General features: G+C 49.8%; 111 protein-coding genes and 1 tRNA gene (1 of these 112 running past the window's edge). 67 read left to right on the plus strand and 45 right to left on the minus strand.

Going from position 1 to position 113870, the window contains the following annotated elements:
• Positions 1–184, plus strand: a 184-nt coding sequence (locus AACT35_RS08580) for a hypothetical protein (RefSeq protein ID WP_158227976.1), incomplete at its 5' end; no start/stop codon positions are given.
• 25 nt (positions 185–209) lie between these two features.
• Here AACT35_RS08580 and AACT35_RS08585 read toward each other — a convergent pair.
• Complete coding sequence (locus AACT35_RS08585) at positions 210–632, minus strand: hypothetical protein (RefSeq protein ID WP_143596811.1); 423 nt, start codon at positions 630–632, stop codon at positions 210–212.
• A gap of 258 nt (positions 633–890) precedes the next feature.
• On the opposite strand from AACT35_RS08585, the gene AACT35_RS08590 reads away from it, so the two are divergent.
• The 6 genes from AACT35_RS08590 (at position 891) to AACT35_RS08610 (ending at position 5518) form a co-directional block, all read left to right on the plus strand.
• The gene (locus tag AACT35_RS08590; RefSeq protein ID WP_065710797.1) at positions 891–1169 is read left to right on the plus strand and encodes a hypothetical protein; all 279 of its coding nucleotides are present in this window, start codon (positions 891–893) and stop codon (positions 1167–1169) included.
• 112 nt (positions 1170–1281) lie between these two features.
• Positions 1282–1947 carry a (2Fe-2S) ferredoxin domain-containing protein gene (locus AACT35_RS08595; protein ID WP_099240488.1) on the plus strand — a complete coding sequence of 222 codons (666 nt, stop codon included), beginning with the start codon at positions 1282–1284 and terminating at the stop codon, positions 1945–1947.
• A gap of 427 nt (positions 1948–2374) precedes the next feature.
• On the plus strand, positions 2375–4003 hold the full coding sequence (locus AACT35_RS08600; protein WP_012307258.1) for an ABC1 kinase family protein: 1629 nt from the start codon (positions 2375–2377) through the stop codon (positions 4001–4003).
• 113 nt (positions 4004–4116) lie between these two features.
• Entirely contained in the window at positions 4117–4857 is a 741-nt protein-coding gene (gene cysE, locus AACT35_RS08605) for a serine O-acetyltransferase (protein WP_099240491.1), read from the plus strand.
• A gap of 173 nt (positions 4858–5030) precedes the next feature.
• Positions 5031–5291 carry a DUF4258 domain-containing protein gene (locus tag AACT35_RS15830; RefSeq protein WP_099240494.1) on the plus strand — a complete coding sequence of 87 codons (261 nt, stop codon included), beginning with the start codon at positions 5031–5033 and terminating at the stop codon, positions 5289–5291.
• Complete coding sequence (locus AACT35_RS08610; protein ID WP_030006972.1) at positions 5288–5518, plus strand: DUF2283 domain-containing protein; 231 nt, start codon at positions 5288–5290, stop codon at positions 5516–5518. Before AACT35_RS15830 ends, AACT35_RS08610 begins: the two co-directional genes overlap by 4 nt.
• Before the next feature lie 42 nt (positions 5519–5560).
• On the opposite strand, the gene AACT35_RS08615 is transcribed toward AACT35_RS08610, so the two are convergent.
• The 5 genes from AACT35_RS08615 to AACT35_RS08635 all read right to left on the minus strand — a co-directional run bounded on the left by AACT35_RS08615 (position 5561) and on the right by AACT35_RS08635 (position 9715).
• Entirely contained in the window at positions 5561–6031 is a 471-nt protein-coding gene (locus AACT35_RS08615; protein ID WP_099240846.1) for a CRR6 family NdhI maturation factor, read from the minus strand.
• A gap of 11 nt (positions 6032–6042) precedes the next feature.
• A complete protein-coding gene (locus tag AACT35_RS08620; RefSeq protein ID WP_099240497.1) occupies positions 6043–7062 on the minus strand; it encodes an ABC transporter ATP-binding protein in 1020 nt (339 codons plus the stop codon).
• 15 nt (positions 7063–7077) lie between these two features.
• On the minus strand, positions 7078–7590 hold the full coding sequence (locus AACT35_RS08625) for a Fur family transcriptional regulator (RefSeq protein WP_030006969.1): 513 nt from the start codon (positions 7588–7590) through the stop codon (positions 7078–7080).
• 178 nt (positions 7591–7768) lie between these two features.
• Positions 7769–9256, minus strand: a complete 1488-nt coding sequence (locus AACT35_RS08630) for a nucleotide-binding protein (RefSeq protein WP_099240500.1) — start codon at positions 9254–9256, stop codon at positions 7769–7771.
• Positions 9257–9310: 54 nt separating this feature from the next.
• A complete protein-coding gene (locus tag AACT35_RS08635) occupies positions 9311–9715 on the minus strand; it encodes an Npun_F0494 family protein (RefSeq protein WP_045441899.1) in 405 nt (134 codons plus the stop codon).
• Between the two features lie 303 nt (positions 9716–10018).
• On the opposite strand from AACT35_RS08635, the gene bchB reads away from it, so the two are divergent.
• Both bchB and fmt read left to right on the plus strand, forming a co-directional pair.
• Complete coding sequence (gene bchB / locus AACT35_RS08640; RefSeq protein WP_099240502.1) at positions 10019–11545, plus strand: ferredoxin:protochlorophyllide reductase (ATP-dependent) subunit B; 1527 nt, start codon at positions 10019–10021, stop codon at positions 11543–11545.
• Between the two features lie 141 nt (positions 11546–11686).
• Complete coding sequence (fmt, locus tag AACT35_RS08645; RefSeq protein ID WP_099240504.1) at positions 11687–12673, plus strand: methionyl-tRNA formyltransferase; 987 nt, start codon at positions 11687–11689, stop codon at positions 12671–12673.
• 64 nt (positions 12674–12737) lie between these two features.
• Here the strand turns inward: fmt and AACT35_RS08650 are convergent, their stop codons facing one another.
• The 3 genes from AACT35_RS08650 to proS all read right to left on the minus strand — a co-directional run bounded on the left by AACT35_RS08650 (position 12738) and on the right by proS (position 16705).
• Positions 12738–13937, minus strand: coding sequence for an HhoA/HhoB/HtrA family serine endopeptidase (locus tag AACT35_RS08650; RefSeq protein ID WP_099240507.1), 1200 nt, complete (start codon positions 13935–13937; stop codon positions 12738–12740).
• 212 nt (positions 13938–14149) lie between these two features.
• Entirely contained in the window at positions 14150–14590 is a 441-nt protein-coding gene (locus AACT35_RS08655) for a DUF29 domain-containing protein (RefSeq protein WP_099240510.1), read from the minus strand.
• Between the two features lie 57 nt (positions 14591–14647).
• Positions 14648–16705: a proline--tRNA ligase gene (proS, locus tag AACT35_RS08660; RefSeq protein ID WP_445267906.1), complete on the minus strand. Its 2058-nt coding sequence runs from the start codon at positions 16703–16705 to the stop codon at positions 14648–14650.
• A 399-nt stretch (positions 16706–17104) separates the two neighbouring features.
• Here proS and AACT35_RS08665 point away from each other — a divergent pair, with 399 nt between their 5' ends.
• From AACT35_RS08665 to AACT35_RS08680, 4 genes are all read left to right on the plus strand, one after another.
• Positions 17105–19819, plus strand: coding sequence for a cation-transporting P-type ATPase (locus AACT35_RS08665; RefSeq protein ID WP_099240514.1), 2715 nt, complete (start codon positions 17105–17107; stop codon positions 19817–19819).
• A gap of 202 nt (positions 19820–20021) precedes the next feature.
• The gene (gene pyk / locus AACT35_RS08670; RefSeq protein ID WP_012307271.1) at positions 20022–21818 is read left to right on the plus strand and encodes a pyruvate kinase; all 1797 of its coding nucleotides are present in this window, start codon (positions 20022–20024) and stop codon (positions 21816–21818) included.
• 151 nt (positions 21819–21969) lie between these two features.
• Complete coding sequence (locus AACT35_RS08675; RefSeq protein WP_030006960.1) at positions 21970–22425, plus strand: LapA family protein; 456 nt, start codon at positions 21970–21972, stop codon at positions 22423–22425.
• A gap of 22 nt (positions 22426–22447) precedes the next feature.
• A complete protein-coding gene (locus tag AACT35_RS08680; RefSeq protein ID WP_099240517.1) occupies positions 22448–23275 on the plus strand; it encodes a segregation/condensation protein A in 828 nt (275 codons plus the stop codon).
• On the opposite strand, the gene AACT35_RS08685 is transcribed toward AACT35_RS08680, so the two are convergent.
• Positions 23265–23597, minus strand: coding sequence for a hypothetical protein (locus AACT35_RS08685; RefSeq protein ID WP_099240519.1), 333 nt, complete (start codon positions 23595–23597; stop codon positions 23265–23267). The genes AACT35_RS08680 and AACT35_RS08685 overlap by 11 nt on opposite strands.
• Before the next feature lie 31 nt (positions 23598–23628).
• A tRNA-Leu gene (locus AACT35_RS08690) sits at positions 23629–23709 on the minus strand.
• 132 nt (positions 23710–23841) lie between these two features.
• On the opposite strand from AACT35_RS08690, the gene AACT35_RS08695 reads away from it, so the two are divergent.
• From AACT35_RS08695 to AACT35_RS08705, 3 genes are all read left to right on the plus strand, one after another.
• Positions 23842–24618: a COP23 domain-containing protein gene (locus AACT35_RS08695; protein WP_030006957.1), complete on the plus strand. Its 777-nt coding sequence runs from the start codon at positions 23842–23844 to the stop codon at positions 24616–24618.
• Positions 24619–24905: 287 nt separating this feature from the next.
• Positions 24906–25349 carry a hypothetical protein gene (locus AACT35_RS08700; protein ID WP_012307276.1) on the plus strand — a complete coding sequence of 148 codons (444 nt, stop codon included), beginning with the start codon at positions 24906–24908 and terminating at the stop codon, positions 25347–25349.
• Positions 25350–25418: 69 nt separating this feature from the next.
• On the plus strand, positions 25419–27041 hold the full coding sequence (locus AACT35_RS08705; RefSeq protein ID WP_099240522.1) for a serine/threonine protein kinase: 1623 nt from the start codon (positions 25419–25421) through the stop codon (positions 27039–27041).
• Between the two features lie 41 nt (positions 27042–27082).
• Here AACT35_RS08705 and AACT35_RS08710 read toward each other — a convergent pair whose 3' ends face one another.
• Together AACT35_RS08710 and purL are read right to left on the minus strand one after the other, a co-directional pair.
• Positions 27083–27649 (minus strand): Uma2 family endonuclease, encoded by a 567-nt coding sequence (locus tag AACT35_RS08710; protein WP_099240525.1) that lies wholly within the window; start codon positions 27647–27649, stop codon positions 27083–27085.
• A 49-nt stretch (positions 27650–27698) separates the two neighbouring features.
• Positions 27699–29990 carry a phosphoribosylformylglycinamidine synthase subunit PurL gene (gene purL / locus AACT35_RS08715; RefSeq protein WP_099240528.1) on the minus strand — a complete coding sequence of 764 codons (2292 nt, stop codon included), beginning with the start codon at positions 29988–29990 and terminating at the stop codon, positions 27699–27701.
• Positions 29991–30127: 137 nt separating this feature from the next.
• Here purL and AACT35_RS08720 point away from each other — a divergent pair, with 137 nt between their 5' ends.
• Positions 30128–30397: a hypothetical protein gene (locus tag AACT35_RS08720; protein WP_062434417.1), complete on the plus strand. Its 270-nt coding sequence runs from the start codon at positions 30128–30130 to the stop codon at positions 30395–30397.
• A gap of 64 nt (positions 30398–30461) precedes the next feature.
• Here AACT35_RS08720 and AACT35_RS08725 read toward each other — a convergent pair whose 3' ends face one another.
• Positions 30462–30653 (minus strand): DUF1902 domain-containing protein, encoded by a 192-nt coding sequence (locus AACT35_RS08725; RefSeq protein ID WP_099240530.1) that lies wholly within the window; start codon positions 30651–30653, stop codon positions 30462–30464.
• Between AACT35_RS08725 and AACT35_RS08730 the strand changes: the two genes are divergently transcribed.
• The 4 genes from AACT35_RS08730 to alaS all read left to right on the plus strand — a co-directional run bounded on the left by AACT35_RS08730 (position 30636) and on the right by alaS (position 36015).
• The gene (locus AACT35_RS08730; RefSeq protein ID WP_254048070.1) at positions 30636–31175 is read left to right on the plus strand and encodes a DUF29 domain-containing protein; all 540 of its coding nucleotides are present in this window, start codon (positions 30636–30638) and stop codon (positions 31173–31175) included. The two genes, AACT35_RS08725 and AACT35_RS08730, sit on opposite strands and share 18 nt — an antisense overlap.
• A 250-nt stretch (positions 31176–31425) precedes the next feature.
• On the plus strand, positions 31426–32556 hold the full coding sequence (locus AACT35_RS08735) for a site-2 protease family protein (RefSeq protein WP_062434426.1): 1131 nt from the start codon (positions 31426–31428) through the stop codon (positions 32554–32556).
• Positions 32557–32697: 141 nt separating this feature from the next.
• A complete protein-coding gene (locus tag AACT35_RS08740) occupies positions 32698–33246 on the plus strand; it encodes a Uma2 family endonuclease (RefSeq protein ID WP_099240535.1) in 549 nt (182 codons plus the stop codon).
• Positions 33247–33381: 135 nt separating this feature from the next.
• On the plus strand, positions 33382–36015 hold the full coding sequence (gene alaS, locus AACT35_RS08745) for an alanine--tRNA ligase (RefSeq protein ID WP_099240538.1): 2634 nt from the start codon (positions 33382–33384) through the stop codon (positions 36013–36015).
• Positions 36016–36069: 54 nt separating this feature from the next.
• Here alaS and AACT35_RS08750 read toward each other — a convergent pair whose 3' ends face one another.
• Genes AACT35_RS08750 through ntcA form a run of 3 tightly spaced genes read right to left on the minus strand, consistent with a single transcriptional unit; the run spans position 36070 to position 38640 of the window.
• The gene (locus tag AACT35_RS08750; RefSeq protein ID WP_099240540.1) at positions 36070–36471 is read right to left on the minus strand and encodes a pre-16S rRNA-processing nuclease YqgF; all 402 of its coding nucleotides are present in this window, start codon (positions 36469–36471) and stop codon (positions 36070–36072) included.
• Between the two features lie 14 nt (positions 36472–36485).
• A complete protein-coding gene (locus tag AACT35_RS08755; protein WP_099240543.1) occupies positions 36486–37856 on the minus strand; it encodes a DUF3084 domain-containing protein in 1371 nt (456 codons plus the stop codon).
• Positions 37857–37908: 52 nt separating this feature from the next.
• Entirely contained in the window at positions 37909–38640 is a 732-nt protein-coding gene (gene ntcA / locus AACT35_RS08760) for a global nitrogen regulator NtcA (RefSeq protein WP_232308876.1), read from the minus strand.
• A gap of 280 nt (positions 38641–38920) precedes the next feature.
• Between ntcA and fabI the strand changes: the two genes are divergently transcribed.
• The 3 genes from fabI to AACT35_RS08775 all read left to right on the plus strand — a co-directional run bounded on the left by fabI (position 38921) and on the right by AACT35_RS08775 (position 41302).
• Positions 38921–39697 carry an enoyl-ACP reductase FabI gene (fabI, locus tag AACT35_RS08765; RefSeq protein WP_012307288.1) on the plus strand — a complete coding sequence of 259 codons (777 nt, stop codon included), beginning with the start codon at positions 38921–38923 and terminating at the stop codon, positions 39695–39697.
• 76 nt (positions 39698–39773) lie between these two features.
• Positions 39774–40646, plus strand: coding sequence for a 16S rRNA (cytosine(1402)-N(4))-methyltransferase RsmH (rsmH, locus tag AACT35_RS08770; RefSeq protein ID WP_099240545.1), 873 nt, complete (start codon positions 39774–39776; stop codon positions 40644–40646).
• A 59-nt stretch (positions 40647–40705) separates the two neighbouring features.
• On the plus strand, positions 40706–41302 hold the full coding sequence (locus AACT35_RS08775) for a Uma2 family endonuclease (RefSeq protein WP_216820573.1): 597 nt from the start codon (positions 40706–40708) through the stop codon (positions 41300–41302).
• Here AACT35_RS08775 and AACT35_RS08780 read toward each other — a convergent pair whose 3' ends face one another.
• Positions 41303–41896, minus strand: a complete 594-nt coding sequence (locus tag AACT35_RS08780) for a Uma2 family endonuclease (protein WP_099240550.1) — start codon at positions 41894–41896, stop codon at positions 41303–41305.
• Between the two features lie 131 nt (positions 41897–42027).
• On the opposite strand from AACT35_RS08780, the gene AACT35_RS08785 reads away from it, so the two are divergent.
• The 4 genes from AACT35_RS08785 to AACT35_RS08800 all read left to right on the plus strand — a co-directional run bounded on the left by AACT35_RS08785 (position 42028) and on the right by AACT35_RS08800 (position 47680).
• Complete coding sequence (locus AACT35_RS08785) at positions 42028–43152, plus strand: THUMP domain-containing class I SAM-dependent RNA methyltransferase (protein ID WP_099240552.1); 1125 nt, start codon at positions 42028–42030, stop codon at positions 43150–43152.
• Between the two features lie 65 nt (positions 43153–43217).
• On the plus strand, positions 43218–44669 hold the full coding sequence (locus AACT35_RS08790) for a serine/threonine-protein kinase (RefSeq protein ID WP_099240554.1): 1452 nt from the start codon (positions 43218–43220) through the stop codon (positions 44667–44669).
• 121 nt (positions 44670–44790) lie between these two features.
• Complete coding sequence (acnB, locus tag AACT35_RS08795) at positions 44791–47397, plus strand: bifunctional aconitate hydratase 2/2-methylisocitrate dehydratase (protein ID WP_099240557.1); 2607 nt, start codon at positions 44791–44793, stop codon at positions 47395–47397.
• A 34-nt stretch (positions 47398–47431) separates the two neighbouring features.
• Positions 47432–47680, plus strand: a complete 249-nt coding sequence (locus AACT35_RS08800) for a hypothetical protein (RefSeq protein ID WP_158227977.1) — start codon at positions 47432–47434, stop codon at positions 47678–47680.
• Between the two features lie 284 nt (positions 47681–47964).
• Here the strand turns inward: AACT35_RS08800 and AACT35_RS08805 are convergent, their stop codons facing one another.
• From AACT35_RS08805 to upp, 3 genes are all read right to left on the minus strand, one after another.
• A complete protein-coding gene (locus AACT35_RS08805; RefSeq protein ID WP_012307299.1) occupies positions 47965–48231 on the minus strand; it encodes a YggT family protein in 267 nt (88 codons plus the stop codon).
• Positions 48232–48323: 92 nt separating this feature from the next.
• Positions 48324–48626 carry a hypothetical protein gene (locus AACT35_RS08810; RefSeq protein ID WP_012307300.1) on the minus strand — a complete coding sequence of 101 codons (303 nt, stop codon included), beginning with the start codon at positions 48624–48626 and terminating at the stop codon, positions 48324–48326.
• Positions 48627–48782: 156 nt separating this feature from the next.
• Positions 48783–49439, minus strand: coding sequence for a uracil phosphoribosyltransferase (gene upp, locus AACT35_RS08815; protein ID WP_099240563.1), 657 nt, complete (start codon positions 49437–49439; stop codon positions 48783–48785).
• Between the two features lie 62 nt (positions 49440–49501).
• Between upp and AACT35_RS08820 the strand changes: the two genes are divergently transcribed.
• Positions 49502–49960: a molybdenum cofactor biosynthesis protein MoaE gene (locus AACT35_RS08820; RefSeq protein WP_099240568.1), complete on the plus strand. Its 459-nt coding sequence runs from the start codon at positions 49502–49504 to the stop codon at positions 49958–49960.
• A 91-nt stretch (positions 49961–50051) separates the two neighbouring features.
• The gene (gene purH / locus AACT35_RS08825) at positions 50052–51602 is read left to right on the plus strand and encodes a bifunctional phosphoribosylaminoimidazolecarboxamide formyltransferase/IMP cyclohydrolase (protein WP_099240570.1); all 1551 of its coding nucleotides are present in this window, start codon (positions 50052–50054) and stop codon (positions 51600–51602) included.
• A gap of 74 nt (positions 51603–51676) precedes the next feature.
• Here purH and pyrR read toward each other — a convergent pair whose 3' ends face one another.
• Positions 51677–52210, minus strand: a complete 534-nt coding sequence (gene pyrR, locus AACT35_RS08830) for a bifunctional pyr operon transcriptional regulator/uracil phosphoribosyltransferase PyrR (RefSeq protein WP_099240573.1) — start codon at positions 52208–52210, stop codon at positions 51677–51679.
• 359 nt (positions 52211–52569) lie between these two features.
• Here pyrR and AACT35_RS08835 point away from each other — a divergent pair, with 359 nt between their 5' ends.
• Positions 52570–52821, plus strand: a complete 252-nt coding sequence (locus AACT35_RS08835; RefSeq protein ID WP_062434491.1) for a hypothetical protein — start codon at positions 52570–52572, stop codon at positions 52819–52821.
• Between the two features lie 184 nt (positions 52822–53005).
• Here AACT35_RS08835 and leuS read toward each other — a convergent pair whose 3' ends face one another.
• The gene (gene leuS / locus AACT35_RS08840) at positions 53006–55564 is read right to left on the minus strand and encodes a leucine--tRNA ligase (protein ID WP_099240575.1); all 2559 of its coding nucleotides are present in this window, start codon (positions 55562–55564) and stop codon (positions 53006–53008) included.
• 331 nt (positions 55565–55895) lie between these two features.
• Here leuS and AACT35_RS08845 point away from each other — a divergent pair, with 331 nt between their 5' ends.
• The 4 genes from AACT35_RS08845 (at position 55896) to AACT35_RS08860 (ending at position 59602) form a co-directional block, all read left to right on the plus strand.
• Entirely contained in the window at positions 55896–56483 is a 588-nt protein-coding gene (locus tag AACT35_RS08845; protein WP_099240577.1) for a DUF4087 domain-containing protein, read from the plus strand.
• A 66-nt stretch (positions 56484–56549) separates the two neighbouring features.
• Positions 56550–57314: a PD-(D/E)XK nuclease family protein gene (locus AACT35_RS08850; RefSeq protein ID WP_099240580.1), complete on the plus strand. Its 765-nt coding sequence runs from the start codon at positions 56550–56552 to the stop codon at positions 57312–57314.
• 41 nt (positions 57315–57355) lie between these two features.
• Complete coding sequence (prfC, locus tag AACT35_RS08855) at positions 57356–58972, plus strand: peptide chain release factor 3 (RefSeq protein WP_099240583.1); 1617 nt, start codon at positions 57356–57358, stop codon at positions 58970–58972.
• Positions 58973–58993: 21 nt separating this feature from the next.
• Positions 58994–59602: a TerD family protein gene (locus AACT35_RS08860; protein WP_099240585.1), complete on the plus strand. Its 609-nt coding sequence runs from the start codon at positions 58994–58996 to the stop codon at positions 59600–59602.
• Between the two features lie 56 nt (positions 59603–59658).
• Here the strand turns inward: AACT35_RS08860 and AACT35_RS08865 are convergent, their stop codons facing one another.
• The 4 genes from AACT35_RS08865 to AACT35_RS08880 all read right to left on the minus strand — a co-directional run bounded on the left by AACT35_RS08865 (position 59659) and on the right by AACT35_RS08880 (position 63749).
• Positions 59659–59997, minus strand: coding sequence for a HepT-like ribonuclease domain-containing protein (locus AACT35_RS08865; protein ID WP_099240588.1), 339 nt, complete (start codon positions 59995–59997; stop codon positions 59659–59661).
• Positions 59990–60310, minus strand: a complete 321-nt coding sequence (locus AACT35_RS08870; protein WP_099240590.1) for a nucleotidyltransferase family protein — start codon at positions 60308–60310, stop codon at positions 59990–59992. Before AACT35_RS08870 ends, AACT35_RS08865 begins: the two co-directional genes overlap by 8 nt.
• A 74-nt stretch (positions 60311–60384) precedes the next feature.
• Positions 60385–61476, minus strand: coding sequence for a glycine cleavage system aminomethyltransferase GcvT (gene gcvT / locus AACT35_RS08875; protein WP_099240593.1), 1092 nt, complete (start codon positions 61474–61476; stop codon positions 60385–60387).
• A 44-nt stretch (positions 61477–61520) separates the two neighbouring features.
• Positions 61521–63749, minus strand: a complete 2229-nt coding sequence (locus AACT35_RS08880; protein ID WP_099240596.1) for a DNA polymerase III subunit gamma/tau — start codon at positions 63747–63749, stop codon at positions 61521–61523.
• 170 nt (positions 63750–63919) lie between these two features.
• Between AACT35_RS08880 and AACT35_RS08885 the strand changes: the two genes are divergently transcribed.
• The 4 genes from AACT35_RS08885 (at position 63920) to phoU (ending at position 68320) form a co-directional block, all read left to right on the plus strand.
• The gene (locus tag AACT35_RS08885) at positions 63920–65059 is read left to right on the plus strand and encodes a tetratricopeptide repeat protein (RefSeq protein ID WP_099240598.1); all 1140 of its coding nucleotides are present in this window, start codon (positions 63920–63922) and stop codon (positions 65057–65059) included.
• A 53-nt stretch (positions 65060–65112) separates the two neighbouring features.
• The gene (gene rnhA, locus AACT35_RS08890; protein WP_012307318.1) at positions 65113–65994 is read left to right on the plus strand and encodes a ribonuclease HI; all 882 of its coding nucleotides are present in this window, start codon (positions 65113–65115) and stop codon (positions 65992–65994) included.
• Entirely contained in the window at positions 65978–67492 is a 1515-nt protein-coding gene (locus AACT35_RS08895; RefSeq protein WP_099240601.1) for a DEAD/DEAH box helicase, read from the plus strand. Before rnhA ends, AACT35_RS08895 begins: the two co-directional genes overlap by 17 nt.
• 159 nt (positions 67493–67651) lie before the next feature.
• Positions 67652–68320, plus strand: coding sequence for a phosphate signaling complex protein PhoU (gene phoU, locus AACT35_RS08900; protein WP_065710849.1), 669 nt, complete (start codon positions 67652–67654; stop codon positions 68318–68320).
• Between the two features lie 104 nt (positions 68321–68424).
• Here phoU and AACT35_RS08905 read toward each other — a convergent pair whose 3' ends face one another.
• Positions 68425–69096: an L-threonylcarbamoyladenylate synthase gene (locus AACT35_RS08905; RefSeq protein WP_099240603.1), complete on the minus strand. Its 672-nt coding sequence runs from the start codon at positions 69094–69096 to the stop codon at positions 68425–68427.
• 13 nt (positions 69097–69109) lie between these two features.
• Between AACT35_RS08905 and larC the strand changes: the two genes are divergently transcribed.
• Positions 69110–70348, plus strand: coding sequence for a nickel pincer cofactor biosynthesis protein LarC (gene larC, locus AACT35_RS08910; protein ID WP_099240605.1), 1239 nt, complete (start codon positions 69110–69112; stop codon positions 70346–70348).
• Between the two features lie 29 nt (positions 70349–70377).
• Here the strand turns inward: larC and AACT35_RS08915 are convergent, their stop codons facing one another.
• Together AACT35_RS08915 and AACT35_RS08920 are read right to left on the minus strand one after the other, a co-directional pair.
• Positions 70378–71526: a hypothetical protein gene (locus AACT35_RS08915; protein WP_143596813.1), complete on the minus strand. Its 1149-nt coding sequence runs from the start codon at positions 71524–71526 to the stop codon at positions 70378–70380.
• 213 nt (positions 71527–71739) lie between these two features.
• The gene (locus tag AACT35_RS08920; RefSeq protein WP_254048071.1) at positions 71740–72276 is read right to left on the minus strand and encodes a hypothetical protein; all 537 of its coding nucleotides are present in this window, start codon (positions 72274–72276) and stop codon (positions 71740–71742) included.
• A gap of 683 nt (positions 72277–72959) precedes the next feature.
• On the opposite strand from AACT35_RS08920, the gene AACT35_RS08925 reads away from it, so the two are divergent.
• The gene (locus tag AACT35_RS08925; protein WP_099240610.1) at positions 72960–74159 is read left to right on the plus strand and encodes a YihY/virulence factor BrkB family protein; all 1200 of its coding nucleotides are present in this window, start codon (positions 72960–72962) and stop codon (positions 74157–74159) included.
• Between the two features lie 38 nt (positions 74160–74197).
• Here the strand turns inward: AACT35_RS08925 and metK are convergent, their stop codons facing one another.
• The 3 genes from metK to AACT35_RS08940 all read right to left on the minus strand — a co-directional run bounded on the left by metK (position 74198) and on the right by AACT35_RS08940 (position 77014).
• Positions 74198–75451: a methionine adenosyltransferase gene (gene metK, locus AACT35_RS08930; protein ID WP_099240613.1), complete on the minus strand. Its 1254-nt coding sequence runs from the start codon at positions 75449–75451 to the stop codon at positions 74198–74200.
• Positions 75452–75584: 133 nt separating this feature from the next.
• Entirely contained in the window at positions 75585–76577 is a 993-nt protein-coding gene (gene galE, locus AACT35_RS08935) for a UDP-glucose 4-epimerase GalE (protein ID WP_099240615.1), read from the minus strand.
• 89 nt (positions 76578–76666) lie between these two features.
• Entirely contained in the window at positions 76667–77014 is a 348-nt protein-coding gene (locus tag AACT35_RS08940) for a hypothetical protein (RefSeq protein WP_012307328.1), read from the minus strand.
• Between the two features lie 132 nt (positions 77015–77146).
• On the opposite strand from AACT35_RS08940, the gene AACT35_RS08945 reads away from it, so the two are divergent.
• From AACT35_RS08945 to AACT35_RS08955, 3 genes are read left to right on the plus strand one after another with little or no spacing between them, the layout of a single operon-like run.
• The gene (locus tag AACT35_RS08945; protein WP_030007472.1) at positions 77147–77737 is read left to right on the plus strand and encodes a DUF3727 domain-containing protein; all 591 of its coding nucleotides are present in this window, start codon (positions 77147–77149) and stop codon (positions 77735–77737) included.
• Complete coding sequence (mltG, locus tag AACT35_RS08950) at positions 77727–78815, plus strand: endolytic transglycosylase MltG (protein WP_254048072.1); 1089 nt, start codon at positions 77727–77729, stop codon at positions 78813–78815. The genes AACT35_RS08945 and mltG overlap by 11 nt, the downstream gene beginning before the upstream one ends.
• 20 nt (positions 78816–78835) lie before the next feature.
• Positions 78836–79741, plus strand: coding sequence for a tRNA (5-methylaminomethyl-2-thiouridine)(34)-methyltransferase MnmD (locus tag AACT35_RS08955; RefSeq protein ID WP_099240617.1), 906 nt, complete (start codon positions 78836–78838; stop codon positions 79739–79741).
• On the opposite strand, the gene AACT35_RS08960 is transcribed toward AACT35_RS08955, so the two are convergent.
• From AACT35_RS08960 to AACT35_RS08975, 4 genes are read right to left on the minus strand one after another with little or no spacing between them, the layout of a single operon-like run.
• Positions 79692–80822 carry an ABC transporter permease gene (locus AACT35_RS08960; RefSeq protein ID WP_099240621.1) on the minus strand — a complete coding sequence of 377 codons (1131 nt, stop codon included), beginning with the start codon at positions 80820–80822 and terminating at the stop codon, positions 79692–79694. The two genes, AACT35_RS08955 and AACT35_RS08960, sit on opposite strands and share 50 nt — an antisense overlap.
• Before the next feature lie 10 nt (positions 80823–80832).
• Positions 80833–81939: an ABC transporter permease gene (locus AACT35_RS08965; RefSeq protein WP_099240623.1), complete on the minus strand. Its 1107-nt coding sequence runs from the start codon at positions 81937–81939 to the stop codon at positions 80833–80835.
• 3 nt (positions 81940–81942) lie between these two features.
• On the minus strand, positions 81943–83904 hold the full coding sequence (locus AACT35_RS08970; RefSeq protein ID WP_254048073.1) for an ATP-binding cassette domain-containing protein: 1962 nt from the start codon (positions 83902–83904) through the stop codon (positions 81943–81945).
• A gap of 2 nt (positions 83905–83906) precedes the next feature.
• Positions 83907–85148, minus strand: coding sequence for an HlyD family secretion protein (locus AACT35_RS08975; RefSeq protein WP_099240626.1), 1242 nt, complete (start codon positions 85146–85148; stop codon positions 83907–83909).
• Positions 85149–85214: 66 nt separating this feature from the next.
• On the opposite strand from AACT35_RS08975, the gene AACT35_RS08980 reads away from it, so the two are divergent.
• The 4 genes from AACT35_RS08980 to AACT35_RS08995 all read left to right on the plus strand — a co-directional run bounded on the left by AACT35_RS08980 (position 85215) and on the right by AACT35_RS08995 (position 87700).
• Positions 85215–86054, plus strand: coding sequence for a hypothetical protein (locus tag AACT35_RS08980; protein WP_143596814.1), 840 nt, complete (start codon positions 85215–85217; stop codon positions 86052–86054).
• The gene (locus tag AACT35_RS08985) at positions 86051–86434 is read left to right on the plus strand and encodes a hypothetical protein (RefSeq protein ID WP_099240630.1); all 384 of its coding nucleotides are present in this window, start codon (positions 86051–86053) and stop codon (positions 86432–86434) included. Before AACT35_RS08980 ends, AACT35_RS08985 begins: the two co-directional genes overlap by 4 nt.
• A gap of 2 nt (positions 86435–86436) precedes the next feature.
• A complete protein-coding gene (locus tag AACT35_RS08990) occupies positions 86437–87069 on the plus strand; it encodes a hypothetical protein (protein WP_099240633.1) in 633 nt (210 codons plus the stop codon).
• 124 nt (positions 87070–87193) lie between these two features.
• On the plus strand, positions 87194–87700 hold the full coding sequence (locus AACT35_RS08995; protein WP_099240635.1) for a hypothetical protein: 507 nt from the start codon (positions 87194–87196) through the stop codon (positions 87698–87700).
• Positions 87701–87931: 231 nt separating this feature from the next.
• Here AACT35_RS08995 and AACT35_RS09000 read toward each other — a convergent pair whose 3' ends face one another.
• The gene (locus tag AACT35_RS09000) at positions 87932–88240 is read right to left on the minus strand and encodes a type II toxin-antitoxin system prevent-host-death family antitoxin (RefSeq protein ID WP_099240638.1); all 309 of its coding nucleotides are present in this window, start codon (positions 88238–88240) and stop codon (positions 87932–87934) included.
• Between the two features lie 167 nt (positions 88241–88407).
• Here AACT35_RS09000 and AACT35_RS09005 point away from each other — a divergent pair, with 167 nt between their 5' ends.
• The 5 genes from AACT35_RS09005 (at position 88408) to AACT35_RS09025 (ending at position 93909) form a co-directional block, all read left to right on the plus strand.
• On the plus strand, positions 88408–90291 hold the full coding sequence (locus AACT35_RS09005) for a WD40 repeat domain-containing serine/threonine-protein kinase (protein ID WP_254048074.1): 1884 nt from the start codon (positions 88408–88410) through the stop codon (positions 90289–90291).
• A 38-nt stretch (positions 90292–90329) separates the two neighbouring features.
• Positions 90330–91424 (plus strand): redox-regulated ATPase YchF, encoded by a 1095-nt coding sequence (ychF, locus tag AACT35_RS09010; RefSeq protein WP_012307340.1) that lies wholly within the window; start codon positions 90330–90332, stop codon positions 91422–91424.
• Between the two features lie 4 nt (positions 91425–91428).
• Positions 91429–92205, plus strand: a complete 777-nt coding sequence (locus AACT35_RS09015; protein WP_099240643.1) for a DUF6816 family protein — start codon at positions 91429–91431, stop codon at positions 92203–92205.
• Between the two features lie 71 nt (positions 92206–92276).
• The gene (locus AACT35_RS09020; RefSeq protein WP_099240646.1) at positions 92277–93140 is read left to right on the plus strand and encodes a shikimate dehydrogenase; all 864 of its coding nucleotides are present in this window, start codon (positions 92277–92279) and stop codon (positions 93138–93140) included.
• Between the two features lie 181 nt (positions 93141–93321).
• Positions 93322–93909 carry a hypothetical protein gene (locus AACT35_RS09025; RefSeq protein ID WP_339374605.1) on the plus strand — a complete coding sequence of 196 codons (588 nt, stop codon included), beginning with the start codon at positions 93322–93324 and terminating at the stop codon, positions 93907–93909.
• Between the two features lie 11 nt (positions 93910–93920).
• On the opposite strand, the gene AACT35_RS09030 is transcribed toward AACT35_RS09025, so the two are convergent.
• From AACT35_RS09030 to AACT35_RS09045, 4 genes are all read right to left on the minus strand, one after another.
• Positions 93921–94556 carry an L-threonylcarbamoyladenylate synthase gene (locus tag AACT35_RS09030; RefSeq protein ID WP_012307344.1) on the minus strand — a complete coding sequence of 212 codons (636 nt, stop codon included), beginning with the start codon at positions 94554–94556 and terminating at the stop codon, positions 93921–93923.
• Positions 94557–94712: 156 nt separating this feature from the next.
• Positions 94713–95576 (minus strand): metal ABC transporter permease, encoded by an 864-nt coding sequence (locus AACT35_RS09035; RefSeq protein ID WP_099240648.1) that lies wholly within the window; start codon positions 95574–95576, stop codon positions 94713–94715.
• Complete coding sequence (locus AACT35_RS09040) at positions 95573–96373, minus strand: metal ABC transporter ATP-binding protein (protein ID WP_030007490.1); 801 nt, start codon at positions 96371–96373, stop codon at positions 95573–95575. Before AACT35_RS09040 ends, AACT35_RS09035 begins: the two co-directional genes overlap by 4 nt.
• A gap of 54 nt (positions 96374–96427) precedes the next feature.
• On the minus strand, positions 96428–97405 hold the full coding sequence (locus AACT35_RS09045) for a metal ABC transporter substrate-binding protein (protein ID WP_099240651.1): 978 nt from the start codon (positions 97403–97405) through the stop codon (positions 96428–96430).
• 199 nt (positions 97406–97604) lie between these two features.
• Here AACT35_RS09045 and AACT35_RS09050 point away from each other — a divergent pair, with 199 nt between their 5' ends.
• A complete protein-coding gene (locus AACT35_RS09050; protein WP_158227978.1) occupies positions 97605–98063 on the plus strand; it encodes a tetratricopeptide repeat protein in 459 nt (152 codons plus the stop codon).
• A gap of 10 nt (positions 98064–98073) precedes the next feature.
• Here AACT35_RS09050 and recJ read toward each other — a convergent pair whose 3' ends face one another.
• A complete protein-coding gene (gene recJ / locus AACT35_RS09055; protein ID WP_099240657.1) occupies positions 98074–100359 on the minus strand; it encodes a single-stranded-DNA-specific exonuclease RecJ in 2286 nt (761 codons plus the stop codon).
• 111 nt (positions 100360–100470) lie between these two features.
• A complete protein-coding gene (locus tag AACT35_RS09060) occupies positions 100471–101142 on the minus strand; it encodes a J domain-containing protein (RefSeq protein WP_099240660.1) in 672 nt (223 codons plus the stop codon).
• A 144-nt stretch (positions 101143–101286) separates the two neighbouring features.
• On the opposite strand from AACT35_RS09060, the gene AACT35_RS09065 reads away from it, so the two are divergent.
• The 13 genes from AACT35_RS09065 to AACT35_RS09125 all read left to right on the plus strand — a co-directional run bounded on the left by AACT35_RS09065 (position 101287) and on the right by AACT35_RS09125 (position 113106).
• Positions 101287–102543 (plus strand): MgtC/SapB family protein, encoded by a 1257-nt coding sequence (locus AACT35_RS09065; RefSeq protein ID WP_062434607.1) that lies wholly within the window; start codon positions 101287–101289, stop codon positions 102541–102543.
• 345 nt (positions 102544–102888) lie between these two features.
• Positions 102889–103065, plus strand: a complete 177-nt coding sequence (gene rpsU, locus AACT35_RS09070) for a 30S ribosomal protein S21 (protein WP_012307353.1) — start codon at positions 102889–102891, stop codon at positions 103063–103065.
• 142 nt (positions 103066–103207) lie between these two features.
• Positions 103208–104314, plus strand: a complete 1107-nt coding sequence (gene cobT, locus AACT35_RS09075; RefSeq protein ID WP_099240665.1) for a nicotinate mononucleotide-dependent phosphoribosyltransferase CobT — start codon at positions 103208–103210, stop codon at positions 104312–104314.
• Positions 104315–104436: 122 nt separating this feature from the next.
• Positions 104437–106167 (plus strand): diflavin flavoprotein, encoded by a 1731-nt coding sequence (locus tag AACT35_RS09080; RefSeq protein WP_099240853.1) that lies wholly within the window; start codon positions 104437–104439, stop codon positions 106165–106167.
• Positions 106168–106216: 49 nt separating this feature from the next.
• Positions 106217–106825, plus strand: a complete 609-nt coding sequence (recR, locus tag AACT35_RS09085; RefSeq protein WP_071884916.1) for a recombination mediator RecR — start codon at positions 106217–106219, stop codon at positions 106823–106825.
• Between the two features lie 2 nt (positions 106826–106827).
• Positions 106828–107325: a TIGR00725 family protein gene (locus tag AACT35_RS09090; RefSeq protein WP_099240667.1), complete on the plus strand. Its 498-nt coding sequence runs from the start codon at positions 106828–106830 to the stop codon at positions 107323–107325.
• Between the two features lie 100 nt (positions 107326–107425).
• Complete coding sequence (gene hypA, locus AACT35_RS09095) at positions 107426–107791, plus strand: hydrogenase maturation nickel metallochaperone HypA (protein WP_065716606.1); 366 nt, start codon at positions 107426–107428, stop codon at positions 107789–107791.
• Between the two features lie 12 nt (positions 107792–107803).
• Complete coding sequence (gene hypB, locus AACT35_RS09100) at positions 107804–108499, plus strand: hydrogenase nickel incorporation protein HypB (RefSeq protein WP_065710880.1); 696 nt, start codon at positions 107804–107806, stop codon at positions 108497–108499.
• Positions 108500–108581: 82 nt separating this feature from the next.
• Positions 108582–109622, plus strand: coding sequence for an ABC transporter substrate-binding protein (locus AACT35_RS09105; RefSeq protein ID WP_099240669.1), 1041 nt, complete (start codon positions 108582–108584; stop codon positions 109620–109622).
• Between the two features lie 65 nt (positions 109623–109687).
• Positions 109688–110518 (plus strand): ABC transporter permease, encoded by an 831-nt coding sequence (locus AACT35_RS09110; protein WP_062434625.1) that lies wholly within the window; start codon positions 109688–109690, stop codon positions 110516–110518.
• Between the two features lie 7 nt (positions 110519–110525).
• Positions 110526–111302, plus strand: coding sequence for an ABC transporter ATP-binding protein (locus tag AACT35_RS09115; protein ID WP_062434626.1), 777 nt, complete (start codon positions 110526–110528; stop codon positions 111300–111302).
• 97 nt (positions 111303–111399) lie between these two features.
• Positions 111400–112572: an agmatinase family protein gene (locus AACT35_RS09120; protein WP_099240671.1), complete on the plus strand. Its 1173-nt coding sequence runs from the start codon at positions 111400–111402 to the stop codon at positions 112570–112572.
• Positions 112573–112650: 78 nt separating this feature from the next.
• On the plus strand, positions 112651–113106 hold the full coding sequence (locus AACT35_RS09125) for an LCCL domain-containing protein (RefSeq protein ID WP_143596815.1): 456 nt from the start codon (positions 112651–112653) through the stop codon (positions 113104–113106).
• A 137-nt stretch (positions 113107–113243) separates the two neighbouring features.
• On the opposite strand, the gene hemB is transcribed toward AACT35_RS09125, so the two are convergent.
• Positions 113244–113870, minus strand: partial view of a porphobilinogen synthase gene (gene hemB / locus AACT35_RS09130; RefSeq protein WP_099240675.1) — the 3' portion only. It continues 357 nt past the right edge of the window; the window shows 627 of its 984 coding nt (coding positions 358–984); its start codon lies off the right edge, out of view — the gene reads right to left on this strand; its stop codon occupies positions 113244–113246.

Genomic DNA, 113870 nt, shown 5'->3' on the forward strand with positions numbered 1-113870 from the left:
CCAACAAAATCACCTCCGCGCCTTCCAACGGGCCGCAGGATTACCGATCAATACCCCACCCCTCGACCCCGAACAGGCAACATTCTATGAACAACGAGGCACAGGGGGAAGGAAAGGGCGGGGCTTTCGACATGGTCAACGCAGAAGAACTCTGTCTGGCCACTGTGGGACGAGCTGTCGTTAATGTTTCGGGGGGCGATCGCCTTTGGCTAGCAGTGAAATTTTGGAGCTTGAGCCTCTACATTCACTGCCGCCAGGTCAACACCACCCATCTCCAAGGGCTGACCCGCACGGCAACGGTTACCCTGCCCGGTCATGCCTTGACGACCCATTCCACTACGCCCTCGATGGGGGGCCCGATCAAGAACGGTCCGAATTTCTGCAATCAGTTGACGAACCGGTTCCCATGCTTCACCGGGATTGGTGTCGCACTGGGCTTGATAATTTACCAAGATATCCTCGAGTTGGTTGAGGGTTTGCCCCGTGAGAACAGCCTGCCCGCGATCTAAATGCTTTCCCAAGGTTAATAGCTCCTCTTCAATCGCTGCGGGGACGCGAATCGTTTTCGTTGCGCCACTCTGCCATGCACTCTTACGACCTGCACCGGGACGCATTCCGCCTCTACCTCTCATTATCTTTCCTCCTGAAAAATGTGGGAAATCTATTACTTTATCTACCTTCAAGATAGCTCTCTGTTGATTTCGTGTCAATATCTAAAAGTCTTTAGGGCAAGAGTTTATAGATTTCGTCACAGAATAAAAGTCGCCACTGTTGCCATCTCCAGCCTAATACATTAAATTTCCCTATAAGAGATGCTTCAATTGCAAAAGCTATGCAATAATAAACTCGGGTTTACCCTGCAAAACTTTCAATGAGGTTCAAATTTAGCCATGTCTTTGATTCACTGGAATAAGTCCGTCCTCAGTTTGCATCTCAGGGAAATTTTTGAGGATTATCATCGGGGTGATTCAACGGCGCTAACTAGTCTCGGGACGGTGATGTTGGGGGCGATCGCCTTATCGACCACCTTCAAATTGGGGAAACCGCTACTAAAACAAGCCATCAAGACCACCCTGACTCTTTCTACAAATCCCCCTTCTTCCCCCGTTTCACTCCGGGCCAATCTCGAATCATCCCAGCGTCATCTCCCAAATACTCGTTCCGAATAGAACATAGATTTTCCTGAAGACGTTACAGAAAAAAGCATCCTTAGCTTCAAATCATCGCCAAAAACAAGGGTTGTATCTGGTTCATTTGTTTAAGAAAGATTTTTATTTATCTATGATTACACTAGCCGTTCACCATCAATCTTTCACTTTTGTCGGTACAGCCAGCAACTTTAAACTGGGCAAACACCAGCGGATTCGACATTTTGACCTCCAGACGGACCATGGCTCCTACCGATTTAAGATTCCGAGCAAACTCCACAAACGGCTCCATTTTCAGCTCGAACTCCATAGCAAGCTAGAGGTGCGGGGCATCATTTGGCGTCATCCCAAAAAATCCAAAGAGAAGTTAGAAATTCAGCACATCGCTCTCTTGTCAGAGTCTCAAGGCGCAACACCTAATGAGTCCTTTGGCGATCGCCCCCTAGAAACTGCCGATTCAACGGGTAACGAAGATACCAACATCGCAGAAAATCCCTGCGCAAAAACCAATAGCGCTCAGAAAATTGTTCTTTGCAAAAAATCCACCTGTTGGAAACGGGGCGGTCAACTCATCTATGACCGTCTCCAACAAGCGATCCGTGACCAAGACATCGCTGACCAAGTTAGTATCGAAACCACTGGTTGCATGGGCCGCTGTAAAAAAGCGCCTAATCTGATGGTGATGCCCGACAAACAAAAGTACAGTAACTTTCCTCCCAATGCCGCGGCCGATCTCATCCACCACCATTTTCAAAAACACTTAGATCCACAATTTCTTGCCTCCGATCAAATTATTTGAGTGGATACCAAGATAAAAATAATAAATATTAATCCCAGACTTCGATGAGTTTATGAATGCCACTAACTCTTTATTCTCAAAACGTCTAGGGTAACCAATGATTTTGATCGAGCATTATTATTTACAGCTATTTCAATGTCTTTTTGTTTGCTTTGACTGATAGCAATTATTTAAAAGAACAAGTATGAAATAACTTAGGTCAGCACAGTAAAAGATAAGTGGCTTTAGAGAATTTTTGACACAGGTGATATCATATAGACCTGCCTTATTTTTGGCTTACCAAGTCCTTAACCTCTTGACTCATTCGGCCATCCAACTATCATGAAAAAAAGCCAGAATTAAAGAAAATTTTTCCTTGACTACTGTGGAATTTTCCGAAACGACTAACGTATAGTAGAGACCAAGCTAATTCTACATCGGGTGTTCCATGGTTTTTTCTCTGACCCAGAGCAGTTCACGCCAGCGGGAAATTATTGAAATTGTTTTCAGTAATGGTTGGGACTTCATGAAGAGTCTCCTGACTGGTGGTAAAGCCGATAAACCACAGATCCCCCCCCCTGAAGTTTTTCGCAATATTCTGGTGGAGCTAGGGCCTTTTTATGTCAAGCTCGGACAGCTTCTGAGCACTAGGCCCGATCTTCTACCCCCGAAATACATTGAGGCCCTCACTGCCCTCCAAGCCAAAGTCCCCACGGTGCCTTGGTTTGAAATTGAGCAAACCATTCGTCAGCAACTTTCCCAACCCCTCGAAGACGTTTTTCAAGAAATTAACCCCAACCCCATTGCAGCGGGTTCCATTGCCCAAATCCATCGGGCGGTTCTGCGGAATGGTCAAGCTGTCGCCCTGAAGGTACAACGGCCAGGCATCGATCAAATCGTCGCCCAGGACATTGCCCTTATTAAAGGAATTGCAGAACTCGCTGCTCTCACAGAATTTGGCCAAGATTATGATGTGATTGCCCTCGCGAAAGAGTTTACCAAGGCTGTCCAGGCGGAGCTCGATTTTCGTACTGAAGCAGGTTATACCGATCAGCTCCGGCGCAATTTAGCGAAAAGCAGTTGGTTCGATCAACAAAAACTGACGATTCCAGAAATTTATTGGGAGCTGACCACCGAAAAGCTGCTGGTCATGGAATGGCTCGACGGAAAACCCCTCCTTGAAGCGGAGGTCACTTCAGAAAAACAACGTCAAGCAATCACGACAATTTTGTTTCGGGCCTTTTTCCAGCAAATTTTTGTGGATGGTTTTTTCCATGCTGATCCCCACCCCGGTAATATTTTCTATCTCGATAGTCAGACGGTGGCGTTAATCGATTGTGGGATGATTGGTCGCCTTGATCCACGCACCCAAAAACTACTAACAGAGATGCTACTGGCCATTGTGGATATGGATGCCCAGAGCTGTGCTCAGTTGACCCTAGAACTATCCGAAGGGGCGCACACGACGAACTTAGCCCGCCTAGAAGCTAACTATGATCGCCTGCTGCGTAAATATTACGACCGGAGCTTAACACAATTGAATTTTAGTGAGGTGTTCTATGAAATTTTGCAGGTAGCCCGCAACAATAAGGTTAAACTGCCGGGAAATTTGGGTTTGTATGCCAAAAGTCTCGCCAATTTGGAGGGGGTCGCCCGCAGTTTTAATCCAGAGGTTAATTTACTCGATGAAATTAAACCCCTGATTACTGATATTTTCCGGCGGCAATTGGTGGGAGACACCCCGTTTCAGACCATGTTCCGCACGGTTCTCGATCTGAAAACCATTTCTTTGCGATCGCCGCGCCAGATTGACGTGATTCTCGACCGCCTCAGCTCAGAAACCCTCCAGTGGAATTTAAACCTGCGGGAACTCGATGGCCTGCGCCGTAGCATTGACGACTCCGCTAATCGCCTTTCCTTTAGCATTGTGGTGGGGTCATTAATCATGGGAGCCGCGATCATTACCATTTCGCCGAACCGTCAGTTAATGATTGTGAATGAAATTTTGTTTGCGGCAGCCAGTCTTTTAGGATTGTGGCTAATCATTAGTATTTTGCGGTCAGGACGCCTAAAGTAAATATCCTCTGGATGATGAAATCTAAAAAATTGCCCCAGGCAGAACAACCAAGGGATACTATAGAAAATGGCCTTGACCTTTGGCATGAATTATCGCTCTGATTAGAATTCATTATGCTCTCCACCCTCTTCGCCGACTTCCGCATTATTTTTGAACGGGATCCCGCTGCGCGTAACTGGCTTGAAGTTCTATTTTGCTATCCGGGCCTCCAAGCGCTGTTGTTTCATCGCGTCTCCCATGCCCTCTATCGCTCTGGTCTGCCGTTTATCCCCCGGTTTCTTTCCCACATCGCCCGCTTTTTAACGGGAATTGAAATTCACCCAGGTGCCCGCATTGGCCACGGAGTTTTCATTGACCATGGTATGGGCGTTGTTATTGGTGAAACGGCTATTGTTGGTGACTATTGTTTGATCTACCAAGGCGTCACCCTCGGCGGCACGGGGAAAGAGAGTGGAAAACGTCATCCTACCCTCGGTGAAAATGTCGTTGTTGGTGGGGGAGCCAAGGTGCTCGGCAATATTGAAATTGGGAATAACGTGCGTATTGGCGCGGGATCAGTGGTTTTACGCCATGTGCCTTCGGATTGCACAGTAGTCGGCATTCCGGGGCGGATCGTCTATCGTTCTGGGGTCAAGGTCAATCCTTTGGAACACGGCAGCCTACCCGATTCGGAAGCAACGGTGATTCGTACCCTCTTAGACCGCATTGAAGCCCTAGAAGAGCAAGTCCAAACTCTCCAAGGTCAACAGCAGCCGGATCTCGTGACAGTCGCCCACCGTCGTCAAAATCACAAAGATAGCTGTCGCTTGTCTGACCGGGAAATTCAACAATATTTAGATGGTGCAGGCATCTAAAATTTAGGTAGCTTGATTTGTTTGATCAATAAGCTTTGAGATAAATTGCTTAGGACAAAAGGGAAGCTCGATTAATTTTTGTTTTGACGATTTCTTTAGCCTGAAACAACGAGGGTGCGTTGCTGATCTAGCGAAATTTTGAATTTTTCGAGGTTCTCAAAAGACTTTCGATCATGGAATTTATATTGTCTCACCACGCCCTAGAAGAAAGTAAAAAGCGTGGGATTTCCCTCGAATTGGTCGAGTCAGTTCTTGATAATCCTCAGCAGATTTTTAAACAGAATGAAACAATAACAGTTTATCAATCCCAAGTTATTTTTGATAATGGCAAAAAATACTTAATTCGTATTTTCATGAATACGACAGTTGATCCCAAGAAGATTGTCACTCTTTATCGTACTAGTCAAATTAAAAGATATTGGAGAGCCGAATGAAAATTAAGTATGATCCTGAAGTTGATGTGTTGCGCATCACCTTAAAAGATGTAGCTATTGAGGAAAGTGGTGAAGAAAATCCTGGCATCATTCTTGACTATGATCAAAAAGGCCAGGTCATTGGCATCGAGATTTTACAAGCTTCAAAACGCATTGATAATCCCCAGGCCATTGAATACCAAATCCTACCAATATCTATGGCTGCGGTGACAGAACCAATGGCTTAGTCTGTCCGAATATTACTCGTTCAAAAGCCAGATCAAATTTCCCTAAAGACTATTTAAAAAGTCGTCGTCTAGTTCGTAGCCTAATAACTGGGCGATCGCCTTTACCCGTGACTGGGGCTGAATGCCGAACTTCGGTAAGGTTTCGCTGAGGCAAAATACTTTATTCATCACAAAAATTTCGAGGGCTTCGGGGTTATATTGAATCCCTTCGGTGCGATGAAATTGATGGGGCACGAGCATCGCCGTATAGCGGCCTAATTCCCCTGCTTTCCAGTCGAGGAGAAAGAGAAACCAAGGAAAAATCGCATCGAGGCGCACAAACCAAAGACGAATTTCTGGAATTTCTGAAAGTTCACGGGGATCATTCGCTTCCTGGGGAAAATCAATCTTTAACTGAAACTTTTGCTCATGGTCTGCGAGGGCCTCATCGAGCAGGATCGATTGCACCAGGGTTTTCAGGGGGGCCAAATTAAGACTGAGGATGTCGCGTTGGGGAATTTTGATCTCTGCCATGGTTGCTTTGGTCAACAGCCTTCCCATTGTAAAGCTTGGAGATGGGCGCTGAGTGCCCCTAGGCTCATGAATTGCATTTGGCGATCGCCCTGGGACAAAAGCCAGCGAGTCGGCTGTTCCTGGAGATTGAGGCGCAATGGACAAGGCGTTTGTACCGCTTCAAAACCCAGACGCATTAAAGCACGTTCTGTCCAAGTGGCTGCCAAACCTTGACCCATAAATTGGATCGGCGATCGCCGCTGGTACTGCAATTGAAACTGACCACTCATTTGATCAAAGTAAAAGCGATCGCTACTAAAGGTTGTCCCCAAATATCCCTCTAGGGCCAACTCCTCCGGTGTCCCCACCACTAACCTTTGACTGGGGGTAATCAGCCAGAGCTGATCCGCACTCCGCAGAGCCAAATCGAGGTCATGGGTCGACATCAAAACGGTGCGTCCTTGTTGGTGCGCCAAAAACCGCAGCAGTTGCATCACTTCCACCCGGCGAGGCACATCGAGATAGGCCGTCGGTTCATCCAGCAACATCAAATCCGTCGCCTGGGCCAAGGCCCGCGCAATCATCGCTTTTTGTCGTTCCCCGTCGCTAATATTGTTCAGGGGTTGGGCCTGGAGATTTGTCAAACCAACGGCGGCGATCGCCTCCCGGACAATCTGTCGATCCGTTGGCCCCAAACGCCCTTGCCAATCGGTATAGGGATAACGCCCCAAGGCGACTAATTCCGTAACCGACATCCAGGCGAGATCAACCCGCTCCGTTAAAACTAAGCTGAGGCGCTGGGCCCGCTGGGCCGCATTGAGTGCATTCAATGGTGTACCGTTCAGCCAAACTTGACCCGCTTGGGGAGCTTCAAGACCTGCCAATGTCCGAATTAGGGTGGATTTTCCTGATCCATTCGCGCCCACTAAACAAACAAACTGACCCTGGGCGATCGCCAGATTCAAATCCTGAAGCAAGGCACGCCGTTGGTAACCCACCGTTAAATTTTCTGTGACCAATAAAGGCGATTGGGGTTGCAATGTTACCGTCAAAGGCGATCGCCTCGATTAATGGAGGTGGGTTTGGGCTTTTTCCCGCGAACAGACCCAATCGTGGGGGAGCGCCGAGGGCCAACCCATCAAGCGAGCCTCCGGACAAATGGTGGTGATCGTTAACTGGCAATCGAGTAACTCGAACCCCTGCTGTTGGCATTGAGCAATGCTGTGTTTGTTGATCGCGACATCCTCAAACTCAATGGTTTTATTGCACTGGACACAGACTAAATGGTGGTGGTGCGCCTGGGACTGGTTCAGTTCATAATGCTTATGGCCTTCTGCTAGCTCCAGCTCCCGTAAAATACCCATGCGAGTCATGAGTTTTACGCTACGGTACACCGTCGAGAGACTAATTTTTTCCTGTTGCTCCAATAGCTCATTGTGCAAATCTTCAGCGCTGAGGTGTTCACCCTTCGGCAAATTTAGAAAGGTGCGGAGAATTTTTTCCCGCTGGGGCGTTAACCGCCACCCTTTAGCATTGAGTTCGGTCTTGAGGGCGCTTACGTCGTAGGAAGGTACCAGCATATTTTTCAACAAGTTCAGCTTATTGACAATAATAAACGCCCTTTTCTACTTTTGCAACAATCTAGCCTTATTGCAAATAAATACTAACATTCAAGTCACCATCGGCCCCAAAAGGCGATCGCCTGCTGTAATCTACGCCAACAAAAATATTGCCCCTTTTTCTATCAACCGAGGACGATTAAGCGGCATCCTCTAATAAAATCGTCGGATCAACATATTGCTCAAGGTGATTGGCGAGGGCTTCGAGGATTGCTTCTTGCCGTTCGTTGAAATTAGCAATACCTGTCGGTAGAGAAGAGAGGCCCCGTTTTTGGCGGAGGGCATTGAGCCAAAAGCGACACCAGGGGCCATTATTAAACAAACCTTGCAAGTAGACGGCCCAGATGTTTTGACTTTGGTTCACGAGACCCAGGTTTGGGGTTTCAAAGAGTTGGGTATAACCGCTACTGGGAGCATAGTTCAGGATGTCACAGGGGAGGGTCATGCCGCTCAGGGGAAGATTTGGAAAGGGGAAGCGCGAAAATGTTTCGGTGGGGAAGAGGGCGGCCTTGGTATGGGGTTGGCTATCAAAGGGCGTTAAACCGAGGGCTGGTTGAAAATCGCCACTGGGGAGGGCAATTTTTTTACTGAGGAGATTGGCACCATTGCCGATCCCTAACACCGTGCCGCCTGCATTGACATATTGCTGTAGCTGTTGGGGATAGCCATATTTGTGGAGATAGTCGAGGTCGGCGATCGCCTGGCTGGTGTGGGGCACAATCACCGCATCGGGATAACCCAAGGTCTCGGTCGGATCAATAAATTCCAACTGTACCGAAGCCTCACCCATCAGGGCATCAAAGTCTGCATAGGGACAGAGGTGGGGGAGCTGGATTACCTGCAAGCGCAGTTTATTTTGGGGTAAATTGACAGGGTTATGGGCAACGGTAGTACACAGGCTTTCGGGGTCAAAGGCCAGATTTTGGAGGGGCCGAATATAGCCGAGGACGGGTCGTTTGAGATGCGTTTTGACCCACTGACTGGTTTGGGTTTCTTGGGGGCGATCGCCTTGCCACTGATTGAAGATTACCCCCCGAATTAGTTGACGATTTTCTGGGGAAAGCCGTTGCCAGAGGCCCCAGAGCTGATTAATGGCCCCTTCATGGGTGCAGTCGATCAAAATAATACCCGTGACGGGCGTCTCTAAACCCTTGAGAATCTCAAAATTTTGGTCGGTATCGCTGGTAAGGGGATGGTAAAGACTGTCGCGATAACTATCGAATAGCAGCACATCGTATTTCGGCGGCAATGCCATCAAACATTCTCGAATCAGCGGTCGCGCAATATCGTAATAACTATCGTAGTAAGCCGTTCGTTTGACAGTACCAATCCCCCGCCCTTGAATCAGCAGTTGAAATTTGGGCTTTGACTCACCAGGGGGGCTACAGGCTTTTAGTAAAACTGGGTTGAGATGGGTTGTTGGTTGGATTTTTGCGGCCCACGCTTGCCACGCCGCTGATTGACTGACTTCTGCGTCGGCACTGACCCGATAGCCTTTTGTGATTTCCGTTTGACTTTGGAAAGGAACAACTCGCAACCCCTGCCGAGTTAGGGAACGGGCCAGCGCCGTAATTAACCATGATTTTCCAGACCGACGACTAGGGCTAAAAATGGCGATCGCCCGCATGAAGCTTCCTCACATTAAACCGAAAGATAGATGCATAGATTTAGATTGTACAGTCTAGACCGAAAACCGACTCAGCCAACGTTGTAAAGCATTTTTGCACCGAGCCAACCACGACACCTTTACCACCTGGGGGGCCGCTTGCCATTGGGCCAACACCTGACGACCCAGGGGCGTTAAGCGAAAACTATCTGTCAAACCTTGACCATCAACCTCCCGCCGGAGCAATCCCACTTGAATCAGCCACATCATCAACTCTTCCACGGCCCCTTCCGGCAGCGATCGCCCACTATAACCCGCCCGGAGTCCAGCTTCTCCAGCAATATCAGGGAGCGCCACACTCTGATCTTTCATCGCTGCCAGTAGTTCCCACCGGAGCGGTGTGCAAGCAAAAGCCACCAGTGCCCGCTGTATTGTTTCAGGAGCGTATTGAATGGGTTTTGGTGTAAAAACTTGGGTCATGGCTAGGAGCAGAGACAATTGCAATCAAACGAAATTCACTAATAAAGTGCATTGTATATCCTTCCCCAAAGTTCTTGACGGCGAATCATCATCGAGGCAAAGCTTGAAATTCGTTGAAAGAAACAGATGATGACCCTTTATTCGTAGAGATATCCCTTGAAATGAAACCATTTTCTTTGCGAGATACATCGTTTTATTGACTTTTGTTTTCTTCTCTGAGAACCCGAAAATCATTTGCGAAAATGACACTGACTGAGATCACTTTTGATCACAAACCAGTTTTTTTTGGGAGTAAAAATACCTATGAAACTTGCCTATTGGATGTATGCAGGCCCAGCCCACATCGGCACATTACGCATTGCCAGTTCTTTTAAAAATGTCCATGCGATTATGCACGCTCCCCTAGGCGATGATTACTTTAATGTGATGCGTTCGATGTTAGAACGGGAACGCAACTTCACCCCTGTCACCGCCAGCATTGTGGATCGGAATGTTCTGGCGCGGGGCTCCCAAGAAAAAGTTGTTGATAATATTGTCCGCAAGGATCAAGAGGAACGACCCGATCTAATTGTCTTGACCCCCACTTGCACTTCAAGCATTCTCCAGGAAGACCTCGAAAATTTCGTCGCTCGCGCCCAATTGGATGCCCAGGGTGATGTCATCTTGGCGGATGTGAACCACTACCGGGTCAATGAACTCCAGGCTGGCGATCGCACCCTCCAGCAAATCGTCCAGTTTTATATCAATAAGGCAAGAAAAAAAGGTGACTTAGCCACTGAGAAAACCCCGCAACCGTCGGTGAATATTATTGGGATTTCGACCCTTGGTTTCCACAACAACCACGACATCCGCGAACTGAAGACTTTGATGGCCGAGTTGGGGATTAGTGTGAATTTAGTAATTCCTGACAAAGCCTCTGTCCATGATTTGAAAAAATTGCCCCAGGCCTGGTTTAACCTTGTGCCCTACCGGGAATTGGGCCTGCCCACGGCAAAATATTTGGAACAAGAATTTGACCAACCCTATGTGGACATTACACCGATGGGCGTTGTGGAAACGGCCCGTTGTATCCGCGCGATCCAGGCGGTGATTAATGACCAGGGAGCCACGGCAGATTATGAAGCCTTTATCGAAGAACAAACCCTCCATGTGTCTCAGGCCGCTTGGTTTAGTCGTTCCATTGATTGCCAAAATTTAACGGGCAAAAAGGCGATCGTCTTTGGGGATAATACCCACGCTGTCGCAATGACGAAAATTTTGGCGCGGGAAATGGGCATCCATGTGGTGCTGGCGGGAACCTATTGTAAATATGATGCTGACTGGTTCCGCCAAGAGGTGAGCGAATACTGTGATGAGATTTTAATTAGCGAAGATCATGGCGAAATTGCTGATGCGATCGCCCGCCTAGAACCCGCTGCCATTTTCGGCACCCAGATGGAACGCCATGTGGGTAAACGGCTGAATATTCCCTGTGGCGTAATCGCCGCCCCGATCCACATCCAAAACTTTCCCATTGGTTATCGGCCTTTCGTGGGTTATGAGGGCACTAACCAAATCGCGGATCTAGTTTATAACTCCTTTACCCTGGGCATGGAAGACCATTTGCTCGAAATTTTTGGCGGCCACGATACCAAGGAAGTCATTACCACGACCATGTCGGCCAGTTCTGATCTGAATTGGACAACGGAAGCCCAGGGACAACTCAACAAAGTCCCCGGATTTGTGCGGGGCAAGGTGAAGCGCAACACCGAAAAATATGCCCGCGCCCAGGGACTGAGTGAAATTTCTCTGGAAGTGCTCTACGCCGCTAAGGAGTCTGTCGGTGCTTAATTAACGAGGCCCCCCTGCCCCCAGTTTGGGGGAGATTTAGGAGCAGTTCAAAAGACCGATGAGGTTTGCATAATCGCTAAGGTCGGGGGAGATCTGCGCTAAAGTGAAAGGCTGATCGCACGCTTGGTTGCTCTTTTTCCCATGCTTAAAGTTGTCTTTTTCGGTACGCCTCAGTTTGCAGTGCCCTACCTAGAAGCCCTTTTGAATCACCCGGACATTGAAGTGCTGGGGGTCGTTACCCAACCGGATAAGCGGCGGGGTCGGGGTAGTCAACTGATTCCGTCGGCGGTAAAAAAGGTGGCGATCGCCCATGATCTTCCCGTCTGGCAACCGAAGCGCATCAAAAAAGACCCTGAAACGCTGGAAATTCTCGAAAATCTCCAGGCCGATGTGTTTGCCGTAGTTGCCTATGGCCAGTTGCTCTCGCCGCAAATTCTCCAGATGCCCCGGCTCGGCTGTGTCAATGGCCATGGTTCTCTGTTGCCGAAATATCGGGGAGCCGCGCCGATCCAGTGGAGCTTAGTCCAGGGAGAAACGGTGACGGGGATGACCACCATGCTCATGGATGAGGGGATGGATACCGGGGCAATGCTCCTCAAAGCCGAAACGCCCATTGATCTTTGGGATAATGCCCATGATTTGGCGGTGAAATTAGCGACCTCTGGGGCGGCTTTACTGACGGAAACCTTAATTCAACTAGCCCAGGGAAATATTACCCCCATCCCCCAGGAGTCAGACCAAGCAACCTATGCGCCGTTGATTCAGAAAGAAGATTTTCAGCTAGATTGGCAAAAAGGGGCGATCGCCTTACATAACCAAGTACGCGGTTTCTATCCCAACTGCCTCACCACCTGCCGCGATAAACCGTTAAAAGTGTTAGAAACGATCCCCCTCGTACCGGAATGTTTTGCGCAATATCCCGCAGCATACGAACCCCTCAAGGAATTTGTTGGGAATACAGGGAAGGTTGGGGAAATCGTGGCGATCGCCAAAAAATTTGGGCCAATTATTCAAACTGGGGACGGACTCCTACTGCTCAAACAGGTGCAACCCAGCGGCAAAAAACCCCAGTCCGGTTGGGATATGGTCAACGGGATGCGCTTAACTGTCGGTGAATCTTTGGGCTAGAGCGCAAAAAAAGTCCCCAGGTTGTGAACCCGGAGACCTTGGGGGAAATTTCAACTAAAAGAACCTAGGAAACCCCTTGCATTTGTGCCGTTCTCAAGGTGAGTTCTGAGGTGCGATCGCCCCGGCGCAGTTCCACTTTCAAGCTGGCATCAACGCCGCTCTGTTCCACGGTTTCCTGGAGTTGTTGGGCATTGGCGATCGCCTTACCGTTGATTTTTGTAATCACATCGCCCCGACGCAGACCCGCTGTTTCTGCTGGACTACCCGGCACCACACCCAGCACCAGCGCTCCGTTTACTTCCGGTAAGAGCACGATGGAATTGGGGTCAGCATTATTTTCCTTAGCCATCTCTGGGGTGAGGCTCACCATCCGAATCCCAATGAAGGGGTGGGGCACTTCTTTGCCAGCGGCGAGGGTGGGTTCGAGGGCCTTCGCCTTGTTGATCGGGATTGCAAATCCAATGCCCATCGCATCCCGGCGGATCGCGGTGTTAATGCCAATCACTTCACCGTCGGCGTTGAGGAGGGGGCCACCGGAGTTACCAGGGTTAATGGCGGCATCGGTCTGGAGAAAATCGACCCGCTTATCGGGAATTCCTGCCTGGGCCGAAGACCGTTCTAGGGTACTGATAATGCCGAGGGTAACAGTATTATTCAAACCCACTGGATTCCCTACGGCGATCGCCCAATCACCCACCTGCACAGACCCAGAATCACCGAGGGGAGCCACGGGAATAGACTCATTTCTGGGGTCAATTTTCACGACGGCCAAATCAGTGACTTCGTCGGTACCCTTTACTTCCCCTTCAAAGCTGCGGCCATCTTTTAGGGTAACGGTAACGCGGTCAGCGCCGCTCACAACGTGGGCGTTGGTGAGGATCACCCCAGACCGATCGGTAATAAACCCAGATCCTTGTCCGGTAACCACCTGGCGCTGTTCATCGGGAAATTGCATCCCAAAGCGATCGCCAAAAAACTCCCGGAAAAATGGATCATTCATAAACGGGTCTTGGAAGCGGCGCACCACGGTTTTTTCTGTGTCTAGACGCACTACCGCTTGCCCTGTCCTGGCCACCGCATCGGCGACAAAACTTCGACCTGCGGCTACGGGTACCGCTGCCACTTCCTGGGGCGGATTGGTATCAGCTAAAGGTTGGTTGAGGGTTTGGCTAGAGCCTTGCATTGCCCCGAAGGTAATGGCACAGCCCACACAGAGGGCAACAATGTGGGTTGTAAATCGTTGGACAAATTTTGATCGTCTCATAGAAGTTTTTCTATCCAGTCTGTATAAAGTTTTAGGATGATGGCCACATCGAGCCGGGCGTTGGAGGGACACCGCAGGAGGTTTTATCGTTAATCTTAGCAATTGAATTCTCCCGGTTTAGGTGAGGTTTTCCCGCCATTACTAAACCCTGAGTCACAATTTTTGACGTAAATTTGCTGGTTTTGGTTCACAAAAATGGAGATTGTAATGGCTTAACCCAAACCAAGAATCTGTTCTAGATCGTAGGGACATTTCTGGGAAAAGCTGTCTTGGGATAAACCTATTTCTGCCTTTGCCCGTTGCCGTGCTGTGGTGTAGGCAGAGGCTAAAATCTGCTGTAAATAGGGCCGCAAACTCGGAGAATCTTCTAATTCGTCAATAATGCGGCGACGGTGCTCAATGATCGTTGACTCCCAGCTACCAGAACGTTTCTCTGCCTGAAAGTCCCACTGCAGTAAGTGCATCAACAAAATGATCAAATTACTCTTGAGGCGGTGGCGATCGCGTTTACCCATCGATTCTATTTCATCAATTAGATGTTCCCAATCGACGGCCACATAATCCCGGAGGCGCAATTTTTCGAGGGTCTGTTGCAGCCAAAGTTGATAATCTTGGTCGTAGGTGATGTCGGGAATCCTAGGCGTTGGAACCATCGCTAAAAAAGGGGAAATCGCTTAACCCTAGGGCCATTATAACGATTCCCCAGGGGCTTACTGGCCTGCGGCTTCGACCCAATTTTTTAAGGTCGCAACCACAGCATCGAGATCAAGATCTTGGCGATCGCCTTCTTTGCGGCGCACCACTTCCACCTTGCCATCCTTGAGGGATTTCCCTGTGACAACCCGGAAGGGAATACCAATCAGTTCTGCATCCTTAAACTTCACCCCAGCTCGTTCGTTGCGGTCATCAAGGATGGTTTCAACTCCAGCGGCGTTGAGATCGGCATAGAGTTTTTCTGCGGCTGCCATCTGTTCTTCACTCTTAACATTGGGCACGACTACCACAGCATGGTAGGGGGCGATCGCCACGGGCCAGATAATGCCATTTTCATCGTAGGATTGCTCCACGGCGGCCTGGGCCAGACGGGAAACGCCAACCCCATAGCAGCCCATCACCAGGGGTTGTTCTTTACCATTTTCGTCGGTAAAGGTGGCCCCCATAGCCTCGGAATATTTTGTCCCCAGTTGGAAAATGTGACCCGCTTCGATGCCCCGTGCCGTTTGCAGGATTTGGGTCGGATCATGGACAGCGCGATCGCCTGCCTTTGCCAACCGCACATCCACTTGCAATTCAGGCAGTTTAAACTCTGTGCCCCAGTTTGCACCGAGGACATGGTAATTCGTTTCATCGGCACCCGTGACAAAGTTTGCCAAAGGCACTGCAGTTTGATCAATTACTCGTGTAATTATGGGATAAGCCCATTTCTTTGTGATTTTCATCACAAACTGATGAATAAGCACTGTTGAAGAAGATTGTTTTTTTTCTACCCTATATAGATATTGAAGAAAGTTAATAAGTAAGTGTTTCAAGTCGCCTTTGTAATTTTTAATGAGCTGTAATGCTTCATTTTTTAACGAGTTTCCACTTTTATCCCTGACTTCTTCTGCTATAGACTCAAGGGCTTCCAATGTTGGTTCTTGGATATGATCATCTTTTAAATCAGGAGATATATACCCTAAAGGCAAAGGCTTTTTAAACCATTTCTCTTGAATATTTGCATCAGCGACTGTCAGAGAAATTATAGTTTTAGAGTTACTATATTTACGACCATGCTTGGTTAATTCATTTTGAAGCTTAACCTCGTTAATCTCTTGATCACCACGAATAGACACCAAAGCAAAAACAGTTATCCCTTTGTTATAAATCACCTCATAAAGGACATTCTTAACAACACAAGTGGGAGAGCAATCTAGGAAGTCACACAGGGATTCAATGGTGGCTGTATCCGGGGTTTCGCGTTTTTCAAAACTGTTGAAAGGAGAGGCGATCGCCTCAACGGGTAGAGACACAGCTTTCTCAGTATTCGCGGCGTACTTTTCATCCTCGGTATAGAGAATTTCATCTTCCCCGGCATCGGCGAGGATCATAAATTCCTGGGAACCAGAACCACCAATGGCCCCAGAGTCGGCTTCTACCGCCCGGAATTGTAAACCACAGCGACGCAACATATTGCGGTACGCCTGATCCATGTCTGCGTAGGTTTTTTTGAGGCATTCCTCAGAAGCATGGAACGAGTAGCCGTCTTTCATGATGAATTCCCGCCCGCGCATTAAGCCAAACCGGGGTCGAATCTCATCGCGGAATTTCGTCTGAATCTGGTACAAATGCTGGGGCAACTGCCGATAGGAACGGATCATGTCCTTGGCAATGGTAGTAATCACTTCCTCGTGGGTTGGCCCTAAACCCAACTCTCCATCCAGGCGATCGCGCAGGGAAAACATAATCCCTTCTGCCTGGGTGTAGGTATCCCAACGGCCCGATTCTTGCCAAATTTCTGCGGGTTGCAACTGGGGTAACAGGGTTTCCTGGGCCCCGGTGGCATTCATCTCTTCCCGGACAATCTGGGATACCTTCTGGAGTACGCGCCACATCAACGGTAGATAAGCATAAATCCCCCGCCCAATCCGCCGGATATAGCCGGCCCGCAGCAGGAGCTTATGGCTAGGAATCTCCGCATCGGCGGGATCTTCTCGGAGGGTAACGAACAGACTTTGGGAAAGGCGCATGGTTATTTTGAGTTTTTCGTGACAGCTAATGGAATGAACCATCGCCCATTATGGATTACTTGCTGCCATTTTAGAATCGGGGGCCTGATCAGAACGTTGTCGGTAGCCAACTTTTTCCCGGAATAAACGAGAGGAATCAGCACATTTAATAATAAATGAAAACAAAAAAATCTCTCTTTTATGTTTCAAAAATTGGTTTCAAGCCAATCGAGCCAAATTTGTCTTCACTAGCGCAGACAGTCTTTGGAGAATTCGTCGAAACTTAGATTTCTTGCGGGGTGAATATGGAAATGATGCAGAACAAGATTACTTTTACTTTAAACTCAGAACATCTTAAACAAGACAGATAAAAAGCTTAATAATTTAACTACACAATTCTATAGAACTAAATTGCTAGAATTTGGAGGATCAAATTTGCAGGTTAATTTTTAAGCTTAAGTTATGCCAGTGTCATCATCACTTCCTCCCTGCCATACCCAATCAGAGGCCGAATTAATTCAATCCCTAAGGAGCGATGCAGAACGGGGATTATCGCCAGAGGCGGTGGCCCAGCGTTATGAGCAGTATGGTTGGAATGAATTGAAGTTTCGGGCTGGGAAACCAGCTTGGTTGCGTTTTCTGTTGCAGTTCCACCAACCGCTTCTATACATCCTAATCATCGCCGGGAGTATTAAAGCGGCTTTGGGTTCCTGGACGAATGCTTGGGTTATCTGGGGAGTCACTTTCATTAATGCGGTGATTGGCTATATCCAAGAGGCTAAGGCGGAAGGGGCGATCGCCTCCCTGGCAAAAGCGGTCACCACCGAAGCGATGGTTCTGCGGGAAGGCAATACCCTGCGGATTCCGTCACGGGATTTGGTGCCTGGCGATATTGTGCTGTTGGCTTCCGGGGATAAAGTCCCGGCGGATTTGCGGTTACTCAAGGTGCGGAACCTCCAAGTTGATGAGTCAGCCCTGACGGGGGAAGCGGTGCCCGTCGAGAAAAAGTTAGGTCTTTTACCCCTAGATACGCCCCTAGGCGATCGCCGCAATATGGCCTATGCGGGAAGCTTTGTCACCTTTGGTCAGGGCACAGGTATCGTCGTGGCGATCGCCAATCAGACGGAAATGGGGCAGATTTCCCAATCCATGGAGAAGCAGGTCAGTTTAACCACACCACTGACCCGAAAATTTACCAAATTTAGCCATTCCCTGCTGTATGTGATTTTGACCCTGGCGACCCTCACCTTTGCCATTGGTTGGGGCCGGGGGGGTAATCTCGCCGAGATGTTTGAAGCTGCCGTGGCCCTGGCCGTGAGTGCGATTCCCGAAGGATTACCCGCCGTAGTGACGATTACTTTGGCGATTGGGGTGAACCGGATGGCCCGCCGCCATGCCATTATTCGTAAATTACCCGCCGTAGAAGCCCTCGGAAGTGCCACGGTGGTCTGTTCTGATAAAACGGGCACCCTCACGGAAAATCAGATGACTGTCCAGGCGATCTATGCGGGGGATGTTCATTTCAAAGTGAGTGGCAGTGGCTACAGTCCGAAGGGAGAAGTTTACCTGGCCGCAACCGGTGATGATGGGGATGCCAGCTTTGAAACCCTGCCCCCAGTCCTGGCAGAATGTCTCACCGCAGGGTTGCTCTGCAACGATTCCCAACTGAAACAAACGGGTGATGATTGGTCTGTGGTGGGCGATCCAACGGAAGGAGCCTTGATTACTGCGGCGGCGAAGGCGGGCCTCAGTCAGGTGGGTTTAGACGCCCAGCGGCCCCGGCTCGATTCGATTCCCTTTGAGTCGGAATATCAGTACATGGCGACGCTCCATGATGGCACGGGGCGGACAATCTATGTCAAAGGGTCGGTGGAATCGCTGTTGCGCCGTTGTGAAACGATGTTATTGGACGATGGTCAGGCGATCGCCCTTGATCCTGCAGTCATCGAAGCAGTGGTAGAGACCATGGCCACCAAAGGATTACGGGTTCTCGCCTTTGCGAAAAAAGAAGTCAGCAGTCACCAACACAGCGTTGACCATGAGGATCTCACCACGGGCCTTGAGTTTTTAGGACTCCAGGGAATGATTGATCCCCCCCGACCGGAGGCGATCGCCGCTGTCCATGCCTGCCAAACAGCAGGAATTAACGTCAAGATGATCACCGGTGATCACATTGCCACCGCCAAGGCGATCGCCCAACGCATGGGAATTCGCACCGGAGAAACAGTCATTGCCTTTGAGGGTCAAGACCTCGAAAAAATGGATCCTCAAAGTCTGGCCGAGGCCGCCGAAACTGGGTCGGTCTTTGCCCGGGTTGCCCCAGCCCAAAAACTTGCCCTCGTCGAAGCCCTTCAGAAAAAAGGTGATATCGTCGCGATGACTGGCGATGGCGTGAACGATGCCCCAGCCCTCAAACAAGCCGATATTGGCATCGCCATGGGTAAAGGCGGCACCGAGGTGGCCAGGGAATCCGCCGATATGCTGCTCACCGATGATAATTTTGCCTCCATTGAAGCCGCCGTCGAAGAAGGACGCACCGTTTACCGCAATCTCCGCAAGGCGATCGCCTTCCTCTTGCCCGTCAATGGCGGTGAATCCATGACTATTTTGATCAGTGTCTTGCTGGCGCGGGATTTGCCCATTCTGTCTCTGCAGGTGCTGTGGCTGAATATGATCAACTCGATCACCATGACTGTGCCCCTCGCCTTTGAAGCCAAGCCCGCCGGGATTATGCAATCGCCCCCCCGCAATCCCAACGAACCCCTGATCACCCCCAAGCTGCTGCGACGGATCGGGATTATTTCGATCTTTAACTGGATTCTTATCTTTGGCATTTTTGAATGGATCAAAACCAGCACCGGCGATCTCGCCCTCGCCCGCACCATGGCGATCCAAGCCCTCGTTGCCGCTCGGATCATTTATTTATTGAGCATCAGTCAACTAGGCCGTAGCCTCCTTCATTACATCAGCGGCCAAACAAAAACCATCATCCAAGCCCCGCTCCTGTTGGTTGGCATTGCCGTCGCCGTCGCTTTGCAGGTCGCCTTTAGTCAATGGGGCCTGATGAATCAACTCTTTCAAACAGCTCCCCTCACCTGGCAACAGGGATTAATCTGTGTACTGCCGATGTTACCGATGATCCCCACGGCGATCGCCGCTAACTATTTAGACACTTGACCCTGAAGGAAAACCACAAAAATAAGGGGAAGATTCTCTGGCTTCCCCCTTGTCCACCAAAAGCTTCCACCGACAGACCCTAGAGCAGATCCCATCGAGATTCCTAAAATCTCCCAGAACTCCCCTGCCACGTATAGAAAGAAACGTCAACTTTTGGGATAATATGAGGCTTGTTTTCCCAACTGACCCGAGAAAGTTCACTATGCCCTCTAGAGAAATGCCCCGCCGCACCAAGATCGTCGCCACCATTGGCCCTGCGACTAGCAAACCAGACGTTCTCCGGGAAATCATCGAAGCAGGGGCAACTACTCTACGGCTAAATTTCTCCCATGGTACCCATGATGACCACCAACGCAACATCCGTCTGATTCGACAAACCGCCTTTGAACTGAACCAACCCGTTGGTATTCTCCAGGATCTCCAGGGGCCAAAAATTCGCCTTGGTCGCTATGAGAGCGACTTTATCACCCTCAAAAACGGCGATCCCTACATCATCACAAGTCGCGAAGTACCCTGTACCCAAGAAGTCGGCTACGTCAGCTATGACAAGCTAGCGGAAGAAGTCCCCGAAGGCTCCACCATCCTCCTCGACGATGGCAAGGTAGAAATGAAGGTCGAACGGGTCGATATTGCTGCAAAAAATCTCCACTGCCGCGTGGTCGTCGGTGGCAAACTCTCCAATAACAAAGGGGTCAATTTTCCTGGGGTCTATCTCTCCGTCAAAGCCCTCACCGATAAAGACCGCGAAGACCTCATGTTTGGCCTCGACCAAGGGGTCGATTGGGTCGCCCTCAGTTTTGTGCGCAATCCCCAGGATGTCCTGGAAATCAAAGAGCTCATCGCCAATGCCGGGAAAAATGTCCCTGTGATCGTCAAGATCGAAAAACACGAGGCGATCGAACAGATGGAGGCTATTCTGTCCCTTTCCGATGGTGTTATGGTCGCCCGGGGGGATCTTGGGGTCGAACTGCCCGCCGAAGACGTGCCCATTCTCCAGAAAAAACTCATTGCCACTGCCAACCGCTTCGGGATTCCTGTGATTACCGCCACCCAGATGCTCGATAGCATGGTGAGTAATCCTCGCCCCACCCGCGCCGAAGTTTCCGATGTGGCCAACGCGATTTTGGATGGTACCGATGCGGTGATGCTTTCTAACGAAACTGCTGTGGGCGAATTCCCCGTAGAAGCTGTGGCGACCATGGCAACCATCGCCAAGCGCATCGAAAAGGAACCCGACGGCATTCAAAAACAACCTTCTGATAAAAAATCGATTCCCAATGCTATTTCTGCCGCCGTCAGCCACATTGCTGGACAGTTAGATGCAACGGCGATCATGACCCTCACCAAGTCTGGAGCAACGGCCCGAAACGTCTCCAAATTTCGCCCAGCAACGCCGATTCTTGCTGTCACCCCCCATGTGGATGTGGCCCGTCGTCTCCAGTTGGTCTGGGGGGCAAAGCCACTCCTTGTTATGGATTCTCCGTCAACGACCCAAACTTTTAAGGCGGCGATTAATGTGGCCCAGGAGAGCGGTTTTCTCCATGAAGGGGACTTGGTGATCATGACAGCGGGGACGCTCCAAGGGGTGTCTGGTTCTACAGATCTCATCAAAGTCGAAATGGTGCAGGCGGTGCTCGGAGAAGGCATTGGCATTGGTCAAGGGGCGGCCAGTGGTCGTGCCCGGGTCGTGAATCAAAGTGAAGATATCAATGATTTTGGCCCAGGAGAAATTCTCGTTGCTCGGTCTACGGATGCGGCCTATGTGGAAATGATCCGTAAGGCCAGCGGCATCGTGATCGAAGAACCAAATCAAAATTGTCACGCGGCAACTTTGGGGATGCGGTTGGGTATTCCGGTGATTGTCGGTTTTAAGGAAGCAACTCAGTTAATTCGGGATGGCTCGATTATCTCCATTGATGCCCGTCGAGGCACTGTTTATTCTGGGGTAAATGTGAGCCTTGGGGATGCTGTGGGTGGCACCAAAATGTCCCTGGCTTAAGCCCAGGCGATCGCAATTATCACTTTTATCATCCGGCGGCCCCAACAATGTTTGGGGCAATTTTTTTGGGTTGGAACAATTACGATATCCTAGGGGGTGTATTGGCGGTCGCCATCGAGATCCGCCATGCGATGCATCCTGTGGAGAGATCATGCGGCAACTGAATTTTTTATTGTTTTTTGCCCTGTGCTTAGCCCTAGCGCTATTTAGTATCGAAAATACGCAACCCGTCGGGATTAACATCATTCCGGGATTCCAAGCCGAAGCCCCCCTCTCCATCGAACTCCTGCTGGCGGTGGGCACAGGGGCGATTTTAGCCTGGATGTTTAGCCTGTGGGATCAATTGCAGCGGCAAATTGAATCATGGAAAGCCCAACGGGAACTGAAGCTCCAGAGTCAAAAAATTGAGGAATTGGAAAAAGCTTTGGCTGAACTGCAGACCGCCCAACAAAACGCCGCGGAATCATCGGCAGATTCCCCCAGTGTGACGACCGCGTCTACCGAAAACAAAACGGTGCCTGAACCTGAAACTTCTACTGATACGGTGGACACCCAGAAACCTGCTGAAGCATCCCCAGAAGAGTCTCAACCTGAGCAAACGGCCTGATTTTTGACCCTTTGATGCAACCATGGCCACCCAACCCCAAGCGGCGATCGCCACCCTCATTGAACTAGCCCAACAGGGAGAAATCGATCCCTGGGATGTGCAGGTCATCGATGTCATTGATCAGTTCCTCAGTGAACTAGGTCTCGCCGGGGATACAGACCCAATGCTGAGGGAGGCCGACCTACCCCAGTCGGGTCAAACTTTTCTATGGGCCTCCAAACTTGTCCTCCTCAAGGCCGACACCCTCGAAAGTTTAACGGCCATTGAAGCAGAGGTTCAGGAAGAAGAATTCTACGAAGATTGGGACGCAAGCGATACGGAACGACTCCCCCTCAAGCTGGAAAAAAGACTCCGGCGGCGGGCTACGGCACCTCCCCCAAAACGGCGGCGGGTCACCCTCCAGGAATTTATTGAGCAAATCCAACAAATTGCCAACGAAATCGAGGATCATACCCCCAAAAAACGCCTCAAAACGCCACGTAAACTATCCAATAAAGCGGCCATTAAACAGATTACCCAGTTGGCCCATGATGAAAATCTCACGGAATTAGCCGCCCAGCTAGAACAATTTTTCCAGACCCAGATGCCCTCTGATCCAGAAACCCCCGTGGTGTTTGCATTAGACGATTTAATCCGTCAATGGATCGCCTACAAAGAAGCCAACGAATTTTTCCCCCAGGAGATCACCGCCAAACAACATCGCCACGAAAAGGTCGGGATCTTTTGGGCTTTACTTCTGTTGTCGGCTCAATCAAAGGTGGTGCTTTCCCAGGACGATTTTTATGCGCCGGTGCTGGTGCGTCCGCTTTATCCAGGGCTGCCACCGGGAGATTTAAACTCTAAACCGTAAACGATTTCAGCACCCAACCTAATAAAATGCCCACCCCTGTGAAGCGAACAATTTGCCAAAAGGGTTCCTGCCACTTGAGCAACTGACTTTCGAGTTGCAGTTCTAACTTCGCGATTTCGGCGGCAATGAGGTTGAGTTCTGTTTTGAGGGAGGCTTGTTTTTGGATCGTTTCTGGCTCTGCCTGGAGATTCTCTTGTTCTGCTTTCAGCTCTGCGATGCGGGCTTCGGCAGCCTTGACCTGGGCGTGGCGGTCTTTTAGGGCGGCAAGGTCAGTTTCCACTTGGGCGATCGCCTGCTCAAATTCAGTGTGGGAAAGTGCCATCACTCCAAACCCCAGGAACTTTTTTTGTAAATGCGGACGGAGAGACTCGAACTCTCACGTCTAGGACACTAGAACCTAAATCTAGCGCGTCTACCAATTCCGCCACGTCCGCAAAATTAATTAGCTCAGTAAATATATCACATCCATTTTCCGGCCGACAAGGGGAACCTAAAGTCAGCTTATCCCGTCATCAAAACCCATAGGATCCCCCTAAAATTCACTGTGACGCACGAGAAATTTGAAGATGAGTAAAGGTTTGCACACTCGAACTTGGTTAAAAATCGGTATTGTCGGCTTAGAAATTTTAGGGTTTGCCGCCAGCAGTGCGATCGCCCAGGTACCGCCGGACATCGTTGTGGACACAGATTCCAATGCGGGGAATACGCCTGGTGATGTGATCTACAATTCTGGCGATCGCCGTTTTGTGTGTCAGTACGACCAGGGACAATACACCGTAATGTACCAGCCCGAAAGTCGTCCGGGGGAAGTTTATCCTTGGGCGATTCCCCGCACCATGGGAGGCGGTTGGAATGCAGAGCGTCGCTGTGAAGAAATTGCCCGCCGCTTGGAACTGTACCGGGGTGATGGTCTCGTCGAACTCACCACTGGCCGCGAAAATGGTTACGACATCGTTTGTGTGACCACCGAACTAAACCCCACCTGCCAAATCGTCTTTACGGTGCCCCGGGGCCAAAATGCGATCGCCACACGGGATCAAGTATTCGATAATCTCCTCAGTGCCGATAGCGGTTTCCAAACCCGTGGGGTCAATACCTTCATGGGCACTGGCTCGACCAATAGCCTCCTGGGACAACTCCAAAGTATTTTTGGCGGCCGCTCTACCTCTACCCCTAGTCCCGTAGCCCAAGGTTACTCAAACAGTGGTATTAGTCTCAAGCCCTTTCTCGATCCCGCCGATGGTGGTACCGGAGAATATTTAACCCAGGGTCGTGCGGCAGGCCAGTCGAACCCGAACCCAAGCAACAATGGCCTCAGACTCAACACCGATCTCTTCCGTTAGATCATTTAGCATCTAGGCCCCAGAGCATTTAGTTTTGCCCGTAAGCGTCCTCTACTGTGTAATTTTTCCCTAGGCGATCGCCTAGGGTTTTTTCTAGTCTTTAATATTTCGATCGTTAACAATCTAGTAAAGCGGGTCGCTGGCTTTTTCGGAATGGGGCAGAACTCCTTACAATAGAAGGAGGTTTCGTCACGAATCCCCACTGTGTGTGATCAAGGTTTTTGGTCAACTAGAACAGGGTCAAATGACATTGATTCGTCTCGTAGTCCCAAGGAGCAAGATACATTGTGGCCCATAGTTTTTTGTTGGAAGCAGGTCGCTGGACGTTAAATGGTAGTTGGATCGAACGAAATCAGCCCCCCATTCTCATTCGGGGTAAAACAATTGTTGCTTGGGGCCAAAATAATTGGTTTACGATGGTGACAAAGTTAACGTTTCAAGACGGCGATCGCCCCGAAATTTCCTATCAATACAAAGGGCGTTTAGATAGCGGTGAGCGACAATATACCTATGTATTGCAACAAAGTATTTTGGGACGGGTGGAAGGAGAAGGTTGGGTTGGCTCAGAATCAATCGTTCAGCGATACTGGGTGCTTGGCGATCGCCAACGGCGCAGTGGCTTTGAAATGTTTTACCAGATTAACGACGATGAATATCGCTACTCCGGGGGCATCCTCGCCGGCCATTACCTCACCAGTACCATTGAAGGGACTCTCCTCCGTCAGCTTTAATAGCTTTAATCTTTTAAGTTTTGTCCGGTCTCCTGTTGTTTTGATTGTTTTGTTCGTCCACCCCAAACTATGACTACCGATCCCAATATCAATCGCCTTCTCGCCGGCCGTTATCGCCTGGTAGACCTCGTAGGCCAGGGGGCTATGGGGCGTGTCTACCGGGGTGAAGATACAGTCCTAGGGGGAGTCACGGTCGCCGTAAAGTTCCTAGCCCAGACCTTGCTCAACGACAAAATGCGCCAACGCTTTGAGCGGGAAGCAACCATTTGCGCCCTCCTGAGTGAAAAAAGCATCCATATCGTGCGGGTAAAAGACTATGGCGTTGACGACCAGGATGTGCCCTTCTATGTCATGGAATATTTAGAGGGGGAAAGTCTAAGCGATATTATTGCCCATGCTACCCTCGGTTTACCGCGTTTTTTTCAAGTCGTGCGGCAAATATGTTTGGGGATGGAAGCAGCCCACCAAGGGATTACCTTCAAGGGGGAACAATGTTTAATTATTCACCGGGATATTAAACCCAGCAATATTCTGATCATGCAGGATGCGTCCCTAGGGGAATTGGTAAAAATTCTGGATTTTGGGATTGCACGCCTCAGCCAAGCCGGAGCCGCCCAGACCCAATCGTTTATGGGCACCCTCGCCTACTGTTCTCCAGAGCAAATGGAAGGCAAGGAATTAGACCAACGCTCTGATATCTATAGCCTGGGGATTACGATGTACGAGATGCTCACGGGGGATATGCCCGTGATGCCTGAAAATAATTCCTTTGGGGGTTGGTACCGGGCGCACCATGACACACCACCAATTCCCTTTGATAAAAGTTTGCGGATTCCGGCTCCTCTGGTTGAAATTATCATGTGTTGTATGGCGAAAAGTCCGCGCGATCGCCCCCAGACTGTCAATGATATTTGGCAAGCCATGGCCCCCATCGCCAAATATTACGAGCAACAAGCCGCAGAAACCAGGAAATCTTTTTTTACCACATCCCAAAATCTGCAAAATTTCCAAGCAACATCTCCGGTGGCAGGCCCCAATGATCCGACCCGGATTAACAATGCCACCACGGCCCCCAGCTTTCGTAATTCAACGGTAAATCGCCAGGGAAGGCCTACAGATAAACTGAATACAACCTTTAGCGATACCATTTGTGCGGCCCAGTCCTGGCCAGCGGATAAACCCCAAAATAAGATTGTTTTCCCACGGATTTTACCGGCTGAACCGACGGCGATCGCCAGTCTTTGGGCGATGTTAGAAGCTGAGGAGTTGGGCAAACGCCGTTTTGATACCCGTTACAATCAATTTCTCTTCATTGAGGCTCCTCATCCGATGTTGTTGTGGATCACGGTGCTGTACAACAGCAGTGAAGGAGCCCGTTGGTTGCCTTGCTATCTGGACTTGAAAACGAAGATCGGCCAACAGATGGCGCGTCTCTTAGCCAGCCAAGGGAACTATCGAATTCTGCTTTTTGCCCTGGGACAACCCCAACGGTATTTTCACATTACCCAGGCGACAATTTCCCTGAAGCAACGGGAACAGCTTACCCGCTGGGCAGATTTAGGCCAGCGATTGCCTGCCAGTAATCCCGTGGTGAGTAAGCAAACTTTGAAAAAAGAATACGAGAAAAGCAAGGGCAAAATCTTAATGAAGTTGGCGGCTTCTCGGACGAACAGTAATCTTGGGGGATTTTAAAGCCATTTCTAATCTTCGTTAAAAAGGCGATCGCCAATCAATCATGTTAAATCTAGTACAAGATCTTTGAAGATATTGATACCCAAAATTTTACAAGGTAGAGATAAAGTTTGAGGCTCGCAATCAGCAATATAGAGTTCTGCTTGTTTTTCCTTGCGATTAACTAATATCCCAAAACTACAACCATTGTCTCGATATTCTTCCATTTTATCCCTTGTTTTTTGGACAGCATCGCTAGGCGAAACTAACTCAATGACAAAATCAGGACAGAGGGGAACAAATTTTTCTCGCTGATCGGCTGTTAATGCTTGCCAACGAGATTTTTCAAGCCAAGAAACATCAGGAGAACGGGTCGCACCATTGGGCAAAATAAAACCCGTTGAGGAATCGAAAACTTCTCCTAATTGATATTTGTGATTCCAGAGTTGTACTTGAAAAATCAGGTTAGCGTTTTGCCGCCCAGTTTCGCCACCAGTGGGAGGCATAATTACCAATTCTCCTTTAGCTGTACGTTCCAGTTGAAGCTCTGGATTAACCAGACAAAGTTGCTGAAATTGTTCATTGCTTAAGGTGAAAACGGGTTCTAGCGCAAGGGTCATTGTTGTCATTAGCCTTACCCACTGGATTTGTACTTTCTATTGTAATCAGTTAACTAGATTACGGATGTAAACGACGGGCGATCGCCTCACTCCAATTGGTGGTCATGTCCTCGACAGAAACCGCGATTACAGCCTGATTGTTGACGGTAATTTGTAACTGATTGGTGTTGCTCACAGAGCCGATCGCCTGCCAATTGTCCGCCAAAGATTGATTGAGATGGGCTTCAAATTGGGCTTGCTTTTCGGGAGACACAGAGACAATAATCTCGCCGCAGGTTTCGCCAAACAGGATGGCATCGAGACGGTCAGATCCCGTAATTTCAACGGTTGCGCCGAGCTTGCCGCCGATACAACATTCCGCAAGGGCAACGGCTAAACCACCCTCCGCAAGGTCATGGGCAGAGTTTAACAAGCCAGCGGCGATCGCCTCCCGCACAGTTTTTTGGACGGCTTTTTCGAGGGCAAAATCCACTTGGGGCGGAATACCCGCGACGGTATTGTGAATTGTATTTAGATATTCCGACCCGCCGAGGGTTGTTGTTGCCTGAGTACCAAGGAGATAGATTTTATCCCCTGCATTTTGGAAGGCTAAACCACAGACCTGATTAATATGTTCAACTCGTCCCACCATCCCGATAACAGGAGTCGGATAAATAGGGGTCGGTTTGCCATCACTATCAAGGGTTTCATTGTAGAGGGAAACATTACCGCCTGTGACAGGGGTATCTAATTCCCGACAGGCTTCAGCAATCCCTTTACAAGCATTTGCCAACTGCCAATAACCCACAGGTTTTTCGGGACTACCAAAGTTTAAATTGTTCGTAATTGCCAAGGGTTCAGCACCAACACAACTTAAATTTCTAGCTGCTTCAGCGACTGCCGCCTTTGCCCCTTCCAACGGATTTAAATACACATAATGGGGATTACAATCGGTACAAGCGGCAACACCAATAGTTGAGGCATCGGGCTTACCATTGACCGGACGAACCCTCACCACAGCAGCATCTGCGCCACCGGGGAAGATCACCGTATTGTTTTGCACTTGATGATCGTATTGGCGATAAATCCATTTTTTCGATGCGATAGTCGGCACATCTAACAGGGTTAATAAAATCTCATTCCAAGATTTTTCAGCGACACCATTCCCATCACAATTCGGCAAAGAATCCACCGACCAAGCCCAAGCCGTTTGTGCATATTCGGGAGCTTCTGCCATCAATTCCCGATGATAAATAGGAGTATTATCTGATAGCGCAGTTGCCGGAACTTCTGCCGCAACTTCACCCTTAAACATGATTTTGACGATGGGTTCCGCAATCACTTCACCCGCAACGACCGCCTGTAAACCCCAACGATGGAAGATATCAATTAACTCCTGTTCCCGTCCCTTATGGGCAACAAAAAGCATCCGTTCTTGGGATTCGGAGAGCAGATATTCGTAGGGAACCATGCCCGTTTCTCGCACCGGAATTTTGTCGAGATCGAGCAAGACACCGACCCCACCTTTGGCTGCCATTTCCGCTGTCGAACAGGTTAAGCCCGCCGCACCCATATCCTGTGCTGCTGCAACTGCCCCCGTTTTAAAGGCTTCGAGACAGGCTTCAATCAGCGATTTTTCGGTAAAGGGATCCCCCACCTGAACCGCAGGGCGATCGTCCATGGATTCATCAGTTAATTCCGCACTGGCGAAACTTGCGCCCCCCATGCCATCCCGTCCGGTGGTGGAGCCGACATAGAGCACGGGATTACCGATACCATAGGCTCCCGATTTAATAATTTCCTCAGTTTCCATCAAGCCTAACGCCATCGCATTGACGAGGGGATTTCCGGCATAGGCTTTATCAAAATAGACTTCACCGCCCACCGTCGGCACACCCACACAGTTGCCGTAGTGGCTAATCCCTTCCACAACCCCCTGAAAGATGCGGCGAGTTTGGGCATTGTCGAGGCTGCCGAAGCGTAGAGAATTTAACAAGGCAATGGGACGCGCCCCCATCGTGAAGATATCGCGGAGAATGCCGCCGACTCCAGTTGCTGCCCCTTGGAAGGGTTCGATCGCCGATGGGTGGTTATGGGATTCGATCTTAAAGGCGAGGTGCAGACCATCCCCCATATCGACCACGCCCGCATTTTCACCGGGGCCGACGAGGACGCGATCGCCTTTCGTGGGGAAACCAGACAGCAATGGGCGGGAATTCTTATAACAACAATGTTCCGACCACATCACGCCAAACATCCCCAGTTCCGCCTTGTTGGGGTGACGACCGAGACGGCTCACAATTTCTTCGTATTCTTCGGGTTTGATGCCTTCGGATGCAATTTCTTCGGGGGTGAAGGGGCAAGTGGTCATAGTTCTACATCGATTCTTTCTGTAACAGCGTTATTGTATCGGCTTCAGAGAAGATCTAGATCATCAACGATGATTGCCACACACTTGATGGAGCTTATGCTTATAATAAGAAAGTACTACTTACGGAGAAGAATTTTATGGATATTAATCGAGTTTTGGACATCATTAGCGAAACAGCAAATGCAGAAGTTGCACACGTAACAACGTTTCAGGTGCTGCGTTCTACGCCAGATGGGCAATCTTATCCAGCGTATGTGCAGATTTTAGATGAGGGTGGATCTCAACGCTATAGCTGTAATGTAGTAACTTTAGAAGGAAAATGGTTCGTTTTTGGAACTTGCTCGGATTCCATTGAAGAAGTTATTGAAGCAATCGATTGGGATAGGATTGATAAGGGAGAAGAATAATTGAATAACTTTTGTTTTTCTCCTAATGATTATATAACTCAAAAAAACTTTTCTTTCAAAAAAATCAAGCCATATTCATCACAACTTGTTGATGCAGTTCAATCAGCATTTTTGCTAAATCACTGGCAATTTCAATCACTTCCTCAATGGTTTGCCCCTCGGCGACTAAACCTTGTACATCCTCACTGGTCGCCAAAGAGTAGTCCTGTCCTGCTTCGTGACGTTTCTCGATTTTGAGATGAATCAATGTTTTCATGAGGCGATCGCCCAATCTCAAGGAATGATTTCACTATTCTATGCGATGCAAATTGGGGTTTGTCGTTATGATGATCAGATAGGTATTTTGAGGAGATTCATGGAGATAGACAAAGTACTTTATGATCATGACTTTGTGATGTGGATCGAGAAGACTGTTGAACAACTCAAAGCCCAAAATTTCTCGGCATTAGATTTAGAGCATTTAATTGATGAGGTAGAATCCTTAGGGAAACAGGAAAAGCGAGAGCTGAAAAATCGCTCAATTACTTTGTTTGAGCATCTTTTAAAACGCCACTATGTCCCCATGCCAGAATATTATCGCGGTTGGGAGGGGACGATTCGCAGAACTCAATCAAAACTTAAAGATTTATTAGCAGATTCCCCCAGTTTAAGTAATTTACTCGAAGAAATTTATTTAGATTGTTATCAGGAAGCTGCGGCCAATATGCAACTTGAATATGATGTAGATTTTCCCCAAGATTATCCTTTTCTTCGTCCCTCACAAAACCTATTAAATTAAGTCTAAGCATTGTTGAATTGGGTGACAATTTTGTTTTTGTAGAGGCGATCGCCTTTCTTTCAACCAGTGCCATCAAAAGCAAGCAATTCCGAGTGAACCGAACCCAAAACGGCGGGTTTCACTACCCAGTGAGTAAAGTAAGCACTTTACATTTTGTTACAATGTAAGCAATGAAAGCGGACAAAAAGGTTTTCAATAGCGCTAAACGTAAGTCTTTTTGGGCCTCAGCAACGATTCGGGAGGTTCATTTATGAACGGCAATTTTCGTGTGGGGAATTTATTTGGCATCCCCTTCTACATCAATATTTCTTGGTTCATTGTTCTGGTACTCGTCACCCTGAACTTTGGCGGCGGCCTGTCGTCCCAGTTTCCAGGCCTCGGCATTAACGCATTAATTTTAGGATTGGTAGCAGGTCTGCTCCTGTTCGCCTCTGTGTTACTCCACGAGCTGGGTCACAGTTATGCAGCAATTCGCCAAGGCATTGGTGTAAACTCCATTACCCTGTTCTTATTCGGGGGACTCGCCAACCTTGATGAGGAAGCGAAAACGCCCGGTGGTGCATTCTGGATTGCTGTAGCAGGGCCGCTTGTGAGTTTGGCTCTCTTTATCGCACTCTTTCTCTTAACAGGTAGTGGTGTGCTGAGTGGGCCGCCAGCGGCGATCGCCGGATTGTTGGCTTACATCAACCTAATCTTGGCCACCTTTAACATGATTCCAGGTCTTCCCCTTGATGGTGGTAATGTCCTTAAATCTATTGTCTGGAAATTAACAGGGAACCGTTTTACCGGAACCATCTGGGCTAGCCGTGTTGGTCAGTTTATCGGTTGGACAGCAATCATTCTCGGTGCATTATCTATCCTTGGTATTTCTAATGTGGGTAGCTTCTGGACGCTGATCATTGGTTGGTTCTTACTTCAAAATGCGGGTCGTTCTGCCCAATCTGCCACCATTCAATCAGCCCTCTCTGGCTTAACGGCCGCTGATGCAGTGGTTAAAGACAGTCCGATTATCTCCGCAGAAACGACGCTACGGGATTTAGCAAACAGTGCCATCCGTTCTGGTAACCAGTGGAAACGCTTCTTAGTCCAGGACGAAACAGGTCAACTGCTCGGTGAAGTGCACCTTGATGTTCTTCGCGCCGTACCCACCAATGACTGGCCCCACAATCAGGTGCGTGATTTCATCAAATCTGTGCCTGCGGAAAATCAAGTCCAGTCTGATTTGTCCCTCCTAGATGTGGCCGCCAAACTTGAACAACAGGGTCTACAAGCCCTGGCGGTTATCCAAACCAACGGCACCCTCGTCGGACTGCTAGAAAAATCAGCAATCATTAAACTCCTGCAAAGCGGTCAACAGGACGCAAAAATCCAGTCCGCTTAATCTCTGACTCAAAACTTAAGATCAACTTGGGCGATCGCCTTTTGGAAGCACAAAAGTTCCTGGGGCGATCGCCCTCAATATTTATAAGTGGAGATTAAAGTAACAGCTACAATCGAAACAGAACGCAGAGATGAAGCACCGATGACTCTGGCAACCTACAAGTGGACAGTGGCAAACTACCATCAAGCAATTGAGGCGGGTCTCTTTGTTGATGCAGCGGTGGAGTTACTCCGAGGGAATTTAGTTGTCATGGCGCCAGAGCGAGAACCCCATGCTTACTACACCCGTAGTATTGGTCACTATTTACAAGGATTATTGGGCGATCGCGCCTTGGTCAGTGAAGCCCATCCCATTACGTTGCCGGATAATTCTGAACCGGAACCCGATGTGGCGATCGTGCAGCCCTTAGGACGGGAATACCTGAACCATCACCCCCACCCTGAAAATATTTTTTGGCTTATTGAATGTGCCCAAGCCACGCTCACAAAAGATTTAACCGAAAAGAAAAGCATTTACGCGGAAGCTGGGATTCAAGAATATTGGGTAATTGACTTGCAGCATCACCAGTTAATCGTCTTTAAAGATCTCCAAAATGCTTCCTACACGACAGAGCAGACGCTAAAGACAGGCTTAATTTCCCCTCTTCGTTTTCCCGACGTGGCGGTATCGGTTGACAACCTGCTTGCATAGGGGCGATCGCCTTTTGGGAAAATAAAAGTTCCTGGGGCGATCGCCTGATTCTGAGGTTTTTCCCAAGAATCCACCGCAAAGAATGTCACAATACAGACAGTAAAGTTTGTAGCGCAAAAATTTTTCGTAACTCCTATGTCTAGTGTGCCTCCTGTCCTGAGCGGAAGTGAAATTCGGTCAAAATTTCTAGAGTTTTTCAACCAGCGGCAACACCCCATCCTCCCCAGTGCATCCTTGGTGCCGGAAGACCCGACGGTACTCCTCACCATTGCGGGAATGTTGCCGTTTAAGCCGATTTTCCTCGGTCAGCAGGACGCCCCCAGCCCCCGCGCTACTACCTCCCAGAAATGTATCCGCACCAATGACATCGAAAATGTGGGTCGCACCGCCCGCCACCATACTTTCTTTGAAATGCTGGGTAATTTTAGCTTTGGAGACTATTTCAAAGAGCAGGCGATCGCCTGGGCCTGGGAACTCTCTACGGAAGTGTTTCAGCTTGACCCGAAAAATATTGTCGTCAGTGTGTTCCGCGAAGACGATGAAGCCTTTGAAATCTGGCGTGACAAGGTCGGTGTAAATCCCAAACGCATCATCCGCATGGGAGAAGAAGATAACTTTTGGAAATCCGGGCCAACGGGGCCTTGTGGGCCTTGCTCTGAGCTTTATTATGACTTTAAGCCAGAACTTGGCGATGACAACATTGACCTAGAGGACGATACCCGGTTTATCGAGTATTACAACCTCGTCTTTATGCAATATAACCGCGACGCCGAAGGTCATTTAACACCCCTACAAAACAAAAATATCGATACGGGGATGGGCTTAGAGCGCATGGCGCAAATCCTCCAACGGGTGCCCAACAACTACGAAACGGATCTGATCTTTCCAATTATTGAAACGGCCGCCAAAGCCGCCGGGATTCACTACGAAAAAGCTGACGAAAAAACAAAGGTTTCCTTAAAAGTGATTGGCGACCATGTGCGTTCTGTCGTCCACATGATTGCTGATGGGATTACCGCTTCTAACACCGATCGGGGTTATGTGCTGCGGCGCTTAATTCGGCGGGTTGTGCGTCACGGTCGACTGATCGGCATTGATGGGAATTTTATTAACCAGGTGGCAGAAACAGCGATTCAACTCTCAGAAGTTGCCTATCCCAATACTCGCGAACGGGAAAGTTTCATTAAACAAGAATTAGAACGGGAAGAAAACAATTTCCTCAAGACCCTCGAACGGGGCGAAAAACTCCTCGCAGATATTATCGCCAAGGAAGAAAAACAAATTTCTGGGGTCGATGCGTTTACGCTATTCGATACCTTTGGGTTCCCCTTTGAACTCACCCAAGAAATTGCCGAAGAGAACGGTTTAACGGTCGATGCTGAAGGCTATCAAGCGGAGATGAAAAAGCAGCAGGAACGCTCTAAGGCCGCCCATGAAACCATTGACCTCACCGTCCAAGGCAGCCTTGATGAATTAGCTGAACACATCCACCCCACAGCATTTTTAGGCTATACGGATCTGCAATCTCAGGTCAAAATTGAAGCCGTTCTCGTGGATGGCCACCGGGTAGAAACCGCCGAAGCCGGGGCAGTGGTGCAACTGATTTGTAACCAAACACCTTTCTACGCAGAGTCTGGGGGACAAATTGGCGATCGCGGTTATTTTTCTGGCGATCAACTCGTCGTCCGCATTAACGATGTCCAGAAAGAGTCGGGTTTCTTTGTCCACCATGGCAAGGTGGAACGGGGCAGTTTAACGGTCGGCGACACAGTTAATGCCACCATTGATCGGGCCTGTCGTCGTCGCGCCCAGGCGAATCACACCGCAACCCATTTATTGCAAGCAGCCCTAAAAAACATTGTGGATGACTCCATTTCCCAGGCGGGTTCTTTGGTGGACTTTGATCGCCTGCGGTTTGATTTTAATTGCCCCAGGGCGTTAACTGCTGCCGAATTGACCCAAATTGAGGCCCAAATCAATACCTGGATTGCCGAAGCCCACGAAGGCCAAGTGGCAGTGATGCCCATTGCGGAGGCCAAAGCGAAGGGAGCCGTGGCCATGTTCGGTGAAAAGTATGGCGAAGAAGTGCGAGTTGTGGATTTTCCTGGGGTGTCCATGGAGCTTTGTGGTGGCACCCACGTGAAAAATACCGCTGAAATTGGCCTGTTTAAAATCATTTCCGAAACGGGCATTTCTTCTGGGATCCGCCGCATTGAAGCTGTGGCTGGCCCAGCGGTACTGGAATACCTCAAGGTGCGCGATCAGGTGGTCAAAGACCTCGGCGATAAATTTAAAGCCAAACCGGAAGAAATCACCGAACGGGTAGAAAATATCCAGGTGGAACTGCGCAACACCCAAAAGGAATTAGAAAAGGTCAAAGGTGAGCTGGCGATCGCCAAATCCGAAGCCCTCGTGAACCAAGCGGAAACCGTCGGCAAATTTAAGATCCTCGTGGAAAATATGGGCGATCTCGATGCCAAGGCCCTCCAGACTGCGGCTGAACGGCTCCAGCAAAAACTGGGTGAGGCAGCAGTGGTCTTGGGGTCAACCCCAGAAGACGGCAAGGTTTCCCTGGTGGCCGCCTTTAGCGAAGGGATTTACAAAGGCAAAAAAGTACAAGCTGGTAAATTTATCGGCGGCATTGCTAAACTCTGCGGTGGCGGTGGCGGTGGTCGTCCGAACCTGGCCCAAGCCGGGGGACGGGATGCCAGTAAATTACCCGAAGCCCTCCAAACTGCAAAACAGCAACTTCGTGAAACTCTAGGTTAAGCTAATACCCCAATCGTCGAGATGGGTCGATCTCTGGCCCATCTTTTTTGCTGTTTAGGCTGGGTTGAGATAGCGTTCGACCAATAAAATCGCCACAATATCGTCAATGGGTCGGGGAGGTAAGCGCATTCCCTGGGGGAGCAATCTCTGGAACAAATTGGGTGGATACATCTGCCAATAGCGATCGCGGGCTTCGAGGGTGCTATTGCGTTCATTTACAAAGGCGATCGCCATGGCCGGGGGCAAAACAGCGGTGAGCTTTTGATGCCATTCTTTAGCCGTCGTTTGATTGCCCATGACCACCAGAGAAACACCATACCTTTGGCACCATTCTTTCGCGATGTTGGGCGCTTGATCCGCTGCAATGACGCCGTGGTTCAACAATTGCCCCTGGTCATCCAGCGCCGCAAGGCCACATTTGTCACGGCCTGGGTCAAACCCAAGATAAACGCTCATGTACTCTTCTTGTCCTATTGTCTGATAACGATTCTACCGTTACTGAGGCCCACTAATTCTAAGCGGAGGGGGCCTGCCGTAAAACCATTTTCGATGGCGATCGCCCGAATTTCTGTCACGGGTTCTGGTGCATTATTGAGGGCTTCGACAAAATTGATAATGTGACCAACATTGCCATCTTTAACTTGAATATCTCCGAGGACACCGGCTCGCCGCGCTCTAAATTGCGCTGCCCCCAACAGAAAATCCACTGGACGCCGGGCGGCACTAGGATTTTGTACACTCAGCTCCTCTAGGGACAAAGTGGCAATCACTTCCCCGGCGCGAAAAACCTGCTCATTTAAAGTCACATCCGCAAACACTTGGACGGAACCTTCCCCTTGGAGGTAGTTCCCCGCTGCCAGGAGGCGCACCACGTAGTCCCGACCATCGGCAATTTGCCCTAGAAGTTGTTGCACTTGGGCATTGGTAATTTGCACCACCCGCGCCTCAAAGTCAGGATTAACGCCTCCGGTGGCAATGATCGCGTTGCGATTCGCTTCCCGGAGCAGCTGATCAACGGCTTGGCTGGCTGCTTTGGGATCAATAATCCGCACCACCCCAAAGGCTAAAACTTGCCCTGTCGTAAGGGCGACATTCCCACTCCGGAAATTGATGTAGTTGGCTTCGAGGATATCAATTTGCTGTTCTAGGGAGCCAATCTGATTTTCTAGACCCGTGAGCACTTGATCCTTTTGGGCGATCGCCTGGTCGAGTTGGGCAATGCGACCATCGCGCTGGTTGATCTCGGCTTGGAGCTCACTCTGTTGGGCTTCTAGGGCTTCGATCTGCTGGGAGCGTTCTTCAATAATGGTGTTTTGTTGGCTGAGCTGGGCGCGGAGGGTTTCACTTTGGGCCTGGAGGCGATCGCGCTGTTGCCGCAGGGTCGTTTGCTCTGTGGTGAGCGCATTAATATCAGCCTGAAGTTCGCTGGCTTGTTCCCGAAAACCCGCCAGTTGAGTTTGGGCCGTTTCAAATTTTGCTTCAATTTCTTGTAAATCTTGTTCTGCTTCTAGGCGATCGTCCCTCGCGGCCTGCAACTCTTCTTCAATCTTTTCCTTTTCTGCCGTCACATCCATCAACTCTTGCCGCCGCTGGGCGAGGATTTCATCCAACTGAAAAACCCCCTGGCGCAAGGACTTGCTCAAGCCAAACAATAACCCCAAGGTGCTGGCGGCGATCACTGTTCCCGTCATGACCGTGACGACCACCGCCGTCTGTTTTGGCCGCAGATTAAATAATGTAAGCCGCGCTTTGCCAACCTTACTACCAAGGCGATCGCCCAGTGCCGCCAGGATGCCCCCCAAGATTAAAACTGAAAAGATTAGTACAAAAGCACTGGTCATTTAACAAAAAGGTGACATCCAAACACACAAGTATGACTTCTCTACTTTAGCGTTAAGCGAACTGTTGACTCAGGTTTACGGGGTCATGGACGGTAATTTTTTTCTTATAAATCGAAATCATGTCCTGTTCCCGGAGTTCTCCCAGGAGGCGCGTTACTGTCACCCGTGTCGAACCAATTGCTTCGGCGATCGCCTGGTGGGACAGTTTGAGATCAATGCGAATCCCCTCATCGGTCGGCACCCCAAAATCTCGACAGAGAATTAACAAGAAACTCACCAGACGTGAGCCCATATCCCGGTGGGCCAAGGTTTCAATCATCATCTCCGTTTGTAAAATCCGTGACGACAGCCCTTTTAGCATTAACATCGCTAATTCTGGGTGCTCATTAAGCGCCTTTTGCACCTGCTCAATGGGAGCCGATAACAGTTCCACAGGGGTAAAAGCCACCGCATGGTAAAAGCGATCCGACTTTTGTCCCGTGAGTAGCGATAAAACCCCAAAGACACTATTCTCCCGGAGCAGGGCCACCGTAATTTCTTCCCCCGCTTCATAGACCCGAGACAGCCGGACAGCTCCTTTCAGAAGAAAATAAACCCGTTCCGCTGGGTCCCCCGGAAAAAAGATCGTCTTGCCCCGGTCATAGTTCTCCACAACAGGTGGGAAGGGGCCACTGTGAAACTGACGAAACGCTGTCGCAAGGTCTGTAATTTGAGTCGCAGGTAGTTCAGGCACTGGATTGGCAGAAGAGAAAGGAGGTTGGTTGAAATCAGGGTTGTACATCATAGATTCTGTTGGGCAACAGTTCCCCACCGTGATGGGTGAAATATCAGCGCTCAGTGTGCAGAGACCATGAGCATTCCCCTTAAACTAAATCTTACTCTGGTATAGTATTTTGTACTTTTTGCTTCAAAATAATTATGGATTTCTGGGTTAGTTCCCAGGCATTTTGCAGAATTTTCCCTGATTTGCCCTAAAGTAGCCGTTTGCATCGAAGTCACCAGAGCGCGAAGATAATATACGCTGGCTTCTTGGCTTTAATTTTTTATACTTTTTGAGAACCCATATGCTTGATTTAACCGGAAAAAATGCCCTAGTCACTGGGATTGCAAATAATAAGTCCATTGCCTGGGGGATCGCCCAACAATTACATGCCGCCGGGGCAAATATTGGGGTTACCTATCTCCCCGATGATAAGGGACGGTTCGAGAAAAAAGTAGGTGAGCTTGTGGCGCCCCTCAACCCTTCCCTTTTTCTCCCCTGTAATGTGCAGGATGATGCCCAGGTGGATCAAGTGTTTGAGTCTGTCAAAAAAGAGTGGGGCAAGTTAGATATTTTGATCCATTGCCTTGCCTTTGCGAACCGCGAAGATTTGACGGGTGATTTTAGTGATACTTCACGGGATGGGTTCAATACGGCCCTTGACATTAGTGCCTATTCTTTAACGCGTCTGGCCCGGGGGGCGAAAACCGTGATGACCGAAGGGGGCGCCATTGTAACCCTGACTTATTTGGGTGGGGTGAAAGTCATCCCTAATTACAATGTGATGGGTGTGGCAAAATCGGCCCTTGAAATGAGTGTGCGTTACTTGGCGGCGGATCTTGGCCCCAGTAATATTCGTGTGAATGCCATTTCGGCTGGCCCGATCCGGACTTTGGCGTCCTCGGCGGTGGGTGGCATTCTCGATATGATTCACCATGTGGAAGCAACGGCTCCTTTGCGTCGGACTGTAACCCAAAAGGAAGTGGGTAATGCGGCGGCGTTCCTCTGTAGTGATCTTTCGAGTGGGGTCACGGGTCAAGTGCTCTATGTGGATTCTGGCTACGAAATTATGGGGATGTAATGTCCTGGTTTAGTGGCGATCGCCCTTGGGTTCCCCCTCAGTGATAGGGGGATTTTGTTTTTTATTGGATGGATTCATGGCGGCAGAGTTTAAGCATATTTCGGTGTTGCGAGAAGAGTTGGTGGCGGGCTTGGGAGTAAAACCAGGGGGGCATTACCTCGATGTAACTCTGGGGGGAGGTGGCCATACAGAATTGATTTTGCAGCAATATCTCGATGTGCGGGTGACGGGGGTAGACCGAGATAGCCAGGCGATCGCCGCGGCGTCGGAACGATTAAAAGAATTTGGCGATCGCTTCCGGGCGGTGCGGTCAAATTTTGGCGAGTATAATCCCCAAGGAGAAAAATTTGATGGAATTATTGCCGATCTTGGGGTGAGTTCGGTGCAATTTGATCAAGGCGATCGCGGCTTTAGTTTTCGTTTTGATGCCCCCTTGGATATGCGCATGGATCAGCAACAGACATTAACGGCAGCGGATATTGTCAACACCTATGAGGAAAAGGCGTTGGCGAATTTATTCTATGAGTACGGTGATGAACGATTGTCACGACAAATTGCGAAAAAAATAGTCATGAAACGCCCAATTCAGACAACTAAAGAACTAGAAGAAATTGTGTTTTATACCTATCATCCCAAGGCGAGAAAAGCGAAAATTCATCCGGCAACAAGGGTCTTTCAAGCATTACGTATTGCTGTCAATGGTGAACTCGATGCGCTGCAATATCTATTAGTCAATGCCCCCCAATGGCTTAAGCCCCAAGGCCGATTAGGGATTATTAGTTTCCATAGTTTAGAAGATCGTCTCGTCAAAAATGCCTTTCGGCAGCGGGACATTTGGCGGGTTCTAACAAAAAAGCCAATGGTTGCCAGTGAAACGGAAATTAACCAAAATCCCCGGGCACGATCCGCAAAATTACGCTTTGCCGAGTTGAAAGAAATAGCAGAATAGGCGATCGCCTTTTTCTGAAACAGACAAGCTAAGCTGGATGCAGACACAATTTTCTGGCGATGGGGTCTAGCGTAATGAATTTCACCCTCAGTCTTCCCGATACATGCAGGCTCAGTGGCGAACAATTTTTTGAGTTGTGCCAAAACAATCCGGACTGCCGTTTTGAACTCAGTACCCAAGGAGAATTAATTATCATGCCACCGACGGGCGGAGAAACTGGACGACGCAATATTAAGCTATCTGCCCGCCTGGAAATATGGAGTACTACAAATCAACAAGGCGTTGCGTTTGATTCTTCCACTTGCTTTAAGTTGCCCAATGGTGCCCACCGTTCTCCAGATGCGGCCTGGGTAAGCCGTCACCGTTGGGATGCCCTCACCGCTACCGAAAAAGCGAAGTTTCCGCCCCTCTGTCCAGATTTTGTTGTGGAAATTCGTTCCCCTAGCGATCGCCTCCAAACGCTCCAAGAAAAAATGCAGGAATATCAAGACAATGGCGCAAAATTAGGCTGGCTGATTGATCCGACCACGGAGCAGGTAGAAATTTATCGAGAAAACCAAGCGCCAGAAATTTTAGAAAAACCGGATTTCCTCTCTGGAGAACAAGTTTTATTAGGCTTTGAACTCGATTTAAACCCCATTTGGCATCTGGATTAATTATTTTTGGGGATATTGGGCCGTAAAGGTCTGGATTGCTTCTAATCGCGACGGCATTAACACACATTTCGCTAACAGTTCAAAGTCAAGATCTGGCAGCAATTTACTTTTGGGTAAAGCTTGGTAGGCAGTTTCTTCGAGGACATAAATTGAAAATTTTTCCGCTTGCCACAGCCAAACTTCCTGAATGCCGAGGCGTTGATATTTTTCGAGTTTCTGGGGACTACCGCTGGTGACATTAACTTCAATGGCGAGATCGGGATGCTCTTTTTGTTCACCGAGATAATAGGATTCATCTGGTTCAAAGGAAACGGATTTTTCTCGCGAGACCCGGGTGGCACTCCCGACAGGATGAAATTCGATCCCTTGATTGAACAAATATAGTTCTACGAGAAAGCCGATAATGGTTTTGATGGATTCGTGGTATTCCCCCAGGGTCATCAGTTCAATTACTCCGTCTAGGTAGGTGATCCGCAGGCTGGAAGCTTGACCGATCGCCGTTTGGATCGCCTGGAATTCTTCCCAACTGTAGCGGCCAGGGAGGATTAGGCTTTGGGTTTCGGTGAGAACAGGTCGGCTCGTGGCAACGGTCATAAAATCGTCCCTCGTGCTGGGTGATGGTATGTTCTATCCTACCGAATTCGGATCCGGAAAAAGGCGATCGCCCCATCCCTTACACTGGGGGATAATCTTTCCGGCAAACAATTTCAGGCGATAGATATAGAATGCAAACCTATTTTGCAACGGTAGCCCAGGGCATTGAAGAGCTTGCGGCCCAGGAACTGACAAACCTCGGTGCCCAAGCAGTGAAAACAGAATATTGCGGGGTCTCTTTTCAAGGCGATCGCCAGTTATTGTACAAAGTCAATCTCTGGTCACGGTTAGCGTTTCGGGTGCTGGTACAAATTAAAAAAGTTAAAGCATTCACCGCCAAGGAACTCTATCGGGGCGTGCAAAGCATTGACTGGTCTGAATACCTCGCGCCCAACCAAACCATTGCCGTCACCTGTACCGGTAAAAATAAAAATCTCAATCACACCCATTTCACCGCCCTCCAAGTAAAAAACGCGATCATTGATCAACAGCGGGATCAATTTGGCGATCGCTCCAGTGTCAATGTCGAAGATCCTGACGTCCTGATCAATGCCCACATTCGCGATAACCGTTGTACTATCAGCCTCGACAGTTCCGGCCATAGTTTGCACCGCCGGGGTTATCGGCCCGCCATGGGGAAAGCACCCCTCAAGGAAAATTTTGCCGCTGGTCTCCTGGATCTCGCCGAATGGACGCCGGATCTGCCTCTGGTGGATCCCCTCTGTGGTTCCGGCACCTTTGTCATTGAAGCCGCCCTAAAAAGTTTGAATTTTGCCCCCGGCCTTTTCCAGGGGGATTTTGGCTTTCAGCATTGGCAAGATTTTGATGCTGAGCTTTGGCAAACCCTCCTCAACGAGGCCGAATATGCCACCAAAGACCAACTGCAACAGCCAATCATTGGCCAAGACCGCGATCAAGAAGTGATTCAACAAGCTTGGACGAATGCGGAAAATTGTGGCGTTGCCGACCATATCCAACTGGCTTGTCGGGAACTAGAACAAGTAGAAGCCCCTGCCGACCGTGGCGTGATTATCTGCAATCCGCCCTATGGCCATCGTCTCGGTGCCGATGAAGATCTAGGGCTGCTTTATAAACGCATTGGCGATATTTTCAAACAGCGGTTTAAGGGCTGGACGGGCTATATTCTTACGGGCAATGCAGAACTGGCGAAACGAGTCGGACTGCGGGCGTCGCGACGCTTTGTGGTCTATAACGGTGGCTTAGAATGTCGCCTGCTGAAATACGAACTCTACTAAAGGGTTCTCTGTTAGGATGGGGGGCAAATTGACGCTCTTTTTTTACCTCATTTTTAAACCTTGGCATGGAGATCCTCTGCACTCGTCCCGGATGTCACCATCCCCAAAATCATTTTAGTGATCTCGATGATCCAACCCACCTAAAAACAGCCCAGCAGAAATATTGCACCAGTTGTGGGATGCATTTAATTTTGGGTGGCCGCTACCTTCCCCAAAAACTTCTCGGTCAGGGGGGCTTTGGGACGGCTTTTTTGGCGCGCGATCGCTATACGCCAACCATGCGCCTGTGCGTAGTGAAACAGTTTCAGCCCATGGGGAATTTAGATGATCAGCAGTTGGCCATGGCCCAGGAATTGTTTGAGCGGGAGGCCCATGTTTTAGAACGAATCGGCAATCGTCACCCCCAAATTCCGGATTTGTTTGCCTTTTTCCCGTTGATCGTGCCCCAACCCCAGGGCCAGGGAACAGCCCAATATTTTTATCTCGTGCAAGAGTACATCGAGGGGAAAGATCTAGAGCAGGAATTAGCGGCACGGGGCAAGTTACCAGAGACGGAAGTTAAAGCAATTTTCGTGTCGATGTTGAAGGTTCTGGCCTTTGTCCACGACCAGGGCACGATCCACCGGGATATTAAACCGTCGAATATTATGCGCCATGTGGACGGAGAACTTTATCTGCTCGACTTCGGGGCAGTGAAGGAAGTCACGGCAGGGGCAGGGGCGGCCAGTGCGTCCCAACGTTCGACGGGGATTTATTCACCGGGCTATGCACCACCGGAACAGATGCGGGGGGCGCAGGTTTATCCAGCGACGGATCTCTATGCGTTGGCAGTGACCTGTATTGTGTTGCTCACGGGGGAAACGCCGGAAACATTGTTTGATGGGTATCAGAATAAATGGCAGTGGCGCAAATTTATCCAAAAAATTGAACCGCGCTTTGGGGCGCTTTTGGATTTGATGTTGGAGCCTACCCCAGGCGATCGCCCAAAATCTGCCCAGGTCGCCCTCAAACTTTTAGACTTGCCTAACCAGCAACAAGGCTCCGCTCAACCTGCCACCGCCGCCACAAGGGTACAGCCCCCAGCCCCAGCAAAATCCCCTAAACAACAAAAACAGGCCCCCCTTGCGCCACCAAAAAAAACGCCACCTCCTGCGAAAGCCCCGACTGGGAACCAAACTGCCACTGGTTCTGTGGTGCCCCTCTTGATTGGGGTAGGGTTTACGGGCTTTGAGGGGGTGTTATTAATGCCCCTTGTGGGGACTTTCCTCGCGGGCAATGTGGGCATGGGCGTTTGGGGGGCGGCCATGGGGTTAATCATTTTGGCGATCGCCCGACGTATTCTCGAACTGAAGGAAATGGTGATCCTCGGTGCCATTACCCTGGGGGCGGCTTTTTTCCTGGTGCAAACTATGGAATTTACCACCCTGGCAATGATTGCTGTTTTAGTTGGGGCGGGCTTGGTGGCGGCGATCGCCTTATTTACCCTGATTTACCGTTTGCTCCAAAAAATTCTTTAAACAGCCCAGCTTTTCCTTACTTCTATGGACAATCCAAGACTGAGATTGTTCACCCATAGCGCCATTACAGCGGGCATTACAATAGAGTATCTAAAACGTTAGATAACCGATAGATCTCCCTATGCTAGAAGCCTACCGCAAACACGCCGCCGAACGCACCCAATTGGGAATTCCCCCTTTACCGCTAACCGCAGAACAAACCTCTGAACTCTGCGATCGCCTCAAAAATCCCCCCACAGCAGAACAAGCAGAACTGCTGAGTTTATTGCGCGATCGCGTGCCTCCCGGTGTTGATGAAGCCGCCTATGTGAAAGCCGGATTCCTCACAGGCATTGCCAAAAAAGAAATTACCTGTCCCCTGATCAGTCCCCAGGATGCAGTGGAACTCCTGGGAACTATGGTGGGTGGCTATAACGTCCAATCCCTCGTCGAACTCCTCAAATCCCCCGACAGCAATATTGCCAGTGCCGCCGCCACTGCCCTGAGTAAAACCCTGTTGGTTTTTGATGCTTTTAACGATGTCCTCGAACTGTCCGAAAGCAACACTTACGCTAAACAAGTGATCGATGCCTGGGCAGAAGCCGCTTGGTTTATTGGTAAGCCCAAAGTTCCCGAGGCGATCGCCGTTACTGTCTTTAAGGTTCCCGGCGAAACCAACACCGATGACCTTTCTCCCGCGCCCCACGCCACGACCCGCCCCGACATTCCCCTCCATGCCCTCGCAATGCTAGAGTCCAAAATGCCAGAGGGGTTAGAAACCATTGCCGAACTGAAGCAAAAAGGTCATCCCGTTGCCTATGTCGGTGATGTGGTCGGTACCGGTTCCTCCCGGAAATCAGCGATCAACTCTGTACTATGGCACCTCGGCCACGACATTCCCTTTGTCCCCAACAAAAAAGCAGGGGGTTATATTCTCGGTGGTAAAATTGCCCCGATTTTCTTCAATACCGCTGAAGACTCTGGCGCACTGCCCATTGAGTGTGATGTCAGCAAGCTCCAAACAGGTGACATCATTACCATTCATCCCTACGCAGGCAAAATTACCAACGAAGCGGGTGAAACAATCTCTACTTTTGAACTGAAGCCTGAAACGATCCTCGATGAAGTTCGCGCAGGCGGTCGAATTCCTTTGCTGATTGGTCGGGCACTCACCGACAAAACCCGTGAAGCTCTCGGACTCAAACCGACGACGGTGTTTGTGCGTCCCTCCCTGCCCGAAGATACCCACAAAGGATTTACCTTGGCACAAAAAATGGTGGGCAAAGCGTGCGGTTTAGAAGGGGTTCGTCCCGGGACATCCTGCGAGCCGATCATGACCACCGTGGGTTCCCAAGACACCACTGGCCCGATGACTCGCGATGAGCTAAAAGAGCTGGCTTGTCTCGGTTTCAATGCGGACTTGACCCTACAAACTTTCTGTCACACTGCCGCCTATCCGAAGCCAGTTGATGTCGTTACCCACAAGCAACTGCCCGACTTCTTTGCGACCCGTGGCGGTGTTGCCCTCAAGCCCGGTGATGGCATTATCCACTCTTGGTTGAACCGGATGTTATTACCCGATACCGTGGGAACTGGTGGTGACTCCCATACCCGTTTCCCCTTGGGGATTTCTTTTCCGGCGGGTTCTGGTTTGGTGGCCTTTGCAGCGGCCCTCGGTGTAATGCCCCTTGATATGCCGGAATCTGTCCTCGTGAAATTTACGGGCGAACTGCAACCCGGTGTCACCCTCCGCGATATTGTCAATGCGATTCCCTGGGTGGCGATGCAACAGGGTAAATTGACCGTCGGCAAAGAGAACAAGATCAATGTTTTCAATGGTCGGATCATGGAAATGGAAGGTCTGCCGGATCTCAAGGTAGAGCAAGCCTTTGAATTGACAGATGCCACTGCCGAGCGTTCCTGTTCTGGTTCGACGATTAAACTCAGCGAAGAAACCGTCGCAGAATATCTGCGTTCTAACGTTGTGCTGATGAAGAACATGATCGCCCGTGGTTATTCCGATGCGCGTACTCTGCTGCGTCGGATTGCGAAGATGGAGGAATGGCTAGCGAATCCTTCTCTGATGTCGGCGGATCCTGATGCGGAATATGCGGATGTGATTGAGGTGAACCTGAATGAGATCAAGGAACCTATCGTTGCGGCTCCGAACGATCCTGACAATGTCAAATTGATGTCTGAATGTGCCGGGGACAAAGTTGATGAGGTGTTTATCGGTTCCTGCATGACGAATATTGGTCACTACCGCGCCGCTGCAAAAATCCTTGAAGGGGCTGGTGTTGTTAAAGGTCGTCTCTGGATTTGTCCGCCCACGCGTATGGATGAGAAGCAACTCCGGGATGAAGGGGTTTACGGTGTCTTTGCGGCGGCTGGGGCGCGGACGGAAATGCCTGGTTGTTCCCTCTGTATGGGGAACCAAGCCCGTGTAGAAGACAATGCGACGGTCTTTTCCACCTCCACCCGTAACTTCAATAACCGGATGGGCAAGGGGGCGCAAGTTTACCTTGGCTCGGCGGAGTTGGCAGCGGTTTGTGCACTTCTCGGTAAGATTCCCACGGTGGAAGAATATCAGGCGATCGTCTCTGAGAAGATTGATCCGTTTAAGGGTGATCTGTATCGTTACCTAAACTTCAATGAGATTGATGGCTTTGAGGATGAGGGTCGCGTGATTGCCCTTGAGGATATGCCGAAGATCGAAGACCTCCTCGGTATGCCAGTAGGGGCGAAATAGACGAATCTAATTTTATAATTGAGGTGAGTCAAAAATGGCTCACCTTCCTGTTTATGGGCAAAAAACATTTCAAAAAGGCGATCGCCTCGTTAGAAGCGAGAATTCAAGAGCATCAGGACAAAATCAATCAGGAACTGTCAAAAAAATTTCCGGATCAAGGTTTAATCCACAACGGGGAAAAATCTTATCAGAACTTCTCGTTTCATCAATTCACTTACAGACTCACTGTGATGAAGAGTGGCAAAATTCGATTGCTGATGAGTTGCAAAGTTTATCAGATTAATTCACTGAAGCAAGAAACGTCCTTGAAGACCCACCACTTTTTTTGTCGCACGGAAGAATAAACATTTATTTCTCTATGGCTAATTTTTCCTCGATGATGATGGCGATCGCCAAAAAGATTCTTTATGTTTCCTTAAGATTTAGCCGGGTTTCTTGTGGAAAACTTTCGGATTTTTGTGGAAAAAGAACTGTTTTTGTGGAAAAAACTTGAAAAAATCTGTCAAAGCAGATGCCCCCAACTGGAAAAAATCACAATGGGGGCGATCGCCAAAAATTTTAAGACCTTTAGAATAAAGCACCACCGCCCAGGACGCCACCAACCGCCTGGAGTAAGAAAATTGCCACAATAGGAGATAGATCCAAGCCTCCCAGGGGCGGAATAAACGAACGGAACAGGTTAAGGTAGGGGTCGGTCACAGGGCTCAGAAAACCCATCACTTGCATTGCCCAATCTGCGGTCTGAAACCAACTGAGAAGAATGCGGACAATAAGAAGCAGAAGATAAATCTGGATAAAGTTTCCGAGGCTGACTCGTAATAGTTCGGCTGCCATATTCCTGTTACCGTGTAAAAAACTGAAGACCTGACAATGGGGTCTTTGTCGTTCATCTTAACCGATGTTGCAAAATTGCTTGGGTACGGATATCAAGAATTGGGGTTCAATGGCTCCTGACCATTATGGGGATGCAACACCGTCATTTGTTGGCGGACATCGTCAATGGCACCGTTCAATTGGGCAATTTTATTTTCAAGGCTGCGACGGGCCATTTCCATCCCTTCTTCGGTGTCAAAGCTGAGGGGTTCTTCTTCCTCTGACCACTCGGTCTGACGCGGGGCGCGATTGTCTTTGACTTTCGAAGCGGCGATCGCCCCGGCAATGCCCCCCACAACACCACCAAAAATAGTGCCCAACAGGAACCCCGTCCCAAATCCATCGCGTTGACTCATAGGAAACCAAAACCCTTGATTCTTCTCAGTGCTACTTTAAGCTTAACGGTTGGGGATCGCTCTTGACTAGGGTGCGTTTGCAAAGATTTTTGCCAGGGAATGACCCTTGCCTGGAGATTTGTTCGTTGTCCCTTGGCGAGTCAGCAGCATTAGGGTTTAGTGGGTACCAAAGGTGCGATCGCCGGCATCTCCGAGACCGGGCACGATAAAGCCTTGATCATTTAGTTCTTGGTCGATCATCGCCGTATAAATTTGTAGGGCGGGATAGTCTAGACTCAGTTTCTGGAGAGCTGGCGGAGCCGCAACCACGGAAATAATGCGCACATTCTCCATGGCAATGCCGCGTTTTGTCACTTCAGCCATGGCCGCCGTGATCGTCCCTCCAGTGGCTAACATCGGATCGAGGAGTAGCAGACGAGTTTCTGGGGCAAATTGCTCTGGTAAATTATTTAGATAGCAAGCCACTTCAAGGGTTGCTTCGTCTCGCTTGTAGCCGAGGTGATAGGTGGCCGCAATATTCGGGATCACCTCCTGGGCTCCTTCCATTAAACTAAGTCCGGCCCGCAGAATAGGAATTGCAATAATCGGTGTTTGGGGATGGATTAAGGTGGCTGGGGCCTGGGCGAGAGGGGTTTCAACGGCGGCATCGAGGGTGGGCAGCCAATAGCGACAGGCTTCGTAGGTGAGCCATTTCCCCAGTTCTTTCATGGCCGTTTTAAACAGGGGGGTGGGGGTATTGGTTTCCCTGGCGATCGCCAACCAATGCTTGAGGAGGGGATGATCAGGCACAAAAACCCGGAGTTGCGAAGCCATAGACGTTTTGCATCAAGAAAGAACCGTCCTTTAGACTAGCATAAGCTTTTAGATGAAACCCGATGCGCGTCCCCACCTATCCCCACGATCAGTTTGCGATCGCCTTTGCTCCCCTCTCCTTTGATGCGGTGTATCGTCTCGCCGAAGACCCCGGTAGTGGGGCCGTGGTGGTGATGAGCGGTACCGTCCGGAATCGCAGCGATGGCAAAGCTGTCCATTATCTCGAATACCAAGCCTACGAACCAATGGCGATCGCCGTTTTCCAACAAATTGCCCACGACATCCGCCAACAGTGGCCCGACACAAATCGAGTCGTGATTCACCACCGCATCGGCAAACTGGAAATCGGCGAAATTAGCGTCCTCGTCGCCGCTAGTTGTCCCCACCGGGCCGAAGCTTTTGCGGCCTGTCGCTATGGCATCGATACGATCAAGCACAATGCCCCCATCTGGAAAAAGGAATTTTTTACCGGGGGTACCAGCGAATGGGTGCAAGGTTGCCGCACTGCTGAGGGCTGTTAATCCTTCCTGACAGATGCCCTTGTAACTGTTTGAAGAAAGTTTAGGCGATCGCGTATGATGGGACGCTGGTTCACATAAGGAAATCGCGGATATGGCACGTCGTTTAGCACTATTGAGCGTCTCAGACAAAACTGGCATCGTTGAATTTGCCCGGCAACTCGTAGAAGAATTTGAATTTGACATCATCAGTAGCGGCGGCACCGCCAAAGCCCTCAAGGATGCAGGCGTCCCCGTCACCAAAGTCAGCGATTACACCGGTTCCCCAGAAATCCTCGGTGGCCGTGTGAAAACTCTCCATCCCAAGATCCACGGGGGCATCCTCGCTCGTCAGGACTTCCCCGAACATCTCCAAGATTTAGAAGCCAACGACATTCGCCCCCTCAGCCTCGTCGCGGTAAACCTTTATCCCTTCGAGCAGACCATTGCCAAAGCGAGTGTAACTGTTCCCGAAGCCGTTGAACAAATTGATATCGGTGGCCCCGCAATGCTCCGGGCAGCGGCGAAAAACTTTGGGAGCCTTACGGTCATTTCTAATCCCCGCTATTACGACGAATATTTAACGGAACTGCGCAATAACAGCGGCACTGCAACTGTTGAATTTCGGCAACGCATGGCCGGGGAAACCTTTGCCCTCACCTGTGCCTACGACCAGGCGATCGCCAGTTATTTTGCTAGCACCGTGAATGCTGAAGCTGACTTACCTCAACGATTGGGAATGAGTGGTGAAGCAGTGCAAACTCTCCGTTACGGCGAAAATCCCCACCAAAAGGCCACTTGGTACAAGACCGGCACCCAGGCCAGTGGTTGGGCCGCCGCTGAAAAACTCCAGGGCAAGGAACTCAGCTACAACAACCTTGTGGATCTCGAAGCGGCACGACGGATCATTGCGGAATTCCCCGATGGCGATCCTGCCGTCGCAATTCTCAAGCACACTAATCCCTGTGGTGTCGCCCTGGGTTCGACGTTGCGAGAAGCTTACGAAAAAGCTTTTGCCGCTGATTCTGTGTCTGCCTTTGGGGGCATTGTCGCCCTCAATAAACCCCTCGATGGCCCTACTGCCGAAGCCATGGGGAAAGTCTTTTTAGAATGTGTGGTCGCCCCTGACTGCACCCCAGAAGCCAGAGAAATTATCGCGAAGAAGAAAAATTTGCGGGTTTTAACCCTCCCCGATCTGCTCACTGGCCCGACCCAAACCCTAAAGGCGATCGCCGGTGGCTTTTTAGCCCAGGATGCCGACATTCAAATTGAAGACCCCAAGGATTGGCAGTGCGTCACGGAGAAGCAGCCCAGCGAAGCGGATCTCGCGGAATTATTCTTCGCCTGGAAGCTCTGCAAGCACGTTAAATCCAACGCAATTCTTGTTTCCAAAGATCGCACCACCGTCGGTGTTGGCGCAGGCCAGATGAACCGAGTCGGTGCCGCAAAAATTGCCTTTGAACAGGCGGGCGAAAAGGCCCAGGGCGCGTATCTGGCCAGTGACGCCTTTTTCCCCTTCGACGATTCGGTACGGAGTGCGGCCGCAGCAGGAATTAAGGCGATCGTTCAACCGGGTGGCTCCATTCGGGACGAGGATTCGATCAAGGCGGCTAATGAGTTGGGGCTGATCATGATGTTCACAGGTGCCCGCCATTTCCTCCACTAGGATTTTGTACTGAAATAAAGGGAGAAGGTGTGTCGTAAAAATTGTGATGCACCTTTTTTATTGCCTATTTGAGCCTACTTGATCAGTTCTACAGCGTCGCGGCCATCTAAATCCTGGAGATAAACTTTGACTTTTTCGTCTTTGGCGGTGGGGAGCTTTTTCCCGGTAAAATCTGGCTGAATCGGCAGTTGGCGATGACCCCGGTCAACTAAAACCGCTAGGCGGATCACTTCCGGGCGACCATAATCATTCACGGCATTGAGGGCAGCGCGGATGGTGCGACCTTTATAAATCACATCATCAATCAGGACAAGATTCTTGCCATTGAGATCAAAGGGAATATCTGTTTTTGAGGGTGTGCGTACCCGAATTTGGTCAAGGTCATCGCGATAAAACGTGATATCAAGGGCACCGACGGGCACCGCAATGCCTTCGAGGGTTTCAATTTGCTTGGCGATATTTTCAGCAAGGGGAACACCACGGGTATGGATTCCCAGCAAGGCTAAGTCAGTCAAATCCCCCGCTTTTTCGACAATTTGTGAGGCGAGACGGGTGATGGTGCGACGCATCTCCTCGGCGGATAAAATTTCGATGACGCTCTTTGTCATGGGCTCATTCTAAGCAAAAGTATTGCCATTGTAGAGCTTGTTTCGGGTCGATGGGAATCAACAAGATACGGGGCTGTAACCGTTAGAAAAATTCATAAAGCACGGCGTTTTAGCGGCGAAAATGCCATGCTAGAGGTAGATTAGGGGGCAGTAACGCTCGATTTCTCTGCTTTTTGACCTAGCAAATAAGATAAAAGCTGCTGCCGAAAGGCGATCGCCTTTTCCTTAATCAATCCTGGGCTTAGGCCAGATACTAAACTGATTAATCTTAAATGATACGTAGATTTTGTCGATAAATCCCTGACACGCCTGAGCCTTGTCGCACCTCAACCCTTTTGAAGTTGCCACGGAGGTTTCCAATGTTTCTCAACCACGCCCCAGAACAGGTCTTGATCGAAGTGCTGAACCTGCCCGAATTATGGGATCCGTTCAAAACGAAAGTTTGGGCCCGTGCCCATGCCGGGGAAGAAATGCAAGATCCGGAATTTTATCCGAAAGCTGAACTTATTTTCCCTTCGGGGGAATCCCTCCCCAAAGCTTGGATTGATCCCCACTATCGCGCCAATGTCCCGATGCCAGAGCATTTGTCTGCCGCTGCGACAACGGGTTAAGTGGGTCTTCTTTTAAAAAAAATTCCATTGAGCTTTTGAGGCTCTCCCCGTCATTGTTGTGGATCAAGGGAGAGTTTTTTTATGCTCAGTGAGGAAATTAGCCACAGAAATCGCCATAAAAAAAGAGGGCCAGTGAGCTAACTTTCACGGAACCCTCTATTTCCTTACAAATCAATTTGGCCGATTACTTAGGAATGACAAAGTTCACCAATTTGTTCGGGACAACGATCACTTTTTTGATTTCTTTGCCCGCAATATAGCGTTGGGCAATGTCGGAAGCTGTGGCAGTTTTCTCTAGATCCGCTTTGCTAATCCCTGCTGGTACTTGGATTGTCCCCCGGGTTTTACCGAGGATCTGGATCACGATGGTAATTTCGTCCACTGTCAGGGCTGTTTCATCCAATTGTGGGAAGGGAATGGTGTGGATCGATTCACTGTGACCGAGATTTGACCAAAGTTCATCGGCGATGTGGGGCGCAAAGGGAGCCAGCAGTAAAATCAGCGTTTCGATCGCCTCTTTGTACACAGGAGAATCCACGCATTTCACGTCTTTGATCGCGTTATTAAGCTTCATCAGTTCGGCGATCGCCGTATTAAATTGATAGTCCCCTTCGAGGTCTTCTTGGATTTCTTTGATCGCAGTGTGCACGGCCCGACGCAGATCTTTTTCTGCCTTAGACAGTTCGCCTGTCGCTTTAACACTAGTTTCTGCCGCTTCGTAGCCAGCGACTAAATTCCAAATCCGGTTCAAAAAGCGAAATTGCCCTTCCACATCGGCATCATCCCACTCTAGATCCTTTTCGGGGGGCGCTTTAAAGAGAATGAACATCCGCGCCGTATCTGCACCGTATTTGTCTAACACCAGAGCCGGATCGACGCCATTGTATTTCGACTTCGACATCTTTTCGTAGAAGCCTGTGAGCGGTTCGCCAGTTTCTGGATCTTTGGGATCATTGGGGTCAACTTGATCAGCGGGCACATATTTATTCGTGCGGGAATTTTTGTAGGTCAGTGCCTGCACCATCCCCTGGGTTAACAAACGCTTGAAGGGTTCATCTACGCTCACCAGTTGGCGATCGCGCACCACCTTTGTAAAGAAACGGGAGTAGAGCAGGTGGAGAATCGCGTGTTCAATGCCGCCGACGTATTGATCCACAGCCATCCAATCGTTAACTGGGTCAAGGGCGAAGGGTTTTTCGGTATTGTTGGCGTCGGTGTAGCGCAGAAAATACCAGGAGGAGTCAATAAAGGTATCCATCGTATCCGTTTCCCGGCGGGCCGCTTTCCCGCAACAGGGACAGTCCACCGCCTGCCAGTCTGCCATCTGGGCCAAGGGCGAACCACCCCGCGCCGAAAATTCCACATCTTCGGGCAATACAACAGGGAGATCACTGTCGGGCACCGGCACCACACCGCAATCATCGCAGTAGATCATCGGGATCGGGCAGCCCCAGTACCGCTGTCGAGAAATTAGCCAATCCCGCAGACGATATTGAATTTGTTCTCGACCGAAACCATTTTCAGCGGCAAATTTGGCGATCGCCTTTTTCCCTTCGGTAGAAACTAGGCCATCAAATTGACCGCTATTCACCATAATGCCCGCATCGGTATAAGCCTCTGTGAGTGCCGCCGTCGTGTCGCCCCCTTCCGGAATAATTACTGTTTTGATCGGTAAATTATTTTCCTTGGCAAACTTAAAGTCACGGCTATCGTGGGCCGGAACCCCCATTACTGCCCCTGTGCCATATTCATACAGCACATAATTGGCGATTAGAATCGGCACTTCTTCCCCAGTGAAAGGATTCGTCACCATCCCCCCGGTTGCCACCCCTTTTTTCGGCTTATCATCGGCGGTGCGATCCTGTTCACTTTCTTGGCTTACCTCAGCGATAAACGCATCCACGGCAGCTTTTTGTGCGGGCGTTGTCACCTGGGCCACGAGGGGATGTTCCGGCGCGAGGACAACGTAGGTGACCCCAAAGACCGTATCTGGGCGAGTGGTAAACACAGCCACTTTTTCGTCGCTACCAACAACGGGAAATTCTAGGTGCGCCCCGGTGGATTTACCGATCCAATTTTCCTGCATTAATTTCACCCGCTCCGGCCAACCGTCGAGGGTATTGAGATCCTGGAGGAGTTCTTCGGCGTAGTCGGTGATCTTCAGGAACCATTGGCGCAGCAATTTTTTCTCCACGATCGCCCCCGACCGCCAGGAACGGCCTTCTGCGTCTACCTGTTCATTCGCCAAAACCGTCTGATCAATAGGATCCCAATTTACTGCCGCTTCTTTTTGGTAGGCTAATCCAGCTTTGTAGAACTGCAAAAAGAGCCATTGCGTCCATTTGTAATAGTCGGGGGAACAAGTCGCTACTTCCCGATCCCAATCGATAGAAAGGCCCAACTGTTTAAGCTGCTCGCGCATTTGAGCAATATTTTGATACGTCCACTTTGCAGGGGGAATCCCCCGGTCGATGGCGGCATTTTCTGCGGGTAGCCCGAAAGCATCCCAACCCATGGGATGAAGCACCCGATAGCCTTGCATTCTTTTGTAGCGGGCAATGACATCGGTGATCACATAGTTGCGCACATGACCCATGTGGAGCTTGCCGGAGGGATAGGGAAACATCGACAGAGCGTAAAATTTTGGCTTGTCACTTTGGCTAGGGGTTTTGTCTAAGCCAAGCTCTAGCCATTGTTGTTGCCATTTCGCTTCAATATCGGCGGCACTGTATCGCGTTTCCACTCTTGGTTCTCCGTGTTGTAAGGGTCAGTGGCTTATTTTAACCCCCGAATGGATGGGTTGCTGCCTAGGAGGGCCAGGGATTTTTTCGAAGGCGATCGCCTTTATTCTCGCCTCGGAAAAAGATCGGGCACAATGGGAAATAGGGCCATAGGAGAAAAGATGTCGCCAAGCGATCGCCAATTTGATGAACCTTCCTTTTGGGCAAAGATCAAGAAACAACCCCGTAACATCGGCAAGCCCATCCTGGAAGTTGATGATGGATAATTAAAGAATTATTTTTTGAAATAGACAGCTTTTCATCAATCACTGGAAGCGTTGGAGAAGATTACCCATGGTGAAGCACATTTATCGGCTAGGGATTGTCGCTGTGTTGTTGGGTTTAAGCGCCTGTGAAGTAACCATTGGATCTGATCCGCAAACGCCCCCGACAGAAGACGTGACTACCCAAAATCCACCAGGCAATACGGCAACCCGTTCTGGGGCTAGTGATGAGGGCGTTGCTGAAACGGGCACAGGTGGCGGCATCGCAACATCAAGACCGCCGCAACCACAACCCCAGGCGCAACCGCAATCGCCGCCACAACCCATTGCCCAAACCTCCACCAGCTTTGAAACCCGCTGTGGTTGGTTCTCGAATCCGACTCCAGGCAATATTTCCCTCTATGATGCCGACCGCGAATGGATCATTGGCGTCCAGGGGGGACACCAGGTAGCAACAGATTGGGACTGGCCGAATTTTGCGCCGGATCAGTGGGTGGTGACCAATGTCGGCAGTTACGGCTATGGTTGCGCTTGTATGGATGTGCAGGCAAACTCAGCAACAGGCACGATCAATGACATTCGCAATGTACGCGCCCAGGCGATCGCCATTTGTCAGCAGGATCCGGCCCTCAATCGCTGGGCAAATCTTTTCCCCTAAAATTTATCCCCGGTTTTGTAATCTAGGGAAAAAGGCGATCGCCCTCAAAAAACCTTCAAATTTTCCATGTTTTATCTCTCCCAAGCCCACCTCGAACGCTTCCAACGTTGCCCGCCAGCCTTCCAAGCCCTTTATCTGGAGCAACTGACGGCTCCCAACAACCCCAATTATCTGGAAAATCAGCAATGGGGCATCCGGTTTCACCAGGCGATGCAACAACTCCAGCTAGGCTTGCCCCCAGCGCAAATTACCACAGACCCCAATCTCCACCAGAGTCTCCAAGCCCTGCTCACCGCCCAACCCCGACTCCTCGACCAACAGCAACAAACTGCCGCCGAATACCGCCGCACCCTGATGATGGACGATTTCCTGCTCACCATTATTTGCGATTGGATCAATTTTGGTGCTGATACCCTCCAAATTTACGACTGGAAAACCTACCGTCAACCCCGTCAAAGCGAGGATCTAAAAGACCACTGGCAAACGAAGCTCTATCTTTATGTCATGGCCGAGACCACGGGTTATCAGCCGGAGCAACTCGCGATGACCTATTGGTTTATCGCCCCAGGCCAACCGCCCCAATCCCTGACGTTTCAATATGATCAGACTTGGCATCAGCACATCCACGCTGAACTGGTCGCCCTGCTGACCCAACTGCAACGGGATTTAGATCAATACTTTCAAGACGGTACGCCTTTGCACCATGGCGATCGCCAAATTTGTCCCCATTGCCCACCCCACCAGCATTTACCTAGGGCTGAAACCTTAGATTTTCTCAGTGGGAAAAGCCTAGCGGACTTTCTGGGGGAGATTGAAGCAGTACAATTGTAGACGCACCATTCATCCAGAAGCACAAACCCCAGACCAGATTTATGGCGACAGAATTGCACACAGAGCTAGAAGAAGCCGTCCGATTGCGACGGAATTTTGCGATCATCTCCCACCCCGACGCGGGTAAAACCACCCTCACCGAGAAACTTTTGTTATACGGAGGTGCCATTCACGAAGCCGGAGCCGTCAAAGCCCGTCGCGAACAGCGCAAAGTGACCTCTGACTGGATGGAGATGGAGCAACAACGGGGGATTTCCATTACCTCGACGGTGCTGCAATTTTTGTATAACGGTTACCAAATTAATCTGCTGGATACCCCTGGTCACCAAGACTTTAGTGAAGATACTTACCGTACCCTCGCAGCAGCGGATAATGCGGTAATGCTGGTGGATGCGGCCAAGGGTCTAGAGACGCAAACCCGTAAATTATTTGAGGTCTGCAAACTGCGATCGCTGCCCATTTTTACCTTTATCAACAAATTAGACCGTCCGGGGCGAGAACCCCTAGAACTCCTCGATGAAATTGAACAGGAACTGGGTCTGCAAACCTATGCGGTAAATTGGCCCATCGGCATGGGAGACAGATTCCAGGGAGTTTATGACCGTCGCCTCAAGGAAGTGCATTTATTTGAACGGACAGCCCACGGCACCAAAGCCGCCACAGAAACCGTTTATAAAATTGACGATCCGGCCCTCGCAGGTATTTTGGATGCGGATCTTTACGAACAACTCCAGGAAGAATTAGAAATTCTCGAAGAAATTGGCGCAGATTTTGACCTAGAAGCGATCCATGCGGGTAAGCAAACCCCCATTTTCTTTGGCAGTGCAATGACCAATTTTGGGGTGCAACTTTTCCTCAGTGCGTTCCTAGAATATGCCTTGAAGCCGGAGCCCCGTGCTTCTAGCCTCGGTGATTTGGAACCGACGTACCCGGAATTTACTGGGTTTGTCTTTAAGCTCCAGGCGAATATGGATCCCAAACACCGCGATCGCGTTGCCTTTGTGCGAGTCTGTACCGGGAAATTTGAAAAGGATATGACCGTCAGCCATGCCCGCACCGGAAAAACAGTGCGCCTATCTCGCCCCCAGAAGCTTTTTGCCCAGGGCCGCGAATCCCTCGAAGAAGCCTATGCGGGGGATGTGATCGGTTTAAATAATCCGGGGGTGTTTGCCATTGGCGATACGATTTATTGCGGCAAAAAATTGGAATATGAGGGCATTCCTTGCTTTTCACCGGAACTATTCGCCTATTTAAAAAATCCCAATCCTTCTAAATTCAAACAATTCCAAAAAGGAGTGAAGGAACTCCAGGAGGAAGGCGCCGTGCAAATCATGTATTCCGCCGATGAATTTAAACGGGAACCCATCCTTGCAGCGGTGGGACAACTGCAATTTGAGGTGGTGCAACATCGTCTCAGAAGCGAATATGGCGTAGATAGCAAACTCGAACCGATCCCCTATAGTGTGGCGCGTTGGGTCACGAATGGTTGGGAAGCCCTGGAAAAAGCAGGCAAAATTTTTAATACGATGATCGTCAAAGATCTCTGGCAACGGCCAGTGATTCTCTTTAAAAATGAGTGGAATCTTCACCAAATTCAAGGGGATCATCCGCACCTAAAATTGTCGGCGATCGCCCCCATTGGTTCTTCCGTTAAATGATGTTTCGCTTGGTAAAAGCCCATGGCAATTCAACTGAAAAAAGGCAACCGCATTTCCCTCAAAAAAGAAGCCCCTGGCCTCAAGAAAGTGATGCTTGGCCTCGGCTGGGACATGGCAACCAGCAATTCAGGGGGCGGTTTCCTCGGTCTCTTCAAAAAGTCCACGGGCAGCATTGACCTCGACTCTGGGGTTTTGTGCTTAGATTCCCAAGGGAAACTCAACAGTGCCAGTGACTTTGTGTATTACGCCAATCTTAATCACAAATCTGGGGCGATCGCCCACCAAGGGGACAACCTCACTGGCGCAGGCGAAGGGGATGACGAGCAAATTTTTGTCGATTTAGAGCAAGTCCCTGCAACGATCCAAAGCTTGTTATTTACCGTCACCATTTACCAAGGCCGACAACGGGGCCAGGAATTTGGCCAGATTAAAAATGCCTTCGTGCGTCTCGTTGACCTGAGCAACAACCAAGAGATCGCCCATTACAAACTGTCTGGGGAAACCTACCAAGGCAAAACGGGAATGTTGATGGCCGAGTTACGTCGGGAGGAAAATGGCTGGGCCATGACTGCCCTTGGTGATGGCCTTGATCCCCAGGATTCTGAAAATCTGCTCAAAAAATATCGCTAATGGCCCAATTTTTAGAGGTGATCAATCAAAGTAAATTAATTGGTGCAGTCTCTCGCTCACTCCAGGTTGGGGATCAATTTTTTGAGATGTCCCATCAGTGACGGGAGGGATTTTTGCGTTGTCAGCCAAATTCGTTTATGACTAACTTTTTCATATTGATGGGAAATAATATTGCGCTGGCCAATCAGTGCACTCCATGGAATTTCAGGATGATTTTTCTGAAACTCGAAAGAAACTCTCCGAGCAGCTTCTCCTAAGATCTCAAATTGTCTTTCTACAGCACTTTGGACTAATCCATTTTGACGATAGTTTTCCCACGTTAAGCCCTGAATGAATGTTTGAATTTGTTTACATGCCTCATACATGTCCCAAAGGTGAGCATAGTTTCTATCCATGGCTAGAGTAAAGAATTCGATGATTCTCTTTGATTGATCTCAAAATGAAAGGATTAGAAATACTTTCCTGTTCGATGAGATCAACTGGTCTACCAAAAAGATCGGAGAGTTTCTGTTTCAGTTTTATAATATCCAACAAATCCCAGTCAGCATCTTCTGAGAATTTTACCAAGCAATCAACATCGCTTTCTTCACTAAAACCTCCTTGCACAATAGACCCAAAAACTGAAAACTCTTGAATTTTCCATTGTTGGCAAAGGGCATTAAGAAGTTCTATTTTTAGAGTATCAATCAAAGCAACTTGGCTAACCATAACATTTGATAATTCTTGAGTGATGTTTTTAAATTGAAATCACAAATTTGCTAAAAATGTCGCTAACGGTTCAGCTATTTTTTTGCGGCACGATAAAAAGGTTTTTTCACCACCTGGGCTGGGTACTGTTTCCCGCGGATTTCTACAGTGACAGCTTGACCCACTTTGCTAAATTCCAATGGGAGATAAGCTAAGGCGATCGCCTTTTCGAGGGTGGGGGACATCGTGCCGCTAGTCACAAGGCCCACTGCTTCACCATTCACGAGCACAGGATAGTCATGGCGAGCGATACCGCGCCCCTGCATCTCTAGGCCCACCAAACGCCGTCGAATACCTGCTGCTTTTTGGGTCTGCAAAATATCCTTAGCGATAAACGCATCTTTTTCTTGCCAGTGGATCAGCCAACCCAAACCCGCTTCCAAGGGGGTTGTCTCGTCGTTCATGTCCTGACCATAGAGGTGTAACCCGGCCTCCAGTCGCAGCGTATCCCGTGCTCCCAAACCACAGGGCATCACCCCCGCATCGATTAAAGTGCTCCAAAGTTTTTTCCCTGCTGTCGGCGCGACCATCACCTCAAAGCCATCTTCGCCGGTGTAGCCAGTCCGGGCAATAAAAGCCGTTTCCCCGAAAATTTGTCCTTGACCGTGGTTAAACAGCTTCAGGGTCGCTAAGTCTAAATTTTCCACAAAAGGTTGCAAGGCTTTCTCCGCCTGGGAGCCTTGGATCGCCAGCAAGATATTTTCTTGGGAGACATCGGTTAAAGTGATCCCCTGCGCTGTCAAATGGCGCGTTAACCAGTCCCAATCCTTCTGGGTGGTGGCCGCATTCACAATCAAAAAGCCCTGGCGATCGCCCTGGTGATAATAGATCACATCATCGATGATGCCGCCGTGGTCATTGAGTAGCACTGTGTATTGCGCTTGACCGGGAGCAAGTCGTGCCAGATTTGAAGGCACCAGTTTTTGCATAGCTGCAATGAGGTTTTCCCCAGCCAACTGAAACTTGCCCATGTGGGAAATATCAAACATTCCCGCTTCTGTGCGCACCGCCTGATGCTCCACCTTTAGGCCTTTGTATTGCACGGCCATCTCCCAACCAGAAAACGGTACAAATTTGGCACCCGCTGCAATGGCGAGGTCATGGAGGGGCGTGCGCTGTAAAGTCATAGGGGCTTCATCCAAGAGACATCACCACCAATGATACGAGGTTCTTAGAACGGAATCTCATCGTCCGGGGCAACTGGCACAGGTGGACGGCCTTGGACAACGGGGGTAGTTGGTGGTTCGGGAACAGATGGCGGAGATTTTTCGGGTTTGGTAGGCAGCACAACCTGCACATCCGTTTCTTCTGGGGGGACAAAGTGAGTCAGTTCGATCACCTCTCCGTCAAACAATTCTGCAAACTGTTGGGCGATCGCCTGAATATCATCGGTCGTTTCTGGGATCTCTGCTGCGGCTGTGGATTCAGGCGCTGATGCTGACTCAACGGTTGGAAGAACCGCTGGGGATGGTGGGGTGATCTCTCCGAGATCCGCTTTGCGGTGCGCCGTTGGTGTTGGTTCCGGAGGTTTTGGATCTGGTGCTGGTTTGATTGGCGACCCTAGGGGCGGTGGGGCTATGGGCTGCGGAGTTTCTGCAACCGGGGGCGGCGGCATCTCGATAGGATTTCGCGCCGGAGAAATAACTGTTGGTGCTGGTGCAGGCGTAGATAAAATCGGGGTTACTGATGTTCCCCCCTGGCCATTTTCTAAACCATGGCCCACTTGTAAGGTCACCTTAAGGGGATTGCCACAGATTTTCTCAAAGGCCGCCTCAAGCTGGAGGGTTTTATTTTTGGCAATTTTGAGTAAGTTGGCGCTTTTAATGCCGATGAGAGCGCTGTGATCCGTAAGCTGGAGCAGTTTGCCATGGTCTCGAAATAAAGACTGGCTCAACAGGGGCAGTTGGCGCACAATGCCTTGCCATAGTTCCTCCCGTTCCAGGGCCGAAATTGTCGGGCTGGTGGTTGCAGGAGGTGACGGTGATAAAGGGGGTGGCTCGGTGGACTGAACCGTTGGAGACGCGACATCCTGGGGCGGTGGCGCTTTGGCGATCGCCTTTGCTTCTGGTACAGGGGCCGGAACTTGGGGAACTTCGGGTTTGGGAGGAACTTGGTGAACTTGAGTGTCTACCGGAGAGGGGGGCATTCCAGAGCCGTGGCCATTGGTTGCAGGGGGTGTTTCCCCAAAGGGATGGGGGATGTCCTGCTGTGGTGGCGGAGAAGTCGGCGGTGTCGCGGTAGGCTGCGTTTGTAGATTGATCTGAGTATTTAAAGGAGTGGTCGCGGTTCGAGTAGTTTGGGTCTGTCCAAAAGCAGCGGGGAGCAATCCCAAAAGGGTAATTTCTAACCACAGACGCGGTTGGGTCGTATTTTTGAGTTGATATTCACTTTCTTTGAGGTGTTGTTGTCCCTGCAAAATGGTGGAAAGATCCCACTGGTTTGCTTCCTGGCAAAGGATTTCCCACGTCGGTTGGGTCACAGCGATCAGATCTCCCCGTTGGGGGGCAGTTTTGGCAATGAGCAAATTTAGATAAAAGCTCGCCAAATTTTGCAGCACAACCAGGGGTTCCCGACCTCGGTTTAACAGGCTCCGGCATTGTTGAATGACTGCCTCTGGATCATTGCTGTGAATCACCTGGAGCAATTGCAATAGATCCCGCTCCGGCACGGCCCCTACTAAATCCCAGACCTTATCAGGGGTAATTTCACCGGACAATAAACTCAGTTGATCCAATAAACTTTCTGCATCCCGCAACCCTCCGTTGGCAATTTGCGCAATTAACGTCACCGATTCGAGGGGAATATCGATATTTTCTAAATGGGCAATTTTCCGTAGGTGGGCGACCATCGCATCGAGGGGAATGCGTCGATAGTCAAACCGTTGACAGCGGGAAATAATCGTTGGTAAAACCCTTTGGGGATCCGTTGTTGCCAGGACAAATACAACGTGGGCAGGGGGTTCTTCGAGGGTTTTCAATAGAGCATTGAACGCCGCCACACTCAACATATGGCATTCGTCGATGACATAAACTTTGTAGCGACATTGCACTGGGGCAAACTGCGATCGCTCGATGAGTTCGCGGATATTATCAACGCCCGTATTACTCGCGGCGTCAATTTCAATCACATCTAAGGCTGATCCGTTGGCGATCGCCCGACAAACTTCACACTCGCCACAAGGGTGGGGCGTCGGTTGGGCCGCATTTAGACAATTTAGAGACTTAGCCAAGATCCGCGCACTGGAAGTTTTCCCCGTCCCCCGTGGCCCTGAGAATAAATAGGCCGGGGCAATGCGTCGCTGTTCAAGGGCATTACTCAAGGTTGTGGCGATCGCCTCTTGGCCAACCAACTGCGCAAAAGTCTGGGGACGATATTTGTGGTGGAGCGGTTCGTAGGCCATGGGAAACAACGAAAAATTCGGTAAAGGACGGCGATCAGTAAACAGTTATGGATCCAGCAGCAACGATAAAGAATCGATATCTAACGTCCAATGTCTAATATCTGGGGGTTAACAACATAAAATGGGTGAGTACAAGAACGACTAGAGCAAGCAAAAGGATTATTAAGGATATGGCGGGTTGGTTAAAAAAGCTATTTTCTCCCTCTCAGGGTCGGGGCCAAACACCCACCGTAGACCTTCCCCCCCTCACCGACGCAGATTTTGAATTTTTATTGGCGCAGCTCCTCCAGGGAATCTCGCGGGGGTGGCAGCCTGATCGCCTAGAAGTATTTATCGCTGATTTGGGGATTCGCGGTAAAGTCACCGCCTGGGAAGCATGGTTAGAACGCTACAGTACGCAAATACTAGCACAGGCACAACCCCCCCAACAACAACAGGTTGGCACACGACTGCTCTATATCAGTAATGCCTTTAAAAACTCACCAAAGCTACAGCGTTTCGCCCGTGCTTTCGGGGATACAGGGCAACAATTAGTGACCGGACGCGGAAAAATCGCCATTGAAATTTGGGAATATGCTGGTGCGGATCAACTCGCTGAGCAAGAAGTGGCCCCAGAAAATACCCCAACATCAGCACAACCCCAAGAAGCGTCCCCAGAAGTAACAGAGCCAGTTGTCACCCCCGAAGCAGAAATGATGGCAGAGCCCCTGCCTGAAACTCCGGAAACGATCAATCCAAAAGCATCAGAACCACCAACCCAAGAGGCACCAGAGGAATTTACCCAAGAAACCACAATCGAGGACACTCCTCCAACAATTGAGGCCTTATTCCAGGCTGGTCTGACAAAAGCCGATCAGGGGGATTTTGCCGGGGCGATCGCCGCCTGGGATGAGGTAATTGAACTTAATCCAACTATCGCGGCCGTGTGGCATAACCGGGGCAGTGCCTTTGGTCGCCTCAAGCAATATGACCAAGCCCTCGAATCTCTCAAACAAGCAATTCTGTTAGCCTCCGATAACGTTCTCATTTGGCGCGATCACAGTTATGTGCTCATGGCCCTTGAACAGTGGCAAGCGGCCCTCAAGAGCTGGAATACCACCATCGAATTGCAAGAAGACCTCACCGAAGCTTGGTACCAGCGGGGCCTCACCCTCGAACAACTCAACAAACTAGAAAACGCCCAAATCAACTACCGTCGCGTCTTGCATCTTGCGCCGGATTTTGCCCAGGCCCAGGAGCGTTTAGAGGCCATCGAAGCAGTGCTCAATGCCCCGTCCTCACCGCTACCGACAGATCCTTGGGCTGAATAATTAAGCGCGGCCACTGCTCTGTCCCCATCTCTATTGTTCTTTCCCCGTATTTCATGGCACAACAACGCACAATTGACCGCATTTATACCGACGGTGGCTGTATTCGCAATCCCGGCCCCGGTGGCTGGGGAGTGGTGATCCAGTTTACCGATGGCACCGTTCTGGAAATGGGCGATCGCCAACCCGAAACCACCAATAACCGCATGGAAATGCAAGCCGCAATCCAGGCCCTCGAATTTGTCCGAGACTGTCCCCAGCCAGAACCAGTACGCCTCTTTACCGATAGTAAATATGTCATCGATGGCATCACCAAATGGATTAAAGGCTGGCAAAAAAAGGGCTGGAAAACCGCCACTGGCAACCCCGTTTTAAATCAAGACCTCTGGCAGCAACTGAACCAACTGAATCAACCGACCATCTCTTGGTGTCACGTCAAAGGCCATAGCGGTGAGGCGGGGAATGAACGGGCCGATGCGATCGCCAATGGCTTTGCCCGGGGTCAAGCTCCTAACCTACGCAGCCCCAATGCAACCAAAGATCTACCAAAATCTAGAGGTACGAGCACCAACAGCCCGCCACAATTGACAATAGATTACCCAAAATCTAACGTTGTAACGCCGAATCCATCTCCCCAAGAGCCCATGACAGATCTCACCAGCCTTGCCCCTGAAGACATTACCCTGCCCTACCATGAACGAGTTAAGCGGTTGACAGACCTCATCGAAAGTCTCCGCATTGCCGACGAAATTGCGGAAAATGGTTATTTTATTAGTAGTTCTGAGTTGGCAGATCTAATGGATGTAAATGCCAGTGCCGTCACCAGTCGGGGCCATGAATGGACTTGGCGCAATTGGATTGTCTCCCGGGTCAAACGAGAAGGTAATCAGATCCTTTGGCAACTCGACCGCATTATCGGTGATGAGACGACGACCTAAACTCACCTATGACCGGGGCACCCTGATCCTCCATCCCCCACCCCAGGGTAAAACTTGGCTAGATTTCGTCACTTGGGATGATCGCATTGAAAAATTTAGGCTCTCGGCCCAGGATTATCGCCCCCTTGTGGAACGGTTACGAAACGAAGGGGTGGATTTTATTGATGCGGCCCAACAATTTTCACCCCTAGATTTTGATCCGGCCTTTCCCCTCGAACCCTATCCCCACCAACGGGAAGCCTTGTTAGCCTGGAAAAAAGGCGATCGCCAGGGGGTTGTGGTCTTGCCTACTGCTGCCGGAAAAACCTACCTTGCCCAACTGGCCATGGCCAGCACCCCCCGCACAACCTTGGTGGTGGTGCCTACCCTCGATTTGATGCACCAATGGTATGCCCAGCTCAGCACCGCTTTTCCGAACATTGATGTGGGGCTGTTGGGGGGTGGTTCCCGTGATCGCACCCCTATCCTCATCGCCACCTACCACAGCGCCGCGATCCACGCCGAAACCCTCGGAAACCAATATGCCTTGATTATCTTTGATGAATGTCACCATTTACCCAGCGACTTTTTCCGGGCGATCGCCGAATATTCCATTGCCCCCTATCGTCTCGGTTTAACTGCCACCCCCGACCGGAGCGATGGCCGTGAGCAGGATCTAAAACACCTCATTGGGCCTGTCGTATATGACCGCACTCCCAGTTCCCTTTCCGGGAAAGCCCTGGCCGAACACCAAATTATTCAGCTCAAAATTCCTCTGACCACCACCGAGGCCGACCAATATCAACAACTCATCGCCACCCGCAACCAATTTCTCCGGGACAATAATATTTATCTGGGTTCCCTCGAAGGTTGGCAAAATTTTGTTGCGCTCAGTTGTCGTTCCGCTGCGGGTCGCCGTGCCATGTTAGCCCACCGTCAGGCCAAAGATATCGCCGCTGGCACCGCCGGAAAATTGCGCACCCTCGCCCAGTTGATCGAGCGTCACTACCCCGAAAAAATTCTAATTTTTACCAACGATAATGCCACTGTTTATCGTATCTCCCAGGACTTTTTAATTCCCGCCATTACCCACCAGACTCCGGTCAAGGAACGGCACCAAATCCTCGAAAAATTTCGTCGCGAAACATACCATATCCTGGTGACTTCCCATGTTTTGAATGAGGGGGTTGATGTACCCAATGCCCGGGTAGCGATTATTCTCTCCGGTAGTGGTTCGAGTCGAGAATATGTACAACGTTTAGGGCGAATTTTACGCAAAGGTAAATCATCGACAAAGTTGGCCCTTTTGTATGAATTGGTAGCAGAAAATACAAATGAAGAGCAACTTTCCCAGCGGCGACGTTCTCCCCTTAACCAAACAAAGCAACCACTTACCTCTGTCAATTTAAACAGCAATTTACCACGGGTTTCAGAATCTCAGAATTCTTACAGAGCAAACTCTCCAGGAGAATCTACACCCCCCAAAGTTCCACCAGATCTAGGTCTTCCTGACGACTAAAATGCCCTTGATTTCGCCCATAAAGTGCCTCTTTTTACAAAGAAAACTGCTCAGAAAAATCGTTAACCAAATTATAACTTAATCTTTTTTAAACTTTGGAATTATAATGTAAGAATAGTCCCTATAAAAAGCGATATAAAGAAACGCAATTTAAAATCTATGCAATTGTTTCATCAGCCACCCCAAAGAGAACGAACGCAATTTGAACGTTCCTTACAACGTTTAGAACAAGAAGTTTTGCGGATGGGGGCGCTGGTCGAGCAAGCCTTTCGTTTGGGTCATAATTGTCTGTTTAAAGAAGATTTAGAGGCCTATGAAACGCTCCGGGCCTTAGATAAAGAAATCGACCGCTACTATCGCCGGATTGAAGCTGATTGCTCGGCAATGCTGACTCTGAAGGCCCCAGTGAGCCAAGATTGTCGGTTTGTGAGTGCGTTTATGCAGTTGGTGCGAGATTTGGAGCGGATCGCTGATTATGCTGAGGATTTGGCGGAAAAGTCGATGCGTTTAGTCCCCTATCCGACCCACATTCTGATGGCGGATATTGAAGGGATGTCGGAACATGCCCAGTTGATGTTGTCCACAAGCTTGGTGGCCCTAGCGGATTTAGATCCCAATGCCGGTGCTTATGTAAAGAGATTAGATGATCGGGTCGATGATGATTATGATCGCATTTACGCAGCCCTGGCCCAGCAGCAAAATCAGCCTGGGGTGATTGAACCATTTATTTTGATGGCGTTGATTATTCGGGATCTAGAACGGATGGCTGACCACGCGACAAATATTGCCCAGCGCGTTTCTTATATCATTACTGGACAACGGGGCTAACGATAGAAAGATTCTAGCTTTTCTCAAGTACTAAAACCCCTCTAGCTCCCCTCAAGGGGAGAAGCCCCTTCCGGCCTAGCGGCCACCTTCCCCAGGGAAGGATTTTATTGGGTGGCGTCGGAGAGATCGACGATATCGAGCCAATTTTCGAGGGCATCCCAGCCGAGGCCTTTACGAATAAGGGTTGGTTGGCGATCGCAAAAGTCGAGAATTGTTGAAGTCTTGGTGCCGGGCTCGCTGTCACTGTCGATGATGATATCCACAAGGGGTTCTAGGGCATCAAAGAGGCGCGCTTTCTCCAAACCGAGGGTAAAGGGTTCACCATCTTCGTCGGGCAAGTGGGCTGAGGTGGAAATGATCGGATTGCCAAGGGCCTGGAGTAAACCCTGACAGATCGCATGGTCAGGGACGCGGATCCCGGTGCTGCGGCGTTTGGGGCTCATCACCAGCTTCGGCACCTGTTTTGTGGCGGGAAGTAAGAAGGTATAGGGGCCAGGAATTGCCCGTTTCATAATCCGGTAGGCTTCGTCACTGACGAGGGCATATTCAGAAATATTCGACAGAGACGAGCAGAGGAAAGTGAGGGGTTTGTCGTTGGCGAGGCGCTTGAGTTGGCGCACTTTTTGCACGGCTTGCTTTGCGGTGAGATCACAACCAATGGCGTACACTGTATCTGTTGGATATAACATCACGGCCCCAGCCCGGAGTTGTTGGGCGATCGCCTCTAAATCCCGTTGTTGGGGATTTTTTGGGTGGAGTGAATAATAATTAGCCATTGTGTTTGCCGCTATGAAAAAAATTGCCTATCTCGAATGCCCGACGGGGATTGCAGGAGATATGTGTCTCGGTGCATTGGTAGATGGGGGCGTACCGCTGGAATATCTCAAAAATCAGCTAAATCGCTTGGGAATCGCCGCTGAATACGATCTTCGGGCGGAAACGGTGATTCGTCAAGGACAGCGGGCGACAAAGGTCTTTGTGGATCTCAAAACTAAGGCAGCTCACCATGACCATGATCATTCCCAGGATCAGACCCATCACCATCATGCTGACCATGCCCCCCACCGCCATCTGCCAGAAATTCAGGCCATGATTAAAGGGGCAGGTTTACCAGAGCGGGTTGAACGTTGGAGTTTGGCGATTTTTCAGAATTTGGCGATCGCCGAAGCAACGGTTCACGGTACAACCCCAGAGCAAGTACATTTCCACGAAGTTGGTGCGACCGATGCCCTGGTAGATATTGTGGGGACTTGTTTAGGGCTAGATTGGTTAGAAATTGATGAACTATATTGTGCGCCGATGCCCACTGGGGGCGGCACGGTGAAAGCAGCCCACGGAATTTTGCCCGTCCCGGTACCAGCGGTACTCCAACTCTGGCAACAACGCCAGGTTCCGGTTTATAGCAATGGCATCGAAAAAGAATTAGTCACTCCCACCGGCGCGGCGATCGCCACCACTTTAGCAACGGACTTTTGTCAGCCACCCGCCATGACCCTCGCAAAAATTGCCCTGGGTTCCGGCACCATTGATTTACCCTTGCCGAATTTATTGCGGCTCTGGATCGGCCACCAGCCAGAAACGCCCCACTTGGAAACCATAGTTACCCTCGAAACCCAAATTGATGATCTCAATCCCCAGGCGATCGCCTATGCCTGCGAAAAATTGCAAGCGGCCGGGGCGTTAGACGTTTTCACCCAGGGGATCACGATGAAAAAAAATCGCTTGGGTACTCTCCTAACGGTGATTTGTCCCGTGGCATTGGTCGAGATTTGCGAAGCAATTCTATTCACCGAAACCAGCACCCTCGGCATCCGCCGCCACACCCAAACCCGGTCAATTCTCCAGCGGCGCTTTGAAACTATTGCCACCCCTGCCGGAGAGATTCAACTGAAAATCGGCTACCGGGGCGACAAAATCTACAACGTCCAACCGGAATACGAAGACGTTAAGGCGATCGCCCAACAAACTGGACAATCCTGGCAGGCGATCGCCCAACAAGCCCTTTGCCAATTCCACACCGAGTCTTGACCTCTGAAAAAATCCAGCACCGTCGTCCCTTATGCCTTACGAATATTCAAAAAACGCTGGTATTTCTGATAGAGGGGTAAACCGGGGAAATCCTGCTTAAAAATATCCGGCACATCATAATCATTGGGGGGATAGGTGTCTTTAATCGTCTGTAACTCCCCGGCAATTTGTTCCCACTTTCGGAGATCCCCCAGGAGAGCCTTAAACTCAGCCCCTGCATTTTTATTGCGGTAGTTCAATGCGAGAAAGTGAAACACTTTGACGTGGCCCAAAAGGTTATTTTGGTTCCTCGGCATCCCCATCGCCGAACACAGCGTGTAAACCGTTTCCTCGATCTCCGAAACCCGCTGTTCCAAAACCTCTAGATCGGTGCCAATCGGCTGTGTCAACACTTCCTGGGCCAGTTTAAAGGTTGATAACAGCAGAGAATAGCGGGATTTTAGGTTCCGTAGAATGTTCAGCAACTTCACGCCACTTTTATAACGACTAACCTCTTTAATTGCCAAAATATAGTTTTTGGTGACCCGCAGGCCCTCATCGGTTTTAAATTCCTTGAGGAAAGGGGTAACTCTCGCTTTCATTTCAAGGACAATTTCGGTGCTGTCGGTGTGGTGGTCTAAAATATCGGCGATCGCCTCGTAGACCTTAAGCTGAGTCGGGCTGCGATACAGAAATTCCGTTTCGTTAATCAAGACAAAACTTTCAAGGGAAAATAACATCACCTCAAACAAATCAATCGTATTCTTGAGGTTTTTGAAGGTGCCCATGTTCAGATCGATTAAAATCCGAATCCGAAAGAAATCAAGGAACTCCTGATTGCCGAATTTTCGATTTTCCAAGCCCTGGAGGGTGATCGCTTTCGTTTCAAGTTGCTTCCAAAGCTGCCCATAGCGATCAAGAGAATAAGGCGGAACCGCAGGTTTCGCAAAATAGTTTGTGACCTTCTCCACCAAGCTCTTGTTGCCAAAAATCGGCTTCTTCCAAAAGGAATCGGCGGTTTTTTCTTCCGTCGATGGGGACTCTGGGGCCGCCGTCGTCTGATTCGTCGTACCTTGAGGGGTGGGAGTTATTTTGAGGTCAAAGTGAGCCTGGAGTACACCAAACTCTTCCTGGGTAAGCTGACCTTCCTTGACTAAAGAGAGTAGACGCTCTAATTGTGGTGCGTTATTGATGGGCATGCTTTCCTCACTGATTTGATCAAATAACCCCAGCGCTACCATGTAGTGTATCTCTCCCCTGGGGTTTGTTACATTGCGTTGTTGATCTTTTACGAAACCGCCGAAAAATTACTGAAATAATTTTTCCATTGAGCGAGGCGTCAACCCAAGATCAAAAATTCCCCACCCCTTGCCCAATCTTGGGCCTCAACATTGAGTCTTAACTATTCGTTCCTAGAAGCGAATTTGGCTAGAGTGAATCATCCCCATGCCGCCGCAGACATCGGTATAGAACCAATTTCCTTGGTTGCCGTAGAGGTTGATGGTTTGGCGCGATCGCACGGTGCACAAAATTGGCCCATTGGGGTAAGTGCGGACATTCGAGGGGGGAGCAAAGACAAAAGCAGTATCATTCGCGCCCGTATTACCAGGATTACCATCACAGACAAAGTTCAGCATATTTTGGGTGGCCGTGGATCTGGGGCTATGGGTCACACCATCATGGAAGCTCGTCCAGGTGTTATCCCAACAATGGGCCTGGGCATTAATTTTCATTTGGCCGAGGTAGTAAGTGAAGTTAACACTACGTTCACTAGCCCGCCGGATGGAACAACGATCCACATTGACACTCGCACCAGTCACCGCTTGACCCATATAGACGTTGCAGGATTGGGCATTGAGATTTTTCTGGGGGCCTAGGGCTGTGGCCAGGACTAAACCGAGGGGGACTAGCAACAGACTTAGGGATTGGTGCATTGTAGGGTGTAACATATCAGTTACCTCCACCATCAAAAAAGTAATGTAGGGCTAATAATATTGTCGCTATTTTTCCCTGCAACAACGGCTTGTTTTTATAAAAAGTAATAACAAATGGCTTGAAAAATTTAATTTTTTCTTTATCTTATTTTTTAACCGATTTAAAAATTATTCAATAAGAGAATTGTTCTTAAAAACAGAGGATTTAAGCCATTAACCAAAAAAATCGCTTTAGAAAGTAAGGCTTGACCCGATGGGGTTGAGGGGTGATTCCCCACATTTGGAGATCGTTTGACTCTTTTGAAGGATTTATAACCCAGAGAAAAATAAAAAGTTCTGGGTCGTATTTCTATATTTTTTTTGATTGATATTTTCTCACTACTTTTTATTCAGATTGAAAAAGATTTTTTTCGGCAGCAACCTATCAAATATCGCACCATTGGTAAACTTTGGGCGTGATTTTCGTCATGAAGATGTACTTGATAATCCTGTCAGCTGACCAGATAATTTTTGGGTAGTGCGACAGCGGCCTGACGTGGCTTTGTACTTTGGGAGGAGACGCGAGGCGATCGCCAAGGGAGTTTTGATCGATAAACTAATAGGTAGTGGTACTGTACTTCTTGGAATCTCAAAATGTTTCAGCAAATGCAGCTGCATAAACACGCCCCAGAAAATATGTTGCCCCGATCGGTCAGGCGATGAAACGTTTTTTGCGGTTTTTTTTATTTCTGAATCACCGAACGCTGTATTGGACGATCCGCCAGGCGTTACGACGGCGACTGTTGGGGCTTTCGGCGGAGATTGCCTTTAACGTCATGCTGTCCTTGTTCCCGACGATTATTATGGCGTTGACGGCCCTGGGCTTATTCACGGCCACCCTCGATAACCAGACCATTCTACAGTTGGCGAGCTATTACGAAGATGTGATGCCGGTGTCGGTATGGACGCTCCTACGGGAGTTCGCGGCAGAAATTAGCAAAACTCCCAGTAGAAGTTTATTTTCGGTTAGTTTTATCGCGACGATCTGGGTCTCGTCCGGGGCGCTGAGTGCGGCAATGAATGCCCTCGATCAAATCCACGAAATCCCCCCGGAACAACGGCGTCCTTTCTGGAAAGCAAAGTTGATGTCGATTTTTATTACCCTGGGGGCGATCGCCCTTTTGATTTTTGCCTCATTTCTGGTGCTGGTGGGCGATAGCGTCATTAAAGTCGGGCTCGATTTAATTGTGCGCTTACCTGTAGATACGACGGGGGTCAATGTCCTGGTCACCCTCTGGCGGCTATTGAGTTTCCCGTTAGCGTTGGGGTTAGGGACGGGCATTATTGCGATGGTGATTAACATTCTGACGAGTCCCCCCGATCGGCGTCATCCGCTACGCAAACTCAAACAGATGTCCTTTGGTTTAGTGATCGCCCTCATTGCCTTTTTCGCCCTGTGTTTTTCGATTCTCTTTATCCAAAATCTGATTGTCGATATGGAGATCAACTATGATCTGGCAAATCTGTTGGTCATTCTCTGGCGTTTTCTGAGCCTGCCCGTCGCCTTGGCGATCGTTTCCATTGCCTTTGCTTTTATCTACAGCATGGGTTCTAGTCGCCTGATTAAAGGTATGCCCATTTTGCCCGGTGCCGTTCTGGGAGCTGTTTCCTGGGCGATTATCTCTTCTCTATTTCGCCTCTATGTTGCCAACTTTGGCCAATATAACCGTGTCTATGGGGCTGTGGGGACGGCGATTATTCTGATGCTTTGGCTCCAACTCAGCGCCCTGGTGATGCTCCTAGGGGATCAGCTTAATGTCGTTGTCGGCGAAGCAATGCTTGCAGATGCCCTCAAACGCGGCGATCACCAACTCAACAAAAATCCCCCACTGCCAGAAGAAGCACCAGGGGAAATTTAATTAGCTTTTGAGGTTTAGGACGTCAGTACGCAAGAAAACTAGGCAACTGTTGCCGTGGCCAGTTCCTGTTTGAGAATATCTACCTTATCCAAACGTTCCCAGGGAAGATCTAAGTCTGTCCGACCAAAATGTCCATAGGCGGCCACATCCTGATAAAAACGCCCATTACGCTGACTCGGTAAATTGCGCAGATCGAAAGCCTGGATAATCCCCGCCGGACGCAGTTCAAAATGTTTTTGCACGACTTCGAGCAACCGATCCTCATCGACGCTGCAAGTACCAAAGGTCTCGATCATCACACTCACTGGACGAGCCACCCCAATCGCGTAGCTCACCTGCACCTCACATTTTTCCGCAAGGCCCGCTGCGACAATATTTTTCGCCACATAACGGCAAGCATAGGAAGCACTGCGGTCTACCTTAGTGGGATCTTTGCCGGAGAAAGCACCGCCCCCGTGACGAGAATAGCCACCGTAGGTATCGATAATAATCTTGCGGCCCGTAAGTCCAGAATCTCCCTGGGGGCCACCAATGACAAACTTACCAGTGGGATTTACCAGGAACTTCGTACTGTCACTTAAACCCACCGTTGCCCCGACAAAAACAGGTTTCATCACTTTTTCCAACAGATCCGCCTTGATCTTGGCCTGAATCTCCGTATTGTCTGTGAGTGCCCCAATGGTCTCTGTGTGTTGGGTCGAAATCAAAATCGTATCGATCCCCACGGGTTTGCCGTCCTCGTAGATCACCGTGACTTGGGTTTTACCGTCGGGGCCGAGGTAAGGCAGTTCACCGCTTTTGCGCACTTGGCTCAATTTCAGAGACAAACGATGGGCCAAACTAATGGGGAGAGGCATGAATTCGGGTGTCTCGTTGCAGGCATAGCCAAACATTAACCCCTGGTCTCCGGCACCAATTTCATCGAGTTGGTCGTCACTGAGTTTGTCCCGTTGCTCCTGGGCGCTGGTGACCCCCTGGGCGATGTCGGGGGATTGTTCATCCAGGGCAACCATCACAGAGCAGCTATTGGCAGAAAAGCCATTATCGGCATTGGTGTAGCCAATTTCTTTGATTTTCTGGCGAGCCACCTGGATAAAATTCACATTCGCTTGGGTTGTTAGTTCACCCGTAATCAGCACCAAACCGGTATTGGTCACAACCTCAGCAGCAACACGGCTACTGGGATCAGCAGCAAGTACGGCATCTAAAATTGCATCGGAGATTTGGTCACAAATTTTATCGGGATGTCCCTCGGTGACGGATTCGGAGGTAAAGAGATAACGACGAGACAATGTTGTATATCCTCTTGAGTTTAGAAAGTGGACAAGCGGGGTAGTGGCTTTTTATTTTATCTGGTTGAGTTCCTTTCTCTTTCAGAATTCGGGAGTTTCTGCTTGGCGATCGCCAATTTTCCTGACCGCTAGGTTAACCATGCCGCCGTTGGTGCCAGTGCCAAGCATGTTGCAAAATAGTTTCCAGGTCAGCATATTGGGGTTGCCAACCCAGAACTGTACGGGCTTTTTCACTGCTTCCCACGAGGCTGGGGGGATCACCGGGGCGACGGTCGGTGGCGATCGCCTTGATCTCTTTGGCGGTAATTTTGCGGGCGGCCTCAATTACCTCTTTAACCGAAAAACCGTTGCCATTGCCGAGGTTAAAGGCATTGGTTGCCCCGCCTTGCAGTAAATATTCCAGACCTAAAACATGGGCATCGGCGAGGTCACTCACATGGATATAATCCCGGACGCAAGTGCCGTCGGGGGTAGGATAATCGGTGCCAAAAATGGAAATATGCTCCCGTTGACCGAGGGCCGCAAAGAGCACCAGGGGGATCAAGTGGGTTTCGGGGTTGTGGTCTTCTCCTAGGTGACCATTGGGATCAGCTCCCGCTGCGTTGAAATAACGGAACATCACCGACCGCAAGCCATAGGCCCGGTCAAAATCCCAGAGCATTTTTTCCACCATCAGCTTGCTCATGCCGTAGGGGTTGATTGGGTTTTGGGGATGAGCTTCAGGGATGGGAATTTCGCTTGGTTCGCCGTAGGTGGCACAGGTAGAAGAAAAGACAAACTGCTTGACTCCCGCTGCGATCATCGCCTCCAGGAGTGTTAAAGTCCCGACCACGTTATTGCGATAGTATTTGGCGGGCGCTGTGACCGATTCCCCCACGTAGGCATAGGCGGCAAAGTGCATCACCGCATCGATTTTGTGGTCTGCAAATATTTGATCTAACAAAGGGCGATCGCCTGTGTCCCCAACGATCAGTTCCGCTTTGAGCACCGACGCCACTAAATCTCGATGACCATAGACCAAGTTATCTAGCACGATGACCCGATAACCGCGCCGTTGCAGACTCAATACCGCCTGGGAGCCAATGTAACCCGCTCCCCCCGTGACTAAAACTGTTTTGTCTGCCATGGCTGTCCCCCTGTTTCTCTTCTAAATGACCGCTAGAACATTCGTGCAATTAACTGGTTCGGCATCCAATCTTTTCTCAAATTCAGAAACTAGAATTTAGACACCTTCCCATGGAGCCAATTTACCAGGAGAGTCGGGCAATTTTTCATAAACCAACGCCAGGCCAAAATCCGAAAAATAGGCTTAGAAAATCGGGCAATGTATTTCGCCAAGCGATTGAGGGGACGGCGGCGGACTTTTTTGTTGATTAAATTCACCGAGCCAATGTCGTAGAGGCATTCTAAAACCAGTTTGACCGTGGTCTCTTCCCGCAAAAACATGGTTTCAATGAGCAGCAACATATCCTGGAGGCGTTTCTCTTCAAATTCTTGCTCCTGGACGGTTTTTGTGAGGGGGGCTGTAACCTCGGATTGGACAGTAATTGGGGCTTTGGACATGGGCAGATCACAATGGGCGCATTGAAAACATCATAGTGGGAGTTTAGGGGGCCTGTACAAATCAAAACTTTGGCCCACTGCGTGATATTCTGAGAGAAATTATTTCTGTTCCTTTTTTGCCAGCCACTGTCTATGTCTTCGCCTTCTTTTGATTCCGGACGGGAGCTTGATGCTCAGGACATCGTTACCCTCACCGATGCCATGGGGCGATCGCTAGATTGTTACGTTGAGAATGAAATTACCCAGGATGGCACTGAGTATTATTTCCTGATGCCAGTAGACCAGCCAGTGGTAATCCTCGCTTGGGACGAAGATGAAGCCGAGGAGAGCGATTTACCGGAAACGGAACTGGTTGAAGATCCAGAGGAACTTGCAGAAATTTTCCCCGATGCCAAGGCGGTACTGGCAGAACATGATTTAATCCTCCAGGATACAGCCCATGTGATGACCGTCCGTGGTGAGTTGCCCCCCCTGGAAGAGGATAAAATTCTCTCTTTAGAGATTGAAGATGATGACTTTGAAGACGAAGAGCTAGAGGCTGAAGAGTTACAGGAATTAGCGCGCTTCTACCACCTCGACCAACTGTATAGCATCTACACGCCCCTAGAGCCGATTCCCATTTTTGTGAAGGTGACTGAGGATGAAGAAATGGAGATCCTCGAACCTGGGGATCCGATGATCCAAAGTTTAGTTGATACGCTCCTGCTCCAAGATGCCGACTAATGCGCCCCCCAAAACGCAACCCTTAGCACAGCGCGAACGGGGCTTTCCTTGGTTTTCTGGGATCCTCGCCCTGACAGTAGCGATCGCCTTTTGGCAGAGTTGGGCCTGGTGGCGATGGGCGATCGCCCCTGGGGAAAATGCCGACCAGACGGTACAACTCGACATTCCGGTCGGTACAGGCGCAGCCCAAATTGGCGAAGATTTAACGGCTTTGGGTTTAATCCAATCGCCCAAGGCGTGGCAGATCTGGGTAAAGTGGCTCAGGCTCACGGATCGAGGCGGCAGTCTCAAGGCGGGCACCTATCAATTTCCGCCCAACCAAGATCTCCCGGCGATCGCCCAGCAAATTTGGTCGGGGGACGTGGTGCAGACGAGCGTGACGATCCCCGAAGGTTGGACGATCCAACAGATGGCAAATCGTTTTGAAGCTCTGGGGTTTTTTCCGGCCACGGAGTTTATTGCGGCGACTCAGACCATCCCCCGTGAGCAATTTCCCTGGTTGCCAGCAGATTTAACCTCCTTAGAAGGCTTTTTATTTCCCGACACCTATTTTCTCGATACCGCCCAGCCCAGCCCCCCAGCGATCATTGAGCAGATGTTGGGCCAATTTGAGGCGGTGGTCTTGCCCTTCTATGAGGCCGAAACGGTGCCTTTAGACTTATCCCTCACAGAATGGGTGACCCTAGCGAGCATTGTGGAAAAAGAAGCGGTGATCCCTGAAGAGCGACCTTTGATTGCCGGGGTATTTGTCAATCGCCTGGAACAGGGCATGCGCCTGGAAACAGATCCGACGGTGGAATATGGCCTCGGCATTCGCCAAACGAAGGAACAGCCCCTCACCCTTGAGCAGGTGCGCACCCCTAATCCCTACAACACTTATCTCAATGAAGGTTTACCACCAGGGGCGATCGCCTCACCGGGACTAGCCAGTTTTCGGGCCACCTCCAATCCTGAAGCGACGGACTTTTTATTTTTCGTGGCCAACTACGACGGCACCCATGTTTTCAGTGAAACCCTGGCAGAACATGAAGCCGCCACCCAACGGATCCGCGCCGCCATCGACGGTGAAACGGAATAGTTAAAAAAGCAATCGTGACGATGTCTAGCTTGGTGCCCCAGTTAACAGCCGACGGTTCCTATACGTTTTTCTCTGAGGAGTTTCAGGAGCATTTCCACTCCCAGGTGGGGGCCAAACGGGAGGCTAAGGAAAAATTTCTTCTGCCCTGTCGGATCGCCGAACTCGCCCAACAACCCCAACTCCGGCTTTTGGATGTTTGCTATGGCTTGGGTCATAATACCGCAGCAGCCCTCACGGAAATTTGGCGCGTTAATCCCCACTGTCAAGTCACCTTATTTGCCCTAGAAAAAGACCAGGCGATCGCCCTCGATAGCATTCAGCAAAATATCCTGGCGGCCTATCCCGAAACGGTGGTGTCTCTACTCTGGGAATTGAGCGAAAATCTTCAGGTCGAAACAGGCCGATTCAAAGCTCAATTGCTCACAGGAGATGCACGGCAAACGATCCAACGAGTGATTCAGGCCAATTTTCAGGCCGATGCCATCTTTCTTGATCCGTTTTCACCGCCAAAATGTCCCCAACTTTGGACGGTGGAATTTCTCAATTTAGTGGCCCAATGCCTTGCCTCCGACGGCTATTTGGCGACCTATTCCTGTGCGGCGGCGGTGCGGGTGGCCCTCCAGGCAGCAGGTTTAAAGCTCGGCAAAACCCCCGGTGTCGGTCGAAAGTCTCCCGGAACCCTAGCGCGGTTTATTCCTGAGAATCTGACGCCTTTGTCCCAACAGGAGCAGGAACATCTTCTCACCAATGCGGCGATCGCCTACCGCGATCCGACCCTCCAGGACGATGCAGCAACAATTTTGCAACGGCGACGGGACGAACAAAAATCTAGCCAGCGGGAATCCACAAGTCACTGGAAAAAACGTTGGTTAGCCCTCAATTCAACTGTGCCCGAAAACGATGCACACTCACCGACAACAAAATAATCGCAAACCCTAGCAATGCCAAAATATTCGGCCACAGGGAGTCAATCGCCACCCCTTTGAGAATCAAACTCCGGGCGATCGCCACATAATGGCGCAGCGGGTCAAACCACGAGAGAATCTGGAAAAATTTCGGCATACTCTCAATCGGGGCGATCGCCCCAGAAAGTTGGATAATTGGCGCATTAAAAAAGAATGACGTTAAGACCACCTGTTGCTGGGTGCGGGACAGAGTTGCCAGTAAAATTCCTAAACCGATACTCACAAAAACATACAGGCCAGAGAGGGCATAAAAAATCAAAAAATTGCCGCGAAAGGGCAAGTGAAAGATAAATTTTCCCATCGCCGATGCAATTAAAACATCCCCCATTAAAAGGATAAATAAGGGAATGATTTTTGCCAGAAGAATTTCCCAGCCTGATGCCGGAGTCATGAGTAATTGCTCTAGTGTTCCCACATCTTTTTCGCGAATGACAGTCACTGAAGAAATCAGAGAACCCGTTAATGTTAACACTAAACCAATCACTCCCGGCACAAAGAACCAACTACTAATCAAACCGGGATTATATAAAAAACGACTTTGGCTTTCGACGGGGGGCGTTTTAAATTCAGGATTTTTTTGGCGAGTATATTGATTCACAATTTGATTAATATAGCCATTTGTAATGCCTGCAGTATTGGCATCAACCCCATCAATAAAAACTTGTACTTCCGTTGAATTGCCTTGGTTTAAATCTCGACCAAGGTTGGGCGGAATAATTAATCCGGCGGTTAATTTACCATTCCGTACTTGCTCCTGTAACTGAGCTTCATTTTTAGGGATTGACTCAATTTGAAAGATGTCATTTTCCGTCAAGGCAAAAACAAATTCACGACTTTGGGCAGAATTAGCATAATCGATTAAACCTAAACTGAGGTGATCGACATTGGGACTGAGGGCTAAACCAAAAACTAATAATTGAATCGTCGGCGGAAAAATCAGGAGAAAAATAGATTGGCGATTTTTGAGGATTTGGCGAATTTCCTTGAGGGTTAATGCCCAGAAATGACCATCAAAAAAATCTTGTAGTAAATTAATTTTCATACATCAATATTTAGTCCGATATCTGCATATTTTCCATGATTTTTGTGGCAGCTTTAAACAGGATTAAACCAATAATCCCGACCACAATGGGTACATGCCAAATACTGTGCCAACCACTACCCCGCACAAAGGCATCACGGGTCAGTAAAATGTAATAGCGGGCGGGAATAATATTGGAGATTAATGATAAGGGAAAGGGAATATTTTCTAAGCGATAAATAAAGCCAGAGAGTAAAAATGAGGTCAAAAATCCGGCGATCGCCGTGCCTTGGACTGCGGCATTTTGGTTGCCGCCCCGTGCGCCGATAAATAACCCGAACGACACCGCCGCTGCGAGGTAAATGGCTGTGCCAATGATCAAGGGGAAGGGACTGGTTTGGAGGCGGATATGGAACAACGCAAAGGAGACGGTCATCACAACAAGGGTTTCGGCGATCGCCACCAGCCAGTACGCCAATCCTTTCCCTAACAGCCATTCCGTAGCACTGAGATCGGAGGCATACACCTGCACAGCGGTTCCCTGTTCCTTTTCCCGCACGACTGCAATAGCGGCAAGCATCGACGGAAACACCCAAAACACCACCCCAAAAATCCCCGGCACAATGTACAGGGCTTCCTCCCGACCGGGATTAAACCAAATGCGCACCCGCGCTTGAATTCCTTCGGGACGTTGGGCATTGGGCAGAGTTTGGATAAAAAAGTTGGTTACCGCCCGCACACTGTTTTGGATCACCCGCGCATTATTCACATCGGTGCCGTCGATCAGGGCTTGCACCTTGGCATTGCCCGCCGCTACATCTGCCGCAAAAGTCGGGGGAATGACGATGGTCGCCTTGGCTGTGCCCCGATCCAGTGAGGATAACGGCGAAGTTCCAGCGAGGGGCGTGGGAATAAATTGATTCGTGGCAAAGAGCCGTTCCACATAGCTGCGGCTCAGGGGCGAATTGTCGAAATCCTGAATGCTGAGGGGAATATTTTTGGTTTCTAACCGGATCGCATAGCCATAAATTAACAACATCCCCAAGGGCAGCACCAACGCTAAAGCCACCGTTAGGCGATCGCGGCTAAATTGCGCCAGTTCCTTTTTCGCTTGGGACAAAATTCGTTTGATGCTCATTATTTAACGTAGATCCTCCGCCCGTTGCACTGTGCCAATAAAGGAATCTTCGAGGGTAAAGGGAATGGGGCGCTGGCTATAAATTTCAATCCCTTCTTGCTGTAAGGTTTGCTGGACAAAATTTAAGTCTTGGGCGGGATGATCTAAAACGAGGTGCAGGCGATCGCCAAAAATCGACACCCGCCAATGGGCTAATTTTTCCTTGAGTAAATCCGAACTGTGCTGAATTTGGTTGGTACAAAGCTCGATCAATTGCCCTGGTTGTGCCGCCTTAATCTCCGTCGGGGAACCCTGCGCCACAATTTCCCCCGCCACCATAAACGCCATCCGATTACAATTTTCCGCCTCCTCTAAATAGTGAGTGGTGACAAGAATCGCCGTCCCCTGTCGCGCAAAATCCCGAATTAAGCGCCAAAACTGCCGTCGCGCCACCGGATCCACCCCCGAAGTCGGTTCATCAAGAAATAAAATATCCGGCTCGTGCATCACCGACGCGCCAAAGGCGACCCGCTGTTTCCAACCCCCCGGTAAACTGCCCGTTGTGATTTTTTCCCGACCGAGTAACCCACAGGTTTCCAACACCCACGCGATTTTTTCCCGTCGCAATTTTCGGGGAATACCGTACACGCCGCAATAAAATTCCAAATTTTGCTGAATACTCAGATCATCGTACAGGGTAAATTTTTGGCTCATGTACCCAAGGCGCGATCGCACCTCAGACCGATGCAAATTTTCGCTTTCGCCCGCTAACTGTATCAGTCCTGCTGTCGGTGGCAAGAGACCGCAGATCATTTTAATCGTGGTAGTTTTGCCTGCGCCGTTTGCGCCGAGGAGTCCATAAATTTCGCCGTAGTGGACATCGAAGGTGACATTTTTTACCGCCTGAAATTCGCCAAAGGTTTTTTGCAGTTGTTGGGCAGAAATGGCGAGTTTTGGGGCTTTTGGGTTGGCATTTCCCCGTTTGCGGTAATAGGGGAAGGATTTATACACCGGATCTGCTCCTTGCTGCCGCAGGTGGTTTACAAAGACATTTTCGAGGGTCGGTTCATTCGCTTCTAAACTATGTAGAGTGATATTGTCTTGGGCTAAGGTTTGGGTGATGTCCCGCTGGGCTTGAGTAACATCAGGGGTCAAAATATCGAGGCGATCGCCAAAGGATTGCACATCGATCACCGTTTCCGGCGCTTGGTTGCGTAACAATTTTTCCGCTGCGGTTAAGGGAGTCGCCCGCAATTCCAAGCGATGTAACCCTAAATTTCGTTGCAATTCCCCCAGTGTGCCAAGCTGCTGAATTTCCCCCTCATAAATCAGGGCGAGGCGATGACAGCGTTCCGCCTCATCCAGATAGGGCGTTGCCGTTACAATCGTCACCCCCTGGGCCGCAATCCCCGCCAGCAAATCCCAAAACTCCCGCCGCGACACCGGATCAACCCCCGTCGTCGGCTCATCGAGCAACAAAATTTTCGGCTGGGCAATCAACGCACAACATAACGCCAGCTTCTGTTTCATCCCCCCCGACAACTGCCGCGCCAACCGATCTGGAAACTGATCCAAATTCATCAATTTCAGTAGATGCCGATGGCGATCGCCAAATATCCGCTCTGGCACATTCCGTAAGCCTGCCACATAGCGCAAATTTTCCAGAATACTCAGATCCAAATACAGTGAAAACGTTTGCGTTAAATAGCCCACATCCAAGCGGGACTCCTGTGGTGTTTTGCCGAGCATGGCCACCGTTCCCGCCGTGGCCCCCATCACCCCCGCCAAAATCTGAAAAGTACTCGTTTTCCCGGCCCCATCCGGCCCAATCAGCCCAAAAATTTCCCCTGCCTTAACCGAAAAATCAATGCCCCGCACCGCCCGCACCGCGCCATAGTCTTTCCGCAGTCCCGCCACCTGAATCGTCGTTTCCCCGTAGCGTAACCCGTTGCTAAAAGTTGAATGATTGCTCGTCGCTGTCATCATCGCTATCGCTGCACATTTTGGGTCGCATCCGTCAAAATCGTCGCATCCGCAGGCATTCCCGGTTTCGCAAAACCCGCTTCATTTTCAATCTGCAATTTCAACCCAAACACCTGGGTTACCCGATCATCCCGAAAATAAATATTCTCCGGCGTAAAGGAAGCCTCCGTATCAATTGCCGCCACCGTTGCCCGTAAAGGTTCCTCCGGCGCAGAATCTAAAAACACCGCTGCCGCCTGCCCAATTTGAATCGCCCCCACCTCTTTTTCAGGAATAAAGCCCCGTAGATACACATCCCCCAAATTCACTAGGGTTAACAGGGTTTTTCCCGTTGCCACCACTTCCCCCGGTTCGGCGGTGCGCGTTAACACCACCCCATCGATGGGACTGACCAATTCTAAATCCTGGAGTTTCGCGGCAATTTCGTTGTAATTGGCTTGGGCATTTTGCACTTGGGCTTGGGCGGCATTGAGTTGGGTTTGGGCTTGGGCGAGTTGGGTTTGCAACCGTTGCACCTGTACAGCACGAATATCTGGATTGAACTGGCTGGCTTGGGTTTGGGTGAGATTTCCTTCGGCGGTTTTCACCTGTTCAGCGGCGGCAGCCACCACGGCACGGCGGGCATCGAGGTTTTCCTTCGTCGATAAATATTGGGTTTGGGCCTGTTCTAAGCGCTGCTTGGACACCACACCGGATGCGTACAATTCCTGAAAGCGATCGCCATCGGCTTTGGCAAGGGCGAGTTCAGCTTCGAGTTGTTTCACCTGAGCTTGGGCTTGGGCGAGTTGGGCTTTCGCAGCGGCAACATTGGCTTGGGCGGCATTCACCCGTCCGACGGTGTCGTCCTGGGCTTGCTGTTGGGTGAGTTGGGCTTCGGTGATCTGATTTTCGATGACGGCGATTTGCAGTTGGGCTTGGTTCACCTGTTGCTGGGCGGCGTTAATCCGAGCCTGTGCGCCATCAAGGGATGCTTGTAATTCTGCACTGTCGAGGGTGACGAGGACTTGCCCTTGTGTGACAGTATCTCCTTCCCGCACGGCGATCGCCTCTATTTTCCCGCCTACCTTGGCGCTAATATCCGTTTCATAGCCTTCAATTCTGCCACTGAGTTCGATGCCTTGGGTGGGTTCCGGACGGAGGAAATAATTTACAAGACCAACGCCCAATCCCCCCACCAGCACGATGGGCAGCGCAATTTTAAAAAATTTTGGAATGCCTTTGTTTTGGGTCGTTGTGGCGGCAGTCATCACATTTCTAGGAGATTTTCGTCGTTAATCTAACTACCTTTCATTATGGAAGGGATACGCCGGGGGATGGCTCAGCACGTAGTATTTCGACAAATTGCCATCGCTGATAAGGTTTATCTATTTTTGGCGACACCCGGCAAAATTCCAGGGAAAATGGTGGGCAACTTCAGGCGATCGCCCATGGCCAATCTCAAAATCCCGCAGCAAGAGTATTGCCCCTACGCCCAATATTGGGAACCGAAATCGACCCCAGAAGGTTATGTGCTCTCAGCAGAATCTCCCCAATCGAGAAGCTGGGCCGCGATGGGCTGTGCGGGTCTTTTTATTACGGTGTGGCTGGGGATTTGGTGCGGGGTTTCTTTTACGATGTTTGCGATCGCCTTAGTACAGATCTTCCAAGGCCCGACATTAGGATCCATATTTATGTTGCTGTTCCTAATTCCCTTTGTGGCCATTGGTGTGGGCGGACTGATTTGGGTCGGGCGACTCCTCTACCAAAAATATCGAATCAAAACTGGGGTACTGATTTTACCAACCTATCCACTCTACGCTGGGGAAACCTATCGGGTGCGCTATCGGCGCCCCTTGCGTAACGGGCAAACAACCCAAACCGCCCTTTTATCTGCCACTTGGCTGCATTATGAATGGGTGCAATATTATCGCGGCACAGACCTCGAAACCGTGACCCACGGGCTTTCAACCCAGGCTTGCTTGGAACGCGCCATTGGTCGGGGAGTCAAGCAACTGGAATACACAATCGATCTGACTATTCCCGCCGATGCCAAGCCGAGCATCTACGCGCCGCCCCACAATCAACTGCGCTGGGAACTTCAGGTGCGTTGTCATTTGCCCCAGGTTGTGCGGGATACATCTTTTTTTAAGTTAAGGGTGGTGAGTAGACCATGACAACGCTGAAAACGCCCATTACGCTACATCTCGACCGTGATGCAGTCAGTTTGGGAGAGAGATTATCGGGTGATTTTGTCTGGCGGTCAGAAAATCCAGACCGTTGCCCGAAAAAAGCGACGGTTTCTATTCTGTGGTCAACGGAAGGCCGAGGCAAAGGCGATCGCCACCGGGTCAGTTCCCAAATCCTTGACCCAAATATGGTGCTGAATCTCATGGGGCGAAACCATCCTTTTGCGTTTGAGATTCCGTTGGATGCCCCCATTTCCTACGATGGCTTTTTATTTCGGTTGATCTGGTCTGTGGAAGTACGGATCACGTTTCCAGGCTTGTTTAGCGACAAAGATACAGCGGTAGCTTCTTTTCAGGTATTAGCTTAGCCATGGCGACAAATCCTTACCAGGCCATCGGTTTACGGCACAATCCCTTTATTGGCACGGAACAACTGGCGCAAAACATCACTTTTTGGCTGGATCGCGGTTATTCTGAAGCACCCTTACCAGGGAGAAATCAGTTTGTGCAAATCCTGGGGGAAAAGGGTTTCGGGAAAACGGCCCATCTGCACCATTGGCGATCGCAGACGGGGGGAAGTTATTGCTATGTGCCGCCCAATTATCTCCAGCGTTGGCAGTGGCTAAAAACGGGGGCGATCGCCTATTGGGACGAAGTAGATCGCCTGCCCCTAGGGTTATTTCTGGGGGGACTGCTCCGGGTGCGTTTCCGGCGGGGGACGGTGGTGGTTGGTAGCCATGTGGATATTAGTTTTTGGGCGAAACTGGTGGGGCTGAAAACAACAACGATTCAGCTGCCGCCCCTCGACATACCCACTTTGCAAGCTTGGGCCGCGTTCAAAATTGCGGCAACCACCATCCCGGATCAGACTTGCCCTTTAATCCTTCCCCCAGAAAAGGCAGCGGAAATTGTGACCCAATCCCAGGGATCTTGGCGACGGGCCGCAGATTATCTCCACATCTGGGTGGCGGCGATCGCCTTTTCAAATTCACAACAAAATTGACTCAACTGTAATGGAAAAAAATTCAAGTCATCTTGTCGAGCCACTGCATCAGTAATTTGTTTGATTCACTACAAAAGTGCAGATATTCACCATCAGTTCTGTTTTTTTAAGTGGAGAAAAACCAATGACTATTTCTTTCAAAGCCCTTTCTTTCGCAACCCTCGGTACCCTTTCTTTAACTACTGGCTTCATGCTCAACGCAGTGAATGCTTCACCATTGCCCCGATCCAAGCCCCTGACTCAAATTAGTCAATCTAGACAATCCCAAACCTTTGATCTGCGACCGATTCCCGCCCAAAATATTTTTCAACCCCAGTTCGATCTGGCTGCTCCCGTTTCTCTCGTTGGTCGTTGGCAGGGGAATATGGGCAGTGTTGGCGATGATGTTTTAACTAACTTTGATGTGACGTTGTCCCCTGGGGGCAATGGTTCCTGGAAGCTTTACGGTGGCCAGGGTGTGATGCAACAAGGAACCGCTTCGGCTTCACTTCAAGGGAGTAATGTCACCATTCAGCTCAATGGTTTTTCTGGGCAAACTGTCGTCCTCGAAGGCACCCTCCAAAATGGCAGTACGAAGATTTCCGGTAAACTAGCGGGCTATCCCAATAGCTTCTTCAATCTTCAAAAGTAAGACTAAGACAATGTACAAATGATGCAAAATTTGGCAGCAGCACTGAAATTATCCCGCAAGATAATGGCAGTGCTGATTATTTTGTTGGCGATCGCCTCAATGTATGTATAGAGCATTACCCTCCTTTACCAATAGCTTCATGTGGTAGGCAGAAATGGGTTAAACACAGGCACTTCCGCTTTCTCAAAATCTTCTACTCTGAGATCACGTTTGTATCCAGTAACCAGCCCTTCATAGCTCCACTTCTCTAACGGGACTCTGAACACCCGACGACTCAAAATCCAGGCTATTCAAAGGGGATTGAGAGAGTAGTTCGTGAATATTGGGTTGTTTCAATAAAGGTAAAAGTTTAGCGAATTGATCCGCAGCGAGGATAACAACTGCATCTTTTCCTCGTACTGTGACCAGTTGTGGATCAGCATCCTGCGCTAGACGCACCACCTCACTAAACCGGGCTTTGGCCTCTTCTAATTTCCAAGTCTGAAGATTCTCTAAACTGTGGGCTGCCGCATCGCCAGAAGAAACCGAAAATGAAGTCATTTTTCTTACCTGACTATATCTAGTTAGATACTAACCTAGAGGCGATCGCCTTGTAGATTGCACCTAAGGGATCTACAAAAATCTCCGGAAAAATAGGGAATCAATTTTCACTTTGGAAATTACAGGGACTATCCCCGTTAGTTTACGGGGAAAGTTTTAACGGAACGATGGCTTCCTGCCACAATGGAAAGGTTTCTGTGCGATCACCACTGATGATTCTTTGCCTGAATCCCACTTGTTCCCAACCCCGTAACCCTGATCAGGGGAAATTTTGCATGGCCTGTGGTCAACCCCTGGTGTTAGGCGATCGCTATATAGTCCGGCAAGTGCTGCACCAGGGGACAAAGGGGCGCACTCTCTTGGGCATTGACCGGGGCACTTTTCCTGAGAGTTATTGCATTCTTAAGCAAGTTTTTCTGACCCAGAGCGTGCAGGCCCAGCAGTTTGTGGAAACGTTCCAGGAGAATGCGGCGCGGTTAAAAACGTTAGGCGATCGCCCGGAATTTCCGACGGTTTTAGGGCTATTTTTACCGGAACATTGGCATCAAATCACGATTCCACCGACCCTTGTGTTTGAAAAAATTGCTGGGGAAAGTTTACGGCAGCGGCTCGATCTTATGGGGCCATTCTCCGAGGCAAAATTACGGGAGTTTCTCCAAGACATTCTCCCCTTGGTACAACTCATTCATGATCATGGGCTAATTCATCGAGATCTGAATCCGGATAATCTTCTATTTACCCCAGCACAGCATTGGGCGATCGTCGATTTTACGGCGGCAAAGGTAACCTCAAAAATGGCCAGCGCAGAACCCGGCACCCTAATCGGTTCGGGGATTTACACCGCCCCAGAGCAACTGCGGGGTCAAAGTTATCCTGGCAGCGATCTTTACAGCCTGGGGGTGATCTGCCTGGAACTGCTCACCTCAATTCATCCCTTTGATCTCTACAGTGTGCGCGAAAATCGCTGGGTCTGGCGGGATTATCTCACCACACCGATTAGCAATAATCTGGGCCACTTACTGGATCAAATGCTGGCTGAAGCCGTTGGCGATCGCCCCCAATCTGCCCAGGCGATCCTCGATCAACTTTTCCCAACCGCCAGACCAGTCACCCCAAAACCGATACCGCGAGTTGCCCCCGAACCGCCTCAAATTATTTCCCTAATTGAACCCAGCCCCGTGCCCCAATGGTATTGTTTTCGCACTTTTACGGTCCACCACGCCTACATTACCGCTTTGCAGTTTGCCCCGGATAGTCAGTTCCTTGCCAGTGCTGCCGCGGATCAAACGATTCGCCTCTGGGATCTAGACCGCCGTCGGGAAGTTCGTTGTTTGCGGGGGCACCGGGGAATTATTTCTGGGTTGGCCTTTTGGGGCGATCGCCTCATTTCTGGCAGTTGGGACTACACCATTCGCCTCTGGAATTGGCAACAGGGAGAACAGACCGCTTGTCTCCAGGGAAGATCGACTTGGATTCAGGGGCTTGCTTGCTGGGAAAAAACAGGGCAATTAGCCACTTTGGGGGCCGATCAAGAAATTGTTGTCTGGGATTTAACGACACAAAAAATTCTCTACACTTTTACCGTATCGGGTGCTCAACTGATCCGAGCATCCCAGGCGAAAAACCAGCTCTGGCTCGCCCAGGGAAATGGTTTAACTTGCTATGAACAAGGCCAGTCTGTTCAAACTCTCCCGGAACATCAAGGGGAAATTCTTGATTTTCAAGTGAGTGCCGATGGTCAATTTTTAATCAGTATCGCCACGGATCAGACCCTCAAAATTTGGCCCCTCGCTTCTGATTACACACCCAAAATTCTCCGGCCAGTCATTCCTTTTACCCAATTGGCGATCGCCCCAAACCAGCGCTTTTTTGCCGGCGGCGATCGCCAAGGAAACCTTTCCCTCTGGCAACTGGGTCAGGAGCAACCCTTTGTGCAACTGGCCGCCCATACTGCCGAAATTAAGGCGATCGCCATTGCCCCAGACAGTCAAGTTATTGCCACTGCCGCCGCCGATAAAACCATTAAACTCTGGCGATTCGGGATACAATGACCACCGAGCAAAAACAAGAATTTAAAACATAAAGCCCCATGCTACGAGCCGGAATCGTCGGACTGCCCAACGTTGGAAAATCCACCCTTTTTAATGCCCTCTGTGAAAATGCCAAAGCAGACGCGGCTAACTTTCCTTTTTGTACCATCGAGCCCAATGTGGGGGTGGTGGCGGTTCCCGATGGGCGTCTTGATGTCCTCGCCGACATTTCCAAATCCGCCAAAATTGTCCCCACCCGCATCGAATTTGTCGATATCGCTGGCTTGGTAAAAGGGGCGAGCCAAGGGGAAGGTTTGGGCAATCAGTTCCTCGCTAATATCCGTGAAGTGGATGCGATCGTCCATGTGGTGCGCTGTTTCGACGACGATGACATTATCCATGTGTCCGGTTCCGTTGATCCGATCCGCGACATTGAAGTGATTAGCCTAGAGTTGATCCTCGCCGATTTGGCCCAAGTGGAAAAACGTCTCGACCGCGCCCGCAAACAAGCCAAGAGCCGCGCTAAGGAAGCTCTGTTGGAAGTGGCCGTTTTAGAAAAGATTTTGCCCGTCCTCGAAGATGCTCGTCCAGCCCGGGAAGTGGAACTAGATGAAGAGGAAGAACTGGCGATTAAAGCCCTTGGTTTGCTGACCCGCAAGCCTGTAATCTATGCGACCAACGTTTCCGAAGAAGATCTCGCCGACGGTAATGCTTGGGTAGAACAGGTCAGGGAGTTAGCCCAGCAGGAAAATGCCCAGGTGGTCGTGGTTTCGGCCCAAGTAGAAGCAGAATTAGTGGAATTAGACGCCGCTGAAAAGAAAGATTTCTTGGAATCTCTCGGCGTAGAAGAAGGAGGTTTGCAATCTCTCATTCGCGCCACCTATGAACTGTTGGGTTTACGAACCTATTTCACCACTGGCCCAGAAGAAACCCGTGCTTGGACAATCCATGTGGGAATGAAAGCGCCCCAGGCCGCCGGGGTAATTCACACAGACTTTGAACGGGGCTTTATCCGGGCGGAAACGGTGGCCTATCAAGATTTGGTGGATTGTGGGGCAATGCCTGCGGCCAAGGAAAAGGGCCTAGTGCGTGCGGAAGGAAAAGAATACTTAGTCCAGGAAGGGGATGTGATGTTGTTCCGGTTTAATGTCTAGGGCAATGGTCAAGATTTGGGGAAAAGTGCTTGTTCTGGGTTTATTGATTTGGTTTTTGGGGTGGAGTCCGGTTTGGGCTGAATCCCTAGGCGATCGCCTTGAGCGTTATCCCCAGTGGCAGGATCTACCAAGCTTGAATCCGGTGCAAACTGGAGAAGATCTGATTTATCCTGATTGGTTTGCGGGCACCTGGCAGGTCGCGAGTACCCTGATCGACCAGGTGGCTCCCCTCGCGCCGGATTTAGTGACACCTGGCTTTGCCGCTAACGAAACATTAATTGGTCAGCCTTTTCTGTTTCGGGTTCGGTTTCAACTCCAGACGAACTTTTTGGTAAAACCTTTATCTTTACCGAGGCAGACTGCGGCGGCGATTGTGGCAGACCGGGCATTTAATGGTGCTGAAATCGCCCAGGCGTATCTAGGCGAAAAAACGGTACAAAAAGTAGAAGTCGATCCCCAGAATCCTAACCGCCAGTTAACGATTTTAAAAGGCGATCGCCGCCTCATTTCCACTGTCACAGGCCGCGCCCAAGCTCAACCTAAACCCGACCAGTTTTTCAGTAGTGAACTCACCCAACAGCAATTTCAAAGTAGCGAGCAAATCTACCTGAATCGCGTTGAAACAACGACGGATTATCAACAGCTTGACTCCGATCATGTTACAGCCAATCAAGTAACTGCGATTTATTTGTCTCCCAGTGATCCAGACTTTTTCCAGGCCCAAAATAAACCTGTAGCCCTTTACCATTACCATTTAGATTTAACGAAAATTTCTGAATAAATCAGGAATTTTAAACACGTTTCAGAACGATTTTTAATACAAAGCTAATCTTTTAAAAATTAAGGTGAATCATGAAAATTCTTGGCACAACAAAACTCCTCGGTGTGATTGGGGATCCGGTTAAACATTCCTTCTCGCCGATCATGCAGAATGCGGCGATCGCCGAACTGGAAGTGGATTATGTTTATCTCGCGTTCCCGGTGGCGGCGGCGGCTCTAAAAGCGGCCCTGGATGGGTTTTGGGCGATTGATCTCCAAGGATTTAGCATCACCATTCCCCACAAACAGGCGATTATGGCGCACCTAGAGGCGATCGCCCCGGAGGCTGAACTGGTGGGCGCGGTGAATACCGTTTGGCGCACGGCAACGGGTTGGCAGGGGACAAATACTGATGTGGCGGGCTTTGTGGCTCCTTTGCAGGCGTTGGAACGGGACTGGTCGAACGTGACCCCGGTGATCCTCGGCAATGGCGGTGCAGCCCGGGCAGTGGTGGTCGGTTGTCATCAACTGGGTTGTCCGCAGATTCATGTGTTGGGGCGTGATCCCGAAAAATTGGCGCAATTTAGCGAAAGTTGGCAAAATACGCCCCTGGCGGGCAAGGTACAAACCCATCTTTGGGGCGATCGCCAACGGCTAATTCCCCAGGCCCAACTGCTGGTCAATGCCACCCCCATCGGCATGTTTCCCAAGGTCGATGCGTCCCCAGTCAGTGACGAATTGATGGCCAATCTTCCCCCAGGGGCGATCGCCTACGATTTAATTTATACACCTTCTCCTACCCAGTTTCTTAAACAAGCCCAGACCCAGGGCGCAGCAATTATTGACGGCAGTGAGATGCTCGTCCAGCAAGGGGCGATCGCCCTAGAAAAATGGCTCGGCCAACCGGTACCTGTCGATACCATGCGTCAAGCGTTACTTAATCATCTCGCTCGGTAAAATCAGAACCGGACAGATCTATCGGTTCCTCGATCAAAACTGCGTATGATAAAAGCATCTCCCTTGGCTAGGCCAGGGCCAACTCTCCCACTCTTCCTCGCCAGGCGCTCACAAAAGATAAATTCCCATGGGCCTATACAAAAGAGTCTATAGAATCCAGAGCATCAGTCCTTCTGACCTCGTGCTCAAACAAGGCATTGATAAAAACACAGCGATAATCCTTGCCTTCGTGCCAACCCTCGCGATTATTTTATGGCCAATTTCTGATTTTTTGGGCTATCGCTATGCCGTTTATCTTGTGGGGTTGTTTATCTATACTTTTATCTTTTTTCCCTTTTATCTGATGCCCTACGCTCGCTATCTAAAAGTAGATGCCGATGCGAACCAAATTATTTATTTAGAAGCCTATTTAATTCAACTCTTTAAGCGGGGCCGCCCTTGGTTTCAATTCTTGCCCCAACCCAAGGTTTACGCCCTCAAAATTCCCCAACTCAAAGCACTCCACGTTACTCAATATGACACCCTGCGTTTCTTGGGCAAAGGAGAAAAAATTCTCTTTCCAGATTTTAAATTCGATAATATCTACGAATTAACGCGTACAGTGGTGCGAATTTTTCCCCTCCTGGAAGCGGAAGTTTGGGTCAACCCTTGGGAAGGGAATTATGGCAATCCCTACACCTACCTCCGCCGTAAACTAAAAGGGGCAAATATCATGTTTTTAACGGGCAGTTCTGGCTCAGAGCTGTTGGGTGATGATGAGCAACTGTGAACGACAAGCTTTTATTTCCGCAGGTGAGAAGGCAATTCGATGTGGGGAATAATTTCCCGCAAATCATCAAAGGACACCAGACCAAAATTCAAAATGGTCGGTAAAGGTAAGTGACAATCAATGAGGGTAGTACGGATGCGTTCCTTGGCCTTACCGCCATCGATAATGAGTGAAACTTGTTGCCCAAAAAAGGCTTCAGCGGTTTTTGCATCATTTGCACGCATCTCACTCCCTAAACTTGCGGTGCCAGCGGCAATGGGAAAAGGAGCTTGGGCGGCGAGGTCGTAGATAAATTGGTCAGGACAGGACACAAAAACCTCACTATGACCAGCAGTTACCCCTTCGGCCAAGTTGTTGCGGTGGGGAAGAATGACGCTAATGGGATAGGGAAATTGATTGACGAGGGTTTGGGCTTCAGCACTGAGAATGCCGTATTCAGGTACTTTTGGGGGCGTTAAAAGAAGGGTCAGGGGCTTGCGGGGCTCCCAGCCTTTGAGTTCGTGGATCTGATTGGTCGCCTGGGGATTTAGGGCATTGGCAATGAGCAGATACACCACGTCGGTATGGATCACGACGACCTGCCCACGGTCTAGTTGTTCGATGATGGGGGCGATCGCCTGGGGAGATTTGGGCAAAAATGTTGCCATAGTAATTGCACCTAGCTATTTTTTCCATCCTAAGTGATGCAATTGCTGCATGATGCGTTTCTCGCATTAAAATATTTGATTTTTTGCATATCTAATCTAAATGGCAGCGAGGCTCGCCCTTTCTCAAGGCCAATGAACTGCTGGCAATATTCTTTCCTATGGCGAAGATTCCAGCGGTATCGAGGACTTGCCCTGGCTCAAAATGCCATATTTCGGCGCAAAAAACATCGCCAACACAAAGACAAGCGTCAGTAAAACCACGATCGCCCCCCCCGTCGAAACATCAAAGTGATAGCTCAAATAGGTGCCGAAAACACAGGAAAAAATGCTGCTCGCCGCGGAAATCCACAGCATATGGTCGAAGCGGTCTGTCAGTAGATAGGCGATGGAGCCTGGGGTCACGAGCATCGCAATGACGAGAATAATGCCTGCCGTTTGCAGGGCCGTCACGATGGTCAACGCCAGCACAGACAAAAGCGTGTAATACATCAGTCGAGTATTTAGGCCGATGGCTTTAGCGTGATTTGGGTCAAAGCAAAAGAGTAACAGATCCTTCCGTTGAATGAGGATCACTACCAAGGTTAGGGTGCCGGCGATCAAGGTTTGCACAATATCACTGTTGGAGATCCCAAGAACGTTGCCAAACAGAATATGGAAAAGATCGATATTACTGGGGATTTTCGTAATTAAGACCAAGCCGGAGGCAAAGAACCCCGTGAAAATCACCCCGATGACAGCATCTTCTTTGAGCCTTGTTTTTGACTTTACATAACCAATGGCCACAGTTGCGCCAAAACCAAAGATGAAGGCGCCAATGGCAAAGGGAATATTTAGGGCATAGGCCACCACGACTCCTGGAACGACGGCATGGGAAACAGCATCCCCCATCAGTGACCAACCCTTGAGGGTGATATAGCAGGACAACACCGCACAGACGAGGCCGACAAAGGCACTTACCCAAATGGCTTTGACGAGAAATCCATACTGTAGGGGTTCAATAATCCAATTCACTAAGCTCATTGATCTACTTCTTCTAAACTGTTGGGCTGCTGTTGGTAATGGGAGGATAATTTTTCAAGACTAGCGACGGGTAACCCCCCAAAGGTCATCACGAGGTTTTCCTCTGTGAAGGTATCGGCGGTATAACCTTCGGCGAGGACGGTGCGATTCAGTAAGATAGTGCGATCGCAGAACGTTGAGATCGAAGCAAGATCGTGGGTCGAGATTAAAATCGTGTGCCCCTCATCCCGCAACTGCACCAACAGATCGATGATGCTTTTTTCTGTTTTGATATCAACTCCCGTAAAGGGTTCATCAAGCAAAATAATTTTGCCTTCCTGGGCCAAGGCCCGCGCGAGGAAAGCCCGTTTTTTTTGGCCGCCGGAGAGTTCGCCAATTTGACGGTGACGGAATTCCACCAGATCTACCCGCTCTAGACTTTCCATCACTAAACGACGGTCTTTTTGACTGGGAATCCGCAGCAGATTCATATAGCCATAGCGACCCATCATCACCACATCAAACACGCTCACGGGAAAGTTCCAATCCACTTCATCGGCTTGGGGAACATAGGCCATCAGTTGTTTTTTCTGGGCCTGCTGCACCGACTGACCCGCAATCGTGACACGCCCCTGGGTCGGTTTCAAAAACCCCATAATCGATTTAAACAGGGTTGATTTGCCACAACCATTGGGGCCAACCAGGGCAGTGATGGTGCCTGGTTTGACGTGACAACTGGTGTTGTAAAGGGCGAGGCGGGTGTTGCTGTAGGTGACGCTGATATTTTCAACGGCGATTTCTGGGATTGGGTAAGTCATCGCATTTTACCGGGGTAGTGGGTTTAGGAAAGTCTGATTAGAGCGGGTTTTCTCCTACTGGGCTGTTCCCGCGAGGAGGCCATTGGCGATCGTCCGCACATCATATTCGAGGAGATCTAAAAATGTTGGCACTGGGCCATCGGGGGTTGAGAGGGAATCAACATAAAGGTTCCCCCCAAAGCGGGCGCCCGTCGCCTTAGCCACTTCTTTTTGGCCTTCGTCGCTGACGGTACTCTCACAAAAGATGGTGGGGACATCGTTAGCTTCAACTTGGGTAATAACGCTCTGGACTTGCTTGGGGGTAAATTGTTGTTCGGCGTTGATGGGCCAAATGTAGATTTCTTCGAGGCCATAATCCTGGGCCAGGTAAGAAAATGCGCCTTCACAACTGACGAGGAACCGCTGTGCTGCGGGAACAAGGTTGAGATCGGCTTCAAATTCGGCGGCGATCGCCTCTAGTTCAGCACTATAGGCGGCAGCATTGGCGTTATAGGTTGCCGCATTGTCTGGATCGAGTGCCACAAACGCTTGACGGATATTTTCGACATAAACCAGGGCATTTTTTGGCGACATCCAAGCGTGGGGATTGGGCTTGTCGGTGTAGGGGCCTTCGGCGATGGGAATCGGTTCAATGCCTTCGGTCACAATGACGGCGGGGACATCGTTGAGATTGCCTAAAAATTGCTCAAACCACCGTTCTAAATTCATGCCGTTATAGAGCAATAAATCCGCATCCTGGGCCCGCACGAGATCACTGGGGGTGGGTTCGTAGCCGTGGATCTCGGCCCCAATTCTGGTGATGGATTCAACGATTAATTTATCACCCGCCACATTCTGGGCGATGTCGGCAATCACGGTGAATGTGGTTAAGACTTTTTTGCGCCCGTCTGTATTACTAACCGTTGTTTCGTTATTGGTCGAAACATCACTATCGACTGGCGGAGCCGCTTGCTGGGTACAACCTACTAACCAAATGCCGCAGACAATACCGACGAGGCCAAGGGTTTGCCGCGGTAAGTTTATCCGAATCATGAAACAATTATGAAAAGATCGTAGCCAGATTATCTCATTTTCTTTTCATATTTGCCAAGGTTGCCCTCCTAAAAACTGCTTTTGTAAAGTTTCTTTACTATTCGTTCTGTAGGTACTGCATCGTTAAGCTAGAGGAGTGGCCATAGTTGCCGATATCTAATGGGTCGTCGAAAAATTTATGTTGAATGTTGTATTTGCAATGGTTTCAGAACCCCAATTTCCCGTCGTTTCAGAGGTAGTACCGCCCTTAGCCCAGAGTTTGGAGTTGCCCCCAACTGCCGCGGGGAAAGCAGCTTATCAGTCGGGGGTTGAGTTCCATGAACTGGCTGATTTTGACCAAGCGATCGCCGCCTACCAAAGGGCGATCGCCGTTGATCCGAATTTTGTTGATCCCTACATCAATTTGAGCTTGATCTATATCAGTATGGGCCAGTTAGACGACGCAGAAGCGTTGTTGCAGACGGTGTTGTCATTGCCAGATCACCCGGAGGAACCTGCAAGTATCCATGCCCTCGCCCATTACAACCTGGGCATTATTTATAGTCGCCAAGGGGACTCAACCCAGGCGTTGGCTCAGGTGAATCAAGCCCTGGCGATCGCCCCAAATTTTGACCAAGCCCAAACTTTCTACCAACAGCTACAGACTGCGCCGGAGTAAGCCTTGTGATTTAGACCGGAATTTTTTCGAGGGTGGCTTGGATAACGGCGAGGGGAGCCTGGGCAAAATACTGCCTTTGAAATTGCTCTTCGAGGATTGCCTGTTTAAATTGGGCAAAGGCTTCTGGATCAGGAGTAACGGTCGTCTGCTGAAAACGCACTTGTTCCCCTTGAATTTCAGCGACAAAGCCGACATTCTTTAAAGCCTTTAGACCGAAATCTAAGGGGCGATCGCCGCAATGGAGTTTTGCTTTCAGGTCAGCCAGGGAAACCGTTTGATCCTGGGCCAGTACATATTTTGCAATGCCAATCAAAGTTTTAAAACACTGTTCCGGAGTACGGGAAGTTGGGGAAGCATAGTGGAGGGCCAGGGGTTTCCCCGTGGCGATCGCCTGTTGATAATTCCCATAAAGTTCCTGCCAAGTGACAGGGCAATCCCTTTGCAACACATACTGATCCAAAGCTTCCTGGGGGAGAGACTGATGCCGAAAGTCGAGTAATGTTTGTGGAGCCGATTCGGCGGTGATCTTTGCGGTCGGCGCTACAGCCAAGAGACGCACAAAATATTGATCCTGGGCCTGGGCCTCTTTGCGGTCTAGCTCAACCACCACGTCCAGCCCCGCCCCCTGGGTCAAATCGTCGGGATGGCCGCCCCACCAAATGCCACTAATTTGATCCGTTTCATCCCAAAGCTCAAAGTTTGTCTTGAAATAATTCAGTTTGCGATTAAATTTGTCCCGCAATTTGCTAAATCCAGTCACCGTCAGACCACAGTCTTTGATCAATAGTTTTGGTTTGGGATTCCCCATCCCAAAGGGTTCTAGGCATTCTAAAGATTGAAATAATGATTCCCCCAGGTCGGCGATCGCCACCACAAGATCAACGGTGATTTCTCCCTGATTCGTTTCAATGGAACTCCCCCACTGTTGCCGGGCCTGTTGATTAATGGCTGTTTTAAACATCGCCAAATTTTCGGGCCGTATACTCAAACCCGCCGCAAAGGGATGCCCGCCAAAGCGATGCAACAGGTGACTTTGGGCTTGCACCAAATCATACAAATCGATGCCGTGGGCGGAACGGGCGGATCCTTTCCAGAGGTCTTGCTCTGAGTCGTAGGTTAAAAGAATGGTCGGGCGGCCAAAGGTTTGGGCAATTTGGCTGGCTACCAATCCCAGCACGCCCCCCTGCCACTGGGCATCACACAGCACTAAAACGCTCGTGGTCGATAAATCTAGGGTTTCGATCTGGGCCTTGGCCTGCTGGACGACCTTTTGTTGAATCTCTTTACGACGGGCATTGGCGAGTTCTGTCTGTTGGGCGAGGTAACCGCAGCGGCCCCGTTCACGACTGGTGAGCAGTTCCACACAAAAACTAGCATCCCCATAGATACGACTCACGGCATTAATCCGTGGCCCAATGCCAAAGGAAATATCGGTCGGGCGATCGCCGGTTTTATGGCAATTGTCGAGGAGCGCTTTAATGCCTGGATGGACGACAGTTTTCGGGTTTGTTTGTTTTTGCAGGGCTTGGATCCCCACCTGGGCCAGATAGCGACAATCTCCTTTGAGGGCCACTAAATCTGCAATTAAACCAATCGCCACGAGGTCTAAAAGATCAGTAACCGGCGGCCTCGTCGGATCCGGTAGAGTTTCTGATAAGGCCTCAACTAATTTATAGGCCACGGCAACCCCAGACAGATGAAATAGGGGATGATTTTCAGCAAAATAACGGGGATTAATAATCGATAAAACGTCGGGTCTGGTTTCTGGTAAAGTGTGGTGATCAGTAATAATTAGGTCAATATCAAGGCTCTTGGCGTAGGCAATTTCTGTGAGGTTTGTGCTGCCGGTATCGCAGGTAATAATTAAACTTGCGCCCCAAGTTTTCAGGCGGTCAATGCCTGGATTATTTAAGCCGTGGGATTCCGTTAAACGATTAGGAATGTAATAGGTTAATTGGGTTTCTTGGGAAAAAAATTGTCCTAATCCTTCCCATAAAACACTTGTTGCGGTGACGCCATCGGCATCAAAATCTCCCCAGATTGCGATCTTTTCGCCCCGTTCTTTCGCTTGTATCAAGCGGTGAATCGCCCGTTTCATTTCTTGGCCAAAGGCAAAGGCAGAAGTTGGCGCGTAAGCCTCTGGGTTAAGGAAGCCAGCCAAGGTATTTTCATCATTAAAGCCCCTTTGCCACAGGAGTTGGGCTAAATGGCGATCGCCTTTGCCATCGGTCAGGATTTCGACCCGCCGAATAAAAGAGTCCGGCACCTCTGGTGTTGCTAAAACCTGCCAATTCACTTTAATGCTTTTTCCTCTGGGTTTAATAGCTTGACTGTTAGATTTTACTCAATAGCCAATTACGGCAAAATTATATTTTTATAATTTTCAAGCTTCGCTTAGATTGATTTCTTATAATTGAGCGATCGCCTCCTGGGCCTGCCAAGAAAACTGGTCGGCACGGCGAAACATTTCCTGGCCACTGTGGAGGTATTCTTCATTGTAATTGAGGGTAAACCATTCCAATTGCTCTAGCCCGTCACCCAGATGATTTAAGCAATAATATAAATCCCGTGCGGCCCGCGCCACATTAGCTGGATTTGGCAACGATTGAAATAATTTTTGGGCCTGGTCTAAAATGGCTTGGCAATCTTCTAAATAGGTTTGGAACGTTGCCATCAGATCATCATCAAAAGGGTCGGCTGCCAACTCATCAATTTGAGCTTCTAGGGGCTTAATAATCTTTAAAATTGCCTGGTTTAACGGTCGATAAATGTGCTGTAACCAAACATCTAAATCCGTTTCCATGGTTTGGCGGGGGCGCACCGTTGTCCCCTGGGCCGAGCGAATTCCGCGATAGTTTGCCGCATCCCGACTGAGATCATACTGCTTGCGCTGGTGGGCATCCCCCAAGATTTCGTAGGCATGGTTCAGGGCCACAATGCGATCGCCGTTGGCAGTTTGACTTTTATCGCAGGTGTCTGGGTGGTATTGCTTCGCGAGGCGACGATAGGCGTTTTTGATCTCCTGCTGGGTGGCCTTCGGAGAAATGTTGAGCACTTTGTAATAATCTGGCGTTGTCATACTCCGAAATTCGCTGAAAATTGCGAGAAATTGCGGCGAGATTACGAGCTATGCTAACCGAAATTGGCGGCTGTTTCAGGCGTTTTTTAAATTTTTGTGACCCCTAAATGTGGGTAAGCTAAGGTTGAAAATTTGAGGAATGCGATGAATTTAGATGTGATTGTCGAGTTGGCGATCGCCTTAGCCTTGGGGGTGATTATTGGCCTAGAACGGGGCTGGCGCAACCGGGCCGACGATGAGGGTTACGGCGATAGCGGCCTCCGCAATTTTTCAATTTGTGGCTTACTGGGGGGAATTGCCGCTTTACTGGCGCAAAGTTGGGGATTTGGTATTCTTGTCGGCATTTTCCTCGGTTTAGCGGGTTTGGTGGCCACCTCCTATGTTTTAACCGCGAAAAAATCCGGTGATTATGGCAGCACGACAGAATTGGCCTTAATGATCACCTTTTGTCTGGGAGCCTTGGCCTTGAGTGGCTTTACCCAAGAGGCGATCGCCGTGGCGGTGGTGGTGGCCTGGATCCTGGGGGCAAAACCGGAACTCACAAAAACCCTCAATTGGCTCCAGCGCCAGGAATTAATTGCAACCCTCCAACTACTGCTGATTGCGGTGGTCGTGTTACCCCTTCTGCCCAACCAAGCCATGGGACCTTGGAATGCTCTCAATCCACGGGCGATCGGTTGGCTGGTGCTCTTGATTGCGGGGATTTCCTACATCGGTTACTTTGCGATTCGCATTTTAGGTAGTCAAGTCGGGCTGATGTTAACGGGCTTTTTTGGGGGGATTGCTTCCTCCACTGCCTTGACGGTTTCCTTTTCTCGCATGGCCAAACAACAACCCAGCGAAACCATTTCCCTTGCGGCTGGCATTGTCCTCGCCAATGGCATTATGGCTCCTCGTTTGTTGTTGGTGATTGCTGTGGTCAGCCAAACTCTGGCCTACAAGTTAGCGGCTCCTTTATTAATTTTGGGTTTGATTCCTGTGATTGCCGCAGTGGCGATCGCCCGTTGGAAAACCCAACCCCAGGACAGACCCCCCGCCGAAGTGAGCGTGAATAATCCCGTTGAACTGGGTTCTGCACTCCAATACACCGCCCTCCTGGTGATCTTGTCGCTGTTGGTGCGGTGGGCCCAGGAAGAATTTGGCGAACAAGGTATTTATCTCCTCTCTGCCCTCTCTGGCTTTGCCGATGTCGATGCCGTGAGTTTATCCCTCGCCAACGCGGTACAAGATGATCTACCCGAAAAAGTTGCCATGTACGGCATTTGGTTAGCCGTAACAGCCAATACCCTTGTCAAAGTAGGCTTCACCCGGACGATTGGGAATCCCAAACTCGCCTATTGGTGTGGCAGCATTATGTTGAGTGGTTTAATTGCCGGTTTTTTGGTATTGTTAGCAGTCTGAGTGAAATATTTTTTCCCATCAAGATTCACGAGCCTTTTGAATACCCCCTTTGGAGGTGGTGTACGGGACTTTAATTAAAGAATCAGCTTTATTGGCTGATAAACCTCGAAAAAACGACACTGATTACCGTGTTTTGATCCGGTGTTGACTTTCCTTAAGTGGCTTTCGATTAAGCTCATTTTTCTGAATGCCTCACCGGATAAACCTTGCAACTCCCCCCAAAAAGATCCTAAGATCGTATATCTGGCAGTTTGCCAAATGTTTTTCGAGGAAATGATGTAAAAAATCATTTGCCCGGCTCCATTCATTTCAATTAATAACATCACCAACAAAGGAGGATACCCTATGACCCAAGTGGTTGTTGGACAAAACGAAAATATCGAATCTGCATTACGTCGCTTTAAGCGTCAAGTTTCTAAAGCTGGTATTTTTGCTGATATCAAACGTCGTCGTCACTTTGAAACGCCCATCGAGAAGCGTAAGCGTAAGGCTGTGGCCCGTCGGAAGAAGCGTTTCCGCTAAAGAATTTCTGTCTTGGTTATTGAATCTTGATGTTCGGAAATATCACGAATAAGTAGGAAGATTAGGGGGATCATTGCGATTCTCCTAATTTTTTTAGGAGGGAAATATCGTTCTGGCTAGACTGAGGGCAAGAAAAGGCAACATGATCCGCATTTATACACAACAGACCCAGGGCCAGGCTTGGCTCAGTAACCACCAGCAAAAATCGGTCGTTTTCGCCTGTGGCTTGGGCTTTACAGATACGGCTTTAATTCCGAACATTTCCGCTGCCGGGGCCACCCCAGAGGCGCGCAAATATACGGCGATCGCCGATGCCGAATGTATTTGTCATGGTTTCCGAGAACAGGCAATTTATCCCCTGCCGCCGTTAATTGTCGGGGCGTCGCCGGCGATTTTATCCCGTGCTATTTTGCAGTATTATCAAATTCCTGCCTATTTATTTGACACAGGATTATGGCTTAAACCAGACAAAAATACCGTGGATTGTATTGATGTTGGTGGTCAAAAAGCAAGGTGTGTTTCGACAGGAAAGACCCTCGAATTTTCAACGGTGAACAAACTTTTCGAGCAAGGTTTAACCTGGGGCAAAAAACTAGCAACCCAATATCCAAATCATTTATTCGTGTTAGGAGAATGTGTAGTCGCAGGCACAACGACAGCCCTCGGCGTTCTGACCGGTTTAGGGTATGACGCCAACCAGAAAGTGAATAGCAGTTATATCGAATGTAACCACGATTTAAAGTGGCAAATTGTGCAAACAGGTTTAAAAAAAGCGAATTTAAACCCGAACCCTGATCCTTTTGCAGTGGTGGCCGCAGTGGGCGATCCGATGCAGATTTTCGTCGCTGGCATGGCGATCGCCTTAAGCAGGACTCAAGGAGTTTTGCTCGCAGGGGGAACACAAATGTTAGCGGTGTATGCCTTGATGGAACGGATTTGTGAGTTTCATCAGCTTGATTTTAACCCTGCAAATCTTGCAGTGGGAACGACACGCTGGGTCGCAGAAGATCCGACGGGGGACACGGTGGGTTTGGCCGAGTTAATTGGTGAAGTGCCTTTATTAGCGACGCAACTCAGTTTTCAAACTTCTCAATATTCACAACTGCAATCCTACGAACAGGGTTACGTCAAAGAAGGAGTCGGTGCGGGGGGATTGGCGATCGCCGCCCATTTGGCCTATGGCGCGACCCAGGCGGAATTGTTAGCGATGATTGAACGTACCATTGCCGCCTATCTCACAGCAAATTAAGGGATTGGGGCATTGAGTTTGCCAATTGGGGCGATAAATTTTACACATTGTTTTTGAATAGCGATCGCCCGCCGAAGTTTGCGATACTGGGATTTGAAGCACATTTTGATCCCCAAAATTTTATGGCCGTTGCAACACCCCCCAGAGATATCCAACCCTATTTGGTGAGTGATGACGTTCTGCTGCTGCGATCGCGCACCTGGGATCGCCTCAAGTTCGAGATTGAGTACGGCCTACAAAAGGGGACAACGGCCAATAGCTACCTGATCACTGGGGAAAAAACGGCATTGCTTGATCCCCCTGGGGAATCTTTTTCCGAGCTATTTTTAACAGAAATCCAAAACCGCACAGACCTAAGCCAACTGGATTACATCGTCCTCGGCCATACCAACCCCAACCGCTGTTTTACCCTCAAGGCACTGCTCAAACTTGCGCCCCAGGTGACGTTGGTTTGTTCTAACCCAGCGGCGATCGCCCTTAAGGATTTACTCAAGGATGAAACCCCCAAAGTGCAGATCGTTAAAAGTGGTGACACCCTCGATTTGGGCAAGGGTCACATTTTAGAATTTATCCCGACGCCGACTCCCCGTTTTCCCGGTCACCTCTGCACCTACGACCCCCAAGAGGAAATTCTCTTTACGGATAAATTTTTTGGCGCCCACGTTTGCGGCAATCAAGTTTTCGATGAAGGCTGGCAATTTTACGACGAAGACCGCCGCTATTATTTCGACTGTGTGATGGCTAGTTCCATCCGCCAAACCCTGGCTGGTTTAAGCAAAATCGAAGATATCCCTGCGAAAATCTATGCCCCTGGTCACGGCCCCTTAATCCGCTACAGTCGCCAGGAACTGTTTAATAACTACCGCCACTGGATCGAAAAACAGAAAAACGAACTGTCCGTGGCCCTCATCTATGCCTCTGCCTATGGGAATACGGCTACTGTCGCCCAGGCGATCGCCCATGGCATTTCCAAAGCGGGGGTGATGGTCGAAACCTTTAACGCCGAACATGCTGACCCAGAGGAAATTAAAGGGGCCATTTCCCGGTGCAGTGGCTTTGTGATGGGTTCCCCGACCCTCGGCGGCCATGCCCCGACCCAGATCCAAACGGCCCTAGGAATTGTCCTGAATAATGCCGATAAAAATAAACTGGCTGGGGTCTTTGGTTCCTTCGGTTGGAGTGGTGAGGCGATCGATCTCCTCGAAGGCAAATTTAAAGATGCGGGCTACCAAATGGGCTTCGAGCCAATCCGCGTCAAATTTAAACCTACGGCAGTGACCCTGAAAACCTGCGAAGAAACAGGGACAGACTTTGCCCAGGCGATTAAAAAAGCGGCTAAACGGCGGCAACCCAAACAAAATGTCGCTTCCACATCCCAATCGGACAACCTGGAACAAGCCCTGGGCCGGATTGTCGGTTCTCTCTGTATCGTTACAACCCAACAGGACAACCTTTCCGGGGCAATGCTGGCTTCCTGGGTTTCCCAAGCAACATTCAATCCCCCTGGCTTTACGGTAGCTGTGGCCAAGGAACGGGCGATCGAATCTTTATTACATAAAGGTACCAATTTTGTGATTAATGTCCTCCAGGAGGGGAACCATTTAGGGCTGATGAAACATTTCCTCAAACCCTTTGCCCCTGGGGAAGATCGTTTTGCTGGGGTGGCAACGGAAACGGCGGACAATGGCTGTCAAATCCTCACCGATGCCCTGGCTTATCTCGAATGTACTGTGGCGAATCGGCTCGAATGTGGTGACCATTGGGTGATCTATGCGACCACCGACAAGGGGCAAGTGCTGCAAAATAACGGCATGACCGCCGTCCACCACCGGAAATCAGGCACCCACTATTAAGGCTGAGGCGATCGCCTTTTAAAATAGGGTTCGGAGAATTTGACCGTCCCTGGAGGAACCTGCCATTTATACGCCCCCCCTCGCCCGCTTGATCGAACAGTTCCAGCGCTTACCCGGTATTGGCCCGAAAACCGCCCAACGCCTTGCCCTATACGTTATCAAGCGTCCGGAAAAGGATGTGGAAGCCTTTGCCCAGGCACTATTGAACGCGAAAAAACAGGTGGGCGTTTGCCAAAAATGTTTCCATCTGTCGGCCACTTCGGTTTGTGATATTTGCCGCAATCCCCAACGGGAGCCGGACGTAATTTGTGTGGTGGCGGATTCCAGGGATGTGATCGCCCTCGAAAAAACCCGGGAATATCGGGGAAAATATCACGTCCTGGGGGGCGTAATTTCGCCGATGGATGGCATTGGCCCGGAGCAACTGACAATCCAGGCCCTAGTACAACGGGTAAGCGCCGAGAAAACCAAGGAAGTGATTTTAGCGATCAATCCCAGCGTGGAAGGGGAAACGACGACGTTGTACCTGGCGCAACTGCTGCGACCCTTTACTAGAGTCACCCGCATTGCCTTTGGCTTGCCCATGGGCGGTGATTTGGAATATGCCGATGAAGTCACTTTGGCTAGGGCCTTAGAAGGTCGCCGGGAACTAGATTAACAATGCGCAAAACGATCATCGGGGTGATGGGGCCGGGGGGCGGCGCTACTCCAGAAAATTTAACCGCCGCTTACGATCTGGGAAAGGCGATCGCCGAAGCAGGGTGGGTGCTGCTCACCGGGGGCAGGGCGGCTGGGGTGATGGCCGCTGCTAGTCAGGGAGCAAAAGTAGCTGGGGGGTTAACGGTGGGCATTTTGCCCGGGAAGGATCACCAAGGTTTAGCCGACAGTATCGACATTGCCATCTGTACGGATTTAGGACATGGGCGCAATAACGTCAATGTTCTCAGTGCCGATGTGGTGGTGGCAGTGGGCAGCGGTTTGGGCACCGTCTCAGAAATTGCCCTCGCCCTGAAAAACCACAAACCCGTCATTCTCTGGCAACCCAGCCCGGCCACCCAAGCCTTTTTTACGGAACTTGCCCCCGGTCGGTTTTGGGTCGCGAAAGATATCCCAGAGGCGATCGCCCAAATTCAAGCCCTCATGGACAACCCCGCATGAGCATTCATCCATTCCTCCAGTCAACAATAAACTAAACATTTCTGTCCCAATTCCTGTTGTATTGTGGACGAAAGTAGCCCTCAATCCGGAGCCTCTGGCGATGCATGAAGTGGACATGACCAAGGCACTCATCTTGACCATTAAAGATTGGCAGGAGAGCCATCCCGAACCCGTCAAGATCGAAAAAGTCCACCTCATCGTGGGGCAATTCACCTGCGTTGAACCCGTCAGCTTAGAGTTCACCTTTGCCGCCCAAACCCAAGGCACGTTTCTCGATGGGGTAGCCCTGGTGATCCAAGAAACGCCCCTGATTGCCTACTGCCACACCTGCCAACAAGAATATGCCCCCAACATTGGTTTGCAATATTCTTGCCCAGACTGTCATCAGCCTATGGATGATATCCGCTCCGGTCGTGAGCTAAAAATCGACCGCATTGAATACGCTCCCTTAACTCTCCATTCCTAGGAACCAACCACCATGCACCAGACCTTTGACGCTGCCCTGGGGGTCAATCTCCTCCATGCCAACCAAGACCTCGCCGACCACAACCGTGAACATTTTGATGCCTGGGGCCTGACCTGCCTCAATGTGATGAGTAGTCCCGGTGCTGGCAAAACTGTTTTACTCGAAAAAACCCTGGCCGCCCTAAGAGATGACCTCAAAATGGCCGTCATCGAAGGGGATATGACCACAGAACTCGATGCCGATCGCCTCCGTCAATACGGCGTGCCTGTGATTCCCATTAATACCGGGCGTTCCTGCCATCTAGATGCCAAGATGGTCTCTGGGGGACTACACCGCCTCGAACAGGAATATAACCCCAATAACTTTGATTTGTTGCTTGTGGAAAATGTGGGCAATCTCGTTTGTCCCGCCGAATTTGAAGTGGGTGAACATGCCAAAATTGCCCTCCTTAGTGTGACGGAAGGAGAAGATAAACCCCTCAAATATCCCGTTATGTTCCAAGAAGCGGACTGTTTATTGGTTACAAAAATTGACCTGGTTCCTTATCTAAACATTAATGTCCAACGGATTATTGATCATGTCCGCCAAATGAATTCCCACGCGACGATTATCCCCGTTTCTGCCCAGACTGGGGAAGGTTTAGAAACTTGGTACGACTGGGTTAAAAAAAGTTGTCATCGAGAAGATGTAATGAAAGTTACAGCATAATTTGTCTGAAAACAGGATAAACAACAGGCAAGGTGCGATCGCCTTTTAATTGATCCCTTGCGTTTATTCTTGTCATTTTCCTATGCTAAAACTGCCTAGTCTTCTGATCCGACCGGCGCTATTTTGTGCGGGTCTTGCCCTGACCGTCGGCTGCCAAAGTACACCGCCCACAACAACAGGTGAAACTCCGGAAACCCCAACAGCGGAAACAGAAACAATTACCCTTGGTTTTAGCGCGTGGCCCGGTTGGTTTCCTTGGCAAATTGCCGCAGAAAAAGGCCTATTTGAAGCGAATGGCGTTGATGTAAACCTGACTTGGTTTGATGGTTATTTAGATTCAATTAATGCTTTTGCGGCGGGACAGCTAGACGCAAATACCCAAACCCTGAATGACACGATTAGTTCAGTGGCAGCGGGTTCTGAACAAGTGATTGTTCTGGTGAATGATAACTCCACAGGGAATGATCAAATTATTGTCAGCGAAGGCATTAATAGTATTGAGGATTTACAGGGAAAAACCATCGCCATTGAAGAGGGCACCGTCGATCACTTTTTGTTATTGCTGGCACTCCAGGAAGCTGGTCTTGGCCCCGATGATGTGATTATCAAACCCCTAGAAACGGGGGCCGCTGCCGCTGCATTTGTTGCTGGCCAGGTGGATGCAGTGGGAGCCTTTGCCCCTTTTACGACCCAGGCTTTAGAGCGAGAAGGCAGTAAAACGCTCATTTCTTCGGCGGATTTTCCGGGGGCGATTCCGGATCATTTGGTGGTCAGTCGCGAGTTAATTCAAAATAACCCTGAAGCGGTTCAAGGGTTAGTGGATACCTGGTTTGCGGTACTGGATTTTATTGAAGAAAACCCAGAGGAAGCCCTGGAAATTATGGCGACACGGGCCAATGTTTCCGTCGAAGAATACAAAGAATACGATGCGGGAACGACAATTTTTAGCCTTGAAGATAACCTAACGGCCTTTGATTCTACAGAAGAAAGTATGGTTTCCCTGAACTACGCCGCCCAGGAAATTAATACTTTCTTGGTGGATGCGGGGTTAATTGCGGCGCCAGCGGATCTCAGCGGTTTATTTGATCCTTCTTTCGTGAAAGCCTACGCAGAAAAACAGTAGCTTTTTGCACCCCTCGGTCTTCTTACTCCGGGGGATTTTTTAAATCCATTATTTTGGCGATCGCCATGACTAAAGCGCCCGTTATTAAACCCTCTTTCCGGATGCTCAAGCCCTCTTTATTTTGGGATATCACCTCTGGGATTCCCCCAAAGTTACGTTGGCTGTTGATGTCCGCCTCGATTCTGTTGCCTTTGATTCTGTGGGGGGTTATCTCTAGTCAGGGATGGGTTAAACCCCTCTTTTTACCGACTCCTATGGCTGTCTGGGAGGCGATCGCCAATTTATGGGCCAGCGGTGACCTGCAAAAAGACATTATTTACAGCGTTTTGCGGGTACTGGCAGGCTTTAGCCTCGCGGTCATCATTTCCATCCCCTTGGGCATTTTGATGGGGGCCTTTGCCAGTATCCGGGCGTTGTGCGAGCCGATCATTGGTATTGTCCGCTATATGCCTGCCCCAGCCTTTATTCCCTTGTTGATTTTATATTTCGGCGTGGGGGAAATTCCCAAGGTTTTACTAATTTTTATTGGCACCCTCTTCTTCAATACCTTGATGATTATGGATGCCGTAAAATTTGTCCCCAAAGAACTGATCGAGGCGACCTATACCCTGGGGGGGAATCGGCCCCAAATCGTGATTAAAGTGATCTTTCCCTACATTTTGCCCAAAATTATTGATGCTGGCCGGGTGAATATTGCTGCCTCCTGGAACCTGGTAATTGTCTCAGAATTAGTCGCCGCCACAGAAGGGTTAGGTCGGCGCATTAGTGTTGCCCAAAGATTTTTAAATACTGACCAAATTTTCGCTGGCTTAATCGTGATTGGCCTAATTGGCCTCCTCATTGACCTCTGTTTTATTTGGCTCCAAAGATTCCTTTGCCGCTGGTCTCTCGACTAGAAACATCATGCATTTAGAAGTTGATCAAGTTCACAAGTTTTTCCAAACTCGCCACGGAAAAATTACGGCTCTCCAAAACATCAATCTCCATGTGGAAGGCGGTGAATTTGTTTGTGTGGTCGGGGCGTCCGGGTCTGGAAAATCGACCCTGTTGAGGATTATTGCGGGCCTCGAAACCCAGAGTACGGGCAAAGTGACCGTTGACCAGCGGGAAATTATCGGGCCTGGGGCTGACCGGGGCATGGTCTTTCAACGCTACACCCTTTATCCTTGGCTTTCTGTTTTGGACAATGTCACCTTTGGCTTGAAATTGCAGGGGGTGCCGAAAAAAGAGCGTTACGAACGGGCCTATTATTATCTCAATGTGGTCGGTTTAGGGCCTTTCCAAGAAGCACTGCCGAAACAGCTTTCTGGGGGGATGAAACAACGGGTGGCGATCGCCCGCGCCCTCGCATCCCAACCAAAGATTTTGTTAATGGACGAACCCTTTGGAGCCCTAGATGTTCTCACCAAAGAAAATATGCAGCAATTTCTCCTAGAAATTTGGGAGCAAACCGAGACCAGTATTCTCTTGATTACCCACGATGTTGAAGAAGCCATTTTTCTCGGTCAGCGCATCTATGTCATGGCGGCCCACCCTGGACGTATCAAAGAAGAATTAAAGGTAGATTTTTCCCACCACCATGGCTATGAAATTAAGCGATCGCCGGAATTTATCGATTACAAATACCATGTGATGCAACTAATGCGTGAAGTCCCCGTAGAAGCAGTACAGACCCCATAAAATGCAAAGCTATCTTGCGTAATTTGCCCAAAAACCAAGAATTTGCTTGGTTACTGCTATCGTTAACTAAATTCGTCCCAAGAAAGGCCCGATCACCATGAGTGAACAACCGAATTTTCGTCCCCCCAGCGAAGCCCAAGAAGCCCTCGAAAAAGAATCCCACCTCCCCCTCACCGGTTGGCAACAGGAAGTAGACCGGGGCCTGGAATACGGCCTCGAAGCCGCCGCCAGTATCAAAGACCGCAGCATTCCCACCTTTTCCCGGGGAGAATTGCCCCACTATGCCGGAATCAACACTTTCCTAAAGGCCCCTTATCTCGAAGATGTCCGCAAGGTCGGTGAATATGACGTGGCCATCCTTGGCGTCCCCCACGACTCTGGTACCACCTATCGCCCCGGCACTCGCTTTGGCCCCCAGGGGATCCGGCGAATCTCTGCCCTCTATACGCCCTACAATTTTGAAATGGGCATTGATCTGCGGGAGCAAATAACCCTCTGTGATGTGGGGGATGTCTTTACGATTCCGGCCAACAACGAAAAATCCTTTGATCAAATTTCCAAAGGGGTCGCCCATGTGTTTAGTTCTGGTGCTTTCCCGATTATTCTCGGCGGCGATCACTCCATCGGCTTTCCCACGGTGCGGGGAGTTTGTCGGCATTTAGGCGATAAAAAAGTAGGCATTATTCACTTTGACCGCCATGTGGATACCCAGGAAACAGATTTAGACGAGCGGATGCACACCTGTCCTTGGTTCCACGCCACCAACATGGCCAATGCTCCCGCCAAAAATTTGGTGCAGTTGGGAATTGGCGGTTGGCAGGTACCCCGGCAAGGGGTCAAAGTTTTTCGAGAACGGGCCACCAATATTCTCACGGTGACCGATATTGCAGAAATGGGCATTGATGCGGCAGCGGAGTTTGCCCTGGAGCGCGCTCTGGATGGCACCGACTGTGTCTATATCAGCTTTGATATTGACTGCATTGATGCGGGATTTGTCCCCGGCACGGGCTGGCCAGAGCCAGGCGGTTTATTACCCAGGGAAGCCCTCGCCCTCCTCGGTAAAATCGTCCGGAATGCCCCCGTCTGCGGTTTGGAGATCGTGGAAGTTTCGCCGCCCTATGACATTAGTGATATTACATCCCTGATGGCGACGCGGGTAATTTGTGACACCATGGCCCACCTTGTTCTGTCTGGTCAACTACCCCGCAAGGAAAAGCCCGCCTATATTCACCCCGAAGCAAATATGGCAGTGGATCAGGCTTGGGCTTAGACTTTGAGGAAGAGTGTTCTGTTTTTCTTAGCGGCAAAGCACGATCTTTGTCTGTGTTTTCTAGAGTAATTGTTTGCGATGAAGTATTTGACCTTTGGTAGTTGTGTGTTTTTGGGGTTGGCGATCGCCCCCGTTGCCATCCTTGCCCACCATGACCCCGCACCCACCGTGGCCCACCACCAACCCAGTACCCAGATCAGCCACCACCAGCCCAGCACCCAAACGGCCAAAGTCCGGGCCATTGACTGGGAAACAACCCCAGGAATGCTTGGTCTGCGGAACCAAATAGGCCAGACCCTTAGCGTGATTTGTCCGGCGGGACAACCCATAGAAAAAATTTGGGGTACGGATATCTATAGTGATGGCTCATCGATTTGTACGGCGGCTGTCCACGCGGGTCTGTTAGAAGCAACTACTGGGGGCAATGTCATGATCAAAGTGCTAGGCTCCCAAACGAATTTTGTTGGCACAGAACGCAACGGCATCACAACTTCTAGTTATGGGCCTTGGGGTGGCAGTTTCGAGGTGGAATAGTTATTAAACGAAAAAAATTTGGCTCCGTAGGATGTACGGAGCTGTTTTTGATCACAAAAAAGGGGACAACTCACAAGCGTCCCCATAATTCATTGTTTATTCTTTCGGGGAAAATATACCCCAAACCAAAATGCTGTTTACTCTGCCAACCAGCGCACAGCGTCTTTGGCGTGGTAGGTGAGGATTAGATCTGCGCCTGCCCGTTTAAAGCTCGTGAGGGTTTCGAGAACGACTTTTTTCTCGTCAATCCAACCATTTAAGGCTGCGGCTTTGACCATGGAATATTCCCCAGACACGTTGTAGGCGGCAACGGGCAGGTTGGTCATTTCCTTGACGCGCCAAATGATATCCATGTAAGCGAGGGCCGGTTTGACCATGACGAAATCTACTCCTTCGAGGATGTCGAGTTCCACTTCCTTGAGGGCTTCGCGACCATTGCCCGGATCCATTTGGTAGGTGCGGCGATCGCCAAATTGGGGGGCAGATTCGGCTACATCCCGGAAGGGGCCATAGTAAGCGGAAGCATATTTTGCGGAATAGCCCATGATCGGAATCTGGGTGAACCCGGCTTCATCTAAACCTTCACGAATCGCGGCGACAAAACCATCCATCATCCCCGAAGGGGCAATGATATCCGCCCCAGCTTTTGCCTGGGATACAGCGGTTTTTTTAAGCAGTTCAAGGGTGGGATCGTTTAAGACTCGTCCGGTTAAGTCTCCCGTTTGCAGATAGCCGCAGTGACCGTGGGGCGTATATTCGCACAG

The sequence above is a fragment of the Synechococcus sp. BDU 130192 genome, from assembly GCF_963876085.1.
Classification (GTDB): domain Bacteria; phylum Cyanobacteriota; class Cyanobacteriia; order Cyanobacteriales; family MRBY01; genus MRBY01.

Coding starts and splice junctions, on each gene's coding strand:
- upp (WP_099240563.1), bottom strand. CDS start 49,439: ATGGCTTCGCAACTCCGGGTTTTTGTGCCTGATCATCCCCTCCTCAAG.
- purH (WP_099240570.1), top strand. CDS start 50,052: ATGGCACGTCGTTTAGCACTATTGAGCGTCTCAGACAAAACTGGCATC.
- AACT35_RS08925 (WP_099240610.1), top strand. CDS start 72,960: ATGAAACGTTTTTTGCGGTTTTTTTTATTTCTGAATCACCGAACGCTG.
- AACT35_RS08695 (WP_030006957.1), top strand. CDS start 23,842: ATGAGTAAAGGTTTGCACACTCGAACTTGGTTAAAAATCGGTATTGTC.
- AACT35_RS09005 (WP_254048074.1), top strand. CDS start 88,408: ATGGCTTCCTGCCACAATGGAAAGGTTTCTGTGCGATCACCACTGATG.
- AACT35_RS09065 (WP_062434607.1), top strand. CDS start 101,287: ATGAATTTAGATGTGATTGTCGAGTTGGCGATCGCCTTAGCCTTGGGG.
- AACT35_RS08590 (WP_065710797.1), top strand. CDS start 891: ATGTCTTTGATTCACTGGAATAAGTCCGTCCTCAGTTTGCATCTCAGG.
- AACT35_RS08865 (WP_099240588.1), bottom strand. CDS start 59,997: ATGGATAGAAACTATGCTCACCTTTGGGACATGTATGAGGCATGTAAA.
- AACT35_RS08600 (WP_012307258.1), top strand. CDS start 2,375: ATGGTTTTTTCTCTGACCCAGAGCAGTTCACGCCAGCGGGAAATTATT.
- bchB (WP_099240502.1), top strand. CDS start 10,019: ATGAAACTTGCCTATTGGATGTATGCAGGCCCAGCCCACATCGGCACA.
- AACT35_RS09125 (WP_143596815.1), top strand. CDS start 112,651: ATGAAGTATTTGACCTTTGGTAGTTGTGTGTTTTTGGGGTTGGCGATC.
- cysE (WP_099240491.1), top strand. CDS start 4,117: ATGCTCTCCACCCTCTTCGCCGACTTCCGCATTATTTTTGAACGGGAT.
- AACT35_RS08735 (WP_062434426.1), top strand. CDS start 31,426: ATGAACGGCAATTTTCGTGTGGGGAATTTATTTGGCATCCCCTTCTAC.
- AACT35_RS08685 (WP_099240519.1), bottom strand. CDS start 23,597: ATGGCACTTTCCCACACTGAATTTGAGCAGGCGATCGCCCAAGTGGAA.
- AACT35_RS08940 (WP_012307328.1), bottom strand. CDS start 77,014: ATGTCCAAAGCCCCAATTACTGTCCAATCCGAGGTTACAGCCCCCCTC.
- AACT35_RS08710 (WP_099240525.1), bottom strand. CDS start 27,649: ATGACAACAATGACCCTTGCGCTAGAACCCGTTTTCACCTTAAGCAAT.
- AACT35_RS08630 (WP_099240500.1), bottom strand. CDS start 9,256: ATGCGGGCGATCGCCATTTTTAGCCCTAGTCGTCGGTCTGGAAAATCA.
- AACT35_RS08965 (WP_099240623.1), bottom strand. CDS start 81,939: ATGAGCATCAAACGAATTTTGTCCCAAGCGAAAAAGGAACTGGCGCAA.
- AACT35_RS08800 (WP_158227977.1), top strand. CDS start 47,432: ATGGCTCACCTTCCTGTTTATGGGCAAAAAACATTTCAAAAAGGCGAT.
- alaS (WP_099240538.1), top strand. CDS start 33,382: ATGTCTAGTGTGCCTCCTGTCCTGAGCGGAAGTGAAATTCGGTCAAAA.
- ntcA (WP_232308876.1), bottom strand. CDS start 38,640: ATGATGTACAACCCTGATTTCAACCAACCTCCTTTCTCTTCTGCCAAT.
- AACT35_RS08780 (WP_099240550.1), bottom strand. CDS start 41,896: ATGACCGTTGCCACGAGCCGACCTGTTCTCACCGAAACCCAAAGCCTA.
- AACT35_RS08905 (WP_099240603.1), bottom strand. CDS start 69,096: ATGGCTAATTATTATTCACTCCACCCAAAAAATCCCCAACAACGGGAT.
- AACT35_RS08755 (WP_099240543.1), bottom strand. CDS start 37,856: ATGACCAGTGCTTTTGTACTAATCTTTTCAGTTTTAATCTTGGGGGGC.
- pyrR (WP_099240573.1), bottom strand. CDS start 52,210: ATGACAAAGAGCGTCATCGAAATTTTATCCGCCGAGGAGATGCGTCGC.
- hypA (WP_065716606.1), top strand. CDS start 107,426: ATGCATGAAGTGGACATGACCAAGGCACTCATCTTGACCATTAAAGAT.
- AACT35_RS08805 (WP_012307299.1), bottom strand. CDS start 48,231: ATGGCAGCCGAACTATTACGAGTCAGCCTCGGAAACTTTATCCAGATT.
- AACT35_RS08665 (WP_099240514.1), top strand. CDS start 17,105: ATGCCAGTGTCATCATCACTTCCTCCCTGCCATACCCAATCAGAGGCC.
- AACT35_RS08740 (WP_099240535.1), top strand. CDS start 32,698: ATGACTCTGGCAACCTACAAGTGGACAGTGGCAAACTACCATCAAGCA.
- AACT35_RS09080 (WP_099240853.1), top strand. CDS start 104,437: ATGGCCGTTGCAACACCCCCCAGAGATATCCAACCCTATTTGGTGAGT.
- AACT35_RS08820 (WP_099240568.1), top strand. CDS start 49,502: ATGCGCGTCCCCACCTATCCCCACGATCAGTTTGCGATCGCCTTTGCT.
- AACT35_RS08990 (WP_099240633.1), top strand. CDS start 86,437: ATGGCGACAAATCCTTACCAGGCCATCGGTTTACGGCACAATCCCTTT.
- AACT35_RS09110 (WP_062434625.1), top strand. CDS start 109,688: ATGACTAAAGCGCCCGTTATTAAACCCTCTTTCCGGATGCTCAAGCCC.
- AACT35_RS08975 (WP_099240626.1), bottom strand. CDS start 85,148: ATGACTGCCGCCACAACGACCCAAAACAAAGGCATTCCAAAATTTTTT.
- AACT35_RS08955 (WP_099240617.1), top strand. CDS start 78,836: ATGTCTAGCTTGGTGCCCCAGTTAACAGCCGACGGTTCCTATACGTTT.
- AACT35_RS08750 (WP_099240540.1), bottom strand. CDS start 36,471: ATGAGCGTTTATCTTGGGTTTGACCCAGGCCGTGACAAATGTGGCCTT.
- ychF (WP_012307340.1), top strand. CDS start 90,330: ATGCTACGAGCCGGAATCGTCGGACTGCCCAACGTTGGAAAATCCACC.
- AACT35_RS15830 (WP_099240494.1), top strand. CDS start 5,031: ATGGAATTTATATTGTCTCACCACGCCCTAGAAGAAAGTAAAAAGCGT.
- AACT35_RS09035 (WP_099240648.1), bottom strand. CDS start 95,576: ATGAGCTTAGTGAATTGGATTATTGAACCCCTACAGTATGGATTTCTC.
- AACT35_RS08725 (WP_099240530.1), bottom strand. CDS start 30,653: ATGAAAACATTGATTCATCTCAAAATCGAGAAACGTCACGAAGCAGGA.
- prfC (WP_099240583.1), top strand. CDS start 57,356: ATGGCGACAGAATTGCACACAGAGCTAGAAGAAGCCGTCCGATTGCGA.
- AACT35_RS09000 (WP_099240638.1), bottom strand. CDS start 88,240: ATGACTTCATTTTCGGTTTCTTCTGGCGATGCGGCAGCCCACAGTTTA.
- AACT35_RS08850 (WP_099240580.1), top strand. CDS start 56,550: ATGTTTTATCTCTCCCAAGCCCACCTCGAACGCTTCCAACGTTGCCCG.
- AACT35_RS09030 (WP_012307344.1), bottom strand. CDS start 94,556: ATGGCAACATTTTTGCCCAAATCTCCCCAGGCGATCGCCCCCATCATC.
- AACT35_RS09120 (WP_099240671.1), top strand. CDS start 111,400: ATGAGTGAACAACCGAATTTTCGTCCCCCCAGCGAAGCCCAAGAAGCC.
- purL (WP_099240528.1), bottom strand. CDS start 29,990: ATGACCACTTGCCCCTTCACCCCCGAAGAAATTGCATCCGAAGGCATC.
- fmt (WP_099240504.1), top strand. CDS start 11,687: ATGCTTAAAGTTGTCTTTTTCGGTACGCCTCAGTTTGCAGTGCCCTAC.
- galE (WP_099240615.1), bottom strand. CDS start 76,577: ATGGCAGACAAAACAGTTTTAGTCACGGGGGGAGCGGGTTACATTGGC.
- AACT35_RS08595 (WP_099240488.1), top strand. CDS start 1,282: ATGATTACACTAGCCGTTCACCATCAATCTTTCACTTTTGTCGGTACA.
- AACT35_RS08885 (WP_099240598.1), top strand. CDS start 63,920: ATGGCGGGTTGGTTAAAAAAGCTATTTTCTCCCTCTCAGGGTCGGGGC.
- AACT35_RS08995 (WP_099240635.1), top strand. CDS start 87,194: ATGACTATTTCTTTCAAAGCCCTTTCTTTCGCAACCCTCGGTACCCTT.
- acnB (WP_099240557.1), top strand. CDS start 44,791: ATGCTAGAAGCCTACCGCAAACACGCCGCCGAACGCACCCAATTGGGA.
- AACT35_RS08790 (WP_099240554.1), top strand. CDS start 43,218: ATGGAGATCCTCTGCACTCGTCCCGGATGTCACCATCCCCAAAATCAT.
- rnhA (WP_012307318.1), top strand. CDS start 65,113: ATGGCACAACAACGCACAATTGACCGCATTTATACCGACGGTGGCTGT.
- AACT35_RS08675 (WP_030006960.1), top strand. CDS start 21,970: ATGCGGCAACTGAATTTTTTATTGTTTTTTGCCCTGTGCTTAGCCCTA.
- AACT35_RS08775 (WP_216820573.1), top strand. CDS start 40,706: ATGGGGTCTAGCGTAATGAATTTCACCCTCAGTCTTCCCGATACATGC.
- AACT35_RS09115 (WP_062434626.1), top strand. CDS start 110,526: ATGCATTTAGAAGTTGATCAAGTTCACAAGTTTTTCCAAACTCGCCAC.
- AACT35_RS09040 (WP_030007490.1), bottom strand. CDS start 96,373: ATGACTTACCCAATCCCAGAAATCGCCGTTGAAAATATCAGCGTCACC.
- AACT35_RS08625 (WP_030006969.1), bottom strand. CDS start 7,590: ATGCTGGTACCTTCCTACGACGTAAGCGCCCTCAAGACCGAACTCAAT.
- AACT35_RS08980 (WP_143596814.1), top strand. CDS start 85,215: ATGGCTCAGCACGTAGTATTTCGACAAATTGCCATCGCTGATAAGGTT.
- fabI (WP_012307288.1), top strand. CDS start 38,921: ATGCTTGATTTAACCGGAAAAAATGCCCTAGTCACTGGGATTGCAAAT.
- AACT35_RS09045 (WP_099240651.1), bottom strand. CDS start 97,405: ATGATTCGGATAAACTTACCGCGGCAAACCCTTGGCCTCGTCGGTATT.
- AACT35_RS08635 (WP_045441899.1), bottom strand. CDS start 9,715: ATGACCCAAGTTTTTACACCAAAACCCATTCAATACGCTCCTGAAACA.
- AACT35_RS08810 (WP_012307300.1), bottom strand. CDS start 48,626: ATGAGTCAACGCGATGGATTTGGGACGGGGTTCCTGTTGGGCACTATT.
- AACT35_RS08610 (WP_030006972.1), top strand. CDS start 5,288: ATGAAAATTAAGTATGATCCTGAAGTTGATGTGTTGCGCATCACCTTA.
- AACT35_RS08880 (WP_099240596.1), bottom strand. CDS start 63,749: ATGGCCTACGAACCGCTCCACCACAAATATCGTCCCCAGACTTTTGCG.
- mltG (WP_254048072.1), top strand. CDS start 77,727: ATGCCGACTAATGCGCCCCCCAAAACGCAACCCTTAGCACAGCGCGAA.
- rpsU (WP_012307353.1), top strand. CDS start 102,889: ATGACCCAAGTGGTTGTTGGACAAAACGAAAATATCGAATCTGCATTA.
- proS (WP_445267906.1), bottom strand. CDS start 16,705: ATGGTTCATTCCATTAGCTGTCACGAAAAACTCAAAATAACCATGCGC.
- phoU (WP_065710849.1), top strand. CDS start 67,652: ATGCAATTGTTTCATCAGCCACCCCAAAGAGAACGAACGCAATTTGAA.
- AACT35_RS09015 (WP_099240643.1), top strand. CDS start 91,429: ATGGTCAAGATTTGGGGAAAAGTGCTTGTTCTGGGTTTATTGATTTGG.
- AACT35_RS08970 (WP_254048073.1), bottom strand. CDS start 83,904: ATGATGACAGCGACGAGCAATCATTCAACTTTTAGCAACGGGTTACGC.
- AACT35_RS08650 (WP_099240507.1), bottom strand. CDS start 13,937: ATGAGACGATCAAAATTTGTCCAACGATTTACAACCCACATTGTTGCC.
- AACT35_RS08920 (WP_254048071.1), bottom strand. CDS start 72,276: ATGTTACACCCTACAATGCACCAATCCCTAAGTCTGTTGCTAGTCCCC.
- cobT (WP_099240665.1), top strand. CDS start 103,208: ATGATCCGCATTTATACACAACAGACCCAGGGCCAGGCTTGGCTCAGT.
- AACT35_RS09020 (WP_099240646.1), top strand. CDS start 92,277: ATGAAAATTCTTGGCACAACAAAACTCCTCGGTGTGATTGGGGATCCG.
- AACT35_RS09050 (WP_158227978.1), top strand. CDS start 97,605: ATGGTTTCAGAACCCCAATTTCCCGTCGTTTCAGAGGTAGTACCGCCC.
- AACT35_RS08835 (WP_062434491.1), top strand. CDS start 52,570: ATGTTTCTCAACCACGCCCCAGAACAGGTCTTGATCGAAGTGCTGAAC.
- AACT35_RS08585 (WP_143596811.1), bottom strand. CDS start 632: ATGAGAGGTAGAGGCGGAATGCGTCCCGGTGCAGGTCGTAAGAGTGCA.
- AACT35_RS09105 (WP_099240669.1), top strand. CDS start 108,582: ATGCTAAAACTGCCTAGTCTTCTGATCCGACCGGCGCTATTTTGTGCG.
- AACT35_RS08870 (WP_099240590.1), bottom strand. CDS start 60,310: ATGGTTAGCCAAGTTGCTTTGATTGATACTCTAAAAATAGAACTTCTT.
- AACT35_RS08705 (WP_099240522.1), top strand. CDS start 25,419: ATGACTACCGATCCCAATATCAATCGCCTTCTCGCCGGCCGTTATCGC.
- hypB (WP_065710880.1), top strand. CDS start 107,804: ATGCACCAGACCTTTGACGCTGCCCTGGGGGTCAATCTCCTCCATGCC.
- AACT35_RS08730 (WP_254048070.1), top strand. CDS start 30,636: ATGAATCAATGTTTTCATGAGGCGATCGCCCAATCTCAAGGAATGATT.
- AACT35_RS08945 (WP_030007472.1), top strand. CDS start 77,147: ATGTCTTCGCCTTCTTTTGATTCCGGACGGGAGCTTGATGCTCAGGAC.
- AACT35_RS08860 (WP_099240585.1), top strand. CDS start 58,994: ATGGCAATTCAACTGAAAAAAGGCAACCGCATTTCCCTCAAAAAAGAA.
- gcvT (WP_099240593.1), bottom strand. CDS start 61,476: ATGACTTTACAGCGCACGCCCCTCCATGACCTCGCCATTGCAGCGGGT.
- AACT35_RS08845 (WP_099240577.1), top strand. CDS start 55,896: ATGGTGAAGCACATTTATCGGCTAGGGATTGTCGCTGTGTTGTTGGGT.
- AACT35_RS08915 (WP_143596813.1), bottom strand. CDS start 71,526: ATGCCCATCAATAACGCACCACAATTAGAGCGTCTACTCTCTTTAGTC.
- AACT35_RS08720 (WP_062434417.1), top strand. CDS start 30,128: ATGGATATTAATCGAGTTTTGGACATCATTAGCGAAACAGCAAATGCA.
- AACT35_RS08655 (WP_099240510.1), bottom strand. CDS start 14,590: ATGGTTCCAACGCCTAGGATTCCCGACATCACCTACGACCAAGATTAT.
- AACT35_RS08680 (WP_099240517.1), top strand. CDS start 22,448: ATGGCCACCCAACCCCAAGCGGCGATCGCCACCCTCATTGAACTAGCC.
- larC (WP_099240605.1), top strand. CDS start 69,110: ATGAAAAAAATTGCCTATCTCGAATGCCCGACGGGGATTGCAGGAGAT.
- AACT35_RS08785 (WP_099240552.1), top strand. CDS start 42,028: ATGCAAACCTATTTTGCAACGGTAGCCCAGGGCATTGAAGAGCTTGCG.
- AACT35_RS08615 (WP_099240846.1), bottom strand. CDS start 6,031: ATGGCAGAGATCAAAATTCCCCAACGCGACATCCTCAGTCTTAATTTG.
- AACT35_RS08985 (WP_099240630.1), top strand. CDS start 86,051: ATGACAACGCTGAAAACGCCCATTACGCTACATCTCGACCGTGATGCA.
- AACT35_RS08895 (WP_099240601.1), top strand. CDS start 65,978: ATGAGACGACGACCTAAACTCACCTATGACCGGGGCACCCTGATCCTC.
- AACT35_RS09060 (WP_099240660.1), bottom strand. CDS start 101,142: ATGACAACGCCAGATTATTACAAAGTGCTCAACATTTCTCCGAAGGCC.
- pyk (WP_012307271.1), top strand. CDS start 20,022: ATGCCCTCTAGAGAAATGCCCCGCCGCACCAAGATCGTCGCCACCATT.
- rsmH (WP_099240545.1), top strand. CDS start 39,774: ATGGCGGCAGAGTTTAAGCATATTTCGGTGTTGCGAGAAGAGTTGGTG.
- AACT35_RS09090 (WP_099240667.1), top strand. CDS start 106,828: ATGCGCAAAACGATCATCGGGGTGATGGGGCCGGGGGGCGGCGCTACT.
- AACT35_RS08960 (WP_099240621.1), bottom strand. CDS start 80,822: ATGAAAATTAATTTACTACAAGATTTTTTTGATGGTCATTTCTGGGCA.